General features: G+C 61.1%; 115 protein-coding genes, 2 tRNA genes and 2 pseudogenes (1 of these 119 cut by a window edge). 73 read left to right on the plus strand and 46 right to left on the minus strand.

All coding sequences use genetic code 11. From position 1 onward, the window contains the following. The first annotated feature begins 374 nt into the window (after positions 1-374). From galE to CO660_RS20335, 3 genes are all read left to right on the plus strand, one after another. Positions 375-1,409 (plus strand): UDP-glucose 4-epimerase GalE, encoded by a 1,035-nt coding sequence (gene galE / locus CO660_RS20325; RefSeq protein ID WP_097600265.1) that lies wholly within the window; start codon positions 375-377, stop codon positions 1,407-1,409. A 144-nt stretch (positions 1,410-1,553) separates the two neighbouring features. Further along, a complete protein-coding gene (locus CO660_RS20330) occupies positions 1,554-2,606 on the plus strand; it encodes an enoyl-CoA hydratase/isomerase family protein (protein WP_097600266.1) in 1,053 nt (350 codons plus the stop codon). A gap of 240 nt (positions 2,607-2,846) precedes the next feature. Further along, positions 2,847-3,785, plus strand: coding sequence for an MBL fold metallo-hydrolase (locus tag CO660_RS20335; RefSeq protein ID WP_097600267.1), 939 nt, complete (start codon positions 2,847-2,849; stop codon positions 3,783-3,785). 48 nt (positions 3,786-3,833) lie between these two features. On the opposite strand, the gene CO660_RS20340 is transcribed toward CO660_RS20335, so the two are convergent. Together CO660_RS20340 and CO660_RS20345 are read right to left on the minus strand one after the other, a co-directional pair. Then, positions 3,834-5,894, minus strand: a complete 2,061-nt coding sequence (locus CO660_RS20340; protein WP_097600268.1) for an ATP-dependent helicase — start codon at positions 5,892-5,894, stop codon at positions 3,834-3,836. A gap of 96 nt (positions 5,895-5,990) precedes the next feature. After that, a complete protein-coding gene (locus CO660_RS20345) occupies positions 5,991-6,257 on the minus strand; it encodes a hypothetical protein (protein WP_097600367.1) in 267 nt (88 codons plus the stop codon). A gap of 152 nt (positions 6,258-6,409) precedes the next feature. Here CO660_RS20345 and CO660_RS20350 point away from each other — a divergent pair, with 152 nt between their 5' ends. Next, positions 6,410-6,673 carry a hypothetical protein gene (locus CO660_RS20350; protein ID WP_097600269.1) on the plus strand — a complete coding sequence of 88 codons (264 nt, stop codon included), beginning with the start codon at positions 6,410-6,412 and terminating at the stop codon, positions 6,671-6,673. 223 nt (positions 6,674-6,896) lie between these two features. On the opposite strand, the gene CO660_RS20355 is transcribed toward CO660_RS20350, so the two are convergent. Further along, positions 6,897-7,139: a DUF982 domain-containing protein gene (locus CO660_RS20355; protein ID WP_085776871.1), complete on the minus strand. Its 243-nt coding sequence runs from the start codon at positions 7,137-7,139 to the stop codon at positions 6,897-6,899. A gap of 259 nt (positions 7,140-7,398) precedes the next feature. On the opposite strand from CO660_RS20355, the gene CO660_RS20360 reads away from it, so the two are divergent. Then, entirely contained in the window at positions 7,399-7,800 is a 402-nt protein-coding gene (locus CO660_RS20360) for a hypothetical protein (RefSeq protein WP_097600270.1), read from the plus strand. Positions 7,801-7,976: 176 nt separating this feature from the next. Here CO660_RS20360 and CO660_RS20365 read toward each other — a convergent pair. Then, positions 7,977-8,051 (minus strand) — tRNA-Thr (locus CO660_RS20365). A 156-nt stretch (positions 8,052-8,207) separates the two neighbouring features. On the opposite strand from CO660_RS20365, the gene CO660_RS20370 reads away from it, so the two are divergent. The 10 genes from CO660_RS20370 to CO660_RS20415 all read left to right on the plus strand — a co-directional run bounded on the left by CO660_RS20370 (position 8,208) and on the right by CO660_RS20415 (position 14,294). Beyond that, entirely contained in the window at positions 8,208-8,402 is a 195-nt protein-coding gene (locus tag CO660_RS20370; protein ID WP_085776872.1) for a hypothetical protein, read from the plus strand. Positions 8,403-8,494: 92 nt separating this feature from the next. Then, positions 8,495-9,787 carry a UDP-N-acetylglucosamine 1-carboxyvinyltransferase gene (gene murA, locus CO660_RS20375; protein WP_085776873.1) on the plus strand — a complete coding sequence of 431 codons (1,293 nt, stop codon included), beginning with the start codon at positions 8,495-8,497 and terminating at the stop codon, positions 9,785-9,787. A gap of 157 nt (positions 9,788-9,944) precedes the next feature. Next, positions 9,945-10,376, plus strand: a complete 432-nt coding sequence (locus CO660_RS20380) for a DUF2948 family protein (RefSeq protein WP_085776874.1) — start codon at positions 9,945-9,947, stop codon at positions 10,374-10,376. Positions 10,377-10,433: 57 nt separating this feature from the next. After that, positions 10,434-11,729 carry a histidinol dehydrogenase gene (gene hisD / locus CO660_RS20385; protein ID WP_097600271.1) on the plus strand — a complete coding sequence of 432 codons (1,296 nt, stop codon included), beginning with the start codon at positions 10,434-10,436 and terminating at the stop codon, positions 11,727-11,729. Between the two features lie 8 nt (positions 11,730-11,737). Further along, positions 11,738-12,211 carry a UPF0262 family protein gene (locus CO660_RS20390; protein WP_085776876.1) on the plus strand — a complete coding sequence of 158 codons (474 nt, stop codon included), beginning with the start codon at positions 11,738-11,740 and terminating at the stop codon, positions 12,209-12,211. Continuing rightward, a complete protein-coding gene (locus tag CO660_RS20395; RefSeq protein WP_097600272.1) occupies positions 12,208-12,693 on the plus strand; it encodes a low molecular weight phosphatase family protein in 486 nt (161 codons plus the stop codon). The genes CO660_RS20390 and CO660_RS20395 overlap by 4 nt, the downstream gene beginning before the upstream one ends. Before the next feature lie 123 nt (positions 12,694-12,816). After that, entirely contained in the window at positions 12,817-13,035 is a 219-nt protein-coding gene (gene infA, locus CO660_RS20400; protein ID WP_003545338.1) for a translation initiation factor IF-1, read from the plus strand. Positions 13,036-13,071: 36 nt separating this feature from the next. Further along, on the plus strand, positions 13,072-13,692 hold the full coding sequence (locus tag CO660_RS20405) for a Maf-like protein (protein ID WP_085776877.1): 621 nt from the start codon (positions 13,072-13,074) through the stop codon (positions 13,690-13,692). Positions 13,693-13,825: 133 nt separating this feature from the next. Then, positions 13,826-14,038, plus strand: coding sequence for a DNA gyrase inhibitor YacG (gene yacG, locus CO660_RS20410; protein ID WP_085776878.1), 213 nt, complete (start codon positions 13,826-13,828; stop codon positions 14,036-14,038). 180 nt (positions 14,039-14,218) lie between these two features. Beyond that, positions 14,219-14,294: transfer RNA gene (locus tag CO660_RS20415), tRNA-Phe, on the plus strand. A gap of 445 nt (positions 14,295-14,739) precedes the next feature. Here CO660_RS20415 and CO660_RS20425 read toward each other — a convergent pair. The 10 genes from CO660_RS20425 to CO660_RS20465 form a co-directional block, all read right to left on the minus strand. Next, positions 14,740-15,288 (minus strand): DUF1643 domain-containing protein, encoded by a 549-nt coding sequence (locus tag CO660_RS20425; RefSeq protein ID WP_097600274.1) that lies wholly within the window; start codon positions 15,286-15,288, stop codon positions 14,740-14,742. Beyond that, on the minus strand, positions 15,285-15,437 hold the full coding sequence (locus CO660_RS33380) for a hypothetical protein (RefSeq protein ID WP_176536331.1): 153 nt from the start codon (positions 15,435-15,437) through the stop codon (positions 15,285-15,287). Before CO660_RS33380 ends, CO660_RS20425 begins: the two co-directional genes overlap by 4 nt. Before the next feature lie 4 nt (positions 15,438-15,441). Next, the gene (locus CO660_RS20430) at positions 15,442-16,446 is read right to left on the minus strand and encodes an acyltransferase (RefSeq protein WP_097600275.1); all 1,005 of its coding nucleotides are present in this window, start codon (positions 16,444-16,446) and stop codon (positions 15,442-15,444) included. Positions 16,447-16,504: 58 nt separating this feature from the next. After that, positions 16,505-17,188 (minus strand): isoprenylcysteine carboxylmethyltransferase family protein, encoded by a 684-nt coding sequence (locus CO660_RS20435; RefSeq protein WP_176536332.1) that lies wholly within the window; start codon positions 17,186-17,188, stop codon positions 16,505-16,507. Between the two features lie 113 nt (positions 17,189-17,301). Continuing rightward, a complete protein-coding gene (locus CO660_RS20440) occupies positions 17,302-17,835 on the minus strand; it encodes a hypothetical protein (protein ID WP_097600276.1) in 534 nt (177 codons plus the stop codon). Positions 17,836-18,175: 340 nt separating this feature from the next. After that, positions 18,176-18,997, minus strand: a complete 822-nt coding sequence (locus CO660_RS20445; RefSeq protein ID WP_097600277.1) for a hypothetical protein — start codon at positions 18,995-18,997, stop codon at positions 18,176-18,178. A gap of 287 nt (positions 18,998-19,284) precedes the next feature. Next, entirely contained in the window at positions 19,285-20,466 is a 1,182-nt protein-coding gene (nhaA, locus tag CO660_RS20450; RefSeq protein WP_097600278.1) for a Na+/H+ antiporter NhaA, read from the minus strand. Positions 20,467-20,654: 188 nt separating this feature from the next. After that, complete coding sequence (locus CO660_RS20455; protein ID WP_097600279.1) at positions 20,655-21,275, minus strand: YceI family protein; 621 nt, start codon at positions 21,273-21,275, stop codon at positions 20,655-20,657. A gap of 38 nt (positions 21,276-21,313) precedes the next feature. Then, on the minus strand, positions 21,314-22,159 hold the full coding sequence (locus CO660_RS20460) for an arylamine N-acetyltransferase (protein WP_097600280.1): 846 nt from the start codon (positions 22,157-22,159) through the stop codon (positions 21,314-21,316). 57 nt (positions 22,160-22,216) lie between these two features. Then, complete coding sequence (locus CO660_RS20465; protein ID WP_097600281.1) at positions 22,217-22,678, minus strand: cupin domain-containing protein; 462 nt, start codon at positions 22,676-22,678, stop codon at positions 22,217-22,219. Between the two features lie 272 nt (positions 22,679-22,950). On the opposite strand from CO660_RS20465, the gene CO660_RS20470 reads away from it, so the two are divergent. From CO660_RS20470 to CO660_RS20495, 6 genes are all read left to right on the plus strand, one after another. Next, positions 22,951-23,448, plus strand: a complete 498-nt coding sequence (locus tag CO660_RS20470) for a pyridoxamine 5'-phosphate oxidase family protein (protein ID WP_097600282.1) — start codon at positions 22,951-22,953, stop codon at positions 23,446-23,448. Beyond that, a complete protein-coding gene (locus tag CO660_RS20475; protein ID WP_097600283.1) occupies positions 23,445-24,797 on the plus strand; it encodes a GAF domain-containing protein in 1,353 nt (450 codons plus the stop codon). The genes CO660_RS20470 and CO660_RS20475 overlap by 4 nt, the downstream gene beginning before the upstream one ends. A gap of 243 nt (positions 24,798-25,040) precedes the next feature. Continuing rightward, the gene (locus tag CO660_RS20480; RefSeq protein ID WP_085776890.1) at positions 25,041-25,328 is read left to right on the plus strand and encodes a DUF2282 domain-containing protein; all 288 of its coding nucleotides are present in this window, start codon (positions 25,041-25,043) and stop codon (positions 25,326-25,328) included. 60 nt (positions 25,329-25,388) lie between these two features. Continuing rightward, entirely contained in the window at positions 25,389-26,276 is an 888-nt protein-coding gene (locus CO660_RS20485) for a DUF692 domain-containing protein (RefSeq protein ID WP_097600284.1), read from the plus strand. A 2-nt stretch (positions 26,277-26,278) separates the two neighbouring features. Beyond that, positions 26,279-27,055: a DNA-binding domain-containing protein gene (locus CO660_RS20490; protein ID WP_097600285.1), complete on the plus strand. Its 777-nt coding sequence runs from the start codon at positions 26,279-26,281 to the stop codon at positions 27,053-27,055. After that, entirely contained in the window at positions 27,052-27,549 is a 498-nt protein-coding gene (locus tag CO660_RS20495) for a DoxX family protein (protein WP_085776893.1), read from the plus strand. The genes CO660_RS20490 and CO660_RS20495 overlap by 4 nt, the downstream gene beginning before the upstream one ends. Positions 27,550-27,689: 140 nt before the next feature. Here the strand turns inward: CO660_RS20495 and CO660_RS20500 are convergent, their stop codons facing one another. Next, positions 27,690-28,010, minus strand: a complete 321-nt coding sequence (locus CO660_RS20500; protein ID WP_176536333.1) for an ATPase inhibitor subunit zeta — start codon at positions 28,008-28,010, stop codon at positions 27,690-27,692. A gap of 166 nt (positions 28,011-28,176) precedes the next feature. Further along, complete coding sequence (locus CO660_RS20505; RefSeq protein ID WP_097600369.1) at positions 28,177-29,433, minus strand: arsenic transporter; 1,257 nt, start codon at positions 29,431-29,433, stop codon at positions 28,177-28,179. Between the two features lie 212 nt (positions 29,434-29,645). Here CO660_RS20505 and CO660_RS33915 point away from each other — a divergent pair, with 212 nt between their 5' ends. Then, positions 29,646-29,873: a hypothetical protein gene (locus CO660_RS33915; RefSeq protein WP_097600287.1), complete on the plus strand. Its 228-nt coding sequence runs from the start codon at positions 29,646-29,648 to the stop codon at positions 29,871-29,873. Between the two features lie 76 nt (positions 29,874-29,949). On the opposite strand, the gene CO660_RS20515 is transcribed toward CO660_RS33915, so the two are convergent. Beyond that, the gene (locus CO660_RS20515; protein WP_097600288.1) at positions 29,950-30,543 is read right to left on the minus strand and encodes a TetR/AcrR family transcriptional regulator; all 594 of its coding nucleotides are present in this window, start codon (positions 30,541-30,543) and stop codon (positions 29,950-29,952) included. 132 nt (positions 30,544-30,675) lie between these two features. On the opposite strand from CO660_RS20515, the gene CO660_RS20520 reads away from it, so the two are divergent. Then, positions 30,676-31,068 (plus strand): RidA family protein, encoded by a 393-nt coding sequence (locus CO660_RS20520; RefSeq protein WP_097600289.1) that lies wholly within the window; start codon positions 30,676-30,678, stop codon positions 31,066-31,068. A 40-nt stretch (positions 31,069-31,108) separates the two neighbouring features. Here CO660_RS20520 and CO660_RS20525 read toward each other — a convergent pair. The 9 genes and pseudogenes from CO660_RS20525 to CO660_RS20565 form a co-directional block, all read right to left on the minus strand. Continuing rightward, positions 31,109-32,048: pseudogene (locus CO660_RS20525) on the minus strand (dihydrodipicolinate synthase family protein). Between the two features lie 10 nt (positions 32,049-32,058). After that, positions 32,059-33,012 (minus strand): annotated as a pseudogene (locus tag CO660_RS20530) (oligopeptide/dipeptide ABC transporter ATP-binding protein). Then, the gene (locus tag CO660_RS20535; RefSeq protein ID WP_097600370.1) at positions 33,009-34,028 is read right to left on the minus strand and encodes an ABC transporter ATP-binding protein; all 1,020 of its coding nucleotides are present in this window, start codon (positions 34,026-34,028) and stop codon (positions 33,009-33,011) included. The pseudogene CO660_RS20530 and the gene CO660_RS20535 overlap by 4 nt, the downstream one beginning before the upstream one ends. A gap of 8 nt (positions 34,029-34,036) precedes the next feature. Continuing rightward, complete coding sequence (locus CO660_RS20540; protein ID WP_097600290.1) at positions 34,037-34,954, minus strand: dihydrodipicolinate synthase family protein; 918 nt, start codon at positions 34,952-34,954, stop codon at positions 34,037-34,039. A gap of 20 nt (positions 34,955-34,974) precedes the next feature. Then, the gene (locus CO660_RS20545; RefSeq protein WP_097600291.1) at positions 34,975-35,850 is read right to left on the minus strand and encodes an ABC transporter permease; all 876 of its coding nucleotides are present in this window, start codon (positions 35,848-35,850) and stop codon (positions 34,975-34,977) included. Between the two features lie 3 nt (positions 35,851-35,853). Beyond that, positions 35,854-36,813, minus strand: coding sequence for an ABC transporter permease (locus CO660_RS20550; RefSeq protein ID WP_097600292.1), 960 nt, complete (start codon positions 36,811-36,813; stop codon positions 35,854-35,856). Between the two features lie 96 nt (positions 36,814-36,909). Continuing rightward, positions 36,910-38,496 carry an ABC transporter substrate-binding protein gene (locus tag CO660_RS20555; RefSeq protein WP_097600293.1) on the minus strand — a complete coding sequence of 529 codons (1,587 nt, stop codon included), beginning with the start codon at positions 38,494-38,496 and terminating at the stop codon, positions 36,910-36,912. After that, positions 38,493-39,224, minus strand: a complete 732-nt coding sequence (locus CO660_RS20560) for a FadR/GntR family transcriptional regulator (protein ID WP_085776913.1) — start codon at positions 39,222-39,224, stop codon at positions 38,493-38,495. The genes CO660_RS20555 and CO660_RS20560 overlap by 4 nt, the downstream gene beginning before the upstream one ends. A 198-nt stretch (positions 39,225-39,422) precedes the next feature. Continuing rightward, a complete protein-coding gene (locus tag CO660_RS20565) occupies positions 39,423-40,430 on the minus strand; it encodes a LacI family DNA-binding transcriptional regulator (protein ID WP_097600294.1) in 1,008 nt (335 codons plus the stop codon). Positions 40,431-40,754: 324 nt separating this feature from the next. On the opposite strand from CO660_RS20565, the gene CO660_RS20570 reads away from it, so the two are divergent. The 5 genes from CO660_RS20570 to CO660_RS20590 all read left to right on the plus strand — a co-directional run bounded on the left by CO660_RS20570 (position 40,755) and on the right by CO660_RS20590 (position 46,685). Further along, entirely contained in the window at positions 40,755-41,741 is a 987-nt protein-coding gene (locus tag CO660_RS20570; RefSeq protein WP_097600295.1) for a sugar ABC transporter substrate-binding protein, read from the plus strand. A gap of 152 nt (positions 41,742-41,893) precedes the next feature. Continuing rightward, positions 41,894-43,429, plus strand: coding sequence for a sugar ABC transporter ATP-binding protein (locus CO660_RS20575; protein ID WP_097600371.1), 1,536 nt, complete (start codon positions 41,894-41,896; stop codon positions 43,427-43,429). Further along, the gene (locus CO660_RS20580) at positions 43,413-44,435 is read left to right on the plus strand and encodes an ABC transporter permease (RefSeq protein WP_097600296.1); all 1,023 of its coding nucleotides are present in this window, start codon (positions 43,413-43,415) and stop codon (positions 44,433-44,435) included. The genes CO660_RS20575 and CO660_RS20580 overlap by 17 nt, the downstream gene beginning before the upstream one ends. A gap of 206 nt (positions 44,436-44,641) precedes the next feature. Beyond that, complete coding sequence (locus CO660_RS20585; RefSeq protein ID WP_097600297.1) at positions 44,642-45,787, plus strand: right-handed parallel beta-helix repeat-containing protein; 1,146 nt, start codon at positions 44,642-44,644, stop codon at positions 45,785-45,787. 94 nt (positions 45,788-45,881) lie between these two features. Next, a complete protein-coding gene (locus tag CO660_RS20590) occupies positions 45,882-46,685 on the plus strand; it encodes a Ku protein (protein ID WP_097600298.1) in 804 nt (267 codons plus the stop codon). 17 nt (positions 46,686-46,702) lie between these two features. Here CO660_RS20590 and ligD read toward each other — a convergent pair whose 3' ends face one another. From ligD to CO660_RS20610, 4 genes are all read right to left on the minus strand, one after another. Further along, positions 46,703-49,213 carry a DNA ligase D gene (ligD, locus tag CO660_RS20595; protein WP_097600299.1) on the minus strand — a complete coding sequence of 837 codons (2,511 nt, stop codon included), beginning with the start codon at positions 49,211-49,213 and terminating at the stop codon, positions 46,703-46,705. A gap of 1 nt (position 49,214) precedes the next feature. Continuing rightward, the gene (locus CO660_RS20600) at positions 49,215-50,066 is read right to left on the minus strand and encodes a Ku protein (RefSeq protein ID WP_097600300.1); all 852 of its coding nucleotides are present in this window, start codon (positions 50,064-50,066) and stop codon (positions 49,215-49,217) included. 18 nt (positions 50,067-50,084) lie between these two features. Further along, positions 50,085-50,315 carry a DUF2188 domain-containing protein gene (locus tag CO660_RS20605; protein ID WP_077992584.1) on the minus strand — a complete coding sequence of 77 codons (231 nt, stop codon included), beginning with the start codon at positions 50,313-50,315 and terminating at the stop codon, positions 50,085-50,087. 70 nt (positions 50,316-50,385) lie between these two features. Continuing rightward, positions 50,386-50,649 carry a hypothetical protein gene (locus tag CO660_RS20610; RefSeq protein WP_097600301.1) on the minus strand — a complete coding sequence of 88 codons (264 nt, stop codon included), beginning with the start codon at positions 50,647-50,649 and terminating at the stop codon, positions 50,386-50,388. A gap of 144 nt (positions 50,650-50,793) precedes the next feature. On the opposite strand from CO660_RS20610, the gene CO660_RS20615 reads away from it, so the two are divergent. The 3 genes from CO660_RS20615 (at position 50,794) to CO660_RS20625 (ending at position 53,776) form a co-directional block, all read left to right on the plus strand. Further along, positions 50,794-51,228, plus strand: coding sequence for an OsmC family protein (locus CO660_RS20615; RefSeq protein ID WP_097600302.1), 435 nt, complete (start codon positions 50,794-50,796; stop codon positions 51,226-51,228). A 47-nt stretch (positions 51,229-51,275) separates the two neighbouring features. Continuing rightward, entirely contained in the window at positions 51,276-52,760 is a 1,485-nt protein-coding gene (locus CO660_RS20620; RefSeq protein ID WP_097600303.1) for an FAD/NAD(P)-binding protein, read from the plus strand. Between the two features lie 110 nt (positions 52,761-52,870). Next, entirely contained in the window at positions 52,871-53,776 is a 906-nt protein-coding gene (locus CO660_RS20625) for a DMT family transporter (RefSeq protein WP_097600304.1), read from the plus strand. Here the strand turns inward: CO660_RS20625 and CO660_RS20630 are convergent. From CO660_RS20630 to CO660_RS20645, 4 genes are read right to left on the minus strand one after another with little or no spacing between them, the layout of a single operon-like run. Further along, complete coding sequence (locus tag CO660_RS20630; protein ID WP_245421354.1) at positions 53,742-55,424, minus strand: VOC family protein; 1,683 nt, start codon at positions 55,422-55,424, stop codon at positions 53,742-53,744. The two genes, CO660_RS20625 and CO660_RS20630, sit on opposite strands and share 35 nt — an antisense overlap. A 21-nt stretch (positions 55,425-55,445) precedes the next feature. Beyond that, entirely contained in the window at positions 55,446-57,041 is a 1,596-nt protein-coding gene (locus CO660_RS20635) for a response regulator (RefSeq protein ID WP_097600305.1), read from the minus strand. Positions 57,042-57,045: 4 nt separating this feature from the next. Further along, a complete protein-coding gene (locus tag CO660_RS20640; protein WP_064800648.1) occupies positions 57,046-57,471 on the minus strand; it encodes a response regulator in 426 nt (141 codons plus the stop codon). Further along, complete coding sequence (locus CO660_RS20645) at positions 57,458-59,602, minus strand: PAS domain-containing sensor histidine kinase (protein WP_097600306.1); 2,145 nt, start codon at positions 59,600-59,602, stop codon at positions 57,458-57,460. Before CO660_RS20645 ends, CO660_RS20640 begins: the two co-directional genes overlap by 14 nt. A 194-nt stretch (positions 59,603-59,796) precedes the next feature. Here CO660_RS20645 and CO660_RS20650 point away from each other — a divergent pair, with 194 nt between their 5' ends. The 3 genes from CO660_RS20650 to CO660_RS20660 all read left to right on the plus strand — a co-directional run bounded on the left by CO660_RS20650 (position 59,797) and on the right by CO660_RS20660 (position 61,824). Next, positions 59,797-60,174 carry a response regulator gene (locus CO660_RS20650; RefSeq protein ID WP_097600307.1) on the plus strand — a complete coding sequence of 126 codons (378 nt, stop codon included), beginning with the start codon at positions 59,797-59,799 and terminating at the stop codon, positions 60,172-60,174. Positions 60,175-60,652: 478 nt separating this feature from the next. Beyond that, complete coding sequence (locus tag CO660_RS20655; protein WP_085776927.1) at positions 60,653-61,357, plus strand: helix-turn-helix transcriptional regulator; 705 nt, start codon at positions 60,653-60,655, stop codon at positions 61,355-61,357. A 29-nt stretch (positions 61,358-61,386) separates the two neighbouring features. Continuing rightward, the gene (locus CO660_RS20660) at positions 61,387-61,824 is read left to right on the plus strand and encodes a response regulator (protein ID WP_097600308.1); all 438 of its coding nucleotides are present in this window, start codon (positions 61,387-61,389) and stop codon (positions 61,822-61,824) included. Between the two features lie 124 nt (positions 61,825-61,948). Here the strand turns inward: CO660_RS20660 and CO660_RS20665 are convergent, their stop codons facing one another. From CO660_RS20665 to ybaL, 4 genes are all read right to left on the minus strand, one after another. After that, a complete protein-coding gene (locus CO660_RS20665; protein WP_097600309.1) occupies positions 61,949-62,665 on the minus strand; it encodes an ATP-binding protein in 717 nt (238 codons plus the stop codon). Positions 62,666-62,839: 174 nt separating this feature from the next. Then, positions 62,840-65,389: a protein translocase subunit SecD gene (gene secD / locus CO660_RS20670; RefSeq protein ID WP_097600310.1), complete on the minus strand. Its 2,550-nt coding sequence runs from the start codon at positions 65,387-65,389 to the stop codon at positions 62,840-62,842. A gap of 85 nt (positions 65,390-65,474) precedes the next feature. Further along, positions 65,475-65,855, minus strand: a complete 381-nt coding sequence (locus tag CO660_RS20675) for a hypothetical protein (protein WP_085776931.1) — start codon at positions 65,853-65,855, stop codon at positions 65,475-65,477. 54 nt (positions 65,856-65,909) lie between these two features. Continuing rightward, complete coding sequence (gene ybaL / locus CO660_RS20680) at positions 65,910-67,730, minus strand: YbaL family putative K(+) efflux transporter (protein ID WP_097600311.1); 1,821 nt, start codon at positions 67,728-67,730, stop codon at positions 65,910-65,912. Positions 67,731-67,763: 33 nt separating this feature from the next. Between ybaL and CO660_RS20685 the strand changes: the two genes are divergently transcribed. Continuing rightward, positions 67,764-68,069, plus strand: a complete 306-nt coding sequence (locus CO660_RS20685; protein WP_097600312.1) for a helix-turn-helix transcriptional regulator — start codon at positions 67,764-67,766, stop codon at positions 68,067-68,069. Positions 68,070-68,074: 5 nt separating this feature from the next. Here CO660_RS20685 and CO660_RS20690 read toward each other — a convergent pair whose 3' ends face one another. Then, positions 68,075-69,496 (minus strand): glycosyltransferase family 39 protein, encoded by a 1,422-nt coding sequence (locus CO660_RS20690; RefSeq protein ID WP_097600313.1) that lies wholly within the window; start codon positions 69,494-69,496, stop codon positions 68,075-68,077. A 641-nt stretch (positions 69,497-70,137) separates the two neighbouring features. Here CO660_RS20690 and CO660_RS20700 point away from each other — a divergent pair. The 13 genes from CO660_RS20700 to CO660_RS20760 all read left to right on the plus strand — a co-directional run bounded on the left by CO660_RS20700 (position 70,138) and on the right by CO660_RS20760 (position 82,386). Beyond that, entirely contained in the window at positions 70,138-71,769 is a 1,632-nt protein-coding gene (locus tag CO660_RS20700) for a globin-coupled sensor protein (protein WP_097600315.1), read from the plus strand. A 63-nt stretch (positions 71,770-71,832) separates the two neighbouring features. Next, positions 71,833-72,129 carry an STAS domain-containing protein gene (locus CO660_RS20705; RefSeq protein ID WP_064809596.1) on the plus strand — a complete coding sequence of 99 codons (297 nt, stop codon included), beginning with the start codon at positions 71,833-71,835 and terminating at the stop codon, positions 72,127-72,129. Next, positions 72,126-72,491 (plus strand): chemotaxis response regulator CheY1, encoded by a 366-nt coding sequence (cheY1, locus tag CO660_RS20710; protein WP_003570362.1) that lies wholly within the window; start codon positions 72,126-72,128, stop codon positions 72,489-72,491. Before CO660_RS20705 ends, cheY1 begins: the two co-directional genes overlap by 4 nt. A 17-nt stretch (positions 72,492-72,508) precedes the next feature. Next, complete coding sequence (locus tag CO660_RS20715) at positions 72,509-74,782, plus strand: chemotaxis protein CheA (RefSeq protein WP_097600316.1); 2,274 nt, start codon at positions 72,509-72,511, stop codon at positions 74,780-74,782. A gap of 4 nt (positions 74,783-74,786) precedes the next feature. Further along, a complete protein-coding gene (locus CO660_RS20720; protein WP_011424005.1) occupies positions 74,787-75,254 on the plus strand; it encodes a chemotaxis protein CheW in 468 nt (155 codons plus the stop codon). Beyond that, entirely contained in the window at positions 75,251-76,159 is a 909-nt protein-coding gene (cheR, locus tag CO660_RS20725) for a protein-glutamate O-methyltransferase CheR (RefSeq protein ID WP_097600317.1), read from the plus strand. The genes CO660_RS20720 and cheR overlap by 4 nt, the downstream gene beginning before the upstream one ends. Beyond that, positions 76,156-77,199 carry a protein-glutamate O-methylesterase CheB gene (gene cheB, locus CO660_RS20730; RefSeq protein ID WP_085776940.1) on the plus strand — a complete coding sequence of 348 codons (1,044 nt, stop codon included), beginning with the start codon at positions 76,156-76,158 and terminating at the stop codon, positions 77,197-77,199. The genes cheR and cheB overlap by 4 nt, the downstream gene beginning before the upstream one ends. Beyond that, positions 77,200-77,589: a response regulator gene (locus CO660_RS20735; protein ID WP_011424008.1), complete on the plus strand. Its 390-nt coding sequence runs from the start codon at positions 77,200-77,202 to the stop codon at positions 77,587-77,589. It begins immediately after the preceding gene. Continuing rightward, positions 77,586-78,143 carry a chemoreceptor glutamine deamidase CheD gene (gene cheD, locus CO660_RS20740; RefSeq protein ID WP_085776941.1) on the plus strand — a complete coding sequence of 186 codons (558 nt, stop codon included), beginning with the start codon at positions 77,586-77,588 and terminating at the stop codon, positions 78,141-78,143. Before CO660_RS20735 ends, cheD begins: the two co-directional genes overlap by 4 nt. Before the next feature lie 16 nt (positions 78,144-78,159). Continuing rightward, positions 78,160-78,549: a hypothetical protein gene (locus CO660_RS20745; protein WP_097600318.1), complete on the plus strand. Its 390-nt coding sequence runs from the start codon at positions 78,160-78,162 to the stop codon at positions 78,547-78,549. 196 nt (positions 78,550-78,745) lie between these two features. After that, entirely contained in the window at positions 78,746-80,437 is a 1,692-nt protein-coding gene (gene fliF, locus CO660_RS20750; RefSeq protein WP_085776942.1) for a flagellar basal-body MS-ring/collar protein FliF, read from the plus strand. Positions 80,438-80,884: 447 nt separating this feature from the next. Beyond that, the gene (locus tag CO660_RS20755; RefSeq protein WP_097600319.1) at positions 80,885-81,631 is read left to right on the plus strand and encodes a LuxR C-terminal-related transcriptional regulator; all 747 of its coding nucleotides are present in this window, start codon (positions 80,885-80,887) and stop codon (positions 81,629-81,631) included. 8 nt (positions 81,632-81,639) lie between these two features. Further along, positions 81,640-82,386 carry a helix-turn-helix transcriptional regulator gene (locus CO660_RS20760; RefSeq protein ID WP_085776944.1) on the plus strand — a complete coding sequence of 249 codons (747 nt, stop codon included), beginning with the start codon at positions 81,640-81,642 and terminating at the stop codon, positions 82,384-82,386. Positions 82,387-82,433: 47 nt separating this feature from the next. On the opposite strand, the gene CO660_RS20765 is transcribed toward CO660_RS20760, so the two are convergent. The 6 genes from CO660_RS20765 to motA all read right to left on the minus strand — a co-directional run bounded on the left by CO660_RS20765 (position 82,434) and on the right by motA (position 87,736). Then, on the minus strand, positions 82,434-82,874 hold the full coding sequence (locus CO660_RS20765; protein WP_097600320.1) for a hypothetical protein: 441 nt from the start codon (positions 82,872-82,874) through the stop codon (positions 82,434-82,436). 5 nt (positions 82,875-82,879) lie between these two features. After that, the gene (gene flhB, locus CO660_RS20770; RefSeq protein WP_097600321.1) at positions 82,880-83,959 is read right to left on the minus strand and encodes a flagellar biosynthesis protein FlhB; all 1,080 of its coding nucleotides are present in this window, start codon (positions 83,957-83,959) and stop codon (positions 82,880-82,882) included. Between the two features lie 232 nt (positions 83,960-84,191). Next, entirely contained in the window at positions 84,192-85,232 is a 1,041-nt protein-coding gene (gene fliG, locus CO660_RS20775) for a flagellar motor switch protein FliG (RefSeq protein WP_085776947.1), read from the minus strand. 27 nt (positions 85,233-85,259) lie between these two features. Continuing rightward, a complete protein-coding gene (gene fliN / locus CO660_RS20780; protein ID WP_097600322.1) occupies positions 85,260-85,847 on the minus strand; it encodes a flagellar motor switch protein FliN in 588 nt (195 codons plus the stop codon). Between the two features lie 65 nt (positions 85,848-85,912). Further along, entirely contained in the window at positions 85,913-86,863 is a 951-nt protein-coding gene (locus CO660_RS20785; protein ID WP_097600323.1) for a FliM/FliN family flagellar motor switch protein, read from the minus strand. Then, positions 86,864-87,736 (minus strand): flagellar motor stator protein MotA, encoded by an 873-nt coding sequence (gene motA / locus CO660_RS20790; RefSeq protein ID WP_097600324.1) that lies wholly within the window; start codon positions 87,734-87,736, stop codon positions 86,864-86,866. Between the two features lie 252 nt (positions 87,737-87,988). Between motA and flgF the strand changes: the two genes are divergently transcribed. The 13 genes from flgF to fliP all read left to right on the plus strand — a co-directional run bounded on the left by flgF (position 87,989) and on the right by fliP (position 96,911). Then, positions 87,989-88,723, plus strand: a complete 735-nt coding sequence (flgF, locus tag CO660_RS20795; protein WP_097600325.1) for a flagellar basal-body rod protein FlgF — start codon at positions 87,989-87,991, stop codon at positions 88,721-88,723. A 3-nt stretch (positions 88,724-88,726) separates the two neighbouring features. Next, the gene (gene fliI, locus CO660_RS20800; protein ID WP_097600326.1) at positions 88,727-90,124 is read left to right on the plus strand and encodes a flagellar protein export ATPase FliI; all 1,398 of its coding nucleotides are present in this window, start codon (positions 88,727-88,729) and stop codon (positions 90,122-90,124) included. 2 nt (positions 90,125-90,126) lie between these two features. Further along, complete coding sequence (locus CO660_RS20805) at positions 90,127-90,669, plus strand: flagellar protein (RefSeq protein ID WP_097600327.1); 543 nt, start codon at positions 90,127-90,129, stop codon at positions 90,667-90,669. A 159-nt stretch (positions 90,670-90,828) separates the two neighbouring features. Next, positions 90,829-91,221: a flagellar basal body rod protein FlgB gene (flgB, locus tag CO660_RS20810; RefSeq protein ID WP_085776953.1), complete on the plus strand. Its 393-nt coding sequence runs from the start codon at positions 90,829-90,831 to the stop codon at positions 91,219-91,221. Between the two features lie 5 nt (positions 91,222-91,226). Further along, positions 91,227-91,643, plus strand: a complete 417-nt coding sequence (gene flgC / locus CO660_RS20815) for a flagellar basal body rod protein FlgC (RefSeq protein WP_064693821.1) — start codon at positions 91,227-91,229, stop codon at positions 91,641-91,643. A gap of 3 nt (positions 91,644-91,646) precedes the next feature. Then, the gene (locus tag CO660_RS20820; protein WP_097600328.1) at positions 91,647-91,988 is read left to right on the plus strand and encodes a flagellar hook-basal body complex protein FliE; all 342 of its coding nucleotides are present in this window, start codon (positions 91,647-91,649) and stop codon (positions 91,986-91,988) included. 18 nt (positions 91,989-92,006) lie between these two features. Continuing rightward, positions 92,007-92,795 carry a flagellar basal-body rod protein FlgG gene (gene flgG, locus CO660_RS20825; protein WP_011424026.1) on the plus strand — a complete coding sequence of 263 codons (789 nt, stop codon included), beginning with the start codon at positions 92,007-92,009 and terminating at the stop codon, positions 92,793-92,795. A 16-nt stretch (positions 92,796-92,811) separates the two neighbouring features. Next, the gene (gene flgA / locus CO660_RS20830; protein ID WP_097600329.1) at positions 92,812-93,294 is read left to right on the plus strand and encodes a flagellar basal body P-ring formation chaperone FlgA; all 483 of its coding nucleotides are present in this window, start codon (positions 92,812-92,814) and stop codon (positions 93,292-93,294) included. Further along, the gene (locus CO660_RS20835) at positions 93,291-94,412 is read left to right on the plus strand and encodes a flagellar basal body P-ring protein FlgI (RefSeq protein WP_085776956.1); all 1,122 of its coding nucleotides are present in this window, start codon (positions 93,291-93,293) and stop codon (positions 94,410-94,412) included. The genes flgA and CO660_RS20835 overlap by 4 nt, the downstream gene beginning before the upstream one ends. Then, complete coding sequence (locus CO660_RS20840) at positions 94,409-94,948, plus strand: MotE family protein (protein WP_085776957.1); 540 nt, start codon at positions 94,409-94,411, stop codon at positions 94,946-94,948. Before CO660_RS20835 ends, CO660_RS20840 begins: the two co-directional genes overlap by 4 nt. After that, positions 94,945-95,661: a flagellar basal body L-ring protein FlgH gene (gene flgH, locus CO660_RS20845; RefSeq protein WP_085776958.1), complete on the plus strand. Its 717-nt coding sequence runs from the start codon at positions 94,945-94,947 to the stop codon at positions 95,659-95,661. The genes CO660_RS20840 and flgH overlap by 4 nt, the downstream gene beginning before the upstream one ends. Positions 95,662-95,673: 12 nt before the next feature. Beyond that, on the plus strand, positions 95,674-96,177 hold the full coding sequence (locus CO660_RS20850) for a flagellar basal body-associated FliL family protein (RefSeq protein ID WP_097600330.1): 504 nt from the start codon (positions 95,674-95,676) through the stop codon (positions 96,175-96,177). After that, positions 96,174-96,911, plus strand: a complete 738-nt coding sequence (gene fliP, locus CO660_RS20855) for a flagellar type III secretion system pore protein FliP (protein ID WP_097600331.1) — start codon at positions 96,174-96,176, stop codon at positions 96,909-96,911. The genes CO660_RS20850 and fliP overlap by 4 nt, the downstream gene beginning before the upstream one ends. A gap of 79 nt (positions 96,912-96,990) precedes the next feature. Here fliP and CO660_RS20860 read toward each other — a convergent pair whose 3' ends face one another. After that, positions 96,991-98,907, minus strand: a complete 1,917-nt coding sequence (locus tag CO660_RS20860) for a glycosyl transferase (protein ID WP_097600332.1) — start codon at positions 98,905-98,907, stop codon at positions 96,991-96,993. Between the two features lie 430 nt (positions 98,908-99,337). On the opposite strand from CO660_RS20860, the gene CO660_RS20870 reads away from it, so the two are divergent. The 12 genes from CO660_RS20870 to flgK form a co-directional block, all read left to right on the plus strand. Then, entirely contained in the window at positions 99,338-100,243 is a 906-nt protein-coding gene (locus CO660_RS20870) for a flagellin (protein ID WP_085776962.1), read from the plus strand. A 282-nt stretch (positions 100,244-100,525) separates the two neighbouring features. Further along, positions 100,526-101,434, plus strand: a complete 909-nt coding sequence (locus tag CO660_RS20875; RefSeq protein WP_085776963.1) for a flagellin — start codon at positions 100,526-100,528, stop codon at positions 101,432-101,434. A gap of 245 nt (positions 101,435-101,679) precedes the next feature. Continuing rightward, positions 101,680-102,591 carry a flagellin gene (locus CO660_RS20880; RefSeq protein WP_085776964.1) on the plus strand — a complete coding sequence of 304 codons (912 nt, stop codon included), beginning with the start codon at positions 101,680-101,682 and terminating at the stop codon, positions 102,589-102,591. A 299-nt stretch (positions 102,592-102,890) separates the two neighbouring features. Further along, complete coding sequence (locus CO660_RS20885; protein ID WP_097600373.1) at positions 102,891-103,853, plus strand: flagellin; 963 nt, start codon at positions 102,891-102,893, stop codon at positions 103,851-103,853. 202 nt (positions 103,854-104,055) lie between these two features. Next, entirely contained in the window at positions 104,056-104,685 is a 630-nt protein-coding gene (locus CO660_RS20890) for a hypothetical protein (RefSeq protein ID WP_097600333.1), read from the plus strand. Further along, the gene (locus CO660_RS20895; protein ID WP_097600334.1) at positions 104,682-106,010 is read left to right on the plus strand and encodes a MotB family protein; all 1,329 of its coding nucleotides are present in this window, start codon (positions 104,682-104,684) and stop codon (positions 106,008-106,010) included. Before CO660_RS20890 ends, CO660_RS20895 begins: the two co-directional genes overlap by 4 nt. Before the next feature lie 10 nt (positions 106,011-106,020). Further along, complete coding sequence (motC, locus tag CO660_RS20900; RefSeq protein ID WP_097600335.1) at positions 106,021-107,316, plus strand: chemotaxis protein MotC; 1,296 nt, start codon at positions 106,021-106,023, stop codon at positions 107,314-107,316. Further along, positions 107,313-108,755, plus strand: a complete 1,443-nt coding sequence (locus CO660_RS20905) for a flagellar hook-length control protein FliK (RefSeq protein ID WP_097600336.1) — start codon at positions 107,313-107,315, stop codon at positions 108,753-108,755. The genes motC and CO660_RS20905 overlap by 4 nt, the downstream gene beginning before the upstream one ends. After that, positions 108,676-109,260: a lytic transglycosylase domain-containing protein gene (locus tag CO660_RS20910; RefSeq protein ID WP_097600337.1), complete on the plus strand. Its 585-nt coding sequence runs from the start codon at positions 108,676-108,678 to the stop codon at positions 109,258-109,260. Before CO660_RS20905 ends, CO660_RS20910 begins: the two co-directional genes overlap by 80 nt. 280 nt (positions 109,261-109,540) lie before the next feature. Then, positions 109,541-110,212, plus strand: a complete 672-nt coding sequence (locus tag CO660_RS20915; protein WP_064709879.1) for a winged helix-turn-helix domain-containing protein — start codon at positions 109,541-109,543, stop codon at positions 110,210-110,212. A gap of 126 nt (positions 110,213-110,338) precedes the next feature. Then, positions 110,339-111,643 carry a flagellar hook protein FlgE gene (locus tag CO660_RS20920; protein ID WP_085776971.1) on the plus strand — a complete coding sequence of 435 codons (1,305 nt, stop codon included), beginning with the start codon at positions 110,339-110,341 and terminating at the stop codon, positions 111,641-111,643. Between the two features lie 19 nt (positions 111,644-111,662). Next, positions 111,663-112,672, plus strand: the 5' portion of a protein-coding gene (gene flgK / locus CO660_RS20925) for a flagellar hook-associated protein FlgK (RefSeq protein ID WP_085776972.1). It continues 478 nt past the right edge of the window; 1,010 of the gene's 1,488 nt are visible here — the first part of the coding sequence; the start codon lies at positions 111,663-111,665; its stop codon lies off the right edge, out of view.

Here is a 112,672-nt window from a genome sequence, read left to right on the forward strand (position 1 = left end):
TCGCCAACACAATCCTCTTTCGAAAGACCGAATGGACGCCCCAATACCGGAAAAATTGAACATGGTTGCTCCCCGCTAGCGGGGCGAAGGGGACATGCCGCACCCTTTCCGCTCCCACCTCGCTCTCGCATGGCGCGTCCCCTCTCCCCGCGAGCGGGGAGAGGGCTAGGGTGAGGGGCAGTCACAGTCACAAGACCTCGATTTCGTGCCGGAATCGCCGGATCGATAAAACTGTAGCGAAGAGCGAAATCGGCCTCTAACCACGACTCTAAACATACCCGTTCAAAAGACTAACAACGGCGGCGTGATAAGAAAATTGGAAAGAAAACCGGCGCCTGATGCCCCTGCTTATAAATTGAAGCGGGGTGTGGGGCATGGCGGTTTTGGTGACGGGCGGCGCCGGATATATCGGCAGTCACATGGTTTGGGCGCTCATCGATGCCGGCGAGGATGTGGTCGTGCTCGACCGTCTCTCCACCGGCTTTCGCTGGGCGGTGGCGCCGGAGGCGCGTTTTTATCTCGGCGACGTCGCCGACCCCGACATCCTGAAGAAGATCTTCATCGAAAACGACATCGAGGCGATCATCCATTTCGCCGGCTCCGCCGTCGTGCCGGTGTCTGTCGCCGATCCGCTCTCTTATTACGACAACAATTCCGGCAGGACCCGTGCGCTTCTTTCCGCCTCGATCAGGGCCGGCATCCGCAACTTCGTCTTCTCCTCGACGGCCGCCGTTTACGGCCAGCAGCAGAGCGATCTGCCGGTGAAGGAAACGGCTCCCCTCAACCCGGAAAATCCGTACGGTCAGTCGAAGCTGATGACCGAACTGATGCTGCGCGATGCCGCCGCCGCTTACGATTTCAACTACGTCGCCCTCCGCTACTTCAACGTCGCCGGCGCTGACCCGCACCACCGAACCGGCCAGTCGACCTCCGGCGCCACGCACCTCATCAAGGTTGCCTGCGAGGCAGCGCTCGGCAAGCGCGACAGCGTCCATGTCTACGGCATCGACTATCCCACCCATGACGGCACCGGCGTGCGCGACTACATCCATGTCAGTGATCTCGCCGATGCGCATCTGAAAGCGCTGCAGCACCTGCGCAGAGACAAGGGCCCGCTCGTCGCCAATTGCGGTTATGGCAGCGGCTATTCCGTGCTCGACGTCTTGAATATGGTCACCCGCCTGCACGGGCATTCCATCAAGATCCACATGGCGCCGCGGCGCGCCGGCGATTCGGCAAGCGTCGTCGCCGACGCTTCGCTCGCCCGGCAGGTGCTCGACTGGAAGCCCCGATACGACTCGCTTGAGACCATCGTCCAGAGCTCGCTCGATTGGGAGCTCTTCCTGTCGAACAGAAACGTCGACGACCTGCACAGCATCCACCGGGCACTTGCCGCCGCCTCCTTCTGAGCGGTGTCTATGCGAGCCGCTGCGAAGCCGCGGCATCAGCCCGGGGTCCCTGTCGGGCTGAGCAATCGATCGGTGCCGGGCCGGAAATGCTCTGGAGCGATGGCGCATCCTCGTCTATGCATGGTGCAGCAGATGAGGTGAACCATGCAGCACGGCGAAGTGATCATCGAACGGCGGGGCACTGCCGGCATCATCCGGCTCAACCGGCCCCGGGCGCTGAACAGTCTGACGCTGCCGATGATCCGCGCGCTCACGGAGGCCCTTCATGACTTTGCCTCCGAATCCGATGTGGCAAGCGTCGTAATCACCGGCGAAGGCGAACGCGGCTTCTGTGCCGGCGGTGATATCCGTGCCTTGCATGAAAGCGCCCGCGCCGGTGATGATCTCGCCGGAACCTTCTGGCGCGAGGAATTCCGCCTCAACCATAAGATTGCCGTCTATCCCAAACCCTATGTCGCGCTGATGGACGGCATTACCATGGGCGGCGGCGTCGGTCTGTCCTCACACGGCCGCCATCGCATCGTGACCGAGCGTACGCGGCTTGCCATGCCCGAAACCGGCATCGGCTATGTCCCCGATGTCGGCGCCACATGGCTGCTGCCCAAGGCACCCGGCGAAGCCGGAACATGGCTCGGCCTGACCGGACTCGACATTGGTGCTGCGGATGCGATCTATGCCGGTCTTGCCGATGTTCAGATCGCCTCGTCGCGGCTCGACGCGGTGATCGATGCTCTTTGCGACCTGCCGCGCGCCAGCGCGTCGACTGAAGTCGATGCCCTGCTGCAGGGATTTTCCGAGCCACTGGGGGAAAGCCGGTTGCGGCAGAACGCCGATATGATCGACCACACATTTTCCTTCGAAAGCGTCGAGGAAATCCTCGGGGCTCTCGCCAAGGAAGAGGGCGAGTTTGCCGCCGAGACGCGCCGGGTGCTGCTCAGCCGGTCGCCGACCAGCCTGAAACTCGCTCTGCGGCTGCTGAGGGCCGGCCGGCGCAGCGCTTCGCTCGCTGAATGTCTTCGCCGCGAACTCGGCGCCTGCCTGCAGATGCTGGATAATCCCGATTTCTTCGAAGGCATCCGCGCCGCTGTCATCGACAAGGACCGCAATCCGAAATGGTCACCGGCATCAGTCGAGGCCGTGAAGACGGAAACGGTCGAACGTTTCTTGGAACCGGCCGACCCGCCGCTTTCACTCTGACGCTGTCATCCTCTGAATGCCGAATGCGTGGCACCGTGCGGCGGGTGAGAGCCTTTTGCTTCCTGTTGCCAGTCTCTTCAATACCAAATCTCCGGCGCGACACGCCGAAACCATAGGCCGCCCTGTCCTAAAGCCTAGCTTGCTCTCTCCCTTGACCTGATCGACCGCCAGATACGCTTCGGCATAGTGTCCGCGACGTGACCCATAACGGACATCTCTCGATCGAAACAGGAGCGCATCATGTCGCAGGCAGAAGCAAGAACCCGAACGACTGGTCAGCAGGAGCCTGGCAGTCCGAACCATGAAGAATTGGTTCCGTCGCGCTACGCGGTACGGATCGGCGAAATCGAAGTGCTGATCATCAGCGATGGTGTGCTACCGCTTCCAACCGCGATGCTGGGACATAACGCCGACGCGGCCGACCGGGCGGTCTGGCTGGATGATATGTTCCTGCCGCGGGACGCTTTCGACTGGGCGCTGAACGTGGTCCTGGTGCGCAGCGGCGGCCAGACCATCCTCATCGACGCAGGCTTGGGGCTGGATCCGGACTTGAACTTGCCGCGCGCGGGTCAGTTGATCAAGCGACTGGAAGGCGCCGGCATCGATCTGGCATCCGTGACCGACGTGGTGCTGACGCACCTGCACATGGACCACATCGGCGGGCTGCTGGTCGAAGGGGTCAAGGACCGACTGCGCCCAGACCTCAGGATTCACGTGGCGGCTGCCGAGGCGAAGTTCTGGGAAGCGCCCGATTTCAGCCACGTGTCCATGCCGCCTGGCTTCCCGGACGCGCTTCGGGCGACGGCAAAACGCTTCCTGAGCGAGTATGGCAGCCATCTCACGCTGTTCGACGAGCAATCCGAGGTGGCCCCTGATGTGGTGGCCCAACGCACCGGCGGCCATACTCCCGGACACAGCGTGGTCCGCCTGGCGTCCGGCGGCGACAGGTTGACATTCGCCGGCGATGCCGTGTTCGCGGTCGGGTTCGAGCACCCCGACTGGTACAATGGTTTCGAACATGATCCCGAAGAAGCGGCTCGCGTTCGCCTCGATCTTTTGCGGGAGCTGGCGGCGACCGGTGAACAGCTGGTGGCCACGCACCTGCCGTTCCCGTCCGTTGGCCGGGTGGCGGTGGACGGCGAAGCCTTTCGTTGGGTGCCGGTCTTCTGGGACTACTGAGGGCTTGTCGGGCTACCGCGCCGCGCCTCTGAAAAGACGCGCGGCGCTCTATCGCCACATGCCGCGCATGCGGGCGCCGACGTCGATGCGCACTTGGCGCGCTTGCGCCTGAGCGGCGGCTTCCGACTTCACCTGCGGCCAGCTGCAGGCCTCGAAAAACTGCAGCAGCGTCGCGGGAATGAAGCGGCTGCGCGAGGCATAGACGTGCCGGTCGCCCTGGGCGTTCTGCCCATAGGTGAAGAAGCGTTGCGGCACGACAAGGTCGAGACCGTCGCGGGCGCGCGTCATCGCCACGTAGAGCAGCCGGCGCTCCTCCTCGATCTCGGCGGTGGTGCCGACCGCAAGATCGCTCGGAATGCAGCCGTCGACGACGTTCAGCATGAAGACTTTCGTCCATTCCTGGCCCTTTGCGGAATGGATGGTCGACAGGATGAGATAGTCCTCGTCGAGAAGCGGCACGCCGGCCTGATCACTGGTCGCATCCGGCGGATCGAGCGTGAGCTCGGTTAGGAAACGTTCGCGGGAGGCATAACCCCCGGCGATCTGCTCCAACTGCAACAGATCGGCCTGCCGTGTCGAAGCGTCCTCGTGCAGCCGCTCCAGATGCGGCGCATACCATTGCCGCGCCAGCTCGATTTCCGCCGGCCAGCCGGCCTTGCCGGATTTCAGCTCCTGCAGCATCCAAACGAAGGCGGTCCAGTCCTCGCCGGAGCGCTGCGGGGGCGGCATACCGGCGAGAGCGGAGAGCGGACTCACATCCTCGGCCATCAGGTCGAGCGCCTTCTGCGCCGTCGACGGCCCGACGCCCGGCAGGATCTGCATCAGCCGGAATCCCGCCACCCGATCGCGCGGATTTTGCGCAAAGCGAAGCGCAGCCAGCATGTCCTTGACATGCGCGCTATCAAGAAACTTCAAGCCACCGAACTTGACGAAGGGAATGTTGCGCCGGGTCAGCTCGACCTCCAGCGGCCCGCTGTGATGGGCGGCGCGGAAGAGCACGGCCTGCTGCTTGAGCTTCAGACCTTCCTCGCGATTGTCGAGCACCTTGTCGGCGACATAACGCGCCTGCTCGGCCTCGTCCCGCACAGAAACCAGGCGCGGCCGCTCCGCCGATTGCCGCTCGGTCCAGAGATTCTTGGTGAAGCGCTCGGAGGCGAGATCGATGACGGCATTGGCAGCCGCCAGGATCGGCTGCGTCGAGCGGTAATTGCGGTCGAGGGTGACGATATCGGCGGCCGGGCTGAAGGCGGCGGGAAAATCAAGGATATTGCGCACCGTCGCCGCACGGAAGGAGTAGATCGACTGCGCATCGTCGCCGACGACGGTCAACCCCTGTCCCTGGGGCTTCAGAGCCAGCAGGATCGAGGCCTGCAGCCTGTTGGTGTCCTGATATTCATCGACGAGCACATGGTCGAAGCGGCTGCCGATATCCTCGGCAATCACGCTCTCGCCGACCATCTGCGCCCAGTAGAGCAGGAGGTCGTCGTAATCGAGCACGTTCTGAGCCTGCTTCGCCTCGACATAGCAGGCGAAAAGCTCACGCAGCTGTTGCTCCCATGTCGCGCACCAGGGAAAGGCGTCGCGCAGCACCTGATCGAGCGCGGTCTCCGAATTCACCGCCCGGCTATAGATGGCAAGGCAGGTGCCCTTGGACGGAAAGCGGCTTTCCGTCTTTGAGAAGCCGAGATCGTGCCGGATGAGGTTCATCAGATCGGCGCTGTCTTCGCGGTCGTGAATGGTGAAATCGGCATCGAGGCCGATCTGCTGGGCATAATCGCGCAGCAGCCGCGCGCCGATGCCGTGAAAGGTGCCGGACCAGTTGAGCGCATCGGCCATGATGCCGGCATTCGAACCCAGCACATCACGGCAGATGCGCTCGACGCGCCGCGCCATCTCGGCGGCTGCCCGGCGCGAGAAGGTCATCAGCAGGATGCGGCGCGGATCGGCGCCCTTGACGATCAGATGGGCGACGCGATGCGCCAGGGTATTCGTCTTGCCGGAGCCGGCGCCGGCAATGACCAGCAGCGGCCCGGCAATATGACTGCCGTTGGTGAGCGTGCCGTGCTCGACGGCCATGCGCTGCTGGGGATTGAGCTTTTCGAGATACATCCAGCCGTCCGGTCGGGCTCCCGCAGAATCACTGCGAGAAGATTAGATGTTCCTTGAATGTTCGCGATTTCAGCCGCTGTCAAGCGGCACGGGACCTCAATCGGGGAAATCCGGGCCGATCACGCGCCGCACCAGTTTCAGGCTGCGGTCCGGCTGGAGAATATAGGTTTCCTCCACGCGCTGGCCCGTCTCGTTGTAGAATTGGTGATGGACGGCGCTGCCGATCGGCGACTTGGTGAGCTTGGTTCGCGGCTGGCCGCCATAGGTGATGCTGCCGGGAATGGGTTCGAGCGCAGCCGTATCGGCCGAGGAGCAGCCGGCGAGCAATGCCCCGGCAAACAAGGCGGGCAGAAACGCTTTCATCGCAGTCATCCCTCTTCAGACTGCCGATAGATATGGAAAGCGCGGCCTCTTTCGCCAAGGGCTGCCCGATGCGCAGTCGCCTGCTGTGGCGCTGAGGGAACCAAAGCGCCCTCCAGGTGTTGAAATGCCGGACCTGAACGCTGGAGACCATCATGCAGACGCTTCTTCGCCTCTGGGCGTCCACCCTGATCATCGGCTGCGGCGTCTTTGCCGGCCCAGCCTATGCCTCGCTCGAAACCGGCATGGATTATTCCGCTTTGCCGAAGGATCAGATCGCCCTTAACGAATATACCGGCAGCGTCGCTTGTGAGCCGGCAGAACCGCACTACCTGCCGTCCTTCATCCGCGCGGCTGACGGCACGATCATCGGTGTGGGATATATCGCGATGGAGAATGAGGCCGGCGCGGATTGCTGAAACCGATCCGCTCGAACGAGGCTCGCCTGCGTTTCCGGATGACGAGCCTCTGACCGTCATCATGACGGCTGGATATTTTCTATCGAAACAGCCGGCTCTGGCGCAACGCCCTTTGCGCCCAAACCCGGCGCCGGCTCGCTGCAGGGTTAAGTGAAAATTAAACAATGTATCGTACCGGCACAGTTTACTGACCAAACTGAAAACGGCCGGACGCCCTGCCGCGTCAATGCAGCTTCAGCTTCGCCTCTTCGGCCGCTGCCAGGAACTCGGCTCTAGCCTCCTCCATACTTTTGCGGCCGTCGAGCGCCGCCCGGCAGGTGCTGCGGGCCTTGATGTAATGAAGCCCGCGCGAACTCGGCCAGAAATCTGCCAGGCATTTCAGGGCATCGAACGGCCCGTTGACCGTTCGCGCATCGGCTCCCTCGAAACCGACCGTGACCGGGCTGTTCCATCGTTCAGTTGCCATCGATCTCCTCCACGATTGTCGATAGAAACAGGGTGCGACGCCTCCCATTCTCAGGACAGACGCCGCCATCATAGGCATTCTAGCGCGATTTTTGCCGTCAACAATGGTGAATCGTCTGTTGCTGATAGGCGGAATGCCGACTTGAGTGAGGCGAATCGCCTGGGTGTGCACGCCCGGAGGAATTTTTGAGCAGTCGCAGATAAGTTGTATGGCGCTTGCGCGCTGCTACCGCTACCATGCTCGGGAAAGCTGACTCGACATGGGGTTAGATGGAAATTTGATCCAGGCTGCTTTGCTCTGCGGGGCGCTGGCAATGCCGGTTTTAGCCTACGGCGCAGAGAGGGCCGCTGAAGAGGCTTTCCTGGCGCGCCTTTCCACTGAAGTCGTCCCAAGAATGCAGCGGGAATATATGCGGGTTAGGCTGCCATCATTGGGAATCGATATCGCTTCCTATTACGCACGGATAAGTCTCAATCGATGGTACGTCGAGGGCATATTCGAGCCAGATGAAGATCTCGTGATAACTGCCGAACGGATGGAACGCTGGGAATTATCCCCGTTCCTGCCTTATTATCTCGAAGAGACTGAAATTCCCGATTGTGCTGCAATGCTGTCCTCTTCGTGCAGATGGCTGCCCCTCACCCTCACCCTCTCCCCGTAAACGGGGCGAGGGGACGTGCCACGCGAGAGCTTCGCGAGGGACGGAGGTTGCGGCATATCCTCTCCGCCCGGCAAGCGGGCCGAAGGACGGGTCGAGACCGTTGGCTCGACCAGCTCGGTGGCGGCAGCCGGATGAGGGCAGTCAGGCGCGTAAGAAAATGGTGTCCGAGAGAAAACTGGTGCTGCCGAGTGGGATTGAACCACCGACCTCACCCTTACCAAGGGTGTGCTCTACCACTGAGCTACGGCAGCAGGACCAGATCCGCGCGGAGCCGGGCGGCTCAATTGCGGGAACGGGGCGGCTATTGCCACAGCTTGACGACAAGCGCAAGCCGCAAAATCCAACTTCGCGTGGATAGAGATGCAAGGGACTTTTGGATCGGCGCGAATTCGGCTAATTCTGTTGACATGAACGACAAGACCGAAGCCGGCCAGAAGAGCCGTAAAGAGGCGATCGAGGCACAGGCGAAACTGCGCCGCGAGCGCGCCGCCGAAAAGCTCAGGGAAAATCTTTCCAGACGCAAACAGCAGGTGCGTGCCCGCCGTTCCGGCCAGGCCGACGAAACTAATGGGCTGCCCGCCGCAAAAATGGACGAATCGTAATGTTCCGTCCCGGGCGAATTGAAGCCTCTTCATAAATCCCCTAAACACCTCACTCCTTCTTTCAAGGCAGAACTTTCAGGAAGTAAGCGCACATGGATCGTATCAGAATTGTCGGCGGTAATGAGCTGAATGGCATCATTCCGATTTCCGGCGCCAAGAATGCCGCACTGCCGCTGATGATCGCCTCGCTTCTGACCAGTGACACGCTGACGCTGGAAAACGTGCCGCACTTGGCAGACGTCGAGCTTTTGATGCGCATCCTCGGCAATCACGGCGTCGATGTCGCCGTCAACGGCCGCCGCGAGCGCCAGGAGGATTCCTACGCCCGCACGATCCATTTCACCTGCCGCACCATCGTCGATACCACCGCTTCTTACGAACTGGTCTCGAAGATGCGCGCCTCCTTCTGGGTTATTGGGCCGCTCTTGGCGCGTGAGGGCCATTGCCGCGTTTCGCTGCCGGGTGGTTGCGCCATCGGCACGCGCCCCGTCGATCTCTTCATCGACGGCCTGACGGCACTCGGTGCGACCATGGAGATCGATGCCGGCTATATCAATGCCCGGGCGCCCGACGGCGGGCTGATCGGTGCGCGCTACACCTTCCCGAAGGTCTCCGTCGGCGCCACCCATGTGTTGATGATGGCCGCGACCCTTGCCCGCGGCACTACTGTCATCGGCAACGCCGCCCGTGAACCCGAAGTCGCCGACCTCGCCAACTGCCTGAACGCCATGGGCGCCAAGATATCAGGCGCCGGCACCTCGACCATCACCATCGAAGGCGTCACCTCGCTGTCGGGCGCGCGTCATCGCGTCCTGCCGGACCGCATCGAGACCGGCACCTACGCCATGGCCGTCGCCATGGCCGGCGGTGACGTCGTGCTCGAAAATACCGATGTGGCGCTGCTCGAGACCGCGCTGGAAACCTTGCGCCGGACTGGCGCTGACATCTCCGCGACCAATAACGGCATGCGCATCAGGCGCAACGGCGCCGGCATCAAGCCGGTCGATATTGTCACCGATCCTTTCCCGGGCTTCCCCACGGATCTGCAGGCCCAGTTCATGGCGCTGATGACCCGCTCCTCCGGCATCTCGCATGTCACCGAGACGATCTTCGAAAACCGCTTCATGCACGTGCAGGAGCTTGCCCGGCTCGGCGCCAGGATCACGCTCTCCGGCCAGACCGCGAAGATCGAGGGTGTCAAGCGCCTGCGCGGCGCCCCCGTCATGGCGACCGATTTGCGCGCCTCCGTCTCGCTCGTCATCGCCGGCCTCGCCGCCGAGGGCGAAACCACAGTCTCCCGCGTTTACCACCTCGACCGCGGCTTCGAGCGGCTCGAAGCGAAGCTGACCCGCTGCGGCGCCGTCGTCGAGCGCATCAGCGAGTAAGAGAGACCTTCATTCCGGTTGCGTAATCGGTCGCAGCATCTTATTTCCCTTGTCTGACGCATCGCCATTCCGGCGATGCCCGTTAAATAGCAAAAGCATGATGTCGCCCGAAAACTGCTCGCACTTTTCGGCATCCTGCTCTGGGGATTGAGCCTGAATGACCGACCTGAAGCTTGTTGCGCTTGATGACGAGGACCTCGCGATCATTTCTGCGCATATGCAGGATAGCGTCTTCAAGGTCGGCGACATCGACTGGTCGCCGCGCGGTGCCCAGTTCGCGCTTGCCGCCAATCGTTTCGTCTGGGAAAGTGCCGCGCGCAAGCGCAAGGGTTTCGAGCGCCGCCGCGCCGCTCTGGTGTTCAAGCGCGTGCTTGCCGTCCGTTCGCTCGGCGTCGATCGCGGCAAACGCGATGAGGTGCTGTCGCTGCTGGCGCTGCGTTTCGAGAAGAAGGGCGAGGGGCCGGATGGCACGATCGAGCTGGCGCTGTCTGGAACGGCCTCGATTGCGCTCGACGTCGAATGTATCGAGGTCCAGATGGCTGATATCGGCGGCGCATGGCAGGCGGCTTCCAAACCCCGCCACCCCTAAAGGGCTTGATGCCTGAAGTTTGAACATCGCGGTTCGAGTTGAGAAGGAATATAGCTCTTGGCAATCTGGCTGGATCAGGCATCGGAAGGTTTCGAGCAGCATTTTGCCGCTTTTCTGACGACGAAGCGCGAAGTGTCCGAGGATGTGAATGCCATCGCCCGCGCCATCATCGATGATGTCAGGGCGCGCGGCGATGTGGCGCTGGCCGAATATTCGCTGAAATTCGACGGCATCGATTTTGCCACCGTGCCGATGCGCGTCACGCCTGAGGAGATTGACGCCGCAATCGAGGCGGTGCCTGCCGAAGTGCTGGGCGCGCTGAAGCTCGCGGCCTTGCGCATCGAGAGCCACCATCGCCGCCAACTGCCGAAGGATGATATCTACGAGGACGACATGGGCGTCGGTCTCGGCTCGCGCTGGACGGCGATCGAGGCGGTCGGGCTCTATGTTCCGGGCGGCACCGCGAGCTATCCGAGCTCGGTGCTGATGAATGCGGTGCCGGCCAAGGTCGCCGGGGTCGACCGCATCGTCATCGCCGTTCCCGCCACCGGCGGCGCTGTCAATCCGGCGGTGCTCGCCGCCGCCAGGCTTGCCGGCGTCACCGAGATCTACCGTGTCGGCGGCGCTCAGGCGATCGCCGCTCTCGCTTATGGCACCGAGACGATCGCACCGGTCGCCAAGATCACCGGTCCCGGCAATGCCTATGTCGCCGCCGCCAAGCGCCACGTCTTCGGCACCGTCGGCATCGATATGATCGCCGGCCCCTCCGAGGTGCTGGTGATTGCCGACAAGGACAACAATCCCGATTGGATCGCTGCCGACCTTTTGGCGCAGGCCGAGCACGATGCCAGCGCCCAGGCGATACTCATCACCGACGATGCCCTATTCGGCAAGGCGGTGGAGCAGGCGGTCGAACGCCAGCTGAAGACGTTGAACCGCGCCGAGACGGCAGCGGCAAGCTGGCGCGATTTTGGCGCGGTCATCCTCGTTGCCGATCTGAAGCAGGCCATTCCGCTTGCCAATCGCATCGCAGCCGAACATCTCGAGCTCGCCGTCGCCGATCCCGACCGGCTGCTCGACGGCATCCGCAATGCCGGCGCGATCTTCGTCGGCGCTCATACGCCCGAGGTCATCGGCGATTATGTCGGCGGTTCGAACCATGTGCTGCCGACGGCGCGTTCGGCCCGCTTTTCCTCCGGTCTATCAGTGCTCGATTTCGTCAAGCGCACGTCGATCCTGCGCCTTGGGCCGGGTGAGTTGCGCACCCTGGGCCCGGCGGCGATCGCGCTTGCAGTCTCCGAAGGCCTCGATGCCCATGCGCGGTCGGTCGCGATCCGCCTCAACCTCGATTAGGTGAGGGGATGGCGGCGGGCGAATTCCGGCTTTGCGACGTCGTCCTGGACGATACGATCGGCCGTTCGACGCCCGATGTCGAGCATGAGCGCGCCGTCGCCATCTTCGATCTGATCGAGGAGAACAGCTTCGAGCCGCTCGGCCATTCCGGCGGCCCTTATCGGCTGAACATCTCGCTGGTCGATTCGAAGCTGGTCTTCGCCATCAAGACGGAAGAAGGCGGCGATGTCGCCACCCACATCCTGTCGCTTACCCCCTTCCGGCGGATCGTCAAGGATTACTTCATGATCTGCGAAAGCTATTACGAAGCGATCCGATCGGCGACGCCAAGCCGTATCGAGGCGATCGACATGGGCCGGCGGGGCATCCACAATGAAGGCTCGCAGACGCTGAAAGACAGGCTGGCCGGCAAGATAGAGGTCGATTTCGACACCGCCCGGCGGCTTTTCACGCTGGTCTGCGTGCTCTACTGGCGTGGATGACGGCGATGGAGCTTGCCGGCGATGTCGAAGACGCGAAGAGGCCGGGCGCGATCCTCTTCATGTGCGGGCTGAACGCCATCCGCTCGCCGATGGCCGAAGCGATCGCCCGTAGCATTCTGCCGTCCAATACCTATATAAGGTCGGCCGGCGTTCGCGCCGGCGAGCGCGATCCCTTCGTCGATGTCGTGCTCGAGGAAATCGGGCTTTCCCTTGGGCGCCGCCAGCCGCAGACGCTTGATGAACTCGAGGACGATTATTTCGATCTGATCATCACGCTTTCGCCGCAGGCCCATCATGCGGCGCTGGAACTGACGCGGTCGAACGCGGTTGACGTCGTCTATTGGCCGACCATGGATCCGACGGTCGTCAGCGGGACGCGCGAACAGATATTGGACAGCTATCGCGAGGTCCGCGACCACCTGGCCGGTCTCATCGAAAGCCGGCTGCTCAGACGAAATGGCATTGCCGCGCAATCGGCATGAAAACAAATAAAGGAAAGCCTGATCAACAAGGTTCACAAACCTGCGTTGATTGTGTAGTTTCCGCCCAAATTTTAAAGGCGCGCTCTGCGCTGCCTCTGCAACACACAGGAAGAAAACCACTATATGCCGAAAGAAGAAGTCCTCGAATTCCCGGGAATCGTCACCGAACTTCTGCCGAATGCGACGTTTCGCGTGAAGCTTGAAAACGAACACGAGATCATCGCCCATACCGCTGGCCGCATGCGCAAGAACCGCATCCGCGTTCTGGCGGGCGACAAGGTGCTTGTGGAAATGACGCCCTACGATCTGACCAAGGGCCGCATCACCTATCGTTTCAAGTAAGTCTGCCCGCTCCCGTCCGCCGATGGTCGAGGTTTCATGGCGCTGAAATACAAGCTCATTCTGGCCTCGGGCTCGCCCCGTCGCGTCGACCTGCTCAACCAGGCCGGCATCGAGCCTTCGCGCCTGATGCCGATGGATATCGACGAGACGCCGAAGAAGTCGGAGCACCCGCGTTCGCTCGCCCGAAGGCTGTCGGCCGAGAAGGCCGAGGCCGCACTTGCCGCCATCAAGGGTGATATCACCTGGAAGGGCAGCTATATCCTCTCCGCCGATACGGTGGTCGCCGTGGGTCGGCGCATTCTCGGCAAGGCTGAATTCGCCGACGAGGCGCTGAGCTCGCTGCACCTCCTCTCGGGACGCAACCATCTCGTCTATACCGGCGTTTGCCTGGTGACGCCCGAACGCAAGATCCGCCAGAAGATCGTCGAGACCAAGGTGCGCTTCAAGCGGCTGTCCGGCTTCGAGATCGAGAACTACCTGGCCTCCGGCCAGTGGCGCGGCAAGGCGGGCGCCTACGGCATCCAGGGTCTCGCCGGCACCTTCGTGCAAAAGATGGTGGGCTCCTACACCAATGTCGTCGGCCTGCCGCTTTATGAAACCATTCTGCTTCTGACCGGCGAGGGCTTCGATGTGCATAGCCGGTGGCCGGAGGGCTGACCGACGGCCGATGCTTAAAGCGCGTCACGATCTCTCAGATCTCCGTGCCGCCCTTTAAGGCTTTGTTTTTATTCATGTTGCAGTCGCAAAGCCGCTGACACTTTTGCGCGACATGCTATAGGACGGACCGATCATGCCCGAAGACAAGAAAGCCGCCGCCAAGGTCGAACCGCTGCGCAAGACGCGCCCTTGCCCGGAATGCGGCAAACCATCAAACCGCGAACATTACCCTTTCTGCTCCAACCGCTGCCGCGAGCTCGATCTCTCCCGCTGGCTGACCGGCTCTTATGCCATTCCGGTGGCCGACGACGAAACGAAAGCCGATTATCCTGACGAGGAAAACTAGGAGATTTCCTCTCCGAAGTTCTTATTTTTCCACATGAATCCGCAAAACCGGCAAGACAGTCAAAAAAGAGTCATTTGACGCTTGCCATGGCCGAACAAGATGCTATAACCCCGCTCGCTTCCGGGGCGAACCAAGGCCCCGCGGTTCTTTTCATCAAGAACACCGTAGCGAAGCGGGTTGGCCCAGGTAGCTCAGTTGGTAGAGCAGCGGATTGAAAATCCGCGTGTCGGTGGTTCGATTCCGCCCCTGGGCACCATCACGATAATCAGCATTGATATTGTTTGATTTTTCCAGCCTAAGTGTCCTGATATTATGCATGAACTAAAATCTTTGTTCACGCGGCATGCCGAATTTAGCTCTCGTCGTCGCCCTTCGAAATCAGCTCGATCGCACCTTTCGCAAGCCGCCTCTGATTGGCGGCTTTAGGCTCTGGAGATTGCATTGCCGCGCGGGCCGCAGACCCTTCGGGCTGGACGCCAAGACCTACTGCGATAAGACCGCTCCAATCTATTGGCGTGAATTAGGGAATGAATTGCGCCCCGAGGGATGCGCCGATCAGGACGCTGCTTACTGGCCCTGACCGGCCCCTCAATTGTGAAATGCGAGCGGGGCTTCCGGCAATCGCTCCACGAACATGTTTCCACAAACCACAAACGTCCGCCCGCGGCCGTCTGTCGAGGTTATCGGATGTCCGCTGCTCATCACGCGACCTCCATCGCTCTTTGGAATATGACCGGCTGTTGGTCGCGCGGAATGCGGTGTTGGCCGCGCGCCATCGGGTGTTTGGGGAAGCCGTCTTTTGTCAGGCCAAGGCAGACGATGTCGACGAGCTGCTGGCGGGCGCGGTGCTTGAACCACGTGTCACGGCTGAGGTAATCGCCACCATTGCCCCATGCTGCCAGCACCGGCGTGTTCTGGTGACGGGCAATGATAAGGGCGTGATCGATGAAGTTGTCGCAGCGCGGACCGATCGAGTCCCTAGCCTTCATCATTTCCTTCGGGGATGGCGAGCGCCAGGCGTGAAGGTTGACGATCAGGATGCCGCCATAGCCCCAGAGCTTGGCAAACCAGATGAGCACGAGCACCGTCGGGTCATTGCGTCGGTGATCGGCGTCGGAGGGGTTGAGCATGCAAACGACGAGGATGGGCTTGCCCGCATCCCAAACGCGGCGCAGCTCGTCACGGTACAAGGTGCAGTCGGAGATGGCAGCGCTCATCCGCATCTCGGTTTTGAAGAGATCGAGGCTCATCGGCGCTGCTTCCCGGTGATGACGAAGACGGTGCCGCTCTGCATGTTCAGCTGGACCGGATCGCCGCGTCCGATGCGGGTGAAGAGCGCATCGAGGTCGCCCTCGGCGGTATCCGCAGCTGAGCGATACTGAAGCACCGACTTGTACAAGCGCTTAATACCTATCTGATAGCGATCGCCCCGTAACTACGCCGCGGGGCAATCGGTTGAATAGTCTCAGGAGCGGCTTTTCGACCTTCTCGTGAATGCGCCAGCAGAACAGCAGGGAGACCGCGACACCGATCGCGATGATGATATCGGGCGGCAAGGGATAGAATATCCACAGCGTCAGCAGTGCCGAAATCGGGACTGAGTGAAAGAGATAGAGCGTGTAGGAGGCCTCTCCGAGGTAAGCCCAGACGCTCTTTCCGACATTGATCTGCATAGTGCCGAAAACGATCAATCCGGCAGGAATGCCATAAACTGCCACGCGCTGAAAAGCATCCTGACCGATCAGGAAGTCCAGCGTGTCGCCGTGGGGTGCCATGCCGAGCGAGCCGGCGGCGAGAATTGCGATTGCGCCAACCGGTATGCCCCATCTCGCGCCTTTGACTGCCGGCGCGTACACCAAGGCGACACCTATCATGAATTCGAGGATGATGGGGTTGCCGAGGAACTGGAAAACCGGCGCTGTCGATCGGAACGTCAGCGACACCGCGAAGATCCCGAGGATCGCCGGCAAGTAACGCCGGTCGAGGAGGACAAGCGTCGCCGCCCCATAGAAGAGCATTTCGAAACAGAGCGTCCATGCGGCAGGCAGGACGGGCGCTGCCATCCGATCGAACGCCGGCCACAGGGTTAGCGTCGCGATTGTCTCCCGCCAGCCGAAGCCGGATTTTGCGGCGATGAATGCTGCCGGGATAGATGCGAGATAGTACATCGGGAGGATGCGACGAATTCGTTTCCACGCGAATTGCTGCCATGTCAGGCCGCGCGCTGTCCGGGTGATGATGACCCCGGAAATGACGAAGAAAATATCGACGCCGGCGGTGCCTGCAACCTGGATCATCGGCGGGAAAATCCCGCTTGATCCGGTGGCTTGGTAGGCCGTCAGCGCCGCATGCAGGTAGACGACCATCAATGCGGCGATGAAACGCAGTACCTGTAGCGACCAGATCATGATTGTCCGTAAACCCCTCGATCACCAAGCCTGGCGAGAAAAGAGCATTCACAAGCCGTCACGCAGTGGTCGTGGCGCGTTTGCCGCGCATGGGCAGAAACGGAACCACCCTGGGGACGCGCTCGGCATATGATCGGTAGTCTGGAAATGCCGCCCGGAGAACCGTCTCTTCGTTAATCATCCGGCGAAGTTGCAGGCACCAATGCACGATTCCGAGAAATACCGTCCACGGAGAAAAGCTGAACAGGATCATCCCGATAACGAATATCTCCTCGGTCAGATAGAGCGGGTGGCGGACGATGGAATATGGCCCCGTTGTGACCAGAGCTCTTGCACCCGGTGCTATGCTGAAACTGCGGCCGAGGATCGCAAGCATATATGCCGATGAAAGGCAGCCAGTGATCATCAAAACCGTTGCGGCAAGACGCACAGTATCTGGCAATACCATTGGCGGCGGCAGGAAGGCGATTAGCAGGAAGAGGAAGGTGCCTGCCATCGCCGTAAGGTATGGTTCAACGCCGCGCGCAGACCGCACTTGGGGCATTCTCGTTAGGGTCACGACACACATCATGCCGATAAATAAGATCGCAGCGATCTCAGCTATTAGGAATACGACGCCCCTGGACGGATAGTCGCCGGTCGTCATCATCCGTGTGATCTTCGTCCACACACCTAGTATTGAATAGGAGCAGATTCCAATACGGCCGATAATGTCTGCAATAATCAAGTGTCGATTGCTCATTGGTACCCCCGCGTTGTTTGAACGCATCTTCGCACGGTTGCGAGAAATGGCAATCGCAACTGATTAAATCGGTAAATACCAACTATTGGGGATGTGACTTACACCGGCGTCCGTCAATGCAAGGACACGCGATACTCCAGCAGCCGATCAATGCAGGCCCGGATCCGGATGCCTCGGATGATTTCGGCATGAGTAGAAAGGCACGCGAGGGCGGCCAGGATGATCAACGCGGTCCCGAGGAGCGCGGTAGGCAACGGCAGTGACCAGTCGACATAACCGGGGAGTGACGTCCCGCTGCGACCTGCTTCAGCTGTGCTTGCAGCCGCATTGGCAAGCACCAAACCGATCAGCGCAATATGAGCATGAACGAAGCGTGCCCTAAGAAACCGTTTCGGATGAAAAGAAAGATAGACGCCGAGAATCGCCATCGATGCAAACGCCGCGAGAAGCTCCCACGCTCCCATCCCCGCCACGCTAAGTAACATAAGGGGTAGGCGCAACACCGGCAGCAAAGTCAGGTAAAGCGCCCAAGCAAACGGGCGTGATGGATACATCGCCAGCAGTAGCATGCTGGCGGCAAATATTGCGCCGATGGCATAGACCAAAGCAGGTCCGAGACGAACAACAGTCAGAACCAAGACACGCATTCGCTTTTCTCCTTCGGCAGGCATCGTGGTTCTGGGCAGAATATTCGCAGCTGCTTGAGCAGGGCTTGCCGCTCGATCGGCGCCCGCATGAATGACTCGGGCTGCGGAGATTCGCAATCTTCTACAAAACTTATCCACCTTAACGAGGCGATTTCATGAACGTCGACGACACGCCGCTGCGGCTGTCGCCGTCCGCGGCGTTCGGAACCTGATCGCGGCTTAACCTCAGCCACGCGGGAACCCTAGCATTTCACATAAAGCGTGTAGGTCCGGGCAGGGCGGCCGAGACTATCTGTGCCGTTCTTGAAAAACATTCGCCGGCGCGATCACAGGCACGCATCTACTCGATACTCGCCAAAACCTCGGAGATAACCGAGAATTTCGTGGCCTGCCAGCGTCTGTAGTCGAGGACGAATCGCGCGGAAATCCAGCAATCTCCGCTCATTTGGGTAGCCTGCCATCCCAGCAATCCTTGAGTTCGCGCGGCCGCCAGCAATCTGCTGGCATGACTGCGGGAAATGACATATTCGGCTGCGGTCAATTGAGCGGAGACATCGCCCACCCAGGTTCGTTCACCTACGACCGGTGCCAGTGGCACACGCGACATGAGGTCGTGCAATATGTTGCTTCCGGATTCGGACCTCACGAACAGCGCAATGCTTTCGGGCGGGCTGTACCAATCCGGATGGTTAAACAGTCGACGTGCAATACGCGGCTGAGCGCGATACAGAATTGTCTCATCCGCTTCCGACCACCGACAGCGATCTCCCGCATCCATGCCGTCGAGCGAACGAAGGTGCCCCTCGAACCATTGCCGGATCAAGGCTTCAGCATAGGCGCTCGCTTGTAACGGTTTGGCGCGCCGATCCGTCGTCTCCACCGGCTCAAATAATTTGTAATACGCCATCTCCTTCATATGTGAGACGACGGTGTTGTGGCTGGCGATGTGGTTCTCAACGAGAAACTTTGCGAGGTTGGAAGCGGTCAAAGGGGGACAGGAGGGGTTGAGTTTCCGCTCAAAATGCAACGCCAATGCCGCCTGGCTGAGCAGCCACTTCTGCAGATCGGCCACATAACGCACTATTCTGGGAGCTCTGCGATGAATTGCCAGTAACTCGGATGCGGATTCGCGCAGAGCTGCAGCAAAGGAGGCGTCCGCCATGAGATCTTCAACACTGTAGCTGCGGCATCTATTCTGCAGTGTGGCTGAACGTAAAGGTATCGACATTTAAAACCGAAGTGTAAGCGATGCTGGCCCGGAACAATAAAAATAGCGAACAGACAAAAGTCACGGCTAGGCCAGCGACTGGCCGACCTTATCCATAATTTGCGCACAATTCGAGCAGGCTTTTCTTGTAGATGTTTGATTCCAAAACGGGACGTCTCTTTCGGCCGAAACAAAGGACGCCATCGGCCGGGTTCTTCATGGAGACCTGCAGCCCCGCTCTCTCAGGATCGGCGATTGAACGTTGCGAGCATTGCCGCGCCGACCAGACCGGACAGCAGAGACCCCAGCAGGATACCCATCTTCACATGGTCCTGGACGTCGGGATCGTTGAATGCAAGCAGCCCGATGAAAAGGCTCATGGTGAAGCCTATGCCGCAGAGGGCGGCCACACCGGTCATCTGCCCCCAGCTCGCCTTTGCCGGGAGGTCGGTGAGACCGAGTTTGACGAGCAGGAAGACGGTGCCGAGAACGCCGACCAGTTTTCCAAGCAACAGGCCTGCCGCTACGCCGAGCGTCAATGGCTCCGTCAGCGTGGCTGCCGAGACGCCGGAGAAGGAGACACCGGCATTGGCGAAGCCGAAGATCGGAACGACGATGAAGGCAACGGGTTTGTGGAGGACGTGCTCGAGATGGTGCAACGGCGACTGGTCGTGGCTTGCTTCGGGTGTTCCCGGCGTCACCTTCAGCGGAATCGCAAGAGCGAGAAGAACGCCGGCCAGTGTTGCGTGGATGCCGGATGCGAAGACGAGCACCCAGAGCACGGCGCCGAGCAGCAGATACGGCCAGAGCTTCAGAATACGGGCACGGTTCATGCCGTAAAGCGCCGCGAGCACCGCCGCGGCCCCGGCAAGCGCCAGAAGATTGAGATCGTTGGTGTAGAACAGCGCAATCACCACGACCGCCCCCAGGTCATCGATGATCGCCAGTGCCGCCAGGAAGATCTTCAACGAGGCAGGCACGCGCGGGCCGAACAGCGAGATGACGCCGAGCGCGAACGCGATGTCTGTCGCGGTCGGTATCGCCCAGCCACGCAGGGCGGCCGGGTTTTCCCGGTTGAACAAGATATAGAAGAGGGCGGGGAACAGCATGCCTCCCAGTGCCGCCGCACCCGGCAGAATGCGGCGGCTCCAGCTGGAGAGTTGGCCGTCCAGCATTTCGCGCTTGATCTCGAGCCCGACGAGGAGAAAGAACAGCGCCATCAGCGCGTCATTGATCCAGTGCAGCAGGCTGAGCGGCCCCAGATAGATGTGAAGTGCGTGGAAGTAACTCTCTGCAAGCGGTGAGTTCGCCGTCACGATTGCCGCCAACGCGACTGCCATCAACACGAGACCGCCCGAAGCTTCGCTATCGAGGAACTGGCGAAGGGTGGATCGGATGAGACCTGGAGAGATAGGCTGCGACACCGGTCAGCGCTCCCTGTGTTTTGGAAGGTTGATCTTCAGTCTCCGTCGATTTCGGGAAAGCCCGCGGCGCACGCAGCACACGCCATCGCCTGTAAGATAAAGGGGTCGCGTCGCCATTTCCAGCGAAATCGGCCCCGATCCACCGCAGGCGGCGCTGGTCCGGTTGGACCTGCCGCTCGCCTTGCTTCTCACTGGAATGAGTAATCAGCCGGCACCATCTGCGTTTCTATCGCGAAGGTGACGATGTCGCCGAGTTCGGGGATTGCAAAATCCAGTCCCCAATCGCTGCGGCGGATGCTGCCGGTCGCCGAGAAACCGATCTTCGGGACGCCCATCATTGGGTGCTTCGCCATTGAGCCGTTGAAGGTGACGTCGAGTTTTGCCGGGTGCGTCTCGCCGCGCAAGGTCAGGAGGCCTTCGACGGTGCCGGTCCTCTCGCCCGTCACATGGATCGCCCTGGAAACGAAGGTGATCGGCTTGGCTGCAAGGAAGCTGTCGTCTCCGCCGATCTCCGCATCGAAGTTGACCTTGTTAGGCCATGGATAATCAGTGCGGACCGAAAGCGGATCGATGGTGACCAAAAGCTTGGAGGCTTCAGGTTTTTCGGGCTTCCAGTCGAGCCGCGCATCGACCCCGATAAAGCGCGCGGTGTAGTGGGACAGGCCGGAATGGTCGAATGACCAATTGAAGCTCGAATGCGAGGGATCGGTCTTGTAGGCCCCACCCGGCGCAGGATCGGTTGCGGTGGCAAGGGCAGCGAAGGTCGTGCTCAAGGTAAGAGCAAGGGCGAGTGCAGTTGTGCGAAGCATTGATGGTTCCTCGGATGGGAAATGATGAGGTTGTCGGCTCACGCAGCCTTGTCGCGGCGGATCGTCTGGAGGCGCTCCCAGACGCGGTCGGACCGGGGAATGTCGAGATCGAAGACTGTCTCGAACGTGTCGCCGAGATGGGCGGCGCTCGTTATGGGCTCCTCGCTGAGGCTGTTCGCCGTCACGCGGCGCAGACGGTCGTTTTGGAGGGCGACATAGCCGTCCGCCGTGTGCCGCAGGACCGCGAGGGCATTGGTGAACGGGGAGCCGGGATCTTGCATCAGCCAGCCATGTGTTGCGGCCATCGCGGCTTCGTCGCTGTGGTCGAGCCGGAAATCGAAGCTTTTCGCGATGCCGAGAACATGATTATTGAAACGCAGCCAGCTCCCGTCGGCCGGCATGATGGAGAAATCGAAGCCGCGTTGGCTGATCGGCCCGGCCACAAGCGGCACCGGCTCGATGATGGCGTCCGCTATGCCGACCTCGGCGAGATAGGGACGGCCGAGATCGACACGCAGCGTCAGATGATTGCCGATGGCGATGTCGCCAAGCTTTTCCCGGTCGACCGCGCCGCAAAGGCGCGTCACACGGAAGCCCAGTGCAGCAAGCGCCGCGCCGAAGAGGCCGTTCATCTCATAACACCAGCCGCCCCGCCGCCTTTCGACCATCTTGGCGAATGCCGCAGCCGGGGTGATCGAGGAGGGCCATCCCATGAAGGCGTCCAGTGCTTCCCATGTAAAACTCATGAGATGGGCGCGATGCAACTGCGACAAGCTGTCTACGTCGAGGCGCGAAGGCCGCTCGACCCCGATCCGAGCCAAATAGGCATCGAGTTGCGCGGTTGTCAGGGTCACTGCGTTTTCGTTGGAAGTTGCATGTGTCATCGTTCGGTCTCCTTTCAAGTGGACCGTTGCTCATTATCGAGACGTGTTTGCGTTGGTTCAGGCGACCTTGCGATCGTCCTCGGGTGGGAAGGTCAGGCCGAAGCCCCTGGCGATCGAGGCGATCTGCTCGGGCGTTTCCGGCTTGCAGAGTTCGACGATCGGAAAGAAGCTTTCGAACCCGCCCGGCGTGACGACGACCATGAGGCGGCCCTCCGTCTGCCCCACATTGCGGAACCGGTGCGGCACACCGCGCGGCAAGGCGATAGAGCCGCCTTCCGTGAGTTCGACATAATCGCCGGCGCACCAGAAGCCGAAGCGGCCGGAAAGAACGCGGAACAACTCGTCCTCTCGCTCATGCACGTGCAGCGGCGGACCTTCGCCAGGCAGCACGCACGCTTCGAACAGGCCGAGCGAACCGCCGGTATTGCCCGCCATAATACGGATGACATGCTTGCCGAATGCCATTGCCGGCATCCCATGCCCCGGCGGCGAAACCGCCGCATGATCAAACTTCTCCATTTCTCTTTCTCCAAATTCGTGCCGCATCGACCGCCGGCGGTTTCGCCCTGGGGCGAAACGCAGAAATCCGTGCCCGCTCCGGTATGCGGGGCGGGCGCGATTGTCATTCGCCCGGCGGCACGGGGCCGCCGAACACCGGAGGTGTGATGGTAGTCGAGGCCGTTGAGCCGGTACGTCGCTTCTATAGCGCAGCGAAAAAACCGGCGTTCCTAAATGAATGTGCAAGCCGTACCGGGAATCCTAAAAGTTTGCTAAGGAGGGTTGGGCAAGCAATGGGGGCGGCAGTGAGGCTTGACGACAGGCTCCTCGATTTTTTCAACAGGCCGCTGATGTGCATCATCGCGGTGGCTGACGAGACCGGCCGTCCTTCGGCGGGACGCGGCGTCGGCTTCCATCTTCTGGAAGATCGAGAAACGATCGACGTCATCTTTTCAGCCTGGCAGTGGCCGGGGCTCGAAATCGGTATCCGGCAGACCGGGCGGATCGCCGCCACCTTCGTAACCCCTTCGGATTATGTAAGTTTCCAGCTGAAGGGGAGCGCCGGCATGCGAGAGATCCAGAGTTCCGACCTCGATCGCGCCGATCACTTCATCACCGCGGCGACGAACGAGCTCGAATCGCTCGGCGTCCCCCGGCATCTCATCTCGCCATGGCTGACGGCGCGTGAGGCGCGGGTCGCCCGGCTGGTGATCAGTGAAATATATGTCCAGACGCCCGGCCCGCTCGCCGGCATGCTGGCGGGCACCCATGTTGGCGCGCGGTCCCAATGAATCTGCGGCTTTCCGATCTTTCCGCCTGCTTCGAGGGTGTCATTCCCTCCATCATCGCCACGGCATCGGCCGACGGCATGCCGAACATATCCTATCTTTCCCATGTGGTGCGGGTCGATGAGGAGCATGTCGCACTCTCCAACCAGTTCTTCGCCAAGACGGCGGCGAATATACGCGCCAATCCAAAGGTCACGCTGATCCTGGTGGACGGGTTCACCGGCGATCAGTTCCTGCTCGACATTGGTTTCGTTCGTTCGGTCGATGCCGGCCCGCTGTTCGACAAGATCGCCCGCCAGCTCAAGGCGAGCAGCGCGCAGATCGGCATGTCGGATGTCATGCGGCTGAGGAGCGCCGATATTTTCCGGGTGCACGGAATTGAGAAGGTTCCCTCGCCGGTGGAAACAGCTTCGCCGCCGAGCAGCCGGGCGCCTGTCAGCCTCCCTGATCTTTCCAAGGCGATCAAGGCGATCGAGCGACAGTCGGAGGCCGATGAGATCATCGACAACCTGCTCACCGGCGTCAAGCACGTGCTGGGATACGGCAACGCGCTCGTGCTCATCCACGACAACCATCGCGGCTGCCTGATCACGACAGGCAGCATCGGCTACGAGCGCTCGGGCCTCGGATCGGAAATCGCAGGCGGCGATGGATTGATCGGGGCTGCGGCAGCGGGTGGACAGACGATCAAGGTCAGTGACATGAGCCGTGTGCGCCGGTTTGGCGAAGCGATCGGCCTGGAGGCGGAAGGGGCTGAAAATGCGACGCGCACGATCGCTTTCCCGCATTTACCGGCGGCGATGAGCCAGATTGCAGTTCCCATGATCGCCGGCGGCACGGTGACGGGCGTGCTCTTCATCGAGAGTCCGGAGCGGCTCGCTTTTCGCGAAGAGGACGAGGCTGCTCTCGAGATACTGGCGGGACAGGCGGCCGGCGCTCTGAGAGCCAGCGAGCGGGCAGCGGCTGCCGCCGAACAGAGACCTGCGATCAGCACGCCTGAGCCTGCCGCGGCCGGCCAAGAAATCCGCGTCGTCCATCACCGCTTCGATGACAGCGTCTTTATCGATGGCACTTACATCGTGAAGGGCGTTGCCGGCACTCTGCTGCGCCTCATGCTCGATTGGCATCTGAGCGACGGCAGAAGCGAGTTCACCAACCGGGAAATGCGGTTGACGGCCGGCGCACGCATGCCGGAGATCAAGGACAATCTCGAGACCCGGCTCTTGCTGTTGCGCCGTCGGCTCGAAGAAAAGCAGGCGCCCATCCGCCTCGCCCGCGTCGGCAGGGGCCGTGTCAGGCTGGAGGCGGAAGGACCGCTGGTCCTTGAAGCCGTCACAGGTGAATACCCATAAGCGGAGTAATTTCCCTATTTTCAGCACGGACGAGTTCGAGCTTCGACATCTCATCCAAAGACATGCGTGAGGGCCCGTTTGCAGTGCCGGCTCCAACATTGTGTCGTCGCCCGCAGCAGGCGTCTTGAAAAGGCCGATCACCAATTCGTGTTCGTCATCGCTGTAACAAGCGGGATCGTCGGCTCGAAAGAGGGATTACGCGGCCGATGATCGGTACGCGGACCTTTCAAGAGGAGACCATCCATGAACCGTTCCACTCTGACCCTTGCCCTCGCAGGCTCGCTTGCCACTGCGATTTCATCCGCTGCCTTCGCCGCACCGCTGCCGGCGGAGAAAATGGTGGGCAAGGAGAAATGCTATGGCATCGCGCTCAAGGGTCACAATGATTGTGCCGCCGGTGCCGGCACGACCTGCGCAGGTACATCGACGATGGATTATCAGGGGAACGCCTGGAAGGCAGTCCCAGCCGGCACCTGCACCAGCATGAATGTCAAGGGGCACATGGGTAAGCTCGAGCCGACCAAAGGCTGACCCTAAAGGGAGGCCCGATGCTCGGGCCTCCATCTTTTCTCGCCAAACCGGGAGAATGCGATGACTGCTTCGACAACCCGACCTGTCCTGCTGCCTGCACGGGGCGGCCTCGGCCTAAAGCCCGAGCATTATGAGACTATTCTGGCCGATCTGCCGGATGTCGGCTTCTTTGAGGTCCATGCCGAGAACTACATGGGCGCAGGTGGGCCGCCGCATCGCTATCTCCAGGCCATCACGGAACACTATCCGCTGTCGCTGCACGGTGTCGGTTTGTCGATCGGCTCGCCGCGTGGGCTCGACAAGGCGCATCTGAATCGACTTCGCAGCTTGATCGACCGCTATCGGCCGCAGAGCTTTTCCGAACATCTGGCCTGGTCGACGCATGAAACGGGATTTCTCAACGATTTGTTGCCGCTACCCTACACGGAAGAAACGCTGGCACGCGTCGTCGACCATGTCGATGAAACGCAACAGGCGCTCGGGCGACAATTGCTGCTGGAAAACCCTTCCACCTATATACTGTTCGCCGACAGTACGATCGATGAAGTGGATTTTCTGGGGGCGATCGCGCAGCGGACCGGCTGTGGCCTTCTGCTCGACGTCAACAATGTGATGGTCTCGGCGGTGAACCACCGGCTCGATGCCGCCACCTATATAGATCGTTTTCCGGTCGAGCTCGTCGGCGAGATTCACCTTGCCGGCTACGACGAAACCGTCGACTCCACCGGCGACCGGCTGCTGATCGACGCGCACGCGACGGCAGTGAAGAGCGATGTATTGGCGCTCTACGCACATACCCTCGCGCGCACCGGCGCACTCCCGACGCTGATTGAATGGGACAATAATGTTCCGGATTTCGCCACACTGTATTCAGAGGCGAAACGTGCGGATGCGATGCTCGCCGCCGAAACGTTTCGCCGCGGCGGGCGCCGGATCCGGGCGGCGTAACGATGGATTTCGCAACCTGCCAAACTGCCTTCGCCGATGCCTTGCTGCATGCCGAGCGGCCGGTGCCCGACGGCGTCATCAACGCACGCGGCAAACCCGACACGGTGCGGTTTGCCGTCTACCGCAATAATGTGTTCGTCGGGCTCACAAAGGCATTAGCGCAACGCTTTCCGGTGACGGAGAGGCTCGTTGGTTCGGAATTCTTTCTGGCCATGGCGCGCGCCTATGCCCAGGATCACAAGCCGTGCTCACCGCTCATCATGCAATATGGCGACGATTTCCCGGATTTCATCGCAGCTTTTGAACCTGCAAGAGCGCTTGCTTACCTGCCCGATATCGCCCGGCTCGAGGCGGCCTGGACAGACGCTTACCACGCCGCCGACAGCGCGCCTCTCGATCTTGCGGCATTCAAAGCCGTGACGCCGGAGATGCTTTCGGACTTGCGGCTCGTCCCACACCCATCGGCGCACCTGATCCAGTCGATTTTTCCGGTTGGTTCGATCTGGAGCGCACATCAAGAGGAGATGGTTTCGCCGGTCTTCGATTGGCGTGGGCAAGCGGTCCTCGTCTCACGACCGGAAATGTCGGTCAATGTTCATGTCCTGCCACCGCGGGACGCCATCTTTGCAGCCGCCTTGTTCAACGCCGCCACTCTTGGCGAGGCGGCAAAGGCGGCATTTGCAGCTGCCCCCGGATTTGATTTCGGAACGGCGCTGGTCGGTCTTGCCGGTCTCGGCGCGTTCAGCGCCCTTCAACAGTATAAAGGAAACTCCACATGAAAACCGAAGTGGCCCCTTCGCACGGCTTTGGTGCTGCCGCTGCCTCCTTCGTCACACGCGCTGAAGCGCTGCTCGCTTCCGTTCCCAAGTCGTTGCCGCTGCTGGCATTGCGTTTTGCGCTGGCTATTCCTTTCTTCAAGTCGGGGCTGACGAAATGGGACGGCTTCCTGACGCTTTCATCGGGCGCACGATATCTTTTCGAGGAGGAGTTCAAGCTTCATATCTTCGGTAGCGCAGTTGCCTACCCGTTTCCTCTGACGATGGCGACGGCCGCCGGAATTGGAGAATTGGTCCTGCCAATTCTGCTGATCCTCGGCCTGGCCACACGCTTTGCTGCTCTCGGTCTGCTGCTGATGACGGCGATTATCCAGCTCACCATCCCGGATGGCTGGGCGAATTTTCATTTGCCCTGGGCGGCAATGGCGCTGGCATTAGTCGTGTTCGGTGGCGGCAAGATCGCGGTTGATCCGTTTGTCTTGCCGCACCGCAAATGACGCGGCGACCAGACGCCTCATCTCCCCGAGGAGGCGCTCAGCTGGCATGAGGGCCTGCGCCGGACGGGAAGAGACGGTCATGAGATGTCTTCTCCGGCACGAAAGTGCCGGCAGGCTGGCGCACATCGCCCGGAAAGGCTTTAGCCGGCTTCGTCGAGGGACCTTGCGGCTTCAAGCAGAAGCTGCTTCATTTTCTCGCGAACCGTCTGAGCGCTGATAGCGACGTCTGCATATTGCAGGTCGCTGAGAATCTTTCTGAAGACGTTCTCATCGCCTGACTCCAGCAACCCGGCGGAAATGACTTCGTCGAAATAGACGTCGAAGTCGGTTCGTCCGATGAGCTCGGCCGCCCAGCGTGCCAGCATCCGGTCGCGCCTCGCCTGGATATGGAACGAACGCTCAAGCTTCACGATGTACTCTTTCTCGAGTGCTTCTTCACGCTCGTCAATGATGCCCATCATCGATCCTCCCCGCTGAATGGCCGTCAGGCGTTCGAATGTGTCGCATTCGCTGCGCAAGTAAATTCTTGCTTCGGAAACTGCCTGCATGAAGGCCGCTCGCGCCATTTTAGCAGATAATTGTGTAGATCCAAAAGGTTAGGGCGGCATGCGTCTCGCCTGTAGGCACTTAAAACAGGAAGAGCGACCCCAGAGACAGAATGAGTGCGGGGAACATGACGACGGTTCCGAGTTTTAGAAAGGTCCAGGCACCGATATGCAGGCCTTCGCGGCGCAGGGCAGACAGCCACAAGATCGTCGCCAGCGAGCCTGTCACCGACAGATTGGGGCCAAGATCGACGCCGATCAGCACGGCGCCGGCGATCTTGTCGGAGACACCGGCGGCCTGCACCACGCTGCCGGCAAGCAGGCCGGCCGGAAGATTGTTCACGAGGTTGCAGATTACGCCGACGAGCAAGCCCGCCACGCCGATCGCCTGCGATTGCGAGAACGAGGCAAGCGCAGCCAGCTGATCGGAGAGAATGTTCGTCAAGCCGGTGTGATCGAGCGCTTCGACGATGACGAACAGGCCGGCGACCAGCGGCAGAACGCTCCAGCTGATGCCCTTCATCGTCTCGGCCGGGCTTTGCCGCGTCAGCATCAGAACGATCGCGGTGGTGATCGTCCCGGCGACAAAGGTCGGCACGCCGAGATCCACATGCATGGCCGACGCCGCGATCAGAACAATGGCCGTCAACAGGATTCCCCATCCCGCCAGGCGGGCGCTGCGGGAGAGGGGCGGCCGCTGCGTGTCGGCGGCAAGAGTGTCTTCTGCAAGGGCGCGGCGCTGCGTCCAGTAGAGGCAGAGGAACGTGGCGACGATCGAAATGATCGACGGCAGCATGAATGTCGACAGCCAGCGGGACAGCGGCGGCATATCACCGCCGGCAAAGATCACCAGATTGGCGGGGTTTGAAATCGGCAGGACGAAGCTCGCTGCGTTGGCGATGAAGGCGCAGATCAACAGATAAGGCATCGGGTCCTTGACCCGGGCCGTGCGGCAGGCGGCATAGACGGCCGGCGTCAGCACCACGGCCGTCGCATCGTTGGAAAGAAAGAGGGTGACAACCACGCCGACGAGATAGACCAGCACGAAAAGTCGCCGGGGTGACCCTTTGGCGTAGGCGATTGCAATGGCGGCGATCCAGTCGAACAGGCCTTCGCGGCGAGCAAGTTCGGAGAGCAGCATCATGCCGATCAGAAAGAGATAGACGTCGCCGCCCTTGGCAACGCCCGCCAGAGCATCATGGGGTCCGAGCAGGCGGAAGGCGAGCAGGAGCAGGGCGCCGAAGACGGCCCAGATCGCTTCCGGCCACCGAAAGGGACGGACGACGACGCCCATTGCAGTGAGGCCGGCGATCCCCCAGGTCATGGCATGTTCAGTCATTTGCAAATCGCGTTCGGTTGGGGCGCGGCAGAACAGCCGCCAAGGTTGATGCAAGAGCTTTTCGGCGATCGAATACATGTTTGGCCGGGCAGTGACAAATCCGTTTATCCTGAAAAGCCGCAAATGCCAGAAGCAGCAGCTCAATCGGCCAACGGAACAATCACAGCAGGATCTGGTTTAACTCGCACCACGTATCTCCGGCGGAGGTGACGATGTGGGCAGTTCTAATTGGTGCCGCTCTCATAATTGGTGGCCTTGTTTTTCTCTTGCGGCCGACGCTTCGCCGAAAGCCGAGTGATCCGCACCTGATGCCGCAAGGCGGCGCCACCCTCGAACCTCGGCGCCAAGGCCTGAGATTTCTCAGCTTGGCGCGGAACTGGCCGGCGCTGGCTGTCATTGCGGTCGGTGCTGTTTTTCTGGTTTTCGGGAGCTACTGGTGACAGACGACAGTGTTGGCCCACTCCGCACCGCTCTCTCCCATCAAGATTCCCGATTTGCCGCCAGTATATCGCAAGCTTATGCGGACGCCTTGAGAAGGCCTGCGGCCAGGGCGCCGAAGGCCTCGACAGCTTTCGGCAGCACATGTTCCGGCTCGTCGCTGGCAGCGATCCAGAGTGCGGCATTGAGCGCGGCGCCGTTGAGCAGCCGGGCGGCTGCTTCCGCATCGACCGGCTTGAGGGCGTTCTGCGAGATAAGGCGCTCGATTGTCTGCCTGGTTGCCTGAAGACAGCTGCTCTGACTCGGCCATTGTGAAGGATCACCGAGGACAGCAGGCCCATCGAGCAGGACGATGCGCTGGACTTCCGGATCAAGCGCCATTTCGATATAGGCGGCGCCCTCGGCGAGCAGGCCCTGCCAGTCATCGCTCGCACGGGTGCCGATCTCCTTTGCGCGCGACGCCATTTCCGTGTCGATCTGATCGACAACGGCCGCAAGCAGCCCGCGCTTGTCTCCGAAGTTGTGATAAAGCGCTCCCCGGGTCAGGCCGGCTTCGGCAGTCAGCTCATCCATCGAAGCGGCCGCGTACCCTTTTTCGGCAAAGGCTTTTCGCGCGGCCGCGATCAGCTTCACACGATTTTCCTCCATCGTCTCGCTACGTTTCTTTGCCATCTCATCTCCAATTCTCACATACGAGACGTATATGAACTTGACATACGATGCGTATGCGGTTTACTAAACATACGCACCGTATATCAAATGACGAGGCGGTGTCGAATCAACGATAAGGAAGCGAGATCGACAATGACCCGACGCGAAGCAATATTTCCGGCAGACAGGCATGCTCTTTACGAGAAACACGGCTATTCGGCCGCCATTCGAACCGGCGATCTTCTGTTCGTCTCCGGCCAGGTCGGCAGCCGTTCCGATGGAACACCTGAACCGGACTTCCAGCGCCAGGTCCGGCTGGCTTTCGAAAACCTCAAGGTGACGCTGGAGGCTGCAGGCTGTACCTTTGACGACATAGTAGATGTGACGACGTTCCATACCGATCCCGAGAACCAGTTTGAAACGATCATGGCCGTCAAGCAGGAGATTTTCAGCAAGCCGCCCTATCCGAACTGGACCGCGATCGGCGTGAACTGGCTGGCGGGCTTCGATTTCGAGATCAAGGTCATCGCCCGCATTCCGGCATGATGATCCTGCAGAGCATCCCGTTCGGTCGGCGCCTTGTCCTCTACCGAGCGAAGAGCTCGGGGATAATCATGCGCGCGCGATCGCGCAGACTTGCCGCTTCTTGCTCATCAATAAAGCGGTAAGGCCAGCGCAGCCTTGTGGAGGCCGGACCCCAGTCGCCGATCACAGCGAGCAGTTTGTGGAGCGCGGCATTGGAATAGCCACGGTCACGGCGAAACGGGACGATGTGATTGTCCATAAAGGCGCAGATGCGGCTTTCGATATCCAGCGCGGCGTCCATATCCCCATGCATCAGCTCCGTCCAGGCCTGGGCGCCGCGGGGATGAAGACAGGCAACATTGGAAAACGCCCCGACAGCAACGTCCTGCTTCATGCCGGTTGCGAGATGGTGGCCGGGAATGAACAGCGAAAATTCGGAAAGATGGGCTCGTGCCTGCGCATACCAGCCAGCGTCTCCATCGGCGATCTTCATCCCGACCACTGACGGCCAGGGGCCGCAAACGTCACGGAGCTCGGCTGGTGACAGGACCCGCTTCGCATGCGGCGGATTGTAAAGAATGAGCGGGGTTCCTTCCGCCGCCTCCGACGCGCGCCTCAGGAAATCGGTGGCTTCGAGATTGGTGAGCGGCCACCAGTCGGGAAGGATCACCTGGATCGCCAATGGCTTATGAACGGTTGCGCGGCGCAACCGATCGAGCATGAGGATCGGGATCGGGCTGGCAGGCGCCGATGACGAACGGCATTCCGGCCGAGCGGCATCGCGACGCCAGCAGGTCCTGAATTCGCTCGTACTCGGCTTCCGTCTGATTGTGGAATTCTCCCGCCGTTCCGTTCGAATAGATGCCGTCGACCCCGGCGGCGATCAGTATGTCGATTTCCTCGGCCAGCCTTTCGAAATCGATGCTGTCGTCGTCCGCGATCGGTAAGAGCAGGCTTGCCCAGTTGCCCGCGATCGGGTGGCGGCGGGTTGTGATGGTCATCGCACGTCCTTCAGTTCAGGTCATCACGGATGCAGGCCTTGAAATGCCCGGTCTGCATTTCGCGCAGCTCCGGCACGGTCTCGCCGCAGGCGGGCAGGGCGTTCGGACAGCGGGTGCGGAAGACGCAACCGCTCGGCGGATTGGCCGGGCTCGGGATATCGCCCTTCAATATCTGGCGGTCGCGTCGCGCATCGGGATCCGGCGAGGGGATCGCCGAGAGAAGCGCCCGCGTGTAGGGATGCAGCGGCCTGGCATAAAGTTCGGCACTTGGCGCGATTTCCATGATGCGGCCGAGATAGAGGACGATCACCCGGTCGCAGATATATTCGACCACGGCGAGGTCGTGGCTGATGAACAGCATGGTCAGGCCGAGACGTTGCTGCAGGTCGCGTAGAAGATTGATCACTTGCGCCTGGATCGAGACATCGAGCGCCGAGACCGGCTCGTCGGCGACGATGAATTCCGGCGCGAGCGTCAGCGCGCGGGCGATGCCGATCCGCTGCCGCTGGCCGCCGGAGAACTCGTGGGCGTACCGGTTGACGGCCTCCGGCGGAAGATCGACCTATTCGAGTGCGGCGCGGGCGCGTTCCAATCTCTCTCTTGCCATCCCCAGGCCCTGGATCCTCAACCCCTCGGTTAGGATTTCGCCGATTGTCATGCGCGGCGACAGGCTCGCGAATGGGTCTTGAAAAATATATTGTATCCGGGGGCGCAGACGCCGCATTTCGGATGAGGACAAGGTGGTGAGTTCGGTGCCGTCGAAGCGGACGCTGCCAGCCGACGGCTCGACCAGCCGCAGGACCGATCGGCCGATCGTGGTCTTGCCGCTGCCGGATTCGCCGACCAGCCCGACCACCTCGCCCTTGCCGATATCGAAGGATATGTCCTGCAGGATGGTCAGCTTGGTCCCGCGGGACGTATAATGTTTCCCGAGGTCGCGGACGGAGAGAAGGGGCTCGCTCATCGGATCTCCTGCCAGCGAATGCAGCGGCTCTTGTGGCGCGGATTGACGTCGGCAAGCGGCGGCACAGCCTGGCGACAATCGTCGATGGCAAATTTGCAGCGCGGCTGGAAGGCGCAGCCGGCGGGCATGTTCATCAGGCTCGGCACGATGCCGGGTATGGCCGCCAGCCTTTCACCCGCCTGCTTCATCCGGCTGGCATCCCCGAGCTTCGGCATCGAGGCCAGCAGGCCGATCGTGTAAGGATGTCTCGGATTGCGAAAAACCTCGCCCACCGGCCCGGTTTCGACGATCCGCCCGGCATACATCACAGCCACCCGATGCGCGATCTCGGCGACGACGCCGAGATTATGGGTGACGAAGAGCATGGCCATGCCGCGTTCGCGCTGCAGCGTCTGCAGGAGAGCCAGAATCTGCGCCTGGATGGTAACATCGAGCGCTGTCGTCGGCTCGTCGGCGATCAGCAGCGTCGGGTCGCAGGCAAGCGCCATGGCGATCGTGGCGCGCTGGCGCATGCCGCCGGAGAGCTCGTGCGGATATTGCCCGGCGCGGCGCTTGGCATCGGGAATGCCGACGCTGTCGAGAAGGGCGACGGCCGCATCCATCGCGGCCTTCCGGTTCGCCCCGCGATGGATGCGGATCGGCTCCGAAATCTGGTCGCCGATCGTGTAGACGGGGTTGAGGCTCGACATCGGCTCCTGAAAGACCATGCCGATATCATTGCCGCGAATGGCGCGCATGTCCGGTTCGGCGAGCGAGACGAGGTTGCTGACCGTACCATTCTTGCGCCTCAAATGGATGCTGCCGGCGGCGATCGCACCGATATTGCGGGTCAGAAGCCGCATGACCGAAAGGCTGGTGACCGATTTTCCCGAACCGGACTCGCCGACGAGAGCAAGCGTCTCGCCGGCAGCCACCGTCAGATCGATGCCATTGACCGCCGTCACTTCGCACGAGCGGATGCGGAAGACGGTCCGCAGCCCCCTGACGTTCAGAATGGTGTCGGCGGTCTGTTGCATGGCATCCATCAGGAAAGCAGGCCCGTCGCGCGAAGAATTTCGTCGATCCTTGCCGTTTCGACCTCGTTAAGAGCCGCGCGCGGACGCGGCATCAGCGCCGTATCGATGATCCCGAGGCGCTTCATCGCCGCCTTGAAGGCGCCGATGCCGGCGGCGCCGCCGCTGACGCGGCCCGCGCCGACCGAGACGATCTCGAACAGCCGGCAGAGGCGCTCCTGCTCCTTGCGGGCCGCGACCCAGTCACCGCGCTGGGCGGCATTCCAGAGCCTGAGGTAGCCATGCGGATCGACATTGGCGATGCCGGGCACGACGCCATGGGCGCCCATCTGCAGCGCCGTATCGACGACGATTTCGGAGCCGGTCATCAGGAAGACGTCCTCGTTGTCGACGAGATCGAGCAGCACGTAACGGAAATTGCCGTCGTCGCCGCTCGAATCCTTGATGCCGACGATCGTTCCCTCCTTGGCAAGCGTTACACTGGTCTGGCGCTGCAGTTTCACATGCACGCAGACGGGAATGTCATAGGCGACCAGCGGCACGTCGACAGCATCGCGGATATAGCGGAAGTGATCGATGATCTCGGCCTGGCTGGTGACCGTGTAGAACGGCGCCGTGACGACAACCGCGTCGGCGCCGGCCGACTTCGCGGTCCTGGCATGGTTGATGACCCTGTCGGTGGTTGGATCGATGACGCCGACGATCAGCGGCACGCGACCGTTGATGACTTTGGCCGAATGATCGATGATGTCCTGCCGGGTCCTTTCGTCGTGGAAGATCACTTCGCTGGTCGAGCCGAGCACGAAGAGGCCATGGCATCCGGCCTCGATCAGATTTTCGAGCACCCGCGTGTAGGACGGGTAGTCGATCGTGTAATCCTTGTTCAACGGGGTTATGACAGGAGGAACGACACCCTTGAATTTGCTCATTTTTTGCTTTCTTTCGATCGTCAGTTTAATTCGGCGCGAGGGTCGAAGGCGTCGCGAAGACCATCGCCAATGAAGTTGATTGCAAGCACGGCAAGTACCAGGAACCCGCCGGGAAACAGCCACTGCCAGGGGTATTGTTCGAGCACGGCGGTGGAGCGGGCGGCATTCAGCATGTTGCCCCAGCTTGCCGCCGGCGGCGCAATGCCGAGCCCGAGGAAGGAAAGGCCGGCCTCGAGCAGGATGGCGTTGGCGATCTGCAGGGTCGCGAAGACGACGAGGATGTCGATCGAGTTCGGCAGTCCGTGGCGGAAGAGGAGATGCGGCAGACCCGCCCCCATGCCTCTCGCCGCCATCACAAAGTCGCGTTCACGAAGTTCGAGCAGCCGCGAGCGCACCATTCGCGCCAGCAGAGGCCAGGAGAGAAGGGAGATGACGAAGACCGTCGGCCAGATGCCGGTGCCGGCGATCGAGGCGAGCACCAGCAGGAAGATGACCGGCGGCAGCGTCATGACGAGATCGACGAAACGCATCGTGACTGCGTCCGCCCAGCGGCCGGCAAGCGCCGAGACGGCGCCGACCAGGAAGCCTATGATGGCGGAAATGACGGTCGAGGTGAGGGCCACCAGCAGCGAAATGCGACCGCCGTCCAGGACCCGGGCGAGGATGTCGCGGCCGACCCCGTCGGTGCCGAACCAGTGTGTCGGCCCCGGCGGCGCATTCATCGCGATGAGATCGATGTCGTTGGGTTTGAAGCTCCACCACAGCGGATAGGAAAGGATCGCGACGATCATCAGCGCGATGATGCACAGGCCGAGCAAGGCGGTCCGGTTGAGCAGGAAGCGATGCAGGGAGCGTACGATCGGGCCCGGGCTGCGGGCGGGGTTTCGTGCCAGCATCGCTCAGACCACCTTGATGCGCGGATCGACCACCGCATAGGCAAGGTCGGTCAGAAGATTGACGACGATCACGCAGGCGCCGATCACCAGCGTCGAGCCCATGATGACCGGGTAATCGCGGCCCTCCACCGCATCGACCATGAGCAGGCCCATGCCCGGCCAGTTGAACACGCTTTCGATGAAGATCGCGCCACCGATTGCAAGGCTGATGGTCGAGCCGATCAGCGTGATGACGGGAAGCAGCGCATTTCGCAAGGCGTGTTTGGTGATGACCCAGAATTCGAAGACGCCCTTGGCGCGCGCGGTGCGAACATAGTCCTGGTTCAGGACCTCCAGCATCGAAGCGCGCATGTAGCGCATGATCAGGGCTGTCTGCGCGACGGCCAGCAATGTCGCGGGCAGGATGAGGTGATGGAGAAGGTCGGCGACGGAAAATTCCTGGCCGGGCGTCAGCATGCCGCCTGATGGCATCCAGTTGAAATAGACCGAAAAGAAGTAGAGGCCGACAAGAGCGCTGAGGAAGGGTGGACTGGAAATACCGGTGACTGCGAAGACTGAAAGGGACAGGTCGGCGACGGAATTGCGGCGAACCGCACCGACAATGCCGGTGGCGATGCCCGCAACGATCGCGATCGCAATCGCCGATCCCATCAGGAGCAATGTCGGGCCGACGCGCGAGAGCACGAGGCCGAGCACCGGCTGGTCTGGCCGCTTGATCGAATAGCCGAGATTTCCCGTCAGCGCCTGCCGCAGCCAGCCAAGATACTGCACCGGCAGCGGCTGATCGAGTCCGAGCGTGGCGCGCAGCTCGGCCAGATCCGACGACGACATCGGAATATTAGGATCGATATAGGCGTCGATCGGATCGCCCGGCGTGAGGCGCAGCATGGCGAAGATCAGCACGCTCAAGGCAAGCAGCATGCCCACTCCGATCAGCAGACGCCGGAGACTGTATCTCAGCATGAAATCCGTTCCTGTGCGGGCGGGCCACTGCGCCTCGAAAGACGCGTGGCGCTACCGTGACCCGGCCGCCCTTTGCTTCTCAGGATGCGTGACGCCCTATTCGGCGATCGCCCATTTCTCCGGATGCGCCTGGTAAGGGCCGCCGCCGGGCGCAGGCGTCCAGATGAAGTCCTTCAGCCTGGCGGAGGCGACGCCATAGCGTTTCGCCACCCACAATGGACCCCAGGGCAGTTCCTTGTTCATCACCCTGCAGACCTCCTGGTAGCGACCGTCGCGCTTTGCAGCATTCGTCTCGCCAAGCGCTGCGTCGAGCGCAGCCGTCAGCACCGGCATGCGCACGCGCGCGACGTTCGGGCCGGCCGGCGGGATCTGCTTTTCGTTGAGGCCGACATTGATGCTGCCCGGATCCGGGCCGTTCTGAAGGCCGGCATAGACCATCTGAAATTGTGCGATGTCAGGCGTCGGGTTGAGCACGATGCTGTTATAGGTCGGGGTGTCGACGGCGCGCGGCGTGACGTTGATGCCGACCTGGGCGAGCATCGCCTGGATCGCCGCCATGACATTGGCGGCAAGCGGCGTCGTGTAATAGGTCAGAAGCGTGATCGGCTTGTTGCCGTTGATCTCATCCCAGCCGGCCTCCTTCAGCAGTTGCTTCGCCTTTTCCGGATCGTAGGCATAGGTCTCGATGCCTTTCGACACCACCTGATCGGCGACATAGGCGCAGTTTGCCGGTTCGGCGGCGCCGCCGTAAAGGCTCTGGATGATCGCATCGCGATTGATCGCATACATCACCGCCTGACGGACCCGAACATCCTTCCAGATGGGTGAGTCGTGGTTGAAACCGAGATAGTTGACGACGAAGGAGTTGCCTTCGATGACGCGGAAATCCTTATTGTCGTTGAAGGCCTTCAGATCGTTGGAATCGACATAGGTGAACTGGATCTCGCCGGCGCGCAATGCGGCGATCGCCGCTGCCGGATTGGCGAAATAGCGGTTGATGATCTTTTCGAGCGCCGGTTTGCCGCCCCGGTAGTCGGTGTTGGCGACAAGTTCGACATATTGATCGGTGACATATTTGCTGAACTTGAACGGCCCGGTGCCGATCGGCGCCGTGGACCACCACGTATTCTTGGCGAGCTGATCGGCTGGGATCTGCGAAAGCGCGTGCTCCGGCAGCATCATCACCTTCGTCAGCGTGTCCATCAGGCTTGCGGACGGGGCCGACAACTTGATGATCAGGGTCTTGTCGTCCTTTGCCTCGACCGAGGAAACGGCATTCAGCCGCGCCGCCAGGACCGAGCCGGTCTTGGCATTCTTGGCGAGTTCGATGGTGAACTTGGCGTCCTTTGCCGTAAAGGGCTTGCCGTCATGCCATTTCGCATCGGCGAGCATGAAGCTGTAGGTCAATTGGTCGGGACTGACCTCGTAGGACGAGGCGAGCTGGCCGACGACCTTCTCGAGCTTCTCGTCATAGGCCACTAGCGGCTCGAAATAGACGCTGAGCCATGTGAAGCCGCCCGTCGCGGCGAGCGGATTGAAATTGCCCTGGAAACCACCAGGCCCGACATCGAAGCCGCCCGACAGCGTGGCCGCCTGCGCGGGGCCGGTGAAGGCTGGGGCGACGGTCGTCGCCATCAAAGCAGTCAATGCGATGGCCGAAGATAGTCTTTGCAGTCGTTTCATTGTGCTCCTCCCAGATTTGCACTTTTCTTGTTGGCTGCGATCACCCGGGAAATGCCGTCATAATGGCGGTCCAGGCGCTTCTGCGCTTCCGCGACGTCCTTCGCTTCGATGGCGTCGACGATCGCCGCGTGATCCCTCCAGGTGGCGACGGGGTCGACATTGTCGAGGTTGACGAAATCGGACGCCTTGTAGAAGGCGAGCCAGAACACATCGATCAGCCGGGCAAGCGTCTCGTTGTTCTGGCAGCGGAAGAGCAGGGTATGAAAAAGCTGGTCTTCGTCGGCGAAGGACTGCCCACGTTCCGCATGGATCCGCATGCGCTCCACCGCGGCGCGCAATTCGGCGATATCGTCGTCGCCGATCATTTCAAGCGTCTTGCCGATCAGCCCGACTTCGAGAGTGCGGCGGATCTCGATCACTTCTTCGATCTGTCGCAACGCGCCGCCGAGGCCATAAGCGAGATTGTCGAGCAGCGGCTCGAATGAGAACGCCTTCACGAAGATGCCGACACCCCGGCGCGACTCCAGCACACCCAGCGATTCCAACGCCTTGATGCCTTCGCGCAGGGAATTGCGGCTGACGCCGAGCTGGTTTGCCAAGTCGGATTCAGCCGGAAGCAGCGTGCCCGGTTTGAGCCCGTTGTCGCTGATATAGGCGCGCAGGCTCTCCTGCACGGAGACGTGAAGAAGAGGCGCACGGGTAAGCGGCTTCATGGATTTCAGCGGCATGCCTTGTCATTTCCGTCTGCGATGAAGATGCCATAGACATATCCACTTGTAGGATATCCGTCAAATAGATTTGTCCGCTGCTGGGAGTGTCAGCGGTAGGCATGGTGGTGATCGGAGGATTGCCGCCCGTTGCGACAGGTCCGCGGCTTGTGTCCGAGTGAGTGGCGGAAAACTAAACGAACGGCCTGCCGCCGACCCTCAGTCAGGTTGCGGTGGAGCGGTCGTTTCCCCCTGCGAAAGCGCGCAGGCGAGCAAGATGGGATGTCCGATGCCGGGCGTCGGTTGCTTGTTCAAAAGAACCGCGACTGCCGCAGCAGCGATCTTTTGAATCGGCTGTTTGACGGTGGTCAGCCGCGGCGTGGTCATGCTCGCGAGCGGGATGCCGTCGAATCCGACGATGGAAAGGGCTGCGGGTATCGGTATTCCCAGATCATGTGCCGCTCTCATGCAGCCGATCGCCTGCTGATCCGAACTTGCAAAGATCGCGGTCGGCCGTTCGCTGCGGGCGCGTGCCAGCAGATAGTTTCCCGCCGATCGTCCGCTTTCATAATCGAAAGCCGCCTCGGCAATCAGCGGCGACCCTATTTGTCCGCCGTCGTCGGGCTGCCCCACGGCGTCGAGGTAACCTTTGAGGCGATCGTTGGCAGGCACGGAATGTCTGGGGCCCGAGATGAAGCCGATGCGGCGATGACCAAGCTGCAAAAGATGCTCGACGCCGAGACGTACGCCCGCGCGGTGGTCCGAGGCGATGCCGGAATATCCGGGCATGAGACGATCGACGACGACGATCGGCAATCCTTTCGGCAGCTTGAGCGTATGGAAATCATTGCTGGGAACGAGGATGATGCCGTCGACTTTCCGGCTTGTCAGCTGCCCGATCCGGTCTGCTTCCTTGGCCGCATCGTCAAAAGACGTCATGACGATGATGTTGTAGCCATGGCTTGCCCCAGCCTGTTCGGCGGATTGCACGAGTTCCGAAAAGAAGGGATTGGTCAGATCCGGAATGACGATGCCGATGAGGCGGCTGACCTTGCTGCGCATGCTTCGTGCCGACGGGTCGGGCATATAGCCGACTTCGTCGATGATGCGTCTGACGCGTGTCCTCAGTTCATCCGTCACCGAGGGGTGGTCATTCAAAACCCGTGAGACGGTCCCGGTGGAAACGCCGGCAAGCTTGGCAACGTCTCGAATTCCGACCTTTGGCATAATGGAAGAACATGTCCCTTCATTTCAGTCTCGGGGACGTGGAGGCACCCGACCGGGCTTCAGCTAATGGTCTCCATCGCCTTCGTCAAAGGGCTGCAGTTAATTTGACGGCGTCTCATAACACGAGAAACGCCGGCATTCAATGGAAACGGTTCACCGTTGATTCTTGAGAAGGTCAGGATTGCTGCCGCTTCCTCCTGGTTCTGCCCAATTTTCGCCGCCTTGACAATCTTGCGGGCCGTTGTTACCCAAGTGGCGTTGGAAACGGTTCATCAGCGAAGGCACTCAGGTGAGGATAGGCCCGGAACCGTTCGGAGGAGAGAAATGTCCCAATATACGAAGCGTGATTCCGTCCTGATGCGTGCGCCGCGCCGTGCGGCATTGAAGCTTGGACTTGCCGGCACCTTGGTGCTCGCACTGTCTTGCGGCGTGTCGCCCGCTTTTGCAGCCGGCAAGCCGAAGGTCGGCCTGATCATGAAGTCTTTGTCCAATGAGTTCTTCAAGCAGATGAAGGCCGGTGCCGATAAGTATGCGGCCGAGAACAAGGACAAGTTCGACTTCAAGGCCGTCGGCATGAAGGACGAGCGCGATTTTGCCGCCCAGGTCGATGCCGTCGAAAACTTCGTGACGCAGAAATACGACATCATCGTCGTCGCCCCGGCCGATTCGAAGGCCATGGCCACGCCGCTGGCAAAGGCCGTGAAATCAGGCGTCAAGGTCATCAATATCGACGTGCCGCTCGATGCCGATGCCAAGAAGGCAGCCGGCATCGACCTGGCATTCTTCGGCCCCGACAACCGCGAAGGCGCCAAGCTCGCCGGCGATGCTCTGGCCAAGGATCTGGGGGCGGGCGCCAAGGTCGTCATTCTCGAGGGCAATCCTGAGGCCGACAATGCCAAGGAGCGCAAGGAAGGCTTCATGGACTCCGTCAAGTCGGGCAAGCTCGAACTTCTCGACAGCAAGACCGCCCATTGGGAGACGGAAGAAGCCAACACCGTCATGACGAATTTCCTGACGAAGTATAAGGATATTCAGGGTGTCATGGCGGCCAACGACTCCATGGCGCTTGGCGTCGTCAAGGCCCTTGATGCAACCGGCCAGGCCGGCAAGATCAAGGTCGTCGGCTTCGACAACATCCCGCCGGTGCAGCCGCTGATCAAGGACGGCAAGATGCTTGCCACCGTCGAGCAATATGGCGCGCAGATGGCGGTCATGGGCATCGACTACGGTATGCGTGAACTTGCCGGCGAAAAATTCACCGGCTGGGTCAAGACCGACATCAAGCTCGTTACGTCAGGTGACCTCAAATAATCGACATTGCCGACTGGTTTAGGACGAAAGGCGCCGGCTGCCGCCGGCGCTGACCGCTGCCACTCGACTGAATGGTGATCACTCCGACGGGGCTCGTTGCGGGCTTCCGGAGTGCGCATGTGTGGGTGATGGCCAAGGAACTCAAACGGATCATGCACGAGGTGGACGTGTCGGACGCAGCAGATGACCACATCCTGAAGCTGGAGGGGATCGGCAAGCGCTTCCCGGGCGTCGTCGCGCTCAGGAATGTTTCCATGCGGATTGGCCGCGGCAAGGGCCACGTCCTGCTCGGCGAGAATGGCGCAGGCAAGTCGACCCTGATCAACCTGCTGGGCGGTGTGTTCAGGCCGGACGATGGCCACATTTCGTTCGACGGCAAGCCCTATCATCCTGCCTCGCCGCTGGAGGCCTTCAAGGCCGGCATCCGCGTCATCCACCAGGAACTCCACCCCCTTTCCAATCTCAGCGTCGCTGAAAATCTGCTCTTCGAGCATCTGCCGCGTCGATACGGGCTGGTGGATTACAAGCAAATGAACCGTCGGGCGGCCGAACTGCTGGCGGAAGTCGGTCTCGATGTGGCGCCGACGACGCTCGCCAGTCGCCTCAGCGTCGCGCAGTTGCAACTGCTCGAGATCGCCAAGGCGCTCTGCTATGAAAGCAAGCTGCTCGTTCTCGACGAGCCGACGGCAACCTTGACGTCCAAGGAAGTCGATCGGCTATTCGAAATTCTGAAGCGGCTGAAGGCGCGCGGTGTGACGACGCTCTATATATCGCACAGGCTCGAGGAGATTTTCGAAGTCGGAGATGACGTCACGGTGCTGCGCGATGGCCAGCATGTGATCACGCGTCCCCTGTCCGGATTGGCCATTCCCGACATCGTTGAGCTGATGGTCGGGCGAACGCTCTCGGATCATGGCGTCTTTCGCAGTGACAGCGCGGTGTTCGGCGAGGCGCTCGGTGTCTCCGGTCTGAAAGTGACACGAAACAGCCCGGAATTGTCTTTTTCGGTGGCCAAGGGCGAAATCGTCGGCATTGCCGGCCTTGTCGGCAGCGGCCGGACGGAGGCGGTCCGCGCCATATTCGGCGCTGACGTCAAAGCCGGCGGCGAAATCCGCATCGACGGAGAGCCGGTTGCGATCAATGCGCCGAAAGATGCGGTTGCCGCCGGCCTGTGCCTGGCGACGGAAGACCGCAAGCTGCAGGGCCTGATGCTCGACATGAGCTGCGCGGAAAACACCACGGTCACCGACCTCGGCAAGATCTCCCGCAAGGGGCTGATCAGCCGCAGGATGGAGAACGAAAACGCGCAGCGTCTTGTGCGGGAGCTACGCATCAAAACGCCATCCGTCCATCAGCTGGTCAGAACGTTTTCGGGCGGCAACCAGCAGAAGGTGGTCATCGCCAAATGGCTGTTCCGCGGTCCCAAGGTGCTGATTTTCGATGAGCCGACCCGCGGCATCGATGTCGGCGCCAAGGCTGAAATCTACGAGCTTCTCTGGAAGTTTGCCGCTGAAGGAAAGGGTGTTCTGGTCGTATCCTCGGATCTGCCGGAGCTCATCGGCATCTGCCATCGCATCATCGTCCTGTCGGACGGCAAGATCGCCGGCGAAATCGCGCGGGATCAATTCGAAGAGAGCAGGATCCTCTCACTTGCTTACAAGGAGTACAGTCGTGTCCGGCAACATTGAAACCAAGATCGAAGCGAAAGAGACAGGCTTCTGGGACAAGCTGATCCGGATCTCGATGAAAGAGGCAGGCGTTGCCATCGCCCTCGTCCTGATCGTCATCTTCTTCTCGGCGACGGCGCCCTATTTCGCGACGCCGGAGAATTTCCTGAAAATCTTCGTTCAGATTGCCATCAACACCGTGCTTGCTTCGGGCATGACCTTTGTCATCCTGGTCGGCGGCATCGACCTTTCGGTGGGCTCGCTGCTGGCCCTTTGCACGGTGATCGGCGCGACGATCATGATCGACCCCAGGTTCTCCCCCTGGCAGGCGATCGTGCTCGCTTCGCTCGCCTCGATGGGCACCGGCGCGCTCCTTGGCGCCATCAACGGCTGGGTCTGCGAAAAGTGGAAGCTGCCGTCCTTCATCGTCACGCTCGGCATGCTGAATGTCGCCAGCGGCCTGGCACGCGTCGTCAGCGACAACTCCACCATCACCGGCCTGCCGCAGCCCTTCGTCGATTTCGGAAATCTGATCTTCTGGGGCATCTTCCCGTCGATCTTTCTGATTGCGATCGTCGTCGTCCTCGTCGGCTGGTTCGTGCTGCGTTACACCGTGTTCGGGCGATTCGTCTTCGCAATCGGCACCAATGAAGAAGCTGTGCGACTGTCGGGGCACGAGCCGAAACGCTATAAGATCGCGGTGTTCACCATCTCGGGCCTGACCGCCGGCATCGCCGCCATGGTCTATCTGCTCCGCCTCAATGTCGGCAGTCCGGTTGCTGGCATCGGCTATGAATTGAACGCGATCGCTGCGGTCATCATCGGCGGCACCAGCCTCTCGGGCGGCAAAGGCTCGATCGTTGGAACTCTGGTTGGTGCCTGCATTCTGCAGGTGCTGTCGACGGGACTGCAGTTGCTGGGCGCCGATGACAACATCAAACCGATCGTCATCGGCGCCGTCATCGTGCTTGCCGTCATCCTCGACAGCTATCGCGGCCGGTTGATGCGGATACTCGAAACGCGGTGACCGACCGCGAGGCGTGGCGGCGTGCGAAGTTGAGGCAGGCCGCCAAAATCCTGCCACATGCCGCCTCATTAATTCGACGCGGCTGCGTATGTCTTAGATCGCAATTGATTTAAGCATAATGCTGCAGCAGCTCAAAGCCTAGCCGCACCCCTTGGCGCATCTGAGAAGATGCGCGGCGCTGCGGTAACCGCGTCGATGGAGATCCGATGCCCGCAATCCTGCGAAAGAAAGTTCACGGCGTATCCACGCGGGCTGAGGTCATCGACGGTGCAGAGGATATCGGCCTCGCCTATCAAGTGTTTTCCGATACGGTGGTCGAAGACGTCATCGTCAAGAACTCGCCTCGTGGCTTCAAGTTTCACAATGGCAACAACCTCGTCGTCAGGCGCTGCGAAACGGAGAATGTCAAGGGCGACGGCATCTATCTGACGAAGACGAAGAACGTTCTTCTGGAAAACAACCGCATGGGGGCGGCTCCGGGCGAGGGCGCGGACTGCTGCCAGTTCGCCTATCAGAACAGCGACGACAATATCAGTTCGGATGTTGTGATCCGCGGCAACCTCTTCCTGCAGTCGCCGACGAGCACCTCGAACAAAGGGGCCCTGGTCTGCGACAAAACCCGGAAATATCTCGTCGAGTACAATTTCATCGGCGGCAAGAACTTCTCCTTTTCATCGATCGGCGACGATGCCGTGGTGCGCAGCAACATCATGCGCGACGGCAGGATGAACGACTATTCCTTCGGCTACGGCATCGGCGACAAGGCTGATCATGCCGGCCATCACGTCTATGACAACTGGATCGAGAACAACAATCGCGGGATCAGCCTGAGCGGCTTTTCCGACCAGGAGCTGGCCTTTCGCAAGGATATCGACATCCACGACAACGTCATCAGCGGATGCGACATTGCCTTCTTCGCCAATCGGCCATGGTCGGGGAGTTTCCGGCGCAACATATTCATGCGATGCGGGCAGGACATGATTCTCTCGGGAAAGGGCAAAGCCACCGCCGGCGAGATCGACGGCAATTACCGCAATGACGGCAGCTTCTTGAACCTTGTGGCGCCGCCCCTCCGCTTCAATTCCGACGGCAAGGCCTCCGTCGCTTCGGGGGAATGGACATCCGAACCCGATGAGATCGCTATCCAGTGGCGCGACAAGGGAGCTGATATTCCTGGCGCCAACCGGCCGTCGATTACCGTCGAGCCCGGCATGGAATTGTCTTGCGTGCTGTTGGCCCGTAAGGGCCGCAATTGGATGCTCGCAATCGCCGAAACCGCCTATGACGAGTTCACGCCGCGCGCTTGGGAGGAAAAGAAGCTGCCGTGGCAGAAGCGGTATCTCTCGATCTAAGCCAAGTGCTGCCTGCCATGCCGGGCCTGGAACCGAAGACCGGTTTTTGCCGTTGATTGCCAATGTTCCCTCGGTCCGGGAGGGCAGGACAGTCATGGCACGTCAGACGTTCTGGAAAGGATATCTCAAGTTCTCGCTCGTCACCGCCTCCGTCTCGCTGACGCCGGCGACGACCGAAGGCAACAAGGTGCGTTTTCACGTCCTCAATCGCGAGACAAAAAATCGTGTCGAAAGCCGTTATGTCGACAGCGTTACCCATAAACCGGTGGCTGACCGGGACCAGGTGAAGGGTTACCCGCGCGGCGAGGACGACTATATCATTCTTGAGGACGAGGAGATCGAGGAAGTCGGGCTCGAAAGCACTCGGACCATCGATATCGAGAGTTTCGTCCCGCGCGGCTCGATCGATTGGATCTGGTACGACAAGCCGCATTTTCTGGCGCCGGAGGACAAGGTCGGCGTGGAAGCCTTCTGCGTCATCCGCGAAGCGATGAAGGCAAACGACGTCGTCGGCATTGCCCGCCTGGTTCTCTATCGCCGCGAGCGTGCCGTGCTCCTGGAGCCGCAAGGCAAGGGCATCGTGCTCTGGACCCTGCGTTACGGCGATGAGGTGCGCAAACCCTCGACCGAAATCGACGACAAGGCGGATATCGACGGCAAGCTACTGACGCTGATGAAGCGGCTGGTGAAGGAAGAGACGAAGGATTGGAGCCCGACCATGGTGCAGGACCCGATCCAGAAGCAGCTGAAATCGATGATCCGCGGCAAACAGAAGAGCCTGAAGAAGGCGGCGCCCGACAAGAAAACCGCACCGGTAAAGTCGACCGGCAACGTCATCAACATCATGGATGCGCTGAAGAAGAGCCTGACGGCGGAAGGCGGGCGGAAGTCGCGTTAGAGCTGGGAGGGCTCCGTTTAACGCTTCTTCTTTTCCAACGGTTTCGCCGCGGCGAAAAATCCGTCCCAGGGATCTTGCGGCAAAGCGTCGAGCCGGGTTGGCGTATTATCAACCGTGAAATAGGCCGGCCCGACGTCGGCCGTGAGTTCGCTCCATTCCAGCGGCATTGAGACTGCGGCGCCCGGCCGTGCGCGTGTCGAATAGGGCGCGACTGCCGTATTGCCGCGACCGTTGCGGAGATAGTCGATGAAGATCTTCCCCTTTCGCTTGGCCTTCGTCGCCGTCGCCAGATAGCGGTCGGGATCGTCGGCGGACATGCTGTCGGCAAGCCACTTGGCGAACCCCTTCACCTCGGCCCAGCCGGCCTTCGGCGTGAGCGGGGTCACCACATGCAGGCCCTTGCCGCCCGAGGTCTTGACGAAGGCGGCGAAGCCTTCGGCCTCCAGCCGCTCCTTCAATTGGTAAGCAGCGGCGATCACATCTGCCCACGCCACCTCGTCATCGGGATCGAGGTCCATGGTGATCATATCGGGCTTTTCCCAATTGCCGGTCGTTGTGCCCCAGGGGTGGATTTCAAGCGTTGCCGATTGCACCAGCGCCACGATGCCGTCGAAATCGGTAATTCTGAGCAGCTTCTCCCCCTGCTTGTCCTTAGGGTCGGTAATCTCCTGGATATGCGGGTTCATGCCCTTCCAGGCGTGCTTCTGGAAAAACCGCTGCCGGCCGTTGATCCCGTCCGGCAGGCGCAGGAGCGCCAGCGGCCGGTTGACGACATAAGGCGCCATGAAGCGCCAGACCTGGGCGTAATAATTCGCCAGCCCTTCCTTGGTAACGCCCTCGTCCGGCCAGTAGATGCGGTCGGGGTGGGTGAGTGTCACAGCCGATTTCGGCAGGGCAGGGGCCATGGTCTTTTCCGTCTCACGCGTCACGTCCTTCGCAGGCTTGTCTTCCCGCAAGCCGCGGAAAGCCGCGTGGCGCAGATTGCCATCGGCCGACCAGGCGCGGAACTCGACCTCGCCGACCAGCTGCGGTTTCACATAGATCAGCCCGCGCCGCTCCTCTGATGTCAGCTTGTCGTCGAATGAATTCTCGTTCTGCATCAGATGCGACAGTTTCTCATAGAGCATCTGCGCAGTTGCCGCCGTATATCCGGTGCCGACGCGCCCGACATGTTTGAGTTCGCCGTCCTGGTAATAGCCCATCGCCAGCGAGCCGATCGCATTCTTCATCGAGGTCGACGGCACGTAGCCGCCGATGACGAACTCCTGCCGGTGCGAACATTTCGATTTGATCCAATCGCCTTTGCGTCCCGAGGTGTATTTGCTGCCGCGCAGTTTGGAAATCACTCCTTCGAGGCTGAGCCGGCAGGCATGGTCGAGCACCAGGCTGCCGCTTTCGTTGAAATGCCCGCTGTAGCGCAGCTTATCATTGTCACCGGGCAGCACGCTTTCGAGCAGCTGCTTGCGATCGGTGAGCGCTGCATTCAGCAGATTATATCCGTCGAGGTGAAGAAGATCGAAGGCATAGAAGACGAAGCGATCATCGCGGCCCTCGCTCAGATCGTGCTGCAGTGCCGAGAAGTCCGAGGCGCCGCTATCGCGCTCAACGACGATTTCGCCGTCGATCACCGCCGATTTCACGGGCAGGGCGGCAAAGGCCTCGAGCACCTGCTTGCCGAATTTATCCGTCCAGTCGAGGCCGCTGCGGGTCAACATCTTGACCTTGCCGTTCTCGACCCTGACCTGCAGACGGTAGCCGTCGAACTTTATTTCGTGGATCCAGCGATCGCCAGCCGGGGGCTTCGGTTTCAATTTGGCAAGCGCCGGCTCGATGAAATCGGGCATTGCGCCTTTGCGCGCACCCTTCGGCCACTCGCGTTCTCGCGGTGCTGGGGATTTGTCCTTCGACGCCGCTTTCTTGGCGGCGGCCGGCCTGCCGTCTTTCGACTTGGACTTCCAAGTCGCGTCCGGATTTTCCGCCACCTCTTCGAGTTGGCGGCCGGTCTTTGCCGATTCCGGTCGCTCCTCGAGAATATCGCCGTCGTGGCGCGCCTCGGCGTCATCTCCCTTGATCAACAGCCAGTTCTCCCGCTTTTCCCCGGGGCGCCCATGCATGCGCACGAGGTGCCAGCGACCCTTCAGCTTCTCGCCGTCGAGCTCGAATTCCATATGGCCCTCGCGATAGTCCTTCTGCGCATCGCCGAGCGGCGTCCACGTGCCGCGATCCCAGACGATGACAGTGCCGCCGCCATATTGTCCCTTTGGAATGATGCCTTCGAAATCGCCGTAGGACAGCGGGTGGTCTTCAACGTGTACGGCAAGACGCTTGTCCTCCGGGTTGAGACTCGGGCCTTTGGTGACAGCCCAGCTCTTCAGGACTCCATCCATCTCCAGCCTGAAGTCGTAGTGCAGCCTCGTTGCGTCATGCTTCTGAATGACGAAACTGTTGCCGCTCGCGCGGCCTTTGAGGCCGCGCGGCTCCGGTGTGAGTTTGAAATTGCGCTTCGCCTCATAGGTCTCGAGGGCCATCTCAGCCTGCCTTCTTCCTTTGGCTGTCACCGCGCCCCGGCGCCTTCTTTTTTGCCGGAGCCTTCTGCGCCGCCTTGCCGCTCAGCTTGGCGCTTTGGCGCAGCGCCTCCATCAGGTCGACGACCTTGCCTTCGGGCGCCGGTTTCTTTTTCGGTGGCGCCCGGCCCTCGATCTTTGCCTTCACCAGTTCGACGAGTGCCGCTTCGTAGCGGTCCTCATAGGCGCTCGGGTCGAAGCTGCCGCGCTTGGTTTCGATGATGTGACCGGCGAGTTCGAGCATTTCCTTGTCGAACTTGATGTCGGGAATGTCTTTGAAGACCGCGTCGGCCGAGCGCACCTCATAGTCGAAGTTCAGCATGGTCGCGATGATGCGGCCCTCATGAGGCCGGATCAGCAGCGTTCGGTTGCGCCGGAAAAGCACGGCTTCGGCGAGCGCCGCGACCTTGCCGTCGCGCATACTGCGGACGATCAGCGACAGCGCTTCTTCATCATGTTCATCGACGGGCGCGAGGTAATAGGGACGATCGAAATAGAGCTTGTCGATATCGTCATAACTGATGAAAGCTTTGACGTTGAGCACCTTGTGACTTTCCGGCATGATCTCCGCGATCTCGTCGCCTTCTATGACGATATAGTCGCCATTCTCCATCTGATAGCCCTTCACCTGATCGTCCCGCTCGACCGGTTTGCCGGTCTCGCTATCGACGAATTGCCGTTCCACCCGGTGGCCGGTCCTGCGGTTGATGATGTTGAAGGAAACGCGGTCGGAGGAGGAGATGGCGGTATAGAGCCCGACAGCGCAAGCAAGGTCGCCCACCTTCAGATGACCTTTCCAGCTTGCCCGCCCGGTCATGCCATCCTCCGCTGCAGATCACAGACGCCCGTTGCTCTTATCGGTTTCGAGCTCCTGGAACGCCCAGCCGCCATCGGGAGAGGGATAGGCAAGCAATGCGTCGCCGTCGCCGATTTTCTGACGTGACGCAGCATCCTTGGCGTGGACAATCGCTTCCTCGGCCGTCGCATAGGTTTCCGACAGCGTGTCGCCGAGCTTGTAAGCCCAGCCATTGTCATGCGGCACAACCTGATAGGTGATATCGGCCATTTCGGATCTCCTCTTTGCAGTTCGATGGGGAGTGATGATGTCGGCCGAAAACCGCGCACAGTTTTCGGCATTACCCCTGGTTCCGATTTGGTTTGCGCCTTTCATCAAGCGCGATGATTTTCTCCAGGGAGGCGATGTCCTCACTGGTGACGACGGGGACCGGATCGGACGCGATCGCCTCCAGCACCTCCTGCGAGATGGCGCCGTTGCGGATCGCCCATTCCAGCGTCTCGCGCGTTTCCCGCTCGGCCTTCAGCTGTGCATAGAGCGCGACGATCAGCCGGTCGCGGGCGTCCATCCGCTCCTGACGATGCATGTTGCGGGCATGCGGCATCGCTGTGCACCTTTGTCACTGATCTCGTTCAGGTGTAATCAACCGATGAGGGATGGAAAGGTTCCGTTACCAGGCGTTGCGCCGCCGTTGCGGGCCGCGGCGCAACTCGCTATCTCTGCGAGGCTATTCTCAGAGGATTTCTTCATGGCCGATCTCAAGGCACGCCCCCGTCCGACCGGCGCCATCGCCACCCTCGGCCGCACCGGCTTTCCGCATGTCACGTCCACCACCAAGGGTGAGATCGATATCGTCACCGCTCCCTCTCAGCCGGGCTTCAGCCCGCTCGATCTGCTCTATGCCTCGCTCTCGGCTTGTCTCGTGCTCAGCGCCCGCATTGCAGCCAGTCAGATGGGGGTTCTCGACAGGATCAGCGAGATCACGGCCGATGTCACCGGTGAGAAGGCGGCGGAAGGGCTCTCACGTGTTGCGAAATTCAACATCGTCTTCTCGATCAACGGCGATGTCGATGAAGAGACCCGCCGCAAGATCGTCGACGCCGCCGAAGACGAGATCTGCACAGTCAGCAACACCATCCGCGGCACTCCCGAATTCTCGACCGTCATATCGAAACAAGACTGATCTTCACAAACATTATAGACTATTGCGGCAGGAGGATTGCGCGAGTCATGTCCGGCTTCTATGCTCGGGGCATCGAAGCAACGGTGCCGGAGATCATGCAGCCCAAGCCTCTGTCGATGTCCGACCAGCCCGTCGTCGCCATCATCGGCGGTGGTGTCTCCGGCGCGGGCGTCGCCTATCATCTCGCCCGTGCAAACGTTGGCGAGCGTCCTGTAATCATGGTCTTCGAGCCGCGGGCGGAGCTCGGCCGCGGCCTTGCCTATGATACGGATGATCCGGCGCACCGTATCAATGTTCCTGCCGCCAAGATGAGCCTGCAGCCCGATGATCTGGGCGAGTTCCAGGCCTGGATCGACGCCCGCGATGCCGTCGCGGACGATCCCGGGGCGAGGCAACCGGACGGCATGCTCTTCCCCCGGCGCCGGCTCTTCGGCGAATATGTCGCCTCCCTTTTGAAGCCATTGCTGGAAGAAGGCGTCGTGCTCCACAACCGCGCCCGCGTGACCGGACTCGAGCGCCGGGGCGGCCGCTGGTCGATCCAGGACGACAAAGGCGGGGTCGCCGAGGCCGATATCGTTGCGATCGCCACCAGCCATCCGCCGCCTGCAGCGCCCGGCCGGCTTGCCGCCAGCTTGGCGGCCCATCCCCGCTTCGTCGCCGACACCACCAAGCCGGGCGCGCTCGGCGTGATCGGCCGGCATGACCGGGTGCTAGTCATCGGCAATGGCTTGACCGCCGCCGATGTCATCGCCTCGCTCGCTGAACGCGGACATCGCGGTCCGGTGACGGCAATCTCGCGCCGCGGTCTTCGCTCGCGCGGGCATGCACCGATGCCGCAGCCGCTCTTCGGCGAGTTCGTGTCCGATGCGGCACATTCCGCCGTTTCACTGTTGAGAAGAATCCGCGCCGCCATAAGAGCTGCGGAAGCGCAGGGCATAAGCTGGCATGGTGTGATCGATCAGGTGCGGGCGCAGGGACACGATCTCTGGCAGGCGCTGCCGATTGCCGAAAGGCGCCGTATTGTCCGACATCTGCGCCCCTATTGGGATGTGCATCGGTTCCGCATCGCGCCGCAGGTGGAAGCCGTGCTCGACGCGGCGATTGCCGCCGGCCGTCTGGAGATCGTTGCCGGGTCGGTCGCCGATGCGCGCATTGAAGGTGAGCTTGTTCTTTGCACCCTGCAGCCGCGCTATCAACGCCAGCCGTTGGAGCGGAGCTATGACGCCATCGTCGTCACCACCGGCCCGGCGCATGGCGGCATTCTCGAAACCCAGCCTTGGCTCGCAGCGCTTGCCGCAAACGGCCACCTGTCACTTGATCCCACAGGCCTCGGCCTTGCCTGCACCGAGCAGTCGGAGGCGATCGGCCCGTCGGGCAAGGCGGGCCCTTCGTTATTGATCTCCGGCCCGCTGGCCCGCGGCACTTTCGGCGAACTGATGGGTCTGCCGCAGGTGACCGAGCATGCCTTCTTTGTTGCAGGGGAAATCGCCGCAAAGCTGCGGCAGGCCGCGACGAACACCCGCCCGGCCTGATTTTCCGTTCTGATGTCGTTCTTCGACTGTCGCCGGCGGTCGACTTCTGCTACGCACTTGGCAGTCAATGGCCCGCCGCCGGTCTGCGGGAAATCAGAAATATCGAGATCATGTCGCAGACTGCTTCCACCTTCTCCGAAGCCTCGCCTTCCAATCGTCTGGCGCTTGCCGCGCTTGTTGTCGGCGGGGCGGCGATCGGCGGTTCGCCGATCTTCGTTCGCCTGTCTGAAGTCGGGCCGATGGCTACCGCCTTCTGGCGTGTGGCGCTGGCGCTGATCCCGATCTTCATCGTCTCGTTCATAAAGAAGAATACGGGGCCGAAGCCGCAAAGCCTTTCCGATTACGGTCTGCTGGCTCTTCCGGGCCTGATGCTGGCGCTCGACCTCGCCGCCTGGCATCTTTCGCTCACCATGACGTCGGTGGCAAACGCGACGCTGCTTGCAAACCTCGCGCCTGTTTTCGTCACGCTGATCGCCGTTCTGTTTTTTAAGGCGCGAACCAGCGGCGGTTTCCTGCTGGGGCTGGTCCTGGCGCTCGCCGGTGTCGTTACCTTAAAAGGCGGACCGGCAGGGCTCGGCCACGGGGATTTGGGCGGCGACGGCACCGCGATGATCGCCGCTTTCTTCTATGCCTGCTATATCCTGGCGATCGGCAGGCTGCGCAGCCGGTTCGATACGATCCGCATCATGCTGTGGAGCACGGCATCGGCTGCCGTCTGCATCTTCCCGATAGCCTTCTTCTTCGAAGGGCAGATGCTGCCGGCGACCCTCTACGGTTGGTCGATCCTCTTCGGCCTCGCCTTTATCAGTCATGCCGGCGGGCAGGTGGCGATCACCTATGCGCTGGCCTATCTGCCGCCCGCCTTTTCATCGCTGACGCTGCTGTTGCAGCCGGTCGTCGCCGCAATCCTCGCCTGGGCGCTGCTCGACGAGGCGATCGGGATGATGCAGGCGCTGGGTGCTGCGGTGGTGCTCGCCGGCATCATGGTTGCCCGAACGGCTCGCTCGTCGGTTTGACCGCCTGCTGCTCCAGCGGCGATGGATCATCCCCCATTCTCTGGAGAAGCCACTTCTGAATGATCGGCACATCGGCGTCGCCGAGATCATGGCCGCCGGGGATGACGTCGGAATCGACGGTGGCCCCCGAACTCTTCAGCCTTTCCTCCAGCTCGCTCGCATATTTGCCGTAGGCATCCGTCTTGCCGCTGATGACCAGCAGGTCCGTGCCCTTCAGGTCGGCATGCGGATAGTCGCTGAGCACCGGCATGGAGCGCAGCAGCACCGCCTTGTGAACGAGGTTCGGGTGCAGGTAGAGCAGCGAGTTCAACAGGTTGGCGCCGTTGGAATAGCCGACATAGACGATCTTCTTCGGATCCAGACCATAGGATTTGACGGCGCCTTCGATGAAGGCCGCAAAGGCTTCGGCCTCGGTCTTGATGTCGGTCTGGTCGAAGGAGAAGGGTGTGATGCGCTTGTACCAGCGCGGAAAACCCTCTTCCGTCGCACGGCCACGGACGCCGAGCAGGGTCGCGCGCGGCGCCGCCTTGTTGAGGAGCGGCATCAGTGTCGTCTCATTGCCGCCCGAGCCGTGCAGCAGCACGAAGACACTGCCGTCGGGATTCGGCGGCGTGTAGAAGCGATGGACGAACGGCAGCTCGCGGTAATTGATGCGCGGCTGGCCGGGCATCGAAAATTGCGGCAGAACCACCTTCAGGTCGTCGAGACTGGTGATCGCTCCCGGCGGCGCGAAGAGCTTGGTGCCGAGGGCTGCGTGCTCTTCGTCAACAGTCATGCCGGGCTTGTCGGTTGCAAGCTCCACCAGCGTGCCGCCGGGCTCGCGGGCATAGAGCGAGCGGAAATACTTGCGGTCGTGCATGTTGGTCGGCGATGCATCGGTCTTCTCCAACGCCTTGGAAACCGAACGCAGCGCCTCCTCATCGGCGGCCCGGAAGGCGACATGATCGACGGTGCCGGTTCCCGGCGCGCCGGACCAGAAGCCGCGTGCATCGCGCACATCGATGACGTCGCCCGATTGTGATACCAGCCTGTCAATCGTGCCGCTGTTGGCCTGGAAGCGGTAACCGAAATGGCGCTCGAGGAAGCTGCGGCTCTCGGCCGGCTTTTCCGTCAGCATGGTTGCGCCGCGCACCCGCTTGACGGCATGCTCGACCGGGATCGAGGCGTCATCCCAGACAGCAGGCGATGTGAGGTTCTTTGCGCCCGTGAGCTTGAGGATGATATTATCGGGGTCTTTCAACCTGAGAACAGGCTCACCGAATTCATCGGCCGGTCCCTCCGAACGCAGGCCGAAGTTCATGGCGCGCGTCAGCCAATAGCCGATGCTCGCCGGATCGATCGCCAGCGAAATTTCGCTGATCTGGCCGTAACCCGCCCGACCGGGCGCGCCGTCTTCCCATACGAGGAAGCTGACGAGCGAACCCGGCGTACCTGCCGAATCGCCGTAGAAGAGATGGAGCTGAGTCGCATCCTCGTAGCCGGCCGTTTGCTTGACGAGGCGCATGCCGAGAAAGCCGGCGTAAAAATCCACGTTTGCCTGCACCTTTCGGGTGATGGCCGTAACGTGATGTATGCCTGATACCATCGAGAGCAGTCCTGATTGAAGCGGCGTCGTCAGGAGCGCGAGTATGAGAGCTGCGACAGTCATACCGTTGCCAATGACCACCGCTTAGTTTTGTTCCGCGCAAAGCGCAAGCGAATCGCCGCGCTGCAGCAGTTCCAAATGATCGACATCTTCGAGCGCCTCTTCCAGTTGCTGCAGGGTCGGCGGCTTCACCATATAGGCGCGCGCGCCGAGATTTCTGGCCCGCTGCATGTCGCTCTCATCGCTTGAGGTGCTGAGAATGCAGACGGGAATCCGTTTCAGACGGGCGTCGGCCGAAAGCGCGTTCAGCACCTCGAAACCATCCATGATCGGCATGTTGATGTCGAGCAGCATCAGGTCGATCTGCGGCACATCGGCGATGCCGGCGCGCTCTTCGAGCAGCCGCATCGCCTCGCGTCCGTTGGTGGCGACATGAAGGTTGAAGGTCACCCTCTCCCGCCGCATCAGCTTTATCTTCAGGATCTGGATGTCGGCGGGGCTGTCTTCGACCAGCAGTACCTCGGCAAGCCTGCCGGAACCTTCGCCCGGCTGCTCCGCCGGCTTCAGGTTGGGCGGAACGGCTGATGCGGCGGGCAGTGCCGGCCGTGCCTCGGCAAGCGGCATCTCGACGATGAAGGTGGCGCCGGGACCCTTGTCCGGTTCGCACCAGATGGCGCCGCCATGCAGCTGCGCGATGCGGCGGCAGATGGCAAGGCCGAGTCCGGTGCCCTCGATGCCGCGGCCGACGAGCCGTTTGAACGGCTGAAAGATCAGCTCGCGGTGCTGGGGATCGATGCCGGGTCCGTTGTCACGCACCGTCAGGCGGCAGCTACCCCCTCGCGCTTCGCTCGAGATTTGAACCTCCGGAACCTTTTGATCGCAGTAGCGGATGGCATTCGACACCAGGTTCTGCAGAAGCTGGGTCAGCAACGTCGCATCGCCCATCACTTCCGGCAGCACACCGCGAATGACGACGGCCCCGCGGCTCTCCATCTGCTGGCGCAGATTGTCTTCCACCTGGTTGAGTACATCGGACAGCGAGACCGGCGTCAGCTGCGGCCCGCCATAGGCTTCGAGCTTGGTGAAGTTCGAGACCTTGACGATCAGGTCTTCCATATGGTCGGCGGCGCTCAAGACATAATCGAGCAGCTCGCGGTCTTCGGCCGGAAGCACTGCAGAACCGTGCAGGATCCGGCTGAAGGACTTGATCGTCCTCAACGGCTCCTTCAGGTCATGCGCCATGGCGCGTGTGAAGATCTCAAGCGATTGCCGCTTCTGCTCCAGCTGGGCTTCCAGCATGCCGTGCATGATGGCGTTCTGGATGCAGCGATGCAGCGTTTCGGGTGAAAGGGAATCCTTGGTGAGATAGTCGCGCGCGCCGCTCTTCATCACCTCGACGGCGACGGTTTCGCTGCCTTGACCGGTCAGCATAATGACGTTGGCGACGGGATCGTCCTCCAAAATATCGGCAAGAACACCGAGCCCGTCGCGCCCCGGCAGCGAATAGTCGAGCAGGATGCAGTTCGGCCGCTTCCGGCTGTTGAGAGCGCGGCCCTCTTCACCCGTCTCCGCCTCGAGGACGGTATAGGCCGTGCTGGAGACGCGGCCCAGAATGCGCCGATAGACCTCGCGGTCGTCGATGTTGTCGTCGATGATGAGAATGCAGCAGTCTTCCGCCAAACCGTCAGTCCTCGAGCGGCAGGATCGCGATTTCGAACCAATATTCCTTTAACCGCTGGATCGCGGCGAAGAGACCGTCGAGATCGACCGGCTTCTGCACATAGGTGTTGGCGCCGAGCGCGTAGCAGCCTTCGATGTCGCGTTCATCGTCTGACGTCGTCAGGATCACCACCGGGATTTTGCGCCAGCCGTCGTTCGACTTGATCGCTTCCAGCGTCTTGCGGCCGTCGAGTCCCGGCATGTTGAGATCGAGCAGGATCAGCCCTGGTTTCGGCACCATCACGCCGAGCATGTCGAGTGCTTCCTGACCCGAGGCGGCCCAGCGGATCGAGTTGCGCAGGTTGGTGCGTTTGAAGGCCCGCATCGTCGCTTCGAAATCGTCTTCACTGTCTTCGACGATCAAAATCGGTTGCGTGTCACGCTGCTGCATTCTGCCCCTCGCGTTTTCTTCCCAGGGTGAAATAGAACGTAGTGCCGACGCCGACCTCGGACTCCAGCCAGATATCGCCGTTGTGCCGCGCGATGATCTTGCGGACGAAGGTAAGGCCTGCTCCGGTTCCGTCGTCGGAATCCTGCGACTTTTCGAGCCGTTTGAAAATGCGGAAAATATCCTCATGGAATTCCTGGGGTATTCCCTTGCCGTTATCCCTAACGAAAAACACGTTGCGGGCAACCGTGCCGTCCTTGCCGACGAACCGCTCGAGATAGCCGATCGAGACCAGCGGCGCCGGCTTGTCGTTGTACTTGATCGCATTGGTGATGAGATTGCGGAACACTTCGGTCAGCCGCGGCGCGTCGCAGACCACGTCAGGGAGCCGGCCGTCGGTGACGACCCTGGCATGCCGCTCTTCCAGCAGCAGCTCCATCGTCGCGACCACGTCCTTGACGATCAGGCTGATATCGGTGCGTTTGACTGCCAGCTGCTGCCGCCCGAGCCGGGAGAAGTAGAGCAGGTCGTTGACGAGCTTCTCCATCCGCTGGCTCAGACGCACGAGCCGGTTCAGCCGGCGCACGCCGTCCGCGTCGAGCTTGTCCTCATAATCCTCGAGGAGGAAACGCGAGTGGTTGTGCAGGCCGCGCAGCGGTTCCTTCAGGTCATGCGAGGCAATATACGCGAATTCGTCGAGGTCGTGGTTGCTGCGCTCGAGTTCGGCCGTATATGCCTCGAGCTGGGCAAGCGTCGTTTTCATCCGTTCTTCCTGCCTCACGCGCTCGCTGATATCTCGTACGATGCCGACGAATGTCTTGGTCTCGCCGCTGACGACAACGCTGATGGATACTTCGATCGGGAAGACGATGCCATTCTTGCGCCGCCCGGAGACCATGCGCGTCGTGCCGATGATGCGCTCCTCGCCGGTCTGGCGGTAGTGGGCGAGATAGCCGTCATGCTCGGAATGATAAGGCTCAGGCATCAGCATCTTGATGTTCCGGCCGATCGTTTCCTGCGGTGAATAGCCGAACATGCTTTCGGCTGCCGGATTGAAACTCTTGATCGTTCCGCGCCCGTCGATGACGAGGACGGCATCGGGCGTGCTGCGCGCCAGCGCGCCGAAGCGAACGCGTTCGGCTTCCAGGTTGTTGTTGTTGCGCAGGAAATAGAAGACGAGAATGGCGATCAGCCAGAGCGTGGCGGCGGTGATGGTGCGATTGGCGATCTCCTGCCAGAATGCCGCCTCGTCATGCCTGACGGCGAAGAAGCCGAGCATGAGGAGCACGGTGCAGGCAAAGGCGAAGAACAGCGGCGCATTCCTGTTGCCGAACCAGAGCGCCGTCAGCACCAGCGGCACGTAGAGAATGCCGTTGGCAAGGCCGAGCGGCGTATAGAGATCGACGACGAGGCCGGTGAAGCAGACTGCAGCCGGAATCCAGAGCGGAATCTGCGCCCGGTTTGCCGGCTGCATCCACCAGGAGCGGGCAAGCAGGCCCGCGCCGAAAAGCACCATGCCGACCGCCGTGTGCAACGCCATCGCCGCATAGGGACCCCAGCGGTAGCCCTGTTCGGCATCGGTGAGATAGCCGGCGAGCGCGATCATGCCGAGCGTGACGACGACATAGCTCGTCAGCTCCTGCACGACCTGGTTTTTCGACTTCTCCACATGAAGCGAGAGCAGCAGCGAAAGATTGGCAATGAGAAAGATCAGCGCCGTATTGGGGCCCATGCCGCCGCCGATCTCGGCGATGAAATCGGGAGGAATCACCAGGCGGGTGATCAACTGGTCGACGTTATGGACGGCCCGCCCAACCGTAGCGATTTCCACCAGCCGGGCCGCCGCGATCGCCGCTGCGATCCCTGTCATGATCGTTGCCGCTATCCGAAAGCGGCGGCCATCAAGCATCGAGGCCGCAAGCCCAAGGCCGGATAGTATGAAGCAGACCCCGGTGTTGAAGGCCATTGACGGAAAGCCGGGGAAGAGCGAAATGATGAGCTTGATCTGCAACAGCCAGCCTGCAAGGGCGCTCACTCCGAGAAGGAACAGCAGGCAGCCGACTGCAATTGCAAAGGCACGGTAGCGCCGCCGCCTCCGCTGGTCCTGCAGGTCCACGTTGCCCTTATCCTGCACCCGTGTATCCTCTCTCGGTTCGCGCGGCCATTTTTTCCGAAATCGAGGAATACTCAATAGGCAGCGGCCGCCGCCGTCGCGCTTTTTCCGAAATGATTTTTCGATCGGACAGATCGAATTTTCGTGAAATCGCGATATCGTGACGTCGGAAGACAACGAGGTTCATTCGAACAATACCCAGATCACGGTGCCGGATGCCTACGATAGTTTACGTCGACGACAGCAGGGATGATCTTTTCTATCTCGACTATATCCGCAAGAAGCAGCATATAGACGTCGATCTATTTTGTTTCTCGACCGCCGAGACGGCGCTGGAGGCGCTGAAGCAGCGCGTGGCCGAAGGCTGGGCTCCGCCGGAGCTGCTGGTCGCCGATCTCTATATGCCCCTCGACAGCGGCATCAGCCTGGTAAGCACGCTGCGCAGCGATGACCGGTTCAGAACAATGCGTCTCGCTGTCTGCAGCGGGTCGGATGCGGATGAGGATCGCATGCGTGCTTTCGAAGCCGGTGCCGATTTTTACCTTGAGAAGCCGCTTGACCTCGCAGCGATCCTTCTCAATCTGGAAGTGTAGGAAACAGCGGAAGCCGAATGGTGCGTTTCCTGGCGTTGGTCCTGGCGACGTGACGAACCGCAATTGACAAGGCCGAGTGCGCATCCCAAGATGCAACCGAAACGAAACGGACGGAACGTAAAATAAGCGCTGAGAGAGCCGATTGACCCGTGTTCGCCGCCACGAACTTCCAGCCAACCCCTTAGCTGAATGGGCCTGTCGGCTCTCTCGCGCTTACGTCTGGCACTGCCTTCTCGCATTCATGGATGTTGAACGCGGAAGATTTACGACACCCAGGTAAGAATTACTGCCCCTCAGTATATCTGCCCGTGCATCACCTGTAGTTGAGATAATTGATGATATCCGCCTTGTATACCGAAAGTCCCCGTTTCGATATCTCTCATCAACCATCTCGCAATTTTTGTAGCTGTTCGCGTTTAAGACGTATATCCCAAGATTTGGGGATCGGGGGCATGGCGGGAGGAGAGGAAGAGTGGGAATGAACAATGCCGCGGCAACTCCTTTTCATGCCGGACCGGAGCTGAGCCGAGCGATCAACCGCACCGATTTTTTCCGTCTGCTGAAAGCGGCGGCGCAGCATTACCACTTCGATAATTTCGCGCTTGCCCGCATTTCCGAGGCTTCGGCTCCATTCGGCGAACGCGATATCGTCATCACCAATGTCGCAGAGCGACGGGTTGGCCTGTTCATTGCGACGTTGAGGGAGGCGCTCGGGACCACCCGCGCAAAGAGCGCTCAGTTTCTGGCAACGCCCGTCCATGGCCGGAGCGCGCAGCCGGACACCTATCCCTCCGATCTGCTTTTCAACGAGTTCCGCAGCGGCGTCTTCCTCTTCATTCCGCTGTTCACGCCCGAAGGGCGGCGATATTGTCTCGTGCTGAGCGGCGAGCGTGAAGAGCCGGACCAGGGCGAGATTGCCGACATGCTTCTTGATGCCATGCGCATTTTCGACAAGCTCTACGAGGAAATCCTGACGCAGGAAATGTCCGGGCGGTTGACCCAGCGCGAAGCGGAAATCGTCAAATGGACCAGCGAAGGCAAGACCTCGGCCGAAATCGCCATCATCCTCGGTCTGTCTGAACATACGGTCAATTCGCATATCACTGCGGCCGCGCGCAAGCTCGACGCCGTGAACCGCGTCCACATGGTGGCGATCGCCCTGAGGAATGGTTTGGTTTCGTGAAAATCGGCTTCGGGACTGGGGAAATTGAAATGATCACCAAAACGGTCCGACAGAACGCCGTCAAGGTTCTCTTCGTCGACGACGAGTTCATCGAATTCCGCGCGCTCAAAAAGAAGATCGCCGATCTCTCCGAGCCGGCGGTCGAAGTCGAATATTCGCCGTCGATCGGAGACGCATTGGAAAAGATCCGCGCGGCGCGCTTCGATCTCATCCTGCTCGACAATCGCCTTCTGCCCAATGCCGATTTCCGCGAGACGGTGCCGGAGCTGCGCGGCATCGGCTATACCGGCCCGATCGGCGTCGTCTCGACCGACATATCGGGCGGCTATTTCCAGGAATTCCCGGATTACGGCGTCGACTTTCGCATCGGCAAGGACGAAATCGACGTCCAGACGCTGCAGCACATCATCCGCGAATATGTGCACTACGATGTGCCGGATTTCTGGAAGGACGATTACAGCATTTGAGCCGCGCAAAACAGCGCGAAGGCTTTGCGGTAGCAACATGCGCAAAGGAAGCACGTCCGCCGAATCTGAGATCGCGGTGCGCTTCAAGCACGGCAAACGAGGCTGAGCGATTGCAATATGTGCCTCAGCCGGCGGGAAGGCGGATGGTGAAGTGGCTGCCGTTTTCGTCGGAATGCTCGAGACGGATATCGCCGCCAAGCACCTTCAGAAGTTCCTGCGCCGTCGTCAGGCCGAGGCCGGCGCCAGGGGCTGCCCCCGCCTTCGGTAATTTCCAGAACGGCTCGAAGATCCGCTCTCGATAAGCGGGATCGATGCCAGTGCCGTTATCGGAAATCCGGATGGCCCAGTTCGCCCCCTCTTGCTCCGCCGTCATGGCCACATGCGGCAGCGATGAGCTCCGATAGGTGAGGGCGTTGGACATGAGCTGCCTGAGCACCAAGCCGAACAGCGCCGGGTCGGTGCGGATGGAGGGGAGGTCCCGTCTGGCGAACGTCGCGTCGAGAGCCCCCGTCTCCTCGATGAGTTCGCTCCAAATTTTTTCGGCCAAGACCTTCAGGTCGACCTCTTCCAGCGTCACCTGCGGCGCGCCACCGGCAAGGCTCATCAGTGCCTTGGTGAGACGCTGGGCCGCCTGCACCTTTTCCAGGATCATCTTGAGGCTCTGAAGCTGCTCGCTGTCGAGTGTCTCCTCAAGATCGTCGAGCAGCAGCTCGGCATACATGGCGATATGGCGCAGCGGCGATTGCAGGTCGTGCGAGGCGATTGCAAGAAAGCGCTTAATGCGTTCTTCGTTGTGGCCGGCAATATTGGTTTCAAGCGGTTTCGTCGGGTTGGGTGACATCGCGCGGTTTCCCCGATCTCTGATGCATCGTCGCGCTCTCTTTTTCAGCCGCGCGATGGACGCTGTAATAGCTTGAATTGCTGCATAATTTTATCCTGACAATAGGCAACAATAAAAAGAGAGCGCCGGCTCTGCAACCGGCGCCCTCTTCAAGGATACGTTAACAACCCGTTTTCAGCTCGCCGACTTGCGCGAGCGACCCTCTTCCGGCGGGATGATTTCGGCTGCCGCATCGGTCGCCGTTGCCGCCTTGGCGTGGCGGCGGCGCCAGTCGCCGAGGAACAGCAGGATCGGTGCGGCAATGAAGATCGACGAGGCGCCGGCCACAAGAATGCCGAAGACCATCGGGATCGCAAAGCTGGAGACGGCGCTGCCGCCCCAGATCGCCATCGGCACCAGGGCGAGGAAGGCCGTCGCATTGGTGTAGAGGCTTCGCGCAAGAGTTTCGTTGATCGACTTGTCGATAATCTCGCGCAACGGCATCGACTTGTAGAGCCGCATGTTTTCGCGCATGCGGTCGTAAACAACGACCTTGTCGTTCACCGAATAGCCGACGAGCGTCAGGATGGCTGCGATGGCCGTGAGGTTGAAGTCGAGACCGGTGATTGCGAAGAAGCCGATTGCCTTGGTGACATCGAGCACCAGCGTAACGATGGCGCCGACGGCAAACGGCCATTCGAACCGCGCCCAGATATAGAGCAGCATCGCGATGCTGGCGATCACGACCGACAGGATGCCGGCCGAGGCAAGCTCGCCGCTGACCTTCGGACCGATGACGTCGGTGCCTTCGACGGTAGCGCTCGGATCGATCTTGGCGACTTCGGCCTTCAGCTTGGTCACCGCCGCCGTCTGTGCCTCTTCGCCGCCTTCCTGCCGCTGAGCGCGAACGAGAATGCTGTTATTGTCGCCGAAGGTCTGCAGCGTGATTTCGCCGAGGCCGAGACTATCGAGACCCTCGCGGAACTTTGCCAGATCGGCCGCCTCCTTCGTCTTGACCGACATCTGGATGCCGCCGCGGAAATCGACGCCGTAGTTCAGGCCGGGATGGATGAAGAGCACGACCGATGCGATCGAAAGCAGCGCCGAAACGGTGACGCCGAAGAAGCGCGCCTTCATGAACTGGATGTGCTTGTCATACGGGCTGAACGGGATCAACGGCCGGATGTTCAGCACCTTGAACTTTCGGCGGCGGGTAATCTCGATCATCGCGACGCGAACGAACGCGACGGAGGTGAACATCGAGATGATCAGGCCAAGCGCCATGGTCACCGCAAAGCCGCGAACCGGCCCGGAACCGAACCAGAACAGGATCGCCGCAGCGATCAGGGCCGTCATGTTGCCGTCGATAATGGTCGAATAGGCTCGATTGAAGCCCGTATCGATGGCGGCAAAGGCACCCTTGCCCTTGCGGGTCTCTTCGCGAATACGTTCATTGATAAGGACGTTCGCGTCGACCGCAAGGCCGATGCCGAGAACGACGCCTGCAATGCCGGGCAGTGTCAGCGTCGCGCCGACCAGCGTGAGCGCCGAGAAGGTCAGGATCGTGTGGATCAGCAGCGCCACGTTCGCCAGGATGCCCCAGGTGCCGTAGAGCACGAAGATGAAGGCTGCAACAAGGGCGAAACCGACGATGCCGGAATAGATGCCCATCTTGATGGCGTCGGCGCCGAGATCGGCGCCGACCGTGCGCTCCTCGATAACGGTCAGCTTGGCGGGCAGGGCGCCGGCGCGCAGCATGGCGGCAAGCGTCGTGGCGCTGTCTGCCGAGAAGTTGCCGGAGATCTGGCCGGAGCCGCCGGTGATCGGCTCGCGGATAACGGGGGCGCTCAGCACCTTGTTGTCGAGGACGATGGCAAAGGGATTGCCGACATTCTGGCGGGTAATCTCTGCAAAGCGGGTGGCGCCGGCGCTGTCGAAGCGGAAGCTGACGATGGGCTCGCGCGTGTTAGGATCGAAGCTGACGCGGGCATCCGATAGGCGGTCGCCCGATATTTCGACACGGTCGAGAACCGGATAGGATCTGCCTTCGTCGTCCTGCAGCATGGTGACGCCGGGGCCGGGCTGATTGTTCGGCGCCAGCATATGGAAGGACATCTTTGCCGTGGAGCCGAGAAGTTCGCGCAGGCGCGACGGATCTTGCGCGCCGGGAAGCTGGACGAGCACACGGTTGCCGCCGATGCGCTGGATGGTCGGCTCGGAGACGCCGACCTGGTCGACACGCTGGCGGATGACTTCAAGGCTCTGCTGGACGGCGTTGTCGACATTGGCGGAGATGCCGGCCGGCGAGAAGCCGACGGTGATGGTCGCTCCGTTTGCGGTGACGTTGAGATCCGCCTGACCGGCGCTGAGGCCGGTGCTGATCGGGTTGGCAAGCGTCTTAAGATCGGTGACTGCCGCGTCGCTCTGCGCGGCATCGGCGAGCGTCACGACGATCTGGTTCTGGCTGCGCACGACGGCCTTCGGCTGGATGCCCTTTTCGCGCAGGACGCGGCGGGCGTCCTGCAGCAGCGATTGCAGCCGCTCCTTGGTCAGATCAGCTTCGTCGACCTCCAGAACGAGGTGCGAACCGCCGCGAAGGTCGAGGCCGAGCGACACCTGCTCATGCGGCAGCCAGGCCGGAATTCGCTGGAGCACGGATTGCGGCAGGGCGTTCGGCAGGGCGATCAATAGCCCGATCACGATGATCACCGTATAGGTGAACACCAGCCATGGTGAATTACGCATGTTGTATTCCTTAGATAATCGAGGGCCGGCGCCCGGGCGCTGGCGGCATGTCGTCAATGGTCGGATGCGCCGCTCGGCGCAGGCCTCAGGCGATGATCGGGGGCGCGCGCGCCTGATGGGTCCTGGAAACTGCCTGATGAAGAGGAGGCTCGAATGCCGCAAGAGGAGCGGCCATGTCCCATCCGGTAAAGTCGACAGCAGGGGCGGCGGCAAGGGCCGGCGGTCCGGCGTCGTAGGCGGTCTGTTTCGGCGCAAGCCTGCGCTCGGCGGCAAGCACGCCGCGCACGGCATCGCGCGCGCTCAGTTGCGGCGGCTGCGGATCGCGGCCGGAAGAGGAAAGCGTATTGACGGCGGTCGCCGGCGCAATGATGAGATTGCCGCCGAAAAGCAGGCCGATATAGGCAAGAATGGCGAAGAGGAGGGAAAAGGCGATACGGCTCGTCAGACGGTGCTGGTCCAGCTCCATCTCCTCCGTCCCGGCGATGTCACTCCCGTATCGGCTCAAAAGCGCGCCAATCTCTCATTGTCGTTCCGGCGGAGCAGTGCCCGTCGGGATGATTGTAGCAGGCTCCTGCCTGTCTTCATAGGAAACACTCTCATGATGCACTTGAGCGAGCCGGTCAACCATGCCAAGGGCGATTTCGCGTTCGCCCATGATGACGGTGTCGGCGCCGTATTGTTTCAACTCGTCGACCTCGGCGTCGGAATGGGCGCGGGCGACGATAAGGATCGAGGGATTGACGCTGCGCGCCTGCTCGGCGATGCGGCAGGCCTCGAAGGCGTTCGGGATGGCGATGGCGAGGCTGCGTGCAGACGAAAGATTGGCGAGATCGAGCGTTTCCCGCGCCACTGCATTGCCCATGTAGGCTTCGATCCCCTGCGCTTTCAATTCGCCTATGCGCTTGTCGGAATCCTCGATAACGAGGAAGGGCGTGCCTGACGATTTGAGATTCTGTCCGACGATCCTGCCGACTCGGCCGTAACCGATGAGGATTGCGTGGCCGGTAAGCGCGGTCGGACGCACGTCGTCGTCCTCGGGCGGCGCCTGTTCCTGAACGGCACCCACATCGGCGGCGGAAGCCGGCTCGGCCACGGTTTCCTCGCGCCTTGCACCGTCGAGAAGAGGCCGCGCGCGGTCGCAGAGGAAGAACAGCAGTGGATTGACGATGATCGAGATAATGGCGCCGGCAAGGATCAGGTCGCGGCCCTCCTCCGGCAACAGCCCGAGCTCGACGCCGAGAGCGGCAAGAATGAAGGAGAACTCGCCGATCTGACCGAGGCTTGCCGAAATCGTCAGCGCCGTGCCGGGCGGCTTCTTGAAGGCGAGCACGATCAGAAAGGCGGCGACGGATTTGCCGATGACGATGATGAAGACGGTGGCGAGGATCGGCAGCGGTCTGTCGATCAGGATGTTCGGATCGAAAAGCATGCCGACCGAGACGAAGAAGAGCACGGCGAAGGCGTCGCGCAGCGGCAGGCTTTCCTGGGCTGCGCGGTGGCTGAGCTCGCTTTCGGCAAGCACCATGCCGGCAAAGAAGGCGCCAAGCGCCAGGGACACGCCGAAGAGTTTGGCCGCGCCGAAGGCGACGCCGAGGGCGATGGCCAACACACCGAGCCGGAAGAGCTCGCGCGAGCCGGCATGGGCAATGCGATGCATCGTCCAGGGAATGAGCTTGCGGCCGAAGACGAGCATCAGAGCCACGAAGAGCGCTACCTTGACCAGCGTCATGGCGATCATGCCGCCGATGCCGAGATCGAGGCCGAACAGGCTGTTCAGCCCCGCCGACAGCGGCTCGACGGGACCATGGCCGTCGCCGCCGATGCTGGCTGCAGCCGGGATCAGCACCAGCGCCAGCACCATGGCGAGGTCTTCGACGATCAGCCAGCCGACGGCGATCCTGCCGCGCTCCGTCTCTATAAGCCGGCGCTCCTGCAGAGCCTTGAGGAGCACGACGGTAGAGGCAACTGAAAGCGCCAGGCCGAAAACCAGGCTGCCGCCGGTCGGCCAGCCCATCAATGCACCGAGGCCCCAGCCGAGCAAGGTGGCAAAACCGATCTGCACGACCGCGCCAGGCAGCGCGATGCCGCGCACCGACAGCAGGTCCTTGAGGGAGAAATGCAGCCCGACGCCGAACATCAGCAGGATGACGCCGATTTCGGCAAGCTCCGGCGCGAGGCTCTGATCGGCCACGTAACCCGGAGTATGTGGCCCCACCAGCACACCGGCAATCAGATAGCCGACGAGCGGCGGCATGCGCAGCCGATGAGCAAGCGCGCCGAAGATGAAAGCCAGCACCAGGCCGCCGACGATTGTCGAAATCAAGGGCGTATCGTGCGGCATCACTTCTCCCGATCTGGAAATTTCGTTCGTATTATGACATATATGATCTATATCAACCAATATGGGTACCTTGAGATTATGGGTCAAGGCGCGAGAGAAACAATTCTAAGCCCCGCTCTCTGCCGGGCTGCACGCGGTCTGCTCGACTGGACCCAGAACGAGCTCGCCGAGAAGGCGGCCGTCTCACGCAGCACCATCCGCGATTACGAGGGACGCCACCACGATATCCACCGTGCGACCGAAGCGCAGTTGCGCCTCGCCTTCGAGGAAGGCGGCGTCAGGTTCGTTGAGATAGAAGGCGCCGGCACCGGACTCTGCCTGCCCAATCGACCAGGCTGAAGTCCTCAGGGCGCCAGGCAGACGGCAGAAACCTTGTAAACGTAAAGCGTCTTTCGCTTGTAGTAGCCTGCGGCAGGCAGCCAGCTCTTCAGCAGCTCGGGCGTTTCAGTGGCGCAGGTTAGCGGCGTGTCCGTCAGGAAAAGCACCTTGCCGGCGATGTCGGCGGGCAGGGCGAATTCCTGCTCATAATAGCTCTCCGGCAGCCCTGCGGGTGCGCGCGCATAGATTCTGTAAGATGCATCCCGCAGCGTATAGAAGAGATCAGCGACCATGTCGCGGTTGTCGGTGACGATGATGTCGGTGCCCGCCTGAGCTGCAAGGGCTCCCGCCTCGCGGCTGACCTCGGCGCGCCCGAGATAGCGCTTCATCAATTCGTCGCCGTTCGGCAGCAGCAATTGCTGCGGAAAGATGGTCGCCAGCGGAAAGAGCAGGCTTGCGATGCCGTTGATGGTGAGCGACAGCCTCAGCCCCTTCGGCCACATCCGGTAAAGCAGCCAGACGGCAAGAATGGTCCCCGCGACATAGGCGGTCACGGCCCAGTTGGCATAGGCTTTGGCAACGGTCGCCTGCAGGGTGATCAGCACCACCACCGGCATCGACAGCCAGATCAGCATCTTTTCGCGGTCGTCGCTTCGGCCCTTGATCATGCGATAGACCGCCCACAGCATTGCGAAGAAGATGATCGGCCCGACGACGCCGAATTGGGCGGAGAAGAATTCGAGCCCGCGGCGCAGATTGATGCCGAGATCGCTCCAGTGGGCGATATCCTGCGTGTGGCGCACCGTCGTATTGTCGTGTTGCAGGTTCCACCAGAGGTTCGGTGAGGCGACGACAGCGGCAACCGCGACTGCGATGATGAAGTCCCGAACGGCGATGCGCGCCGCGGGGATGAGGAGGAGGGCGATCGCGCCGCCTGGTACGACGAACAGAACGGCATATTTCGTCAAAAAGGCAAGGCCGACGGCGAGACCCATGACGAGCGCCAGTGCCACAGAGCGCCGCTGCGTCAGGCTGAAATAGGCGAGCAGGGCGACGGCGATGAAGAACAGCAGGATCACGTCGGTCGAGAAGAAAACCGAAGAGAGCGCCACGCCGGGAAGCGTGATGTAGGTGGCGCTCGTCCAGCCTTCGATCTCCGGCCCGACGAAGCGCCTTGCCAGCTTCATCAGCACCAGCGCCGCCACCATGTGGATCAGCGGCCCGAGCAGCCTGATGAAATAGATGGCGTTGGAGCCGGAAAGCTCCGTCATCGCCCGGATCACCCAGGCGATCATCGGCGGTTTTGAATAGTAGCCGAGATCGAGATTCTGCGACCAGAACCAGTACTGGGCCTCGTCGACAAACAGGTCTGTGGCATCGAAATACAGCGTGACGACGCGCCAGAGCGTGAAGCCGAGAACGATGAGAAGACCAGATCTGGGAGACATGAACCGAGTGTTCCGCTGACGTGAAAGGCGCGAGTGCGATTACACCAAAGGCACCGGACTGCCAACGGGGATTGGATCGGCTTGAAGCCAGAGAGGCTTCAGAACACCCGAAGCATCCCGATGTCGCGATTTGCGGCAAGGAAATCGAGGCGGGCGATGGCGGCAAGTATGCCCATTGCTATCAAACAGGAACCCAATCCGAGAACAATCATTGCTCTGTCCTTGTCGACGTCATGTCTTGGTTGTCGACCGGCCTATAACACGGAGCTTGCGTGTGCCTTGTAGCAGCCGTGCAACTCCGCGGAAGTATTTCCTGCGAACTGCCTTGAATTGCTCCAAAAGCCTGCTCCTGGAAAGACTTATTAACCTTCGGGCAAGGAATTAACCATAAACATTGGGTTACACGTCGGAATGGGAAGATGTGCTCGTTCCCAGCAGGCATGACGCCGTACCGCCGTACCGGGTCGATCCGGTATCCATCTCTTCAGACAGCTTCGAAACATAGCTGATCAGGGGCTTTGCCTGCCGGTCGTCGCCGGTGGTGAAGACCGGCTCCGCGCTTGCGTTGATCGAATGCTGCAAAAGTTTTTTGCCGGGCATTCGCCTGGAAAGTGGGTCGGGGACAGGCGTTGAGGCAGGACATGCCATCAGATCAGGCTCGTGGAGCGCAGGCAGGCAGCTTGCGTGATCGCCTGCGTTTTGCCGGTCTCGATGCCGATCAGTGCGAACTGGTGCGCCGCAACCGGCCGGCCCTCGAAGCGTATCTGAAAGCGGGCCTGCGCGATCTCTTCCACAGGTTCCAGTCCTATCCCGACGCCGCGCGCAACTTCGAGAGCGACAGACAGGTCGATCGTCTGCATGATCTACAGTCTTCGCATTGGGACGTGCTGACGGATGCCCGCTTCGACAGCCTCTATGCCGAGCGCGTCAAGGTTCTCTCCGACACCGAAAGCAAGATGGGCCTCGACCCGCGTTGGCACGTAGCCGGCCACGGCGTCGTGCTGGAGCATGTTCTTTCCGGCCTCGCCGAAGAGATTGCCGGCCGCCCCTTGCTGCCCTCGGCCAAGCGCCGCGCCCGCGAAATTTCCGAGCTGATGACTGCGATCATCCGCATCGTCATGGTCGATGTCGAAATCGCCGTTTCGCTCCGCTTCAATGCGCTACGCGCTGCCCAGAGCCGCGCGCTTGCCGATCACCGCGCCGAAAGTGAAGCGGAGATCGCCCGGATATTCGGCGATGTCATCGAAGGCCTCGCCGCCCGCGACCTGACGCGGCGCGCGCCTGTCGACGCCGACGGTGCCTATGCCGGGATCGCCGCAGCCCTGAACGGCGCCTTGGATGGCCTCCAGGCAGAATTCGCCGCCATGACCGAACGCACTGATAAGGCCGAGACGGCGACCGCTTCGCTTGCCGGCCAGTCGCGGCAGTTCGCCGGCACGGCGTCTGGCCAGGCCGAGCGGCTGCAGCTTTCCGCTGCTGTCCTTGCCGGCATCGCCGGAAGCGTGCGCGACGGCGCCGCCGACAGCCGCGCCGCCGAACAGGCGGCCGCCTCTACCCGCGCTGCGGTCGAGCAAAGCGGCGAGGTCGTCGGCCGCGCGATCAGCGCCATGGCCGATATCGAGCAGTCGGCCGAGAAGATCGGCCAGATTATCGGCGCGATCGACGAGATCGCCTTCCAGACCAATCTTCTGGCGCTGAATGCCGGCATCGAGGCGGCTCGCGCCGGCGATTCCGGCCGCGGCTTTGCGGTCGTCGCCCAGGAAGTCCGTGCGCTTGCCCAGCGCTCGGCCGACGCCGCCCGCGAGATCAAGACGCTGGTGACGACGACCAAGGCGCAGGTCGACGCCGGCGTGCAGATGGTCGGACGAACGCAGGACTCGATCGGCAGCATCGTGCGGCAGGTCACCGACATCAACGCCGCCATATCGGGCATCGCCACCAGGACCGGCGAGCATGCCGCAAGCCTCGACGGCGTGGCGGCCGACGTCAAAGGACTTGGCGCAGAGGTGGCGGACAACGCCGGTTTGGCCGAACGATCCGCTGAAGGCGCCGACCACCTCCATAGCGTCATTCTTGAACTCGGCCAGACGATTCGCGAATTCCGCATAGCCCGCGAAAATGCGCGTTCCGGGCGCTTGGGCTCGGTTCGCGCTGCGCCGTCCCGCACGATCGAAGCGGCCGGCCGTCCCGCGGTCGAAGACGAACATGAAAATGACGATTTTGGCCTTCCGCAGGCGCTCGCGAGCGTCAGAGGTGGGCGGAATGTTTACTAACCTATCGGATGATCGCCGCAGCTCATCTTTTCGGGCCGGGGACAAGGGGACAAGGACAAGCTGATGGTAGCAAAGAAGAGTGGCAAGACGCTGAATTTGACAGCGGTGCTGGATCTCAACGAGGCTTCCGCCTTGCGTGAAAAACTCATCTCCCTCAGGGGCAGCGGTCTTTCGATCGACGCATCGGGCGTCGAGCGGATCGGGGCTCTTTGCGCTCAGGTCCTGATGTCCGCCGAGAAGACCTGGGAGCAGGACAAGCAGCCGTTCACCTTCTCCAAGGTGTCCGACGCATTTCACAAAACCATGCAGCTGGTTGGCGTCAATATTGACCACCTGCTTGCCAAGGAGATTCGGCAATGAAGAAAAAAGTGCTTACCGTGGATGATTCCCGCACCATCCGAAACATGCTGCTCGTGACGCTGAACAATGCCGGTTTCGAGACGATCCAGGCGGAAGACGGCGTCGAGGGCCTCGAGGTTCTCGAAGAATCCAATCCTGACGTGATCGTGACCGACATCAACATGCCGCGCCTCGACGGGTTCGGCTTCATCGAAGGTGTGCGCCGCAACGAGAAATATCGGGCGATCCCGATCCTGGTCCTGACCACCGAGAGCGACGCGGAAAAGAAGAACCGCGCCCGCCAGGCCGGCGCCACCGGATGGATCGTCAAGCCTTTCGACCCGGCCAAGCTGATCGATGCAATTGAGCGCGTAACCGCTTAAACCCAGGATTTGCTCCTATGGATATGAACGAAATCAAAGAGATCTTTTTCCAGGAGTGCGAGGAACAGCTCGCCGAGCTGGAATCCGGTCTTCTGAAAATGAACGATGGCGATCGCGATCCGGAAACCGTCAATGCGGTGTTCCGTGCCGTGCATTCGATCAAGGGGGGCGCCGGCGCCTTCGGCCTTGATGATCTGGTTGCCTTCGCCCATGTATTCGAGACCACTCTCGATTGCGTTCGTTCCAACAAGCTCGAGCCGACCCAGGACGTCCTGAAGGTGATGCTGAAGTCGGCCGACGTGCTCGCCGACCTGACCAATGCTGCGCGCGACGGCGGCAGCGTCGATGAAAGCCGCAGCCGCGGCCTCGTCAAGGAGCTGGAGGCTCTGGCCAATGGCGAGCTACCGTCTCCTTCGGCCGAGACGCCTGCACCCAAGGCCGCCGCAAAGGCCGCACCGGCGCCAGCCCCCAAGCCGACCGACGACAGCGGCTTCCAGCCAATCCCCTTTTCCTTCGACGATTTCGTCGACGAGGACGGCGCAGAGACCGGCTTGCCGGCCTACGAGATCACCTTCAAGCCGCGCCACGAACTCTATTCGAAGGGTAACGACGCCACCCTGCTGCTGCGCGACCTTTCGCGCCTCGGCGAAATGACGATCTACTGCAATATGGATGAGCTGCCGGGTCTCGAGGAGCTCGATCCGGAGGCGGCCTATTTCTTCTGGAACGTCACGCTCAAGACCGACAAGGGCGAGGATGCCATCCGCGCCGTCTTCGAATTCGCCGAGTGGGATTGCGAGCTGACGGTGAAGCCGGTCGAGGAGACCCGTGACGCCGCTTCGGGCAACGAGGAACTGCCGATGGTGCCGGTTCCCTTCGACCTGTCGATCCTGGACGAGACCGAGGCAACGGAGAGCGTTTCCGCTGCACGGTCCGAAGCCACGGCCGCTGCCGTCGCCGCCGCCGAGACCGCTTCCAACGTCACGCAGATGGCGGCAGCCGCCGCCCGCGTCGAGAAGAAGGAATCAGCCGCCGCCGCAGCCGCCGCGGCCAATGCCGCCGCCCAGAACAACGCCGCCGGCGCCGGCCAGACAATCCGCGTCGATCTCGATCGCGTCGACCGCCTGATCAACCTCGTCGGCGAGCTGGTTATCAACCAGGCGATGCTGTCGCAGAGCGTCATCGAGAACGACACGACCGGCACCTCCTCGATCAACATGGGCCTGGAAGAGCTGCAGCAGCTGACCCGCGAGATCCAGGACTCGGTGATGGCGATCCGCGCGCAGCCGGTAAAGCCGGTCTTCCAGCGCATGTCGCGTATCGTCCGCGAAATTGCCGACATGACCGGCAAGTCGATCCGCCTCATTACCGAAGGTGAAAACACCGAAGTCGACAAGACGGTTATCGACAAGCTGGCCGAGCCGCTCACCCACATGATCCGCAATGCCGTCGACCACGGCATCGAAACGCCGGAAAAGCGCGCCGCCGCCGGCAAGAACACGGAAGGCACGGTCCGCCTCACCGCCAAGCACCGTTCGGGACGCATCCTGATCGAGCTTGCCGACGACGGCGCCGGCATCAACCGCGAAAAGGTCCGCCAGAAGGCGATCGACAATGATCTCATCCCGGCCGATGCCAACCTGTCGGACGAGGAAATCGACAACCTGATCTTCCTGCCGGGCTTCTCGACGGCCGACAAGATCTCCGACATTTCAGGCCGCGGCGTCGGCATGGACGTCGTCAAGCGTTCGATCCAGGCGCTCGGCGGCCGCATCAACATCACGTCCAAGCCGGGCCACGGCTCGGTCTTCACCATGAGCCTGCCGCTGACGCTCGCCGTCCTCGACGGCATGGTGGTCACCGTCGCGGGCCAGACGCTGGTCGTGCCGCTGACGGCGATCGTCGAAACCCTGCAGCCGGAAGCTTCCGCAATCCATTCCTTCGGTGCGAACCACCGGCTGATCTCGATCCGCAATTCCTTCTGCCCGCTGGTCGATGTCGGCCGCATCCTGAACTTCCGCGCGACCCAGGCCAATCCGGTCGAGGGCGTGGCGCTGCTGGTGGAATCGGAAGGCGGCGGTCAGCGTGCCCTGATGGTCGATGCCATCCAGGGTCAGCGCCAGGTGGTCATCAAGAGCCTGGAAGCGAACTACACTCATGTGCCCGGCATCGCCGCCGCCACCATTCTCGGCGACGGCCGCGTGGCTCTCATCCTAGATGTCGACGCGGTTGTCGGCGCCTCGCGCGGCCAGTCGCTCAAAGCGGAAATGTCGTTAGCAGCGGTAGGGTAAGGGAATGTCGTACGCTGTAAAAAGTCTGAACCAGGGGGATCGCGAGCTGATCGCGTTCCGCATCGGAGATCAGGAATTTTGCGTGAACATCATGTCGGTTCGCGAAATCCGGGGCTGGACCCCGGCGACCGCGATGCCGCACTCGCCTGCCTATATGCTGGGGGTCATCAACCTGCGCGGCGCGGTGCTGCCAATCATTGATCTTGCCGCTCGTCTCGGCATGAAGCCCGCCGATCCCACAGCCCGCCATGTCATCATCGTCGCCCAGGTCCGCCGCAAAGTCGTCGGCCTGCTGGTCGACGCCGTCTCCGACATTCTGACGGTCACCGACGAGATCATTCAGCCGACGCCCGAAATCTCTTCCGACCTCGAGCGCCAATTTGCCCGGGGAATTCTCGCCATCGACAAGCGCATGATCTGCCTGATCGAACTTGAAGCCCTCTTTTCCGAGACCGAAAGCGAAGCCGCATGAGTGCAATGGGTGCAAAAGATCAGAGGCAGGGAGCCGATGAGGTGCTGGCGAGCGGAGAATATCCGCTGACGCGCCGCGACCTCACGGAAATCGCCGCCATGATCTACTCGGATGCCGGCATCTTCCTCAATGAGACGAAGGCCTCGCTCGTCTATTCGCGTCTGTCCAAGCATATCCGCAATCTTGGTCTGTCGGGTTTCCGTGAATATTGCGACCTCGTCGCTTCGCCGGCCGGTGCCGCGGCGCGCCGCGAAATGCTCTCGCATCTGACGACCAACTTCACCCGCTTCTTCCGCGAAAACCATCATTTCGAGCACCTGCGCGACCATGTTCTGCCGGAACTTCTGCAGCGGGCGAGATCGGGCGGCAGGGTGCGCATCTGGTCGGCCGCTTCCTCCGACGGACAGGAACCCTATTCGATCGCGCTGACCGTCTTATCGCTGATGCCGAATGTCGCCGACTACGACTTCAAGATCCTGGCGACCGACATCGATCCGAAAATCCTCGCCATCGCCCGGGCCGGCGCTTACGACGAGAGTGCGCTCGAAACCGTTTCGCCCGCCATGCGCAAGCAATGGTTCAGCGAAGTCGAGGTGCAGGGCCGGCGCAGGTTCCAGGTCGATGACCGCGTCAAGCGGCTGATCACCTACAACGAACTGAACCTGATGGCGCAATGGCCGTTCAAGGGCAAGTTCGACGTCATCTTCTGCCGCAACGTCGTCATCTATTTCGACGAGCCGACCCAGATGAAGATTTGGCAACGTTTCGCCGGCCTGCTGCCGGAAGGCGGCCACCTCTATATCGGCCATTCCGAGCGCGTCTCCGGTGAGGCGAAGCACGTCTTCGACAATATCGGCATCACGACCTATCGCTACACGACCAAGGGTCTCGGGAGGAAGGCATGAGCGCTCCGGCAAGAGTTCTCGTTGTCGACGACTCGCCGACCATGCGGGGTCTGATTACCGCAGTGCTGAGCTCCGACCCGGAAGTCAGTGTCATCGGCCAGGCCGGCGACGCGCTGGAAGCACGCGAGGCGATCAAACGGTTGAACCCCGACGTCGTGACGCTCGACATCGAGATGCCGAATATGAACGGCCTCGATTTCCTCGAAAAGATCATGACGCTGCGGCCGATGCCGGTGATCATGGTCTCGACGATGACGCATCGCGGCGCCGAAGCGACGCTTGCGGCGCTTGAGATCGGCGCCTTCGATTGCGTCGGCAAACCGGGCCCCGGCGAACCCAGGCCGTTCGGCGATCTTGCCGAGAAGGTCAAGGCGGCCGCGCGCACGCAGCGTCAGTTCTCCCAACCGGCGGCCGCCGTCGCGCCCCCGCCTTCCGTGGCCGATTTTCGCGTCGGCCGCAAGATCGTCGCGATCGGCTCGTCCACAGGCGGCGTCGAGGCGCTGATCGCAGTACTGCAGAAATTCCCGGCAAATTGCCCGCCGACCGTCATCACCCAGCATATGCCGCCGACCTTCACCAAGAGTTTCGCAGAACGGCTGAACCGTCTCTGCGCGCCGGTGGTGCAGGAAGCGACCGACGGCGCCCGTCTCGAGATCGGCAAGATCTATCTGGCGCCGGGCGGCGAACGTCATCTCCAGGTCAGCGGCGGCTCTGCCCCGTGCTGCCGTCTAGTCGACCGGGCGCCTGTCAACGGTCACCGCCCGTCCGTGGACGTGCTCTTTGATTCGGTCGCAGAACTCGCAGGCCGCAACGCCGTCGGCGTGATTCTGACCGGAATGGGCCGCGATGGCGCCGCCGGATTGTTGAAAATGCGCCACGCGGGCGCCAGAACGCTCGGCCAGAACGAAAAAACCTGCGTCGTTTACGGAATGCCAAGGGTTGCTCACGAACTTGGCGCCGTCGAGCAGCAGCTGCCACTGACTGCCATCGGTGAAGAAATACTGAAATTGACAGCCGCCCGAAAGGAAGGGACCGAATAAATGTCGATCGCGGAGAAAATCAAAGTTCTGATCGTCGATGATCAGGTAACGAGCCGGTTGCTGCTCAGCGACGCGCTGACCCAGCTCGGTTTCAAGCAGATCACATCCGCTGGCGACGGCGAGCAGGGCATGAAAATCATGACCGAGCAGCCGCACCACCTCGTGATCTCCGATTTCAACATGCCGAAGATGGATGGCATCGGCTTCCTCCAGGCCGTGCGCACCAACCCGAACACCAAGAAGGCGGCCTTCATCATCCTCACCGCCCAGGGCGATCGCGCGCTGGTACAGAGGGCGGCCCAGCTCGGCGCCAACAACGTGCTCGCCAAGCCGTTTACGATCGAGAAGATGAAAGCGGCCATCGAAGCCGTGTTTGGAGCTTTGAAATGATCACTGAGGGGGCAGCCCGCCGCGTGCACATCATTCAGGGCGAGTACAAGGTTCTGAGCGATCCGAATGCGGTTCTCTCGACCATTCTCGGCTCGTGCGTGGCTGCGTGCCTCAGAGATCCCGTCGCCGGCATCGGCGGCATGAACCACTTTCTGCTGCCCGGTTCGGCGACGTCGCCGACATCAGGCGGCGATGCCACACGCTATGGCGTGCATCTGATGGAACTGCTGATCAACGGTCTCCTGAAGCAGGGCGCCCGGCGCGACCGGCTGGAGGCAAAGATCTTCGGCGGCGCAAAGACGATCTCGACGTTCTCCAACGTCGGTGAGCAGAATGCGGCCTTCGCCATGCAGTTCCTCAGGGATGAAGGCATTCCGGTGGTCGGCTCCTCCACCGGCGGAGAGCATGGGCGCAAGCTCGAATATTGGCCGGTCTCCGGTCGTGCCCGGCAATACCCCTTGACCGGCGCCGAAACGCAGAGAACCGTCGCTCTCGAGCAGCAGCGTCCCGCCGCTCCGCAGAAGCCCGCCGAAACCAGTATCGAATTTTTTTGATGGCGAGGATTTTCATATGACATTTACTCCGGTGATGGATCCGCCCGCGCCTGTCGAAGCGCTGAGCGACATCCTGATGCGCATCGTTTCGGAACTCCACGATGTGGCCTACCTGATCGAGCGCATCGAACCGCAGCTACTCGAGCTCGGCGGCGCTGAAATTCTGAACTCGCCGGACGCCATGAAGGTCATGCAGGGCATCGATCTGGCCGTGCAGAAGTCACGCGGCCTTGCCGAATTCATCGACACCATCACCGGCGAAATCCCGCTCGGCTGGACGGTCGACGTCGCCACCGCGCTCAGCCTCGTCAAGCTGGCGGAAATGCAGAAGGCGCTGGGCGGCTCCACGCGCCACGGTCATTCTCAGCCGCTGAGCAAAGCCGCCGGCGACTTCGACTTCTTCTGAAGCGCGCGGTTCCACGCCGCCTCTCGCGCCTCAGGTCCTCTTTTCACGCACGTCGTTCTCGCAAAATCGCTGCGCGACATGCATCAGCCTTTCGCTCCCGCGCGCTCCTCACGAAACGCTCGCACAAGTTTCGCCGATTATTGGTCAGGTGAGGCAATAAGCCTGCTTTGTCTTTGACGGATCGTGCGAGAACAGAATGAATCTGTTAAATCAATTAGTTCAGATATTTAAGAACTTTGGTGCCCTGGGCCGGACGCGCCTGATGATTCTGGGGGGCGTCGGCGCCGTTTCCATCGCAATCATCCTTGCCGCTGCCCTTTTCGTCAACAAACCGGCCCAAGAAACGCTTTACGTCGGTCTCGACGCTCCCGATCTCAACCAGATCAGCATGGCGCTTGCCGAAGCCAACATCAATTTCCAGGTCGGCACGGACGGTTCCAGCATCACCGTTCCCGCCGGTATGACGGGCAAGGCCCGCCTGATGCTTGCCGAGCGCGGCCTGCCGAACAGCGCCAATGCCGGCTATGAACTCTTCGACAATGTTGGCTCCCTCGGCCTGACCTCCTTCATGCAGGAAGTGACGCGGGTTCGAGCGCTGGAAGGCGAAATCGCACGCACCATCCAGTCGATCTCGGGCATAACGGCGGCGCGCGTCCATATCGTCATGCCCGAAGTCGGAAACTTCCGGAAGGCGGAGCAGAAACCGACCGCCTCCGTGATGATTCGCGCCAGCGCCGCCACCGGGCGCGGCGCCGCGACCTCGATCCGTCACCTCGTCGCCTCGGCCGTGCCGGGGCTTGATGTCGATGACGTCACGATTCTTGATTCTGCCGGCCAGCTTCTCGCGTCCGGCGACGAGGCGAGCAATAGCTCGCTGAACCGCTCGCTCAATATCGTCCAGAACGTTCAGCAGGAAGTCGAATCCAACATCGACAAGGCCTTAGCGCCCTTCCTCGGCATGGATAACTTCCGTTCCAGCGTCACCGCCGACCTCAACACCGATGCTCAGCAGATTCAGGAGACGGTCTACGATCCCGAATCCAAGGTCGAACGCTCCGTCCGTTCGACGAAGGAAGCCCAGCAGTCGCAGCAGAGGCAGTCCGACAACGCGACGACCGTCGAACAGAACATTCCCCAGGCGGCCCCTGATGCCGGCGGCTCAAGCGGTCCGGAATCACAGGACAAGTCCGACAAGCGCGAAGAGCAGACCAACTACGAAATCAACAGCAAGACGACGGCCACGACCCGCAACAGCTATCAGGTCGAGAAGCTTTCGATCGCCGTCGTGGTCAACAAAGGCCGCATCGCCAAGATGGTCGGCGAGCCCGCCGACCAGGCCAAGATCGATGCCTATATCGCCGAAATGCAGAAGATCGTCGCTTCGGCGGCCGGCATCGACGCCAAGCGTGGTGATGTCGTCACCGTCACGGCGATGGATTTCCTCGAAAATCAGCTGCTGGAAGACGCCACCGGCGGTGTCCGCGTCATGGATATGCTGAGCCGCAACCTGGCCGGCATCATCAACTCGCTGGCCTTCGTCGCGGTCGCCTTCGTAGTGGTTTGGATGGGCCTGCGGCCGCTGGTACGCAGCGTCAGCGGCAACGGCGTGGGCTCGGTGCTTGGCGACGCAACGCCGGAAGCGGCTGGCCTCGAACTTCCGGACTTCGCGCCCGCGGCCGGCGCCCCTGGAGGCGCCCTCATGGATGGCTTCGGCTCCGATTTCGGCTTCGACAGTACCGAGGATCTGCTCAGCCTCGGCGACGACGACGGCAACTTCAACCGCCGCGTCAAGGAGGGCCCGGAACGCAAGCTTGCCCGCATGGTGGAAATCAACGAGGAGCGCGCCGCCAAGATCCTCAGGAAATGGGCGATCGACGACGCAGCATAAAAGGAGGCCGGGGCAACCCGGCCTTTTTCGTGTTATTCAGGCTTTTCACTACCTGAGCAGGATTGTTACCGGTCGCCCGCAATAGAGCTGATATCTCATTACCCAGTCTGTATTTGGCCGCGGGTGTCGAATGGGGAATAGATCCCATCGCCTCAAGAAATTTGGACAAAACTGTTGAGGATCACTCGCGTAAAACGCGAATGAAGTTGCGGTACAGCCAGAATCATCTTACCCTTTCCAGTATTCTGAGGGGCGCGAGTCGTCCTCGAATCACGGCATGAGCAGCAGCGAAAGTAAATCCCTAGAAGTCGGAGATGGTGATTTACACCGGCTGGCTTACCCTTGAGTGATTCGAAATGGGATTCGAGCGGAGCTTGAATTGAATCCTTTACAAAAAAAATGCTGCTGCACCGAGTTTGATCGTTCCTCAGCCCCAGGAAATTGCCAATGGATATGACGATATCTCAGGCGAGCAAAGGCGAGAGACAAATGGCGAATTTCGCGAGCGTGGTGGCGCCGGCTCTCTTGCCGCGCGACGAGCTGATTCGGCGCCTGCACGGTGTCGCCGACACTGGCAGATTGCAGTCCGGTCTGCGCGCGCTGACGGACTATGTGGGTGCCTCGCACTATCTTCTGGCGCGCTGTGATCTCATCCAGGAAAGCGGCCTCGATTTCATCGTATCGTCTGACTGGCCGTTCGATCTGGTCAAGGATATCGCCAACGATCTGGTCGGCGGTTATGCCCGTTCGACCGAGTTGGAAAAATGCATGCAGGTTTTCCAGCCGAGCTTCGCTCTTCTGCCAGATCACGCCGATGCGCCTGATGGCGCCAGCCGCCAGTATTGCTCATTGACCTTCAATGTCGGCCGCTCGCGGCTCGCCTTGATGTTCCTGTTCGGCGAAGGCTTCATCCTGTCGCCGGAGCGCCTGCGGGATGTGGGACTGCTTGCCGGCTATGTCGCGAGCTTCCTTCGCTGCGGCGGCGCAAGGAACGATCGCGATTTCGAACTGACTGACCGCGAGCTGGAATGCCTTTTCTGGATCGCCGAGGGCAAGACCAGCGACGAGATTGCGATGATTCTCGGAATATCTCGCAATACCATCAACAACTACATCACCAGCGTGATGCGCAAGACGGCGACCAAGACCCGGTCGGAGGCCATTGCCTTCGCGGTCCGCAACAATCTCGTATAGGGGAATCCATGGGACATCCATCAAGCAGGGCGATGAACGGCGCCGATCCGCTGCGCATGGTGCGGATGAACAGGATTTCCAGCCGTTCGGATCTTTTTCCGCGGCTGATTGCGATGCAGAAGCTCGCTGACGCTCAGGGCTTCGCGATCTACCGTGTCAGCGGCTCGGGACTACCGGCAAAGCAGCGGCTTGTCTGCGAGCTCGAGAATTGGGGCCCTTCGAATACCGGTTTTGGCAAGGCTCTCACGGACGCCTATGGCGATATTCTTCTCGACCATATCGAAAAGTCGCTGCTGCCGCTTTCATGGGCCGGCGCTCATGACAGGGCGGCCCCCGGTCCGGCGGATTTCTCGCCCTTCATGACGCGCCTGAAGGATGGAATTCTGCCTTTTTCCGGCCTCGCCTTCCCGGTGCGGCTCGGCGCTGTCGGCAATGGCTTCATCCTTTTCACCGGCGATGATATCGATCCTGCCAGCGATACGATTGTCGAGCTGCACGGCCGCTGCTGCCACGTGATGATGGATCTGCTCTCGCTGGACGAACGCCGCTCGGCGGCCGCCGAAGCGCTGAGCGAACGCGAAGTCGCCTGTCTCCAGCTCGCCGGCGATGGCCGTATCAGCGAAGAGATCGCCGAAAAACTCGGCCTGTCCGTACACACCGTCAATGCCTATCTCGGCTCGGCGACCATCAAGCTCGATTCCGTCAACCGCATCCAGGCGATCGCCAAGGCGATCCGGCTCGGCTACATCAGCTGAACCGGGGGGACGTGACTTCAGGGACGGCGAAAATGCCTTGAGGCAAATCAGCTGGCGAGCGCGCGCGGCGGTTTCACGCTGTAGCGGGATTGCCGAAGGCTCTTTTCCAGAAAGGCAGTATTCTCGTCGGGATCGGAGGAGGGATCTTCGAAGGCGATGTGGTTGATTTCAATGCCGGCATGATTGTCGGCAAGGGTGAGCTGGGCATAGACGGTGACGCCGCGCGGCTTGATTTCCAGGTCGAGAACGACTTCCGGCTTGCCGCCCCATTCCAGCGTATAATTTCCGCCAAGGCCGAAATTGACGGTGCCGGGATGAAAGAAAAGCTCCGCCGCCGAAGCGACGAGATCGGCCAGATTGCCGTAATACTCGAAGCGCAGCAGTGAAATGAGGTCAGAGGCATCCAGAAGGCGCAGTTCGGTGGCGACCGGGCTGATCGCCTCTGCGAGGATCTTTTCACGCTGGGCAGAGTGAGGGCATTTTTTCATTCGGCTTATCTTACCCGTTTGTTCTTGGCGTCTGCGGCGTAGACCCTGTGTATGAGCTCCGCAACGGCCTTATAGAAGACTGACGGTATGACACTATCGACCGAGACTTGCGCAAACATGGAGCGCGCGAGCGGTGGGTCCTCGAACACCGGGATGCCGTTCTGCTCGGCAATCTCCCTGATTTTGAGCGCAATCAGGTCCTGGCCCTTTGCCAGAACGACCGGCGCGTCATTCTCTTCACGCGCATAGCGCAGCGCCACGGCGTAGTGCGTCGGGTTGGCGATGACAAGCGTGGCGCGGTGCACGTTGGCGATCATGCGCCGGCGGGCGCGGTCGCGCATCAGCGAGCGCTGCCGGCTTTTGACAAAGGGGTCGCCCTGCGCCTGCTTGTTTTCTTCCTTCACCTCGTGGCGCGTCATCTTGAGCTCGGTGAACCAGTGATAGCGCGTCCAGAAAAGGTCGGCGATCGCCACGATCGCAGTGGCGATCAGCATGACGATGATGATCTTGCGCATCGCCGTCATCATTCGCACGAGGATTGTCTGCGGATCGGAGAACATGGCATCGATCGAGCCGAAATATTCGCTCCTGAGCACGAAGAACAGGACGACCCCGACGACGACGACCTTGAACAGCGACTTTCCGAACTCGACGAGGCCGGGCAGGCTGAAGAGCCGTGACCAGCCCTTCACGGGAGAGATGCGCGAGGCTTGCGGCCTGATCCGTTCGAGCACAGGCGTCGGCAGGTTCTGGAAGATCGAGGAGGCGATGCCGAAGACCATGAACAGGATGAGGGCGGGTGCCAGCAGCGCCGCGCTCGACCAGCCGAGCCGGACGAAGAGCGCCAGAATGTCCGGGCCCGTCTCGATTTTCCATTGGTCAGGCTGTTCGAAAATGTCGCGCAGCGTTTCGCCCATGCGGCCGACGCTATCGGGAAGGAAGAACACCAGATAGATGAAAGTGGCGAGGATGGTCGCGAAGATCGACAGCTCGCGCGAAAACGGCACATTGCCTTTTTCCGCGGCGTCGGTTCGCTTCTTCGCGGTCGGGGCTTCTGTTTTGCTGTCCTTGTCATCATCTGCCAAGTCGCGGCCCTCCGTCAAAAAAGCAGGCCGCAGCTCATGCGTGCCACCCCGAACCGGGCAGCGATTCTGGGATGACGAGATGCGTCAAAGCAAAAACCCAAAGCGCGCCGCAGAAACCGAGTGCTCTGCGACACGCCATAGAATGCGGCCGATCGATGAAGGGTAGTCGCCTGAGGCGCGGCGATCAACAACGGCCTGTTTGTCGGCCGGATTTGTCAACAGTCTCAGAAGCTCATGCGGCGGCCGAAGCTTCGCCTTCCTTCTCCTTGAGCTCGATCTGGCCTGAGTTGGCCAGGCGAATCGCCTCCTGCGCCACGGCGCGGCGCGCAATGGCGATCTCGCGCGGGTTGACGCCGCCCATGCCGCTCTGCAGATCCGATTCGATCATGCGGCGCTGGCGCGGACTGATGGCGGACAGAACCGATTCGCGGATATCGGCCGGCGAGCCGCGCAACGAGACGGTGAGCACGTCGGTCGAAATATCGTTGAGCAGCAGGACGCGGCTGCGCTGCGGCATGTACATGAGGTCCTCGAAGAGGAAGATCTTCGGCCGAACCTTGTTGACCGATTCGCGGCTGATCGATTCGAGCGAGGTGAGCAGCGTGTCGACCTGCGGCTTGTCGAGCTCGTTCATGAGATCGGCGACCTTCGTCGAGCCGGCAGCGTTGCGCTCTGCCTCGATTTCGGCAAGCAGCGTCATCACCTGGTTCTCGATGATCTGCGCCGCCTTCGGGCTGACGGCCTTCATGTTGACCGTCCGGTTCATGATGTCGGCGCGGCGGTTGTCGGGGAGCTGCAGCAGCACCTTGGCGCCGAAGGCGGAGGGCATCATCGACAGAATATAGGCGACGGTCTGCGGATGTTCGCGCAGCAGGAACTGTGCGACGAATGCCGGCTCGGCCTCGCTGAGGCGATCCCAGATCGAGGTCTCATAGGCTTGGAAGGCCGTGCGGCGGCCGAGCAGGCTGTCCACCTCGTCGGGGGTCAGGCCTTCTTCCAGAATGGCTTCGATTGCTTTGGCATTGTCCATCAGTCCGGCGCCCTCGGTAAAGAGGTCCTCGAACTCGGAGACGAGGGACAGGAGCTCGTCCGGCGGAATGGCGCGCAGCGACTGGGCAGATGCGATAATGGTCTGCAACTCGGCCTGAGTGAAATATTTCAACAGCCGGCCGGCGACACCCTTTCCCATGGCGAGAAGGACCGCCGCCGCCTTTTCAGCCTGGGTCAACGGTTTCCCGGCTAGCGCGCCGCCGAAATCGTCAAAGTCCATCATGGTCTAACCTCTCCGTCCCCACAGGGATCAGGCTTTTTTCGTACTCAAAACTTCTATCAGCTTCACGCCGAATCGGGTGTCGTCGTTATCAAGAACCGTAATCTCGCCGCGTGCAATCCTGCGGCCGTTCACCATGATCTCAACGGGGTCGCCGATTTTCTTGTCGAGAGCGATCGTCGCTCCTTCATTGAGATTCATCAGGCTGGAGACCTGCATCCGGCTGGTGCCGAGCATGATCTGGACATCGATCGGAATGTCCATGATCAGCTCGAAGTTCGAGGTCAGCGCGCTGCCGAGCGGCGCCGATGACGCCTCGAACGAAGAGCTGCCGCCGAAATCCATGCCTGCAACCGGGCTGGCATTGCCTGCGCCGAAATCGCCGCCGAAATCATCGCCGCCGAAAGGGGAATCCGAAATCTCGCCGCCGAAGGCGGCCAGATCCGTTCCTGCCGCGAAGTCGTCATTCTCCAGCTCACCGCCAAACTGCGACAGGTCGCTATCGGCGTCCTTCTTCAGCACGCCGCGCAGATCGTCGATCGCCTGGTCGAGATCGGCTTCGCTGCCCGGCATATCCAGGGAGAGGTCACTGTTCTGCTGTGTTTTCTTCGTTGCCATGAAATCACTATTCCAGTTGAAACTTGCCTCAAACTGCCTTTGCAGCCCAGAAGCCAGAGAACCGATCAATTCATTAAATGACGGATGAGTTCGTCATCCGAGTTCATCGTATCCTTGACGCGGACCATGTAGTTTTCGCCAGAACGCCCGAATTCGCATATATACAATTCCTTGCTGTTGGCGCTGACCTCGACGCGTACGTCGCCGCTGTCGCGGAACGGAATGACGTCGCCGGCCATCAGCTTCGATATGGTGCGCAGCGTCAGGTCCTGTAACCTGATCCTGGCTTCGAGTGTGACATGCGAGCGGCGGACCTGATCGCCCAGCTGTTCGGTCCATTCCGGCGAATTGCCGCCGGTCTGGCGCTTCGGCTTTGGCGGCGTCACCTTGGTCTTGAGCAGCGCCGTCTGTGGAATGATCAGTGCGAATTCTGAAACAATGCCGGCGAGCTTGATCGACATGTTGATGGCGGCGGCAAATTCGTCCGGCTTGTCCTCCGCCGGCCGGGGGCGCGAGTCATGCGCATGCGGGGCCGAAAGACTGGGCTCGAAACCGCCCGGTGCGTTCACCGCCGAGCGCAGCACCTTGGCGATCTTGTCGAAGACCATGACCGCCAGATCGAGTTCGATGACCGAGAGCAGCCGCTCGGCCGGCTCCTCGATCGTATCGGCGGTGGCGCCGAGCAGGTGTTCCATCAACGTGATGACGAAACCGTTGCCGCAGGCAAGCGCGACGTTCTGAGACCAGTTGCGCAACGTCGCGTCGACGAGCGTGACGTTGTGGCTGAGGTCGTCGATCAGGTGGTTCTTATAGCCGATCTCGCAGCCGAGATAGCTGACGGTCACGTCGAGGCCGGTCTCGCTTTTGATGACGTCGGGAAAGAATTCGCTGTAGACATCCCCAAAGGCGCTGCAGATCTTGGCGACCCTGCCCCTGTCTCCGAGCCCGCCGGTCAGCTTGGCGAGAAGGGCGGGATCCATTGCCGGTTTGTCATGTGAAGCATCGCTCATGGTCATTTAAGCCGCCTTGTTCTCGCCGCCCGGGTTCATCATTTCCTGTTCGACGGCATCGATGGACGGACGTTCGTAAGCCGAGATTGTCTTGCGGCCGTATTCGAGAGCGACCTGCGGCACCGAGCCGTTCATATAGGCAAGCAGCGTCTGCTTGACGATGACATAGAGGCGATGCTGCTTGTTGCGGACGATCTTGATCTGGGAAACCAGCGGCGAGCAGACGCAGTAGGACAGGAGAATGCCGAGGAAGGTGCCGACGAGCGCCGAGCCGATCAGATGGCCGAGCACCTCGGGCGAATCGTTGATGTGGGCCATCGCCTTGATGACGCCGAGAACGGCCGCGACGATACCGATCGCCGGGAAGGAATCGCCCATGATCTGGATCGCGTGATAGGGCTTCATCTTGTCGTGCATGATGGTGTTGAGCTCTTCGTCCATCAGCGCCTCGATTTCGTGGCTACGGGCGTTGCCGATGATGATCAGGCGGACGTAATCGCAGATGAACGCCGTCAGCTCCTTGTTCTTCAGCACTGTCGGAGCCTGCTGGAAGATCGTCGATTCGGCAGGATTGTCGATATGGGCTTCGATTTCGTTTCGCGACTTGGTGCGCAGGTCGCGCATCAGCGAGTAGAGCACGCCGAGCGTATCGAGATAGTTCCGCTCCTTCGGAACGGCGTGCTTGAAGGCCTCTGCAAGCGCCTTACCGGAATCCTTTACCACCTTCATCGGGTTCGCCATGATGAAGCTGCCGAGTCCGGCGCCGCCGATGATGAGAAATTCGAAGGGCTGGAACAGCGCGTCCACTTCGCCGCCCATCGCCATGAAGCTGCCGACGATGCAGCCGCAGACAACAATAAATCCGATAATGATGTTCATCGTCAGCCCAATCTGAACGTTGCTTTTCTCTAGGACGGATAGGGTTTCTGCCTTGCGTGAGGCTGATGAAAGGGTCGGTCCGGGCATTTCCACGTGCCAGCTTCGCGCAAGCATCTGTCGCCAATCTAAAGGAGACGAATGGGCGCTCGCGTCCGTTTCTGAGATGCCGCCTCAGCGAAATTCCGGCCGAACCAGATCAGACGACGCCCGGCTTTTCGTTCCGTTCATCGCCAATGCTTGGAGCTTATAGACATGCAATCCGGTCTTTACGTTTCTCTGTCGTCGCAGATGGCGCTTGAAAAGCGCCTGAACACCATCGCCGACAACATGGCGAACGTGAACACCACGGGTTTTCGTGCCACCGAGGTGAAGTTCGACGAGATGGTGGCGGCCACCAAGAACAAGCTGAATACCAAGGTCGCCTTCGTTTCTCAGGGCAACGACTATCTGAACGAGCAGAACGGCGAGTTGCAGCACACCGGCAACATGCTCGATTTCGCCATTAAGGGCGATGCCTGGTTTGCGCTCGATACGCCAGCCGGCCGTGTGCTCACGAGGGACGGCCGCTTTACGCTCAAGGAAACCGGCGAACTCGTCTCCATCCGGGGATATCCCGTCCTCGATGCCGGCGGCGCACCGATTCAGCTGGACACGAAGGCCGGCGAGCCGGCTGTCGGCAGCGATGGCATCATCTATCAGGGCGACCGCCAGGTCGGCTCCCTCGGCCTGTTCGAGGCCGATATCAGCAAGGGTTACCTGCGTTACGAAAACAGCGGCATCATGACCACCGACCAGCCGCGCGCCGTCGTCGACCGCTTCAATGTCGGTGTCGAGCAGGGCTATCTGGAAAATTCCAACGTTAACGCCATGCGCGAGATCACTCAGCTGATCGAAGTCAACCGTGCCTTCGAAAGCATTTCCTCGCTGATGCGCGACAGCGAGGATTCGTTCAAGCAGGCCGTCCAGACGCTTGGGGGCAGCCGCTAAGCAATGAGCACAACGCTACTGTCCGAAGACGGCCTTTCTCCGAAGCTCGCGCATCTGGCGGGTCTCGTCGATCGATACGCATCGCCGGAATTCGCCGTCGCTCATGGCGGTCGCGTCCAGACCATCGCTGCCGGCCACTATACTGTTCGCGGTCTCTCCCGTCATGTTCGTCTCGGTGAATTCGTCGCGCATAAATCGGCGACCGGCATCCATCTCGGCGAGGTCGTGCGTGTCGAGCCGGACCTGATCTATGTCTGCCCGATCGAACCCGGTGAGCCGATCGGCATCCATGACACGGTCATTCGCAAGGGCGCCTTCCGAATTTCGCCATCCGACAGCTGGTGCGGGCGGACGATCAATTCGCTGTGTGAGCCGATCGACGGTCTGGGACCGATCGCCCAAGGTCTCGATCGCCGCTCGATTTCCAACGCCGCGCCACCCTCGATGACGCGCCAGCGCGTGGCGACCGGCTTCAAGACCGGCGTGCGCGCGATCGACATCTTTTCGCCGCTCTGCCTCGGCCAGCGTCTCGGCATCTTTGCCGGCTCCGGCGTCGGCAAGTCGACGCTTCTGTCCATGCTTGCCCGCGCCGACGCCTTCGACAAGGTGGTCATCGCCCTCGTCGGCGAACGCGGCCGCGAGGTGCGCGAATTCATCGAGGATACGCTCGGCAGCAATATGAAGAAGGCGATTGCCGTCGTCGCGACCAGCGACGAAAGCCCGATGCTGCGCAAGATGGCGCCGCTGACGGCGGTCACCATCGCCGAGCATTTCCGCGACAAGGGCGAGAACGTGCTCTTCATCGTCGACAGCGTCACCCGTTTCGCCCATGCGATCCGCGAGGTGGCGACCGCCTCCGGCGAACCGCCGATCGCCCGCGGTTATCCCGCCTCCGTTTTCACCGAGCTGCCGCGCCTGCTCGAACGCGCTGGTCCTGGCCCGGAGGGCGCCGGCACGATCACCGCCATCATCTCGATCCTCGTCGATGGCGACAATCACAACGACCCGATCGCCGATTCGACGCGCGGCATTCTCGACGGCCATATCGTCTTGCAGCGCAGTCTTGCCGAGGAAGGGCGCTATCCTCCGATCGATCCGCTCGCCTCGATCTCGCGTCTTGCCCGCAAGGCCTGGACGCCGGATCAGGAAAAGCTGGTGTCACGATTGAAGGTGTTGATCCACCGCTTTGAGGAAACGAGGGACCTGCGGCTGATCGGCGGTTATCGCCAAGGCGCCGATCCTGATCTCGACATGGCGGTCAAGCAGGTCCCTATCATTTACGACGTCCTGAAACAGTCTCCAGGCGATCGCGACTTGGTCGACGCTTTTGCCGATCTCGCCGGCGCGCTCAAGGCTGCTGCCGGCATGGGCAATCAGGGCGCACCCATGCAGAGGAGATAATAGTGGCTGATTTCGATGATGAACGCATCGCTTCCCTGAAGCCGCGCGACAAGACCGCCACTCTGGATCGGTTTCTCACCTTCGCCGGCCTGGCGCTTGCCGGCGCCTCCGCCTTTTTCCCCTGGTACGTCTTCTTCAATGCGGACAAGTTCGGCATCAACGTCGCCACCAGCAGCAATTCGCGCGAACTGCCGGATTGGCCCGCCCGCAACGTCTTCAGCGTCTCACCGCTGGCCATGGTCAACAAGAACGAGGCAGCCAAGAAGGCTCCGCCGGTCGATCCGCTGACGACGGCGACGGTCTCCGATCTCGGCAAGCAGCGTGACGGCGCCGCCATGCTGGAAGACCAGCCTTTCCCGGGCAAGTCTTCCTTCCGCCTTCTGCATGTGTCCAACGGCCGAGCGCTGATCGAGGATCCCTCGGGCATGTATGTGGTGCGCATCGGCTCGGTCCTGCCCGACGAAAGCCGCCTGGCGATGATCGAGCAGCGCGAGGGCAAGTGGGTGATCATCACCTCCAAGGGCGATATCTACAAGAACGATTGAACCTCTTCGCAAAGGCTGAAGACAAGAGGGCTCCCCCGCAAACCGGCAGGAGCCCTTTTCTCTGGCGGCCTTGGGCGAAGCGCCTCGATGGCCGGATTCCCGTAAGTCCCACGCAAGATTACCGCTCTAGGTTCCGGATAGTAAAAACGGAGAGTTCTCATGCAACCGATCCAACTTTTCGACTTGGCTTCGCGACAGGCGGAATGGCTGACGATCCGTCAGCAGGTTGTTGCCGGCAACATCGCGAATGCCAATACGCCGAAATTCCGCGCCAAAGACGTCACGCCCTTCGATGCCGTGCTGGACAGATCCGACATCACCATGGCGCGCACCAATCCGGCGCACTTCAGCGGCAACGATTTCAGCGCAAGCGGCGATATCGACGTCAAGGAAGCGGCCCTCGACCAGGAGATCGGCATTCAGGAATCCGGCAACACCGTCGGTTTGGCCGAGGAGCTTTCCAAGTCGGGTGACATCAAGCGCCAATACGATCTGAACACCTCCCTGGTCAGCTCCTTCAATCGCATGATGTTGATGACGGTCAGGAAGTAAGTGTCATGGATCCGCTTTCCGCAGCTATGAAAATCGCCGGTTCGGGGCTCGAGGCGCAATCGACGCGCCTGCGCATCGTCTCGGAAAACATTGCCAACGCCCGCTCGACCGGTGACACGCCGGGCGCCGATCCCTATCGCCGCAAGACGATCACCTTCGGCCAGCAGATGGACCGCACCAGCGGCGTCGAGACCGTCAACGTCAAGAAGGTCGGTGTCGACGAAGGCGACTTCAGCACCGAATTCGACCCCAGCAATCCGGCGGCGGACGCCAAGGGCGTCGTCAAATTGCCGAACGTCAACATCCTGGTCGAGATGGCCGACATGCGTGAAGCCAATCGCTCCTATGATGCCAATCTGCAGACCATCAAGCAGACCCGCGACCTCATCTCGTCCACGATCGATCTTCTGAAGAGCCAATAATCAATGATCAGCAGCGTCCAGAATGTCAGCAATCTTTCGATGACCCGCGCGCTCGGCGCCGTCGACTCCGAAAATTCCGCCTCGTCCTCCGCAACAGCCATGCCGGGCACCGCAGGTGCGGCCAACGGCCTGAGCTTCGCCTCCGTGCTGGGCGGCATGGCGACCGACGCCGTCAACAGCCTGAAGGGTGCCGAAAGCATGTCCTTCGCCGGCATCAAGGGCACGGCGACGACCCGTGAAGTCGTCGATTCCATGCTCCAGGCCGAGCAGACGCTGCAGACCGCGATTGCCATCCGCGACAAGGTCGTTTCGGCCTTTCTCGAAGTCACCAAGATGCAGATGTAACTGATTGAGGACGAACACATGAGAGCGCTCGCCATCGCAGCAACGGGCATGGATGCCCAGCAGACCAATCTGGAAGTCATCGCCAACAACATTGCGAACATCAACACGACGGGCTTCAAGCGGGCTCGCGCCGAGTTCACCGACCTTCTCTACCAGACCGAACGCGCCAAGGGCGTCGCCAACCGGGCCAACCAGGCCGTCGTTCCCGAAGGCGCCAATATCGGCCTCGGCGTCCAGACCTCCGCGGTCCGCAACCTGCATCTCCAGGGCGAACTCACGCAGACAGGCAACGATCTCGACGTGGCGCTGATCGGCAAGGGCTTCTTTCAGATCCAGTCGACCGATGGCACGACGCTCTATACTCGCGCCGGCGCTTTCAACAAGAATGACCAGGGCCAGCTCGTCACCATCGACGGCTATGAAGTCCTGCCTGGGATCACCATCCCTCAGGGTTCGACCGAACTGACCATCAGCCGCTCCGGCGAGGTCTCGGCCAAGCTGCCGGGCCAGACCGATCCGACCGTTCTCGGACAGCTGACGCTTGCCGATTTCGTCAACGAAGCGGGCCTTCAGCCGATCGGCGACAATCTCTTCCAGGAAACGCCGGCCTCGGGCGAGGCGGTTGTCGGTAACCCTGACGAGGAAGGCTTTGCCTATATGAAGCAGGGTTATCTGGAATCCTCGAACGTCGACCCGGTGAAGGAAATCACCGAGCTGATATCGGCTCAGCGTGCTTACGAAATGAATTCCAAGGTGATCACCACGGCTGATGAAATGGCCTCCATCGTCAGCAAGAACCTGAAGTAAAGGGAAGGGCCGAAACATGATGTTTTGCCGGGCAGGACGCATCTCAGGATGGGTGGCGGCAGCCACGATCGCAATCGCGGGCATCATCTTGCCCGTGAATGCGGATGCCGGCATGGGTTATGCCGTCGTCCCGACGACGATCATCTATCCCGGCGACACATTGTCGGGCAGCCAGCTTCAGGAGGTTGAGGTCACCAACCCCAACCTCACCGGCGATTATGCCAAATCGATTTCGCAGGTCGAAGGTCTGGTTTCCAAACGCACGCTGCTGCCGGGCCGTACGATCTCGGTTTCAGCGCTGCGCGAGCCCTATACGGTGACGCGCGGCTCTTCGATCCGCCTGGTCTTCTCTCTCGGCGCAATGACGATCTCCGCCGCCGGCACGCCGCTTGAAGACGGTGCGACGGGGCAGGTGGTCCGTGCGCGTAATATGGATTCCGGCGTCATCGTCAGCGGCACGGTGCTTGCGGACGGCACGATCCATGTGAGGGCGAAATGAAATTGTTCTTCCGTATCGTCACCTTTGTTGCGGTTGTCGCCATGAGTTTGGCCGACGTGGCGCCCGCCTGGGCGCTGACGTCCCGCATCAAGGATATCGCTTCGCTTCAGGCCGGCCGCGATAACCAGCTGATCGGGTACGGTCTCATCGTCGGCCTGCAGGGAACCGGCGACGGCTTCCGTTCCTCGCCCTTCACCGAGCAGTCGATGCGGGCAATGCTCCAGAATCTCGGCATCTCGACACAGGGCGGCCAGTCCAACGCGAAGAACACCGCGGCCGTGATGGTCACCGCCAACCTGCCGCCCTTCGCGAGCCCCGGCAGCCGTTTGGATGTTACGGTGAGCTCGCTCGGCGATGCGACTTCGCTGCGCGGCGGCACGCTCGTCATGACCTCTCTTTCCGGTGCCGACGGCCAGATCTACGCTGTCGCCCAGGGCTCCGTCATCGTCTCCGGCTTTCAGGCGCAGGGCCAGGCGGCGACGGTGACCGAAGGCGTCACCACTGCCGGCCGCGTGCCCGGCGGCGCGATCATCGAACGCGAACTGCCGTCCCACTTCAAGGATTCAGTCAATCTCGTCCTGCAGCTGCGCAATCCCGACTTCTCGACGGCGATCCGCATTGCCGACATCGTCAATGGCTATGCCTCCGCGCGCTTCGGCGGCCCGGTCGCCGAAGCCAAGGATTCGCAGGAAGTGGTGATCCAGAAACCGCGCACGGCCGATCTCACCCGGCTGATGGCCGACGTCGAAAACCTCATTGTCGAAACCGATACGCCGGCCAAGGTGGTTATCAACGAGCGCACCGGCACGATCGTCATCGGTTCCGATGTCCGCGTCTCGCCGGTCGCCGTCAGCTACGGCACTCTGACTGTTCAGGTCACCGAGACGCCGCAGATCATTCAGCCCGAACCATTCTCGCGCGGGCGGACTGCCGTTCAGCCGCAGACCGACATTGCGGCTGAGCAGACCGGTGGGCGCGTTGCCATCATCGACGGTCCCGACCTCAGGACCCTTGTCGCCGGCCTCAACAATATCGGCGTGAAACCGGATGGGATCATCGCCATTCTCCAGGGCATCAAGTCGGCGGGCGCCCTGCAGGCGGAGCTTGTGCTGCAATGATGACGATCCTGAATCCTGACATGACCGTGCTGCAGCTGCTGCGCCGCCTGGCGCTGCCGGCAGCCGGCCTCGTCCTTCTGTCGATCCCCGGCGCCTTCGCACAGGAGCATCCGGAGGGGGACATCACGTCTCAGGACGAGATCAAGCAATTCTGCACCAACATCGCCGATCCCGCCCGCGACCAACGCTACCTGCTGCAGAAACAGGAGCTGGAAAGGCTCCGCGCCGACATCGACGCCCGGATGGAAGAGATGGACAAGCGCAAGGCCGAATACCAGGACTGGCTGAAGCGGCGCGACGATTTCCTCAAGCAGGCCGAAGCCGGCCTCACCGATATCTACAAGAAGATGAAGCCGGATGCGGCGGCACTGCAGCTGCAGGATATGAACATCGAAGTAGCGTCGGCCGTCATCATGCGGCTCGGCCCGCGCCAGTCGAGCCTCATCCTCAACGAGATGGACTCGAAGAAGGCCGCGGCTATCGCCAGCGTCATCGCCAGTGCGTCCGATCCCAATACGTCGAAGGATCCTTCATGAATATGCGTTTCCCGGCCGCGATCGCCGCCCTCGCACTCCTTGCGGGCTGCCAGTCTCCGACGGCAGTCAGCGAGATCGGCCGTGCGCCCGCCATGAGCCCGATCGGCAGCGGACTTGCCTATGGCCAGACCCCGCAGATGGCGCTCTATCCGAAGCAGCCGCGCGCCGTGGCGCAGGGCTATTCGCTCTGGAGCGATTCGCAGGCCGCGCTCTTTAAGGATGCACGCGCTTTGAACGTCGGCGACATTCTGACCGTCGACATCCAGATCAACGACAAGGCCTCCTTCGACAACGAGACCAACCGCAGCCGCACGAATTCGAGCGGCATGAACTGGGACATCAATGCTCAGATCTTCGGCTGGACGCCTGAATCCAAGACCGATCTGACCTATGGTTCCGACACCAGCACCGACGGCAAGGGCAAGATCGAGCGCACTGACAAGCTCACCCTTCTCGTTGCGGCCGTCGTCACCGGCATTCTCGAAAACGGTAACCTCGTCATCTCAGGTTCGCAGGAAGTCCGTCTGAACCAGGAGCTGCGCATCCTGAACGTCGCCGGTATCGTGCGTCCGCAGGACGTCAACGCCGACAACCAGATCTCTTACGACAAGATCGCCGAAGCCCGCATCTCCTATGGCGGCCGGGGTCGCCTGATGGAAGTGCAGCAGCCTCCGCGCGGCCAGCAGGCCGTCGATCTTTTCTCGCCGCTTTGAGGCCGAACGACGATGGCAGACGAAGACATAAGCGCAGGTCAATCGAAGAAGAAATCCGGCCTGCTGACGATCGTCGGCATTGCCGCCCTGACGCTTCTCGGCGCCGGCGGCGGCTGGGCGGTCGGCACGATCGTCGCGCCCGAGATCAAGGGCGCCAAGGAGGTAGAGCAGGCCAAGGAAGCCGATGCCAAGAAGAAGGCCGAGGAAGGCCTGGCGCGCATCTCGACCGAGGCCAACAACGTCGTCCAGCTCGAGCCGATAACATCAAACCTTGCCTACCCTTCGGAAAACTGGGTCCGGCTCGAAGTCGCGCTGCTGTTCAACGGGCCGCCCGACGTCAAGATCGCCGAAGACATTCACCAGGATATCCTCGCCTATGTCAGGACGGTTTCCCTGCAGCAGATCGAGGGGCCGCGCGGCTTTCAATATCTCAAGGATGACATCCAGGAACGTGTTGACCTTCGCTCGCAAGGGCGGGTATCGAAGGTCATGTTCAGGACCTTTGTCATCGAATGATTCGTTTCATAGTTTTCCTTGCCGCCATGATGGCGGTACCGGAACTGGCGGTGGCACAGCAGCTGCCGACCGACTTGTTGAACGTGCCGGTCGATGGCTCCGTCGCCGCCTGGATCATCCGCACATTCGGCCTGCTGACTGTTCTTTCGGTCGCGCCGGGCATCCTGATCATGGTGACGAGCTTCCCGCGTTTCGTCATCGCCTTCTCGATCCTGCGCTCGGGGATGGGCATCTCCTCGACGCCTTCCAACATGATCCTGCTGTCGCTGTCGCTCTTCATGACCTTCTACGTCATGTCGCCGACCTTCGATCAGGCTTGGCAGAATGGCGTGCAGCCGCTGCTTGCCAACCAGATCAATGAGACAGAGGCGGTCCAGCGTATCGCCGAACCCTTCCGCACCTTCATGGCGGCCAATACCCGGGACAAGGATCTGGCGCTCTTCGTCGATCTTGCGCGCGAGCGCGGACAGAACATCCAGACGACCGATCCGATCGACTATCGCGTGCTGATCCCTGCCTTCATGATTTCCGAAATCCGCCGCGGCTTCGAGATCGGCTTTCTCGTCGTGCTGCCGTTCCTCGTCATCGACCTCATCGTCGCAACCATCACCATGGCGATGGGCATGATGATGCTGCCGCCGACGTCGATCTCGCTGCCTTTCAAGATTCTCTTCTTCGTACTGATCGACGGCTGGAACCTGCTCGTCGGCAGCCTGGTGCGCTCGTTCAGCTGATCGGCTGAGCTCTCTATATTTCGAAAAAAGGAAACCCCGCCGGATCCGCTCCGGCGGGGTTCATCATGCAGTCGAACCGTTACTCGGCCGCGAAGGGGGCCGTTCGCGGGGGCATCGCTGGAATATCCATGTGCTCGGGCGCCAGGCGCTGTTTCGCCCGTTCGGCCATGATTTCGTAGGCCTTCTCCAGGTGATGGCAGAAACGTTCGGCGTCGAACAGCGGCGCGATATAACGCTGCTCCTTCAGATGTGCCTTGTATTCGGCGATCCGCTCGGGATTCTGCGCCAGCTCGACGGCGAGATCCTCGTATGCCTGCAGGTCGCTTGCGACGAGCTCGGGTAGATCGATCGCCCTGAGCAGGCTTTCGCTGACGCGCGAGGCGAAGTTGGTGCCCTTGACCGTCAAAACCGGCAGGCCGCCCCAGAGCTGCTCCGAGGTGGTCGTGTGACCGTTGACAGGGAAGGTGTCTATCCCGAGGTCGGCTGCCTGCTGGCGGCTGATGTGATCTTCGTAGGGCGCGCGCGGGCAGAAGATGATGCGCTTGGGCGCAATGCCGGCGCCCTGGAACTGCTTCAGCAGGTTCGCCTGGTTGCGCGGCGAATTGGCCATCAGCCAGAGCACGCTGTTCGGCGCCCGCTTGAGGATGCGGCACCAGCTGTTGACCACATCGGGCGTGATCTTGCGGTTGCCGTTGAAGGAGGCGAAGATGAAGGCCTCTTCCGGCAGGCCGAGTTGCTCGCGGGTGACCGGACGCGGCTTCGGGCGATGCATCGGATCGTTCGGCTGGTAGCTCTCCGGAAGCCGGCAGAATTTCTCGTGGAAGAATGGCTTGGCCACGTCGGGCAGCACCGAATGGTCGCCGATGACGTAGTCCAGGTCGATGTTGACGGTGCTGCCGGGAAAACCGAGCCATCCGACATGAACAGGTGCCAGCGGCAGGTTGAAGGCTGACGCGCGGCTGCCCGACGTATGACCCTTCAGATCGACCATGATGTCGATATTGTGCTCGCGTACGATTTCCAGCACCGCCTGGTCGGAGAAACCGTGAATGTCGACGATCCTGCCCCAGCGGCTGCGGTCGGTGTCGTTATGCTTCAGGTATTCGGGGCCCGTATGGCAGAAGAGCGTCACCTCGAACCTGTCCTTGTCGTGCAGTTCGAGAATGCGCTGCAGCAGCTTCATCGTCGCGTGGCGATCCCAGAAATCCGATGACATATATCCGATGCGGATCTTGTTTGACCATGTGTGCGGCTGGTTGCGGCGGAACGCGACCCGTTCCTGGTCAAGCGGGGTCGTGCCTATCGTTGCATATCGGTTGAAATCTTCGTTGCCGCACCAGTGCAGATGATAGAATGGATTGTCCTTGCGCAGGATCTCCAGATCACCCTTTGCCAGGGCCTCGTCGATCACTGCCTGATGCTTGGCCGCCTCTTCGAAATCGTTGAATTCACGAGCGAATACAAGGTGAAGAAAGCGGAAGGCGTGATTGCCTGGAAAGCGCTTGAAGAGGTTGCGCGCAAGCGTCTGGTTGGTCGCGTCGTTGAGATCGTCGCTGAGCAGCAGGGCCGCCAGGCGCATGTGATCGGGGTTCATGCTTTCCGACAGAACCGTCTTGAACGGGCGGATGATATCTCGCTGCTGGCGCTTCAGATAGATCGCGGTGATGATGAAGGCGAGTTCGGGATCTTCCTGCGCCCTGCTGAGATTGCGCATGGCGATCAGCAGCGCTTCGTCCTGGTGGCCGGTTTCGTAGTGCAGCTTGGCAGCCTGCTTCTGATATTCGTAGGCGTTCGGTCCTTCGCAATTGCCGGCCAGGCCATAGGCCTTCGCGGCATCGGCCTTGAAGCCGAGCTGCACGAGGTTCTTGGCCAGCAGCGCATAGGTCTTGGCGTCCTGCTGAGTATCGATGAGCTGGTTGAGCGTCGCCAAGGACTTTGTGTAGCGGCCCGCCTGGTAATCTTTGGATGCCGCAGAGAACGAAACTTTGCTGTTCAAAACCCAACTCCGTGAAGGAAATTTTCTGGCATGGCTGTCGATCGCCGGGCGCGCACGATCCGTCCTCCCAGGCAACGGGTGGATTGATCCGATGATGCTATCCCGGCACCTGCCACGTTGCCATTCGAAGCTTGCTTGAAACAGGTGCGCCTCATGAAGACACTGTCTCGCCCGAGAGAAAACGGCTTCTGTCACGATACGTTAGCATGCGAAGGGATAGATTCAGCCGGTATTAACTATGGGATGTAAGGTGCCGGAGCGGAGCCTCCATTTTTAAGAAGTTGGCAAGCATTGGCTGCGAGATTGCCCTGGACATGACGGGTTTGGGCCAAACAAGCAGGCGCCGAGTAGCATGAAGCTGGTCCGTCATCGCCGGTAATACAGTCCGGTATGTCCTCCTTTTTGTATCTAGTTTCCAGGGGACAGATTTATGACAAGCATTAACACGAATTCTTCCGCACAGGCCGCTCTCCAGACGCTGCGCAATGTCAACCAGGGCCTCAACAAGACGCAGAACCACGTTTCATCCGGTTATCGCGTCGAGAAGGCTTCCGACAACGCTGCTTACTGGTCGATCGCAACGACCATGCGTTCGGACAACAAGGCACTGTCGGCCGTTTCCGACGCCCTCGGCGTGGGTGCTGCGAAGGTCGATACCGCTTATACCGCCATGGACAGCGCCATCGACGTCGTCGGCGAAATCAAGGCCAAGCTGGTTGCCGCGACTGAAAACGGCGTCGACAAGGCCAAGGTGCAGGAAGAAATCGGTCAGTTGCAGCAGCAGCTCCTGAGCATCGCCCAGTCGGCATCCTTCAATGGTGAGAACTGGGTTGCTGGCGCTGCCGGCACCAAGAGCGTCGTTTCCTCCTTCGTCCGCGACGGCTCGAACGCCGTATCGATCACCACGACCGATTACGTTCTCAACAGCGGTTCCGCCGGCAACGTTCTGTTCGGCATGAGCAACGGCACGGTCGAAACTTCCACGGGTATCCTCGGTACGTCGACGGGCGCGACCGGTTCTATCTACTCGATGAACATCACCAACTTCACCGCCGGTCAGATCCAGACGGCTCTGACCAACGTCGAATCGGCTCTGAAGTCGATGACCAGCGCCGGTGCCGCTCTCGGCTCGCTCTCCAGCCGCATCGACAGCCAGGAAGACTTCGTATCGGCTCTCAGCGACTCGATCGACTCCGGTATCGGCCGTCTCGTCGACGCCGACATGGAAGAAGAATCGTCGAAACTCAGCGCCCTGCAGACCCAGCAGCAGCTGGCGATCCAGTCGCTGTCGATCGCGAACTCCTCTTCGCAGAACATCCTGTCGCTCTTCCGCTAAAGCGGTCGGCACAAGGCTTTCAAGTTTCGCGGCCGGGTCAGCCCCGGCCGCGAAATGTTTTAACATAAGGTTAATGAGCGTCCGCCTAAGTATCAGATATTTTTACGGAATTTCCATTTTGAATTTAGCTTTCCTTAACCATCTTGCTGTTTTCTAGGCCCATCGAAACGGCGAGTTAACCCTAACGAGAATGGTTAACAGGCATGATGCTGATCGCTGTGGGCCGGACGAAAATCCGGAATGTCCCTTTTTTAAGATCTGCCAACAAGGGGCAAACTTACAATGACGAGCATCAACACCAATAACGCTGCAATGGCAGCCCTTCAGACTCTGCGCGGTGTCAACCAGGGTCTCCAGACCACCCAGGCTCATGTTTCGTCCGGCTATCGTGTCGGCAAGGCTGCCGACAACGCTGCCTACTGGTCGATAGCAACGACCATGCGTTCGGACAACAAGGCGCTTTCGGCTGTTTCCGACGCTCTCGGCCTCGGCGCTGCCAAGGTCGACACGGCTTACTCCGCCATGGACAGCGCCATCGACGTCGTCGGCGACATCAAGGCCAAGCTGGTTGCCGCGACTGAAAACGGCGTCGACAAGGCCAAGGTCCAGGAAGAAATCAGCCAGCTGCAGCAGCAGCTCCTGAGCGTCGCTCAGTCGGCTTCCTTCTCCGGTGAAAACTGGGTTGCCGGCGCTAACGGCACGAAGAACGTCGTTGCCTCCTTCGTCCGCGACGGCTCCAACGCCGTTTCGGTCGTGATGACCGACTATGTTCTCGACAACAGCTCCACGGGCAACGTCCTGTTCGGCATGAGCGCCGGCGCGGTTGAAACCTCCACGGGTATCCTCGGTACTTCGAACGGCGCAACCGGTTCCGTCTACGCGATGGACATCACCAACTTCACCCTCGGCCAGATCCAAACGGCTCTGACCAACGTTGAGTCGGCTCTGAAGTCCATGACCAGCGCCGGTGCTGCTCTCGGCTCGATCTCTAAGCGCATCGAGCTTCAGGAGAACTTCGTATCGGCTCTCAGCGACTCGATCGACTCCGGTATCGGCCGTCTCGTCGACGCCGACATGGAAGAAGAGTCCTCCAAACTCAGCGCCCTGCAGACCCAGCAGCAGCTCGCCGTCCAGTCCCTGTCGATTGCGAACTCCTCTTCGCAGACCATCCTGTCGCTCTTCCGCGGCTAATAAACGCCAGAAAATATGGCCCGCCGGTCTCCGGCGGGCACCTCTGCTCGAGCCGCGCTTCGATGAAGCGCGGCTTTCTTATTTCCGTTAACGATTGATTAACCATAATGTTGTCTTCTCAGCTCAACGAGACGGCGGGTTAACCGACATTAAAAACCGGTTAACAGGCATGAGGCTGATCCCCGTTCCCGGTAACATTCCGGAATGTCCCTTTTTCCCAGATGCCAACAAGGGGCAATCATTTCATGACCAGCATTTTGACGAACGTCGCGGCAATGGCCGCACTTCAGACACTCCGCGGAATCAACGACAGCCTCGAAGACACGCAGAACCACGTCTCGTCGGGTTATCGTGTTGAAAAGGCTGCCGACAATGCCGCTTACTGGTCGATCGCAACGACCATGCGTTCGGACAACAAGGCGCTTTCGGCCGTGTCCGACGCTCTTGGCCTCGGCGCCGCCAAGGTCGACACCGCCTACTCCGCCATGGACAGCGCCATCGACGTCATCAGCGAGATCAAGGCGAAGATCGTTGCCGCAACCGAAAAGGGCGTCGACAAGACCAAGGTCCAGGAGGAAATCGGTCAGCTGCAGCAGCAGCTTCTGAGCATCGCACAGTCGGCTTCCTTCTCCGGTGAAAACTGGGTCGCCGGCGCCGATGGCACCAAGAGCGTCGTGTCGACCTTTGTCCGCGACGGTAACGGCAATGTCTCGGTCAAGACGACCGACTACGTCCTGGACACGAGCTCCACGGGCAACGTTCTCTTCGGCATGACCTCGACCGGTACGATCGAGACAACTTCCGGCATCATCGGCACATCCTACGGCACGATCGGTTCGATCTACTCTATGGACATCAGCACCTTCGGTTCGGCTGAGATCTCCATGGCCCTGACCTCGATTGAGGCCGGCCTCGAAGCGATGACCAAGGCTGCATCGCAGCTCGGTTCGATTTCGACCCGTATCGAATTGCAGGAGAACTTCGTCGGAGCGCTCAGCGATTCGATCGACTCGGGCGTCGGCCGCCTCGTCGATGCCGACATGGAAGAGGAATCGAGCAAGCTGACGGCGTTGCAAACCCAGCAGCAGCTGGCGATCCAGTCGCTGTCGATCGCCAACTCCAGCGCGCAGAACATCCTCACGCTGTTCCGCAGCTAAATCAGCCGCTGAAGCTGGATCGAATCTTGCGCCGCCGATCGGCCGCAAGCAGGAAACCTTCCGGACCGCGCCCGAAACGGCGCGGTTCTTTGTTTTATATCAATAGCTTAACGTACGAGATAATCCGCTTGTCGCGCTCTTGGCGCCGCTCTTGCCCAACAAGTTGATATCGAGTTAACTTCGCCTTGAGTTGATTTGCTTTTGCGACGCGCCGGTGAAATTTCGCCGGAGGCATGAGGCCACTTCAGTCGCCGCCGGCAATCCGGCCTGCCCTTTCATCTTATTCCGAGACCCTGTCGATGACCGTTAAGATTACCAGCGCGGCCGCGGTGAATGCACTTGCGGTGCTGCGCAGCATCAACAAAGAAGCCAGTCAGACCCAGCAGCAAGTGTCTTCGGGCTATCGGATCGAGACGGCCGCAGACGATGCCTCCTACTGGTCGGTCGCCACTGTCATGCGCTCGGATAGCACCAATCTCGGCACGATCGGCGATGCGCTCGGTCTCGGGGCTGCGAAGGTGGATGCGACCTACACGGCAATGAATTCGGCGATCGATCTCGTCAGCCAGATCCGCGCCAAGCTGGTTGCGGCAAGAGAGCCCGGCACCGATAAGGACAAGATCAATGCCGAGATCAGCGAATATAAGGAGCAGCTGAAGACCGTTGTCGGGTCGACGTCGTTTGCAGGCGAGAACTGGTTGCTGAACAGTGACAAGGCAGCGCCACCGACATGGTCGGTCATTTCAGGTTTCGTGCGCGCCTCGACGGGCGAATACCAGGCCCAGACCATCGACTTCCCTTCGTCGCAGACCATCCTCATCGACAAGAACAATGCGAGCGGCGGCCTGTTCACCAAGGCGATTGATGCCCAGGCGATCAACAACAGCGGCACGGGACCGCGGAACTATTACCTGCTGGACGCCGGGTCGACCACGCCGGCGACGGGCAGCGAGATCGTGATCGACAAGAACACCACCGACGCCCAGCTCGTCGACATGCTCGATGTGACCGACTCCCTGTTCTCCTCGCTGACGACGACGGCCGCCTCCATCGGTGTGATGAAGACGCGTATTGACGACCAGATCGACTACGCGGCCGATCTGTCGGATTCGATCGACAAGAGCGTCGGCGCGCTGGTCGATACCGATATGGATGAGGCCTCGATCCGCCAGAAGGCGATCGAAACTCAGAAGCAGATGGCTGTCGAAGCGATCTCGATCCTCAACACGGCGGCAAGCAAGATCCTCATTCTGCTGGAGTAGAGCTGGGCGCGATCACCAATGGCGGCGGCGCCATTCATCCTCGCGCAAGTTTGACTTCCTAGTTTCCGGCATGAAGGCATCGTCCGAAAATCGTGCCGGCGCAAGGTCAAGCCCTTGTTCGCTGCGAAGGACATGTCGCGCGCAAGGTCATTTTGAACGGGGGCGGGCAAGGCGCACGTCTCCCGGATGCTGGATGGTTTCTATGAGCATTTCGCTTTCTCGGTATTTGAAGGACTTCGGCGAACCGAAGCCGTCAGCGCCGATCATCGATATCGACGATTTGGCCGGAGATGGTTTTCCGGAGACGCCGAGTGAACCTCCGGTCGACATCGAGGCGGAGCGGCGCGAGGCTTATGCGCAAGGCCATGCGGCGGCGACCGCTGATTTGACCGAGAAATACGAAAGCGAGGCGCGCGCTCTGGCCGATGCCCATATGCGCGCTCTCGAGGAACTGAAGATTCGCTACGAAGTGGAGGCGGCTGCGGTCATTGCATCCCGCGTCCGCGATATCGCCGAAGAAGTCGCTCAACTGGTCAGCGCCGCAGCGGCGATCGTCATTGCGCCCGTCATGACGGAAGCGCTTGCGGCCAAGGCTGCCGAAAGTCTCGCCGCTTTGCTGCGTGAAGCAATTCTCGAAGGTGCGGCCGGACCAATCGTCGTCAGAGGGCCGACCGGCCTTTTCGACATATTGAAAGCCGAGCTCGGCGAACATGCCACGGCGGTTCGGCACATCGAGGCCGAAGATGTCGATCTAGCCGTCGAAATCAGTGAGTCCGTCATCGTTACCCGTATGTCCGCCTGGGCGGCCAGCTTGAAGAAAGTTCTCGAATGAGCGACGGCGAAAACCATCACCACGGCAGAAACGAGATCATTATCGTCAAGCGGCATGGCGGCGGTGATCACGATGGTGCCCATGGCGGTGCATGGAAAATTGCCTATGCCGACTTCATGACGGCGATGATGGCATTCTTCCTGGTCATGTGGCTGGTCAACGCTGCCAACGAGGAGACCAAGGCCGCTGTTGCGACATATTTCAATCCGATCAAGCTTGCCGACGAAAAGCCGACGGAGAAAGGCCTGAAGAAGCCTGTCGACCACGCCGAGGGCGAGGAGAAGAAGGAAAAGTCGAAACAGAAGGAAGATAATCCGACCGAGGGTAAGTCCGCCGCCGATGGTGACGACCAGACATCGACCTCAGGCGACCAGACCAATTATTCCGAGGCCGATTTCTTCGAGAATCCCTATTCGGTTCTCGCCGAGATCGCCCAGGAGGTCGGCCAGCAGGCCAATGTCAGCGCCAAGGGCGATGGCGGCGCGGCCGATTCCGGCCCTGCCACCGGCGCCGATGGCGGGCAAGCCTATCGCGATCCCTTCGATCCGGATTTCTGGACGAAGCAGGTCGAGGTGACAACGGCCGGAAAACCCTTGCCGCCCGGCAAGAGCGAGGAGCAGCCGACCGAGAGCGGGACGACGGAGATCGCCAAGGCCGAGGATATGAAGCCGGTGCCTTTGGCGACCGATCAGAAGCCCGCTAAGGAAGCCCCCGCTAAGGAAACCAAGGAAATGAAGGGCGCCGCAGAGGCCAAGGACGGCAAGGTGACGGAGGGCAAGGCGCCTGAGGAGAAGAAGGCGGAAGCTCGGAAGGACGCCGAGCATCAGAAGGAAGCCGACCAGAGCGCGGCTGAGCTGGAGCAGCAGAAGAAGGAAGCTGAACAGCTTCAAGCGCAGATCTCCCAACAGATCGGCGGTGTTGCCGGCAAGCTCGCGGAAGGCCTGACAGTGACGGCGGCCGAAGGCGGCCTGCTGGTCAGCATCTCCGACCAGAACGATGATTCGATGTTCAATATCGGTTCGGCTGTTCCGCGCCAGGAGATGGTGCTCGCCATGGAAAAGATCGGGACGATCCTGAAGGAGAGGGGTGGCGCAGTCGCCATCCGCGGCCACACCGACGGGCGCCAATACAAGGGCGGGCAGAACGAGAACTGGCGGCTTTCGATGGATCGCGCCCAGAGCGCCTATTACATGCTCGTGCGCGGCGGGTTGGAGGAGACGCGCGTTTCCCAGGTCTCCGGTTTCGCCGACCGCCGGCTGAAGCTCCCCGCCGACCCGTTCAATGCGGCCAACCGCCGGATCGAGATCCTGGTGCAGGCGGAATAGGGATAGTCGAATGGCGCGTCGGCAGCATCGCTACGTCGGATTTATGGCCCTCGGCCTGGCGATGCTTTCGCCTGCCGCAGGCAAAGCGCAGGATCCGGACGATCTTGCGCCGTACAAGATGCTGCGGTCGCTGCAGTTCGTGCAGGATTCCGTCGTCGCCGGCGATCATTCGGCCGGCGAAATGCAGCGCTTCATGCTGGGCACCATCGACGAGCGGCTGCGAACCGCCAATACAAAGATTTTCGATGATGACCGCAATGTCGATGCGGCGCTGATCTATACAATGAGCGGCGGCAATCCCCAGACGCTCGAATATCTGATTGCCCATGACGTCGACGGTTATTTCGATAACCGCGTCACCGATGTGCTGCGCAAATATCTGACCGGCAAGGGGCTGCTCGTCGCCAAGACGCTGGAGGAAACCGCCAGGGAATATCGCGACAAGAAGATCGGTCCCTACCTGGCGCTGATCGGTGGCAACGTGCTGATCGCCACGAAACCGAAAGATGCGCTTGATCTCTACGACCAGGCACGCCTTGCCGCGCCGGGCACGATCGTCGAGGAGGCAGCCTTGCGCCGTTCCCTCGCCATCTGCGTCGACAAGCGAATGCTCGACAAGGGGCTCGCCTATTCGCAGCGTTATGCCAGGCGCTTCCTGCATTCGCCCTATGCCAGTCAGTTCGCCGATCTTTTCGTCAAGCTCGTCGTCGCCCATGATCACGACGTCAAACCGCAGGATGTCGTCGATATCCTCTCATTCATGGATGCCCCGCGCCAGCGCGAGGTCTATCTGCGCATCGCCCGCGCTGCCGCGATAGCGGGCAAGCCCGAGCTGGCGCGCATGGCGGTCGAACATGTGCAGTTGCTTGGCGCGGGCACCGACAACGCTTTCGGCCCGCTCGCCAATTTTTATGGCGGCATGGCCGGCCTTCCCACGGAGGATATCGACCAGGCGGCAAAGAATGTCAGCGGCATCGACGGCGAAACGCTTTCGCCGCGGGATCAGGCGCTGCAGGCGGCGGCGCGGTCCGTCGCCGAGCAGATCCTGCGTGCGCCGGATCCGGCAAGCTTGACGCAAGCATCGAATCCTAACACTTCTCATCAAGAAATCACTTCTGAAAAGGCTGCGGCGATAGCCACGCAACCGGGGACGCCAGGCGCGCCTCCCGAGCCTGTTCCAGGAGGTGTGGCATCGACTGGCCAGAGCCAGGATACCGACACCTCATTCAACGCATTTGTGACGACCAGCCGATCCAAGCTCGACGAGATCGATGGTCTTCTGGCGCAGGAAGGCAACGAACAATGATGGACTTGAGCGTCTCGGGCGGAGCCTCTGGTGCGGAGGCGGCTGCGGCCGCGAAATCTGCAAAGGCTGCAAAGGGGGATGCCGCCGGTCAGCAGGGCGGCTTCTCCGATGTGCTTGCTGAGACAGGCGGCAGCGCCGTCGACGGCGCGCCGGACGATGCACAGCCGGATCAGAGTGTCGCCAATGGCGATCCGGGAAAGGTGGCGCGGACGATCCGCAGCCGCAGCGGCGCCAGACCGCTGATCGATCTCAGCGACGCCGCACTGAAGGCACAGGCCGAAGTGCAGCCAGAAACGGTCGCCAATGCCGAAAAGGTCGCCGCAAAGCCGGCGAAGGATGGGCTCAAATTGCCGGCAGGCGTCGGCAAGCCCGATCCCAAGGATCAGTCCGCCGACGAGGCCGCGCAGGTGGCCAAAGGCGTCAAGCGCGTCAAGACGGACGTCTCGAAAACAGATGCGGATACGGACGGTGAGGCCGAGGACGGCGGCGTTTCCGATGTGCTCGGCCTGCTGCAGCAGGAGCCCGCTGATGGCACGGTCGCTTTGCCGGCCGCCGCAGCCGCCCATCAAGCCGTCACCAAGACCGGCGAGGCCGGATCTGCCGAGAAGTCGGCCGCCGGTATCGTCGCCAAAACGAGCGGGCACGCATCCGACGCCCTGGCGGTTGTCAGCGGCAATGTCGAAAGCGTCAAGTCTGATGATATCAAGGTTCCCGGCGCCGAGAATACCGAAGCCGCCGACGGCCGGACGTTCCGGATCAGCCGCGCCGATGGCCGCGGCGTTTCGATGGACGTTCACCTCGGCGCGGAACAGGCCGGGTCCAAGGACGGTGCGAAGAAGACCGATGTCGAGAATGTCTCGGTCCTCGAATCGCGCCGCTATATCGGCCTGGCGCAGAATACCAATTCCGCTGCGGTCACCGCCGCTCTCTCCGGTGATTCCGAATGGGCGCGCGCCATGCAGCCGAGTTCGGCGCTCTCCAACGCGGCGGAATGGACGAGCACCGGCAAGGTGGTCAATACGCTGAAGATCCAGATGAACCCGATCGATCTCGGCCTGGTGACGGCGACCATGCGCCTGGCCGGCGACGCCCTGAACGTCGACCTGAAGGTCGAAACCGGCGCCGCCTACCGGCAGCTGAAGGAAGATCACGGCAAGATTCTCGAAGCGCTGCGCAGCCAGGGCTATGCGGTCGACAACGTCACCATCAGCATGGCCCCCGTCGAGCGATCCGACGCCGGCAACCAGGCCGGCAGCCAGGGGCAGGCCTCCCAGCAGCAGTCGCTGCCTCAGCAAGGGCAGGGCGGCGAGGCGCGCGAGCGCCACAATCAGATGGCGCAGCGGACGAATGGAGGTTTCAATGGCGCAGGCGAGACCGGTATCGAAGACGTCGCTGCTGGCGGTGCTCGCAGCAGCGGCGCTGGCGGCGTTTACCTCTGAGGCAGCCGCTTCCACCGGTGCCTGCGAACGCGAAATCCAGTCGGCTGCGGTCAAATACGGTATCCCGGAAGGCATCCTCTATTCGGTCGGCCTGACGGAGACCGGCCGCAGGGGCTCACTCTATCCCTATGCCATGAACGTCGAAGGCAAGGCGATTTTCCCGCCCTCGGAACAGGATGCGATGAGGCAGTTCGATGTGGCCCGCAGAAGCGGGGCGAAGCTCATCGACATCGGATGCATGCAGATCAATCACTATTATCACGGCGAGAATTTCCCCTCCGCCGAAGATATGTTCGATCCGCATCGCAATGTGGAATATGCGGCGAAGTTTCTCCGCAACCTGCGTGACCGTCATGAGACCTGGACGATGGCGGTAGCAAGATACCACGCGGGTCCAAATAACAATCCCGCGCAGAAGCAATATGTCTGCCGCGTTATCGCCAATTTGGTGGCCACCGGCTATGGCAAGTGGACTCCCAATGCGAGTAACTTCTGCCAGAATTAATTCAACCAGAGAGAGAGTTGACAAATTGTGACCGAACTGTGTCGCAATGTGGCAGGAATCCGGCACCAAATCGGTACGCAAGTCACAATTAACCGAGCGTTAACTTTTCCACGAAACTTTTGTGGGGATATCCAGGCATAGCCACTAGATGTAGATCAAATCGCCATGCAGGTCTTAATCAATTATTAATTTCCGCCATTCACTTTAACGAGTTGTCGCCGATTCGTGCGATTCGTACCCATAGATCATCGAAGTGCCACACTGATTCGGAGGCGGACGAATGATCGTAGTGGTTGATGAGCGTGAGCTCGTAAAAGACGGATACACATCCCTGTTTGGCCGGGAGGGCATTCCCTCCACCGGCTTTGATCCATCGGAATTCGGCGAGTGGGTGCAGACCGCCGCCGATTCGGATATTGCGGCGGTCGAGGCCTTCCTGATCGGTCAGGGCCAGCGCAGCTTCGAATTGCCCCGGGCGATCCGGGACCGTTCGATGGCGCCGGTGATCGCGGTCAGCGACCAGCCCTCGCTTGAAAACACCCTTGCGCTTTTCGATTGCGGCGTCGACGACGTGGTGCGCAAACCGGTCCATCCGCGCGAAATTCTTGCCAGAGCGGCCGCGATCCGGCGCCGGCTGAAGGCGATCGCCAACTACACCGATATCGGTGGCATCCGCGTCTTCTCGGATGGCCGTGACCCCGAAATCAACGGCGAGGTCTTTGCGCTTCCCCGGCGCGAGCGCCGCATCCTCGAATATTTGATCGCCAACCGCGGTCGCCGGGTCACCAAGACCCAGATCTTCAACGCCATCTACGGCATCTTCGATGAGGAGGTCGAGGAGAACGTCGTCGAAAGCCACATCTCGAAGCTGCGCAAGAAGCTGCGCAAGAAGCTCGGCGTCGATCCGGTCGATTCCAAGCGCTTCCTCGGCTACTGCATCGATTGGGCCTGATTTTTCCGGCCGGGTGGCGGCGCCCGGCTGAACCTCGATATTGGCCTTGCTGCTCGCCATGACAGACAGCTTCACGCAAGGCCCGACAAATACTCTCGAGTTTAACAGGTAAAACGAGGTTTTCAGATGAGCATTTTCGGCAGCATGAAGACGGCAGTGTCGGGCATGAACGCGCAGGCCAACCGCCTCAGCACCGTCTCCGACAACATCGCCAACGTGAACACCACCGGTTACAAGGCCGTATCGACGAGCTTCTCCTCGTTGGTTCTTCCCTCCTCGGGCGGCAACTACAATTCCGGCGGCGTTCAGACCTCCGTGCGCCAGGCCGTCTCCGATCAGGGTGATATTTCTTACACGACCTCCACCACCGATCTTGCGATTTCGGGCGACGGCTTCTTCATCGTCCAGGGTCCCGACGGCACCCCGGTTCTGACCCGAGCCGGCGACTTCCAGAAGGACGATGAAGGCAATCTCGTCAATGCCGCCGGCTTCCAGCTGATGGGTTATTCCTACGACTCCGGCGCTCCCGCCGTCGTAGTCAACGGCTTCGACGGCCTCGTTCCCGTCAACGTCAATCAGGAGGGGCTGACCGCGATCGCCTCGACATCGGGTGTCTTCAAGGGCAATCTCGATTCCGGCGCCAATATCGCTCCGGTCGCTCCGGCGACGCTGCCGAGCGCGAACGCCGCCACCACGACGGCCGACACCAAGAAGTTTTCGATGGTCGCCTACGACCATCTCGGCAACAAGGTGATGTACGACTTCTACTTCACCAAGACCTCGGTCGTGACACCGCCGCCGGCAACCGGTACGGCGAGCACTTGGGAGGTCGCGGTCTTCCGCAACGCCGATGCGGCGTCGGGCGGTACGACCTCCTTCCCTTACACCGGCGGCGCCGGCGCCGTTGTCGCCTCCGGAAACCTTACATTCGACCGCAACGGCAAGATGCTGACCGGCGGCGCCCTCACCATTGCCGATACGACGAATGCTCTATCGATCAACATGGATCTCTCCGGCTTCACGCAGCTGGGTGCCGCCTTTGCCGGCACCGGTACACCGAACGGCCAGGCGGCGAGCCCGGTCAAGGATGTCACGATCGATGGCGATGGCATCGTCTACGCCAAGTACGAAGACGGCAGCACCAAGCCGCTCTATCGTATTCCGCTCGCCAATGTCGCAAGCCCGGACAAGCTGACGCTGATGAGCGGCAACGTCTACAGTGCCAATGGCCAGTCGGGCGTTACCGTCACCGGCTTCCCTCAAACCAACGGCCTCGGCACGATCAAGTCAGGCGCTCTGGAAGGTTCGAACGTCGATCTTGCCGGCGAACTGACCGAGATGATCGAAGCGCAGCGCAGCTACACCGCCAATTCGAAAGTGTTCCAGACGGGGTCCGACATCATGGACGTCCTCGTCAACCTCAAGAGATAAGTAGGGTAACGGGTAAGCCATGTCGCTCACGTCCGCACTTAATACCGCGCAGAACATATTCAACAATACCGGCACGCAGAGCAGTGTCGTATCGAACAATATCTCGAATGCGGGCAATAAAGATTATGTGCGCCGGCAGGCGATGCTCACCACGTCCCTGAATGGCGCGCAGGTCGTCCAGATCAACCGGGCACAGGAAGACGCCCTGCTGCGCCAGTATCTGAAGACATCCTCTCAGGACAGCGCTCAGCAGACCCTGCTGGGCGGCCTCGAAGATCTCAAATCGATCATGGGTGGCAACGACTACGAAACCTCGCCGTCGACTTATCTCGGTGTTTTCCAACAGAAACTGCAGGCTTTCAGAACCTCGCCGGGCAGCACCGTCGCCGCTCAGGGGGCCATCACCGCCGCCCAGGACGTCGCCAACTCGCTGAACAATGCCTCGCAGTCCGTTCAGGACGTTCGCGCCAACGCCGACAAGGAAATCACCACCGCCGTCGATACGCTGAATACGCTCCTCGGCCAGTTCGAGAAGGCTAACAATGCGGTCAAGACCGCCACTGCCTCCGGTACGGATGCATCCGGCGCTCTCGATGAACGCGAAAAAGTTCTAAAGCAGATTTCGCAAATCGTCGGCGTCAGTGCGACGACGCGCGACAACAACGACATGGTGCTGAGCACGCCGGATGGAACGATCCTCTTCGAGACGATCCCGCGCAAGGTGACGTTCAAGTCCCAGGATATCTATACGGCCACCACGATCGGCAATTCTGTCTATATCGACGGTGTTGCGCTGCCGCTCGGCAAGGGTTCGACGACGACGGGGCAGGGAAGCCTCCAGTCGCTCCTGCAGATTCGCGACGAGATTGCCCCCAACTTCCAGAAGCAGCTCGACGAAATCGCCCGTGGCCTCGTCTCGCTCTTCAAGGAGCAGAACACGGCAGGGCCCCCGGCCTATGTGCCGGGCCTCTTCACCTGGAGCGGCGGCACGGTCGATACTGGCGCCACCGCGGTCGCCGGGATGGCGTC

Origin of the sequence: Rhizobium sp. L9 (genome assembly GCF_002531885.1) — a bacterium.
Taxonomy (GTDB): Bacteria; Pseudomonadota; Alphaproteobacteria; order Rhizobiales; family Rhizobiaceae; genus Rhizobium.

Bases quoted from the DNA above. Each gene is read 5' to 3' on its own strand.
- galE (WP_097600265.1), top strand. From the start codon at position 375: ATGGCGGTTTTGGTGACGGGCGGCGCCGGATATATCGGCAGTCACATG.
- CO660_RS20330 (WP_097600266.1), top strand. From the start codon at position 1,554: ATGCAGCACGGCGAAGTGATCATCGAACGGCGGGGCACTGCCGGCATC.
- CO660_RS20335 (WP_097600267.1), top strand. From the start codon at position 2,847: ATGTCGCAGGCAGAAGCAAGAACCCGAACGACTGGTCAGCAGGAGCCT.
- CO660_RS20340 (WP_097600268.1), bottom strand. From the start codon at position 5,894: ATGTATCTCGAAAAGCTCAATCCCCAGCAGCGCATGGCCGTCGAGCAC.
- CO660_RS20345 (WP_097600367.1), bottom strand. From the start codon at position 6,257: ATGAAAGCGTTTCTGCCCGCCTTGTTTGCCGGGGCATTGCTCGCCGGC.
- CO660_RS20350 (WP_097600269.1), top strand. From the start codon at position 6,410: ATGCAGACGCTTCTTCGCCTCTGGGCGTCCACCCTGATCATCGGCTGC.
- CO660_RS20355 (WP_085776871.1), bottom strand. From the start codon at position 7,139: ATGGCAACTGAACGATGGAACAGCCCGGTCACGGTCGGTTTCGAGGGA.
- CO660_RS20360 (WP_097600270.1), top strand. From the start codon at position 7,399: ATGGGGTTAGATGGAAATTTGATCCAGGCTGCTTTGCTCTGCGGGGCG.
- CO660_RS20370 (WP_085776872.1), top strand. From the start codon at position 8,208: ATGAACGACAAGACCGAAGCCGGCCAGAAGAGCCGTAAAGAGGCGATC.
- murA (WP_085776873.1), top strand. From the start codon at position 8,495: ATGGATCGTATCAGAATTGTCGGCGGTAATGAGCTGAATGGCATCATT.
- CO660_RS20380 (WP_085776874.1), top strand. From the start codon at position 9,945: ATGACCGACCTGAAGCTTGTTGCGCTTGATGACGAGGACCTCGCGATC.
- CO660_RS20390 (WP_085776876.1), top strand. From the start codon at position 11,738: ATGGCGGCGGGCGAATTCCGGCTTTGCGACGTCGTCCTGGACGATACG.
- CO660_RS20395 (WP_097600272.1), top strand. From the start codon at position 12,208: ATGACGGCGATGGAGCTTGCCGGCGATGTCGAAGACGCGAAGAGGCCG.
- infA (WP_003545338.1), top strand. From the start codon at position 12,817: ATGCCGAAAGAAGAAGTCCTCGAATTCCCGGGAATCGTCACCGAACTT.
- CO660_RS20405 (WP_085776877.1), top strand. From the start codon at position 13,072: ATGGCGCTGAAATACAAGCTCATTCTGGCCTCGGGCTCGCCCCGTCGC.
- yacG (WP_085776878.1), top strand. From the start codon at position 13,826: ATGCCCGAAGACAAGAAAGCCGCCGCCAAGGTCGAACCGCTGCGCAAG.
- CO660_RS20425 (WP_097600274.1), bottom strand. From the start codon at position 15,288: ATGAGCCTCGATCTCTTCAAAACCGAGATGCGGATGAGCGCTGCCATC.
- CO660_RS20430 (WP_097600275.1), bottom strand. From the start codon at position 16,446: ATGATCTGGTCGCTACAGGTACTGCGTTTCATCGCCGCATTGATGGTC.
- CO660_RS20435 (WP_176536332.1), bottom strand. From the start codon at position 17,188: ATGAGCAATCGACACTTGATTATTGCAGACATTATCGGCCGTATTGGA.
- CO660_RS20440 (WP_097600276.1), bottom strand. From the start codon at position 17,835: ATGCGTGTCTTGGTTCTGACTGTTGTTCGTCTCGGACCTGCTTTGGTC.
- CO660_RS20445 (WP_097600277.1), bottom strand. From the start codon at position 18,997: ATGGCGGACGCCTCCTTTGCTGCAGCTCTGCGCGAATCCGCATCCGAG.
- CO660_RS20455 (WP_097600279.1), bottom strand. From the start codon at position 21,275: ATGCTTCGCACAACTGCACTCGCCCTTGCTCTTACCTTGAGCACGACC.
- CO660_RS20460 (WP_097600280.1), bottom strand. From the start codon at position 22,159: ATGACACATGCAACTTCCAACGAAAACGCAGTGACCCTGACAACCGCG.
- CO660_RS20465 (WP_097600281.1), bottom strand. From the start codon at position 22,678: ATGGAGAAGTTTGATCATGCGGCGGTTTCGCCGCCGGGGCATGGGATG.
- CO660_RS20470 (WP_097600282.1), top strand. From the start codon at position 22,951: ATGGGGGCGGCAGTGAGGCTTGACGACAGGCTCCTCGATTTTTTCAAC.
- CO660_RS20475 (WP_097600283.1), top strand. From the start codon at position 23,445: ATGAATCTGCGGCTTTCCGATCTTTCCGCCTGCTTCGAGGGTGTCATT.
- CO660_RS20480 (WP_085776890.1), top strand. From the start codon at position 25,041: ATGAACCGTTCCACTCTGACCCTTGCCCTCGCAGGCTCGCTTGCCACT.
- CO660_RS20485 (WP_097600284.1), top strand. From the start codon at position 25,389: ATGACTGCTTCGACAACCCGACCTGTCCTGCTGCCTGCACGGGGCGGC.
- CO660_RS20490 (WP_097600285.1), top strand. From the start codon at position 26,279: ATGGATTTCGCAACCTGCCAAACTGCCTTCGCCGATGCCTTGCTGCAT.
- CO660_RS20495 (WP_085776893.1), top strand. From the start codon at position 27,052: ATGAAAACCGAAGTGGCCCCTTCGCACGGCTTTGGTGCTGCCGCTGCC.
- CO660_RS20500 (WP_176536333.1), bottom strand. From the start codon at position 28,010: ATGATGGGCATCATTGACGAGCGTGAAGAAGCACTCGAGAAAGAGTAC.
- CO660_RS20505 (WP_097600369.1), bottom strand. From the start codon at position 29,433: ATGACTGAACATGCCATGACCTGGGGGATCGCCGGCCTCACTGCAATG.
- CO660_RS33915 (WP_097600287.1), top strand. From the start codon at position 29,646: ATGTGGGCAGTTCTAATTGGTGCCGCTCTCATAATTGGTGGCCTTGTT.
- CO660_RS20515 (WP_097600288.1), bottom strand. From the start codon at position 30,543: ATGGCAAAGAAACGTAGCGAGACGATGGAGGAAAATCGTGTGAAGCTG.
- CO660_RS20520 (WP_097600289.1), top strand. From the start codon at position 30,676: ATGACCCGACGCGAAGCAATATTTCCGGCAGACAGGCATGCTCTTTAC.
- CO660_RS20535 (WP_097600370.1), bottom strand. From the start codon at position 34,028: ATGCAACAGACCGCCGACACCATTCTGAACGTCAGGGGGCTGCGGACC.
- CO660_RS20540 (WP_097600290.1), bottom strand. From the start codon at position 34,954: ATGAGCAAATTCAAGGGTGTCGTTCCTCCTGTCATAACCCCGTTGAAC.
- CO660_RS20545 (WP_097600291.1), bottom strand. From the start codon at position 35,850: ATGCTGGCACGAAACCCCGCCCGCAGCCCGGGCCCGATCGTACGCTCC.
- CO660_RS20550 (WP_097600292.1), bottom strand. From the start codon at position 36,813: ATGCTGAGATACAGTCTCCGGCGTCTGCTGATCGGAGTGGGCATGCTG.
- CO660_RS20555 (WP_097600293.1), bottom strand. From the start codon at position 38,496: ATGAAACGACTGCAAAGACTATCTTCGGCCATCGCATTGACTGCTTTG.
- CO660_RS20560 (WP_085776913.1), bottom strand. From the start codon at position 39,224: ATGCCGCTGAAATCCATGAAGCCGCTTACCCGTGCGCCTCTTCTTCAC.
- CO660_RS20565 (WP_097600294.1), bottom strand. From the start codon at position 40,430: ATGCCAAAGGTCGGAATTCGAGACGTTGCCAAGCTTGCCGGCGTTTCC.
- CO660_RS20570 (WP_097600295.1), top strand. From the start codon at position 40,755: ATGTCCCAATATACGAAGCGTGATTCCGTCCTGATGCGTGCGCCGCGC.
- CO660_RS20575 (WP_097600371.1), top strand. From the start codon at position 41,894: ATGCACGAGGTGGACGTGTCGGACGCAGCAGATGACCACATCCTGAAG.
- CO660_RS20585 (WP_097600297.1), top strand. From the start codon at position 44,642: ATGCCCGCAATCCTGCGAAAGAAAGTTCACGGCGTATCCACGCGGGCT.
- CO660_RS20590 (WP_097600298.1), top strand. From the start codon at position 45,882: ATGGCACGTCAGACGTTCTGGAAAGGATATCTCAAGTTCTCGCTCGTC.
- ligD (WP_097600299.1), bottom strand. From the start codon at position 49,213: ATGGCCCTCGAGACCTATGAGGCGAAGCGCAATTTCAAACTCACACCG.
- CO660_RS20600 (WP_097600300.1), bottom strand. From the start codon at position 50,066: ATGACCGGGCGGGCAAGCTGGAAAGGTCATCTGAAGGTGGGCGACCTT.
- CO660_RS20605 (WP_077992584.1), bottom strand. From the start codon at position 50,315: ATGGCCGATATCACCTATCAGGTTGTGCCGCATGACAATGGCTGGGCT.
- CO660_RS20610 (WP_097600301.1), bottom strand. From the start codon at position 50,649: ATGCCGCATGCCCGCAACATGCATCGTCAGGAGCGGATGGACGCCCGC.
- CO660_RS20615 (WP_097600302.1), top strand. From the start codon at position 50,794: ATGGCCGATCTCAAGGCACGCCCCCGTCCGACCGGCGCCATCGCCACC.
- CO660_RS20620 (WP_097600303.1), top strand. From the start codon at position 51,276: ATGTCCGGCTTCTATGCTCGGGGCATCGAAGCAACGGTGCCGGAGATC.
- CO660_RS20625 (WP_097600304.1), top strand. From the start codon at position 52,871: ATGTCGCAGACTGCTTCCACCTTCTCCGAAGCCTCGCCTTCCAATCGT.
- CO660_RS20630 (WP_245421354.1), bottom strand. From the start codon at position 55,424: ATGACTGTCGCAGCTCTCATACTCGCGCTCCTGACGACGCCGCTTCAA.
- CO660_RS20640 (WP_064800648.1), bottom strand. From the start codon at position 57,471: ATGCAGCAGCGTGACACGCAACCGATTTTGATCGTCGAAGACAGTGAA.
- CO660_RS20650 (WP_097600307.1), top strand. From the start codon at position 59,797: ATGCCTACGATAGTTTACGTCGACGACAGCAGGGATGATCTTTTCTAT.
- CO660_RS20655 (WP_085776927.1), top strand. From the start codon at position 60,653: ATGAACAATGCCGCGGCAACTCCTTTTCATGCCGGACCGGAGCTGAGC.
- CO660_RS20660 (WP_097600308.1), top strand. From the start codon at position 61,387: ATGATCACCAAAACGGTCCGACAGAACGCCGTCAAGGTTCTCTTCGTC.
- CO660_RS20665 (WP_097600309.1), bottom strand. From the start codon at position 62,665: ATGTCACCCAACCCGACGAAACCGCTTGAAACCAATATTGCCGGCCAC.
- secD (WP_097600310.1), bottom strand. From the start codon at position 65,389: ATGCGTAATTCACCATGGCTGGTGTTCACCTATACGGTGATCATCGTG.
- CO660_RS20675 (WP_085776931.1), bottom strand. From the start codon at position 65,855: ATGGAGCTGGACCAGCACCGTCTGACGAGCCGTATCGCCTTTTCCCTC.
- ybaL (WP_097600311.1), bottom strand. From the start codon at position 67,730: ATGCCGCACGATACGCCCTTGATTTCGACAATCGTCGGCGGCCTGGTG.
- CO660_RS20685 (WP_097600312.1), top strand. From the start codon at position 67,764: ATGACATATATGATCTATATCAACCAATATGGGTACCTTGAGATTATG.
- CO660_RS20690 (WP_097600313.1), bottom strand. From the start codon at position 69,496: ATGTCTCCCAGATCTGGTCTTCTCATCGTTCTCGGCTTCACGCTCTGG.
- CO660_RS20700 (WP_097600315.1), top strand. From the start codon at position 70,138: ATGCCATCAGATCAGGCTCGTGGAGCGCAGGCAGGCAGCTTGCGTGAT.
- CO660_RS20705 (WP_064809596.1), top strand. From the start codon at position 71,833: ATGGTAGCAAAGAAGAGTGGCAAGACGCTGAATTTGACAGCGGTGCTG.
- cheY1 (WP_003570362.1), top strand. From the start codon at position 72,126: ATGAAGAAAAAAGTGCTTACCGTGGATGATTCCCGCACCATCCGAAAC.
- CO660_RS20715 (WP_097600316.1), top strand. From the start codon at position 72,509: ATGGATATGAACGAAATCAAAGAGATCTTTTTCCAGGAGTGCGAGGAA.
- CO660_RS20720 (WP_011424005.1), top strand. From the start codon at position 74,787: ATGTCGTACGCTGTAAAAAGTCTGAACCAGGGGGATCGCGAGCTGATC.
- cheR (WP_097600317.1), top strand. From the start codon at position 75,251: ATGAGTGCAATGGGTGCAAAAGATCAGAGGCAGGGAGCCGATGAGGTG.
- cheB (WP_085776940.1), top strand. From the start codon at position 76,156: ATGAGCGCTCCGGCAAGAGTTCTCGTTGTCGACGACTCGCCGACCATG.
- CO660_RS20735 (WP_011424008.1), top strand. From the start codon at position 77,200: ATGTCGATCGCGGAGAAAATCAAAGTTCTGATCGTCGATGATCAGGTA.
- cheD (WP_085776941.1), top strand. From the start codon at position 77,586: ATGATCACTGAGGGGGCAGCCCGCCGCGTGCACATCATTCAGGGCGAG.
- CO660_RS20745 (WP_097600318.1), top strand. From the start codon at position 78,160: ATGACATTTACTCCGGTGATGGATCCGCCCGCGCCTGTCGAAGCGCTG.
- fliF (WP_085776942.1), top strand. From the start codon at position 78,746: ATGAATCTGTTAAATCAATTAGTTCAGATATTTAAGAACTTTGGTGCC.
- CO660_RS20755 (WP_097600319.1), top strand. From the start codon at position 80,885: ATGGATATGACGATATCTCAGGCGAGCAAAGGCGAGAGACAAATGGCG.
- CO660_RS20760 (WP_085776944.1), top strand. From the start codon at position 81,640: ATGGGACATCCATCAAGCAGGGCGATGAACGGCGCCGATCCGCTGCGC.
- CO660_RS20765 (WP_097600320.1), bottom strand. From the start codon at position 82,874: ATGAAAAAATGCCCTCACTCTGCCCAGCGTGAAAAGATCCTCGCAGAG.
- fliG (WP_085776947.1), bottom strand. From the start codon at position 85,232: ATGATGGACTTTGACGATTTCGGCGGCGCGCTAGCCGGGAAACCGTTG.
- fliN (WP_097600322.1), bottom strand. From the start codon at position 85,847: ATGGCAACGAAGAAAACACAGCAGAACAGTGACCTCTCCCTGGATATG.
- CO660_RS20785 (WP_097600323.1), bottom strand. From the start codon at position 86,863: ATGACCATGAGCGATGCTTCACATGACAAACCGGCAATGGATCCCGCC.
- motA (WP_097600324.1), bottom strand. From the start codon at position 87,736: ATGAACATCATTATCGGATTTATTGTTGTCTGCGGCTGCATCGTCGGC.
- flgF (WP_097600325.1), top strand. From the start codon at position 87,989: ATGCAATCCGGTCTTTACGTTTCTCTGTCGTCGCAGATGGCGCTTGAA.
- fliI (WP_097600326.1), top strand. From the start codon at position 88,727: ATGAGCACAACGCTACTGTCCGAAGACGGCCTTTCTCCGAAGCTCGCG.
- flgB (WP_085776953.1), top strand. From the start codon at position 90,829: ATGCAACCGATCCAACTTTTCGACTTGGCTTCGCGACAGGCGGAATGG.
- flgC (WP_064693821.1), top strand. From the start codon at position 91,227: ATGGATCCGCTTTCCGCAGCTATGAAAATCGCCGGTTCGGGGCTCGAG.
- CO660_RS20820 (WP_097600328.1), top strand. From the start codon at position 91,647: ATGATCAGCAGCGTCCAGAATGTCAGCAATCTTTCGATGACCCGCGCG.
- flgG (WP_011424026.1), top strand. From the start codon at position 92,007: ATGAGAGCGCTCGCCATCGCAGCAACGGGCATGGATGCCCAGCAGACC.
- flgA (WP_097600329.1), top strand. From the start codon at position 92,812: ATGATGTTTTGCCGGGCAGGACGCATCTCAGGATGGGTGGCGGCAGCC.
- CO660_RS20835 (WP_085776956.1), top strand. From the start codon at position 93,291: ATGAAATTGTTCTTCCGTATCGTCACCTTTGTTGCGGTTGTCGCCATG.
- CO660_RS20840 (WP_085776957.1), top strand. From the start codon at position 94,409: ATGATGACGATCCTGAATCCTGACATGACCGTGCTGCAGCTGCTGCGC.
- flgH (WP_085776958.1), top strand. From the start codon at position 94,945: ATGAATATGCGTTTCCCGGCCGCGATCGCCGCCCTCGCACTCCTTGCG.
- CO660_RS20850 (WP_097600330.1), top strand. From the start codon at position 95,674: ATGGCAGACGAAGACATAAGCGCAGGTCAATCGAAGAAGAAATCCGGC.
- fliP (WP_097600331.1), top strand. From the start codon at position 96,174: ATGATTCGTTTCATAGTTTTCCTTGCCGCCATGATGGCGGTACCGGAA.
- CO660_RS20870 (WP_085776962.1), top strand. From the start codon at position 99,338: ATGACAAGCATTAACACGAATTCTTCCGCACAGGCCGCTCTCCAGACG.
- CO660_RS20875 (WP_085776963.1), top strand. From the start codon at position 100,526: ATGACGAGCATCAACACCAATAACGCTGCAATGGCAGCCCTTCAGACT.
- CO660_RS20880 (WP_085776964.1), top strand. From the start codon at position 101,680: ATGACCAGCATTTTGACGAACGTCGCGGCAATGGCCGCACTTCAGACA.
- CO660_RS20885 (WP_097600373.1), top strand. From the start codon at position 102,891: ATGACCGTTAAGATTACCAGCGCGGCCGCGGTGAATGCACTTGCGGTG.
- CO660_RS20890 (WP_097600333.1), top strand. From the start codon at position 104,056: ATGAGCATTTCGCTTTCTCGGTATTTGAAGGACTTCGGCGAACCGAAG.
- CO660_RS20895 (WP_097600334.1), top strand. From the start codon at position 104,682: ATGAGCGACGGCGAAAACCATCACCACGGCAGAAACGAGATCATTATC.
- motC (WP_097600335.1), top strand. From the start codon at position 106,021: ATGGCGCGTCGGCAGCATCGCTACGTCGGATTTATGGCCCTCGGCCTG.
- CO660_RS20905 (WP_097600336.1), top strand. From the start codon at position 107,313: ATGATGGACTTGAGCGTCTCGGGCGGAGCCTCTGGTGCGGAGGCGGCT.
- CO660_RS20910 (WP_097600337.1), top strand. From the start codon at position 108,676: ATGGCGCAGGCGAGACCGGTATCGAAGACGTCGCTGCTGGCGGTGCTC.
- CO660_RS20915 (WP_064709879.1), top strand. From the start codon at position 109,541: ATGATCGTAGTGGTTGATGAGCGTGAGCTCGTAAAAGACGGATACACA.
- CO660_RS20920 (WP_085776971.1), top strand. From the start codon at position 110,339: ATGAGCATTTTCGGCAGCATGAAGACGGCAGTGTCGGGCATGAACGCG.